Here is a 115,343-nt window from a genome sequence, read left to right as displayed (position 1 = left end):
AATGCTTGCTGCAACAGCAAGTTTAGGAACAACTGCAGCGAATGCAGATTTTATTGACGATAGTAATGTCCAGCTTAAATTTAAAAACTTTTATCTAGATCGTCAGTATCAAGATGATTTTTCTTCACGTAATTGGGGTTCTTGGTCTCAAGGCGTGACTTTGGATGCCAAATCAGGCTATCACGATATCGGTGGTGGGATGCAGGTTGGTGCAGATGTTCTGGTTCAACATGCAGTTAAACTTAAAGGCCGTGATCAAAATCCGGATTGGGTGTTACCTCACGATGGCAAAGAATCTAAAGATCATTTTGGTAAAGTTGGCGCAACCTTAAAAGCTAAAGTGTCTGAGACTGAGCTGAAAGTGGGTGAGTTATTGCCTGTATCTCCAGTACTGGTATTTGATCCATCCCGTCAGCTCATCACTACTTATAGCGGTGCATGGTTAGAATCTAAAGAGATTAAAGATACCACACTGACTATGGCGTATGTCGACAAGATTAACAACCGTTATGACAATCAATTTCGTGACTTAACATTGTTTGCGCCTGCGAAAGGTAAAAATTATTACGATAATGGTGAAGCATCTGGTGGTATGTGGATTGCCGGTGTAGATCATCAGTTCACGCCTCAAATTGGTGGTAGCTACTGGTATGCAGATGTTCAGGATATCTACCAACAGCATTACTTGGGTGTGAATTACAAAACTGCGCTAGGCGAAAAAACCAAATTAGATAGCCATGTGCATTATTTTGATAACTCGGAGTCAGGTGACAAACTGTATGGTGAGATTGATAATCAGGCACTGTCAGTAGGGGCAAAAGTTAATCATGGTGCGCATACTGTAGGTCTGGGTTATCAACAAATGTTTGGTGATACTGCATTTCCAACACTTGGCGGCTGGGTGCCACAGCCTTATCTGGTGAACTGGGGCGTTGCAACCTTTACTGCACCAGAAGAAAAGTCATGGAATGTTTCTTATGGCTATGACTTCTCTGAAATGGGTGCCAAAGGCTTAAACGCAACTGCAGTTTATTTCAAAGGTTATGATGCTAAATCAGGTGATCAAAACTTTAATACTGATGAGCTAAATCTGATTGCGAATTACACTGTTCCAGAGGGTAAGTTAAAAGGTTTAGGCATCCAAGCGATGTATATTGATGTAAATTTTGCAAATCCTACTAAACCAGATCTTCAGGAATACCGCGTAGCGACAACTTATACTCATAAATTCTAATTTAAGCGCATTTTAAGAGCAGTCAGTATTCTGGCTGCTTTTTTTGAGTTGAGAATCTAGTCAAAACCTTAAATTAAACAGTGTTTTAAATTTAAAATAATTAGTTAAAACAAATACTTAAATAATATATTTTTTGTAGTATGCAAGCGTAATTTTATATCAGTTGAAGACAGTAGAGCGGTTAATATAAGACTGTAAAAAGATCATTTTTAATGAGTCAACTTGACGTCGAGTTCTCGTCATCGAGGAACACGCAAGCAAGAAACTGTAAGAGGAATCATGATGAGCACTGTTCAAATCCCTGATTATAAAACAGATCCTTTCTTCGGCTTAGAAGACAAATGGATTGAAACTGCAGAAGGTGAGTTGACTCACTACCATGAAATTGGTGAGGGTACGCCTATTCTGTTCCTGCACGGTTCAGGTACGGGTGTGTCTGCTGCTGCAAACTGGTGGTTAAACCTGCCTTCAATTGGTGAACAAGCACGTTGTATCGCAATCGATACCATTGGTTATGGTCAAACTGTGGTTGCACCAGGTACTGCTTATGGTATTCGTGCATGGGTGGATCATGCCGTACGTACTCTAGATGCTTTAGGTATCGAAAAAACCTGGTTAGTGGGTAACTCTCTGGGTGGCTGGTTGGCATTCCAGATGGCACTTGATTATTCTGAACGTGTTCTAGGTATCGTATCTATGGGTACTGGCGGTGCAAAACAGACTGCTGCGCTGAAAGCACACGCAAACCCTGTTCTGACTGAAGAGGGTATCAAGAAAACCCTGTCTATGTTCGTGGTGAACAAAGACCTGATCACTGACGAACTGGTTAAAGTACGTTTTGCTTCTGCTGCAAATGACTATGCATCAAACCGTTTGATGGATGTAGTGGGCGCACGTGACCGTGACCGTTTCGAATTCCCGTTAGACTTCGAAAAAATGAAAGACATCACTGTACCTGTATTATTGATTCATGGTACTCAAGACGTGGTGATTCCGGTTTCTCGTACTTGGGATATCCTGAACATCGTGCCAAATGCTGATGCACACATCTTCAGTCAATGTGGTCATTGGTCTCAAGTTGAAAAATCAGATGAGTTCAACACTGTGATCAAAAACTACCTGGCTGTACACGGCGTAAAATAAGTCGTACTCAGTTTAAAAAAGGATGGCTTCGTTCATCCTTTTTTCTTTCTAAAATATTAGATTTACAGCTGCCAAATGAACACCATTTCATTCAGTGAATTTTTTAAACATTTTTAATGCTTTTTAGCTATTAATCAGAATTTCAAAAATTAAAATGGGCCTTAGACTTCTTATTAGACTTAAGTTGTAAAAGAAGCCTAATTTGAGCAAAAATTAAACCTAATAAGCCATGGTCGGAGATGTTGGAAGCCAAGCTAGATGTGGTCTGTTATAGGAAAAATGAATATAAAATGAAATTTTGATTAGAAAAAATAAAAACAAAAAAGCACACGTATTCTCAGAGGAAATTACGTGTGCTGCTATAAGAATAGAAAATTAATGTGGTTCGTCGCGGTTAATGTCTAGGTAGAATACGCGAGTCAGAAGTTCCAGGAACTTCTTCACTGCGACTGAATTAGTATCCTTGCGATAGCTAACATACAGATTTAAAAAGGGAAGTTCTACATCCAGCGGGCGGATCACGGTATTGTTCATGGTCAATGGTGCGATATAGCCTGGCAGGATGGTACAGCCCAAGCCCATACCAATCGAGTTGATATTGAACAGAATATTATCCGCCTTTTGGACAACATTAAATTCAATTCCGTTGGCTTTGGCAAAATCCAGAATAGTATGATGCAGGGTCTGTGACTGTTCTGCAGATGGAATAATAAAATCTATACCATTCAGTAATTTAACTGGAATTCGATCGTATTTTGCTAAAGGATGATCTTTTGGCAAAATGAAGATCAATGGCTCATGAATCACAAACTGGCTTTCGATTTCATCGCTATGGAAATTGTGACGGGTAAAGGTCAGATCCAGTTCGCCTTTCTTCAATAATCGCATTTGCTCATTATTATTCAGACTAAGCAATTCAATTTTTAAATCAGGGTTTTGCACGCGCAGATTTGGCAGGATATACGGGAAGATTTTCATCTCTGCGACAGGGACGAAACCGATGCGCAGCATTTGCTGCTTGGCTTGTGAGACCTGACGCGCCATGGCAATCGCCTTGTCGGCTTGTGCCAGCGTTAGGCGGGCCTGTTCAAGGAATACAGCACCTTCTTCGGTCAGTTCGACTTTACGCTTGGTACGGTGTAGCAGTTTGACACCGACATCCTCTTCCAAATCTTTGATTTGCTGACTAAGTGATGGCTGAGCCGTGTAAAGTTTGAGTGCTGCCTTACTGAAGTTGAGTTCTTCAGCCACAGTAATGAAGTAGCGGAGGTGTCGTAATTCCATATCATCAGTCCGTCGAGTAATCCAAAAAATGTCTTACTATAATTTCAGAAGAGTATAATCTATAAGCAACTATGTCGTGAAGATTATTTTGTCATTTAGAAAGTAAATGCCTTGGAGGGATTGATTAGTGTTTTAATATAAAAATACACGCCTAGAATAATTGCTTAAAACTATTAATCAAAACAAAAAAAATATTTCCGCAAATTCACTCAAAAATCCATCATCGTTGAAAAGTTGAGTCTATTACTTTGTGCCATATCTGGTCACAGGAGAGCTTTTCATGAGTGGAAAAATTGATGTGCGCGAAATCGACGCTTTAGTCGATGCACAAAATGGACGTATCACGCCATCTATCTATACAGATCCTGACATTTACGAATTAGAACTTGAACGTGTCTTCGGTCGTACCTGGTTATTCCTTTGCCATGAAAGTCAAATTCCTAAGGCTGGCGATTTCTTCAATACCTACATGGGTGAAGATCCAATCATCGTGGCACGCCAAAAAGACGGCTCAATCAAAGCATTCTTAAACCAATGCCGTCACCGTTCTATGCGCGTAAGCTTCGCAGACTGTGGTAACACACGTGCGTTCACTTGCCCATACCACGGCTGGTCATACGGTATTGACGGTTCTCTAAAAGACATCCCGCTTGAAGAGCGTGCTTACCCACATGGTGCATGTAAAGAGCAATGGGGTCTGGTTGAAGTTAATCGTGTGAAGTCTTACAAAGGCTTGGTATTCGCTTGTTGGGATGAAACCACACCTGACCTAGAAGAATACATGGGCGATATCGCTTGGTACCTGGACGGTGTTGTAGATCGTCGTGAAGGCGGTACTGTGATCGTGGGTGGTGTACACAAATGGGAAATCGACTGTAACTGGAAATTTGCAGCCGAACAGTTCGCATCTGACCAATACCACGCGTTGTTCTCTCACGCATCTGCAATTCAGGTGCTGGGTGCAAAACCAGACGATGAATCTTCTAAGAAATTAGGTGCTGCACAAACTGCTCGTCCAGTTTGGGAAACTGCGAAAGACGCGATCCAATACGGTTCACGCGGTCACGGTTCAGGCTTCTTCTTCACAGAGAAACCAGATGCAAACGTATGGGTGGACGGTGAAGTAGCGAACTACTTCCGTGAAACTTACGAAGAAGTGAAAGAACGCCTAGGTGAAACTCGTGCGCTTCGTTTAGCGGGTCACAACACCATGTTCCCTACATTGTCTTGGTTGAACGGTACTGCAACGCTTCGTGTATGGCACCCACGTGGTCCAAACAAAACTGAAGTTTGGGCATTCTGTATCTGTGATGCGGACGCACCAGAAGATGTACAAGCAGCATTTGAACGTTCTGCAACGCGTGCCTTTGGTCCAGCCGGTTTCCTGGAGCAAGATGACTCTGAAAACTGGATTGAGATCCAAAAAGTTTTACGTGGTTATAAAGCGCGTCAAAACAAACTCATTATGGAAATGGGTAAAGGCAACGAGAAAGTACGTGAAGATGGTATCCCGGGTATCACGAACTATATTTTCTCTGAAACTGCAGCACGTGGTATGTACCGCCGCTGGGCAGATTTATTGATTCATGAAAAATGGGAAGACGTTGAAGCTGCGGCTGACGAATATGAGAAGGAGCTTATGAAATGAGTCAAATCAGTTTAGAACTTCATCACCAAATTAGTCAGTTCCTATATCAAGAAGCCAAGCTTCTTGATGACTGGAAATTCCGCGAATGGTTAGACACGCTAGCTGAAGATATCTCTTACACGCTACGTACTACACCAAACGCTCAAACGCGTGACCGTCGTCGTTCAGTTGAACCACCTACTACCTGGGTATTCAACGATACGAAAGATCTTCTGGAACGTCGTGTTGCACGTCTGGAAACTGGTATGGCTTGGGCTGAAGAGCCTCCATCACGTACCACTCACATGGTGAGCAACGTGATTGTTGAGTCGACTGAGGTTGAAGGCGAATACGACGTGTACGTGACATATTTATTGTACCGTACGCAAAAAGAGAAAGACGTGGTTATCTACTGTGGTAAACGTCATGACAAGATCCGTAAAGTTGAAGGTGGCCTAGGCTTCCAGATTTTCAACCGTAAGATCATGCTTGACCAAGTTACCTATAACTCACATAACCTGAGTGTGTTCTTCTAATGAATAAGATTTTTGTTTGCCAAGTTGACGAATTAGACGAAGGCGAAGCATTAAAAGTGGATTGTGGCGTAAACGGTATCGATGCGCTGGCTGTATTTAACAATGGCGGTGAATTCTTCGCTATGAACGATAAATGCAGTCATGGTAATGCTTCTATGTCTGAAGGTTACCTTGAAGATGACGGTACTGTGGAATGTCCATTACATTCAGCTCGTTTCTGTTTGAAAACCGGTCAGGCACTTTGCTTACCAGCAACTGACCCAATTCAAACATTCCCAGTTGTACTTGAAGATGGTGCGTTATACGTAGAGATGGCAGGAGAGTAATCATGGGTTGGCTACAAGGCGAAGTTGCACTGATCACTGGTGGTGGTTCAGGTCTCGGTTGGGCACTCGTAGAACGTTTCCTGGAAGAGGGCGCACAAGTGGCCGTTCTTCAGCGTTCAAAAGCTAAAGTAGATGCATTAAATGAACACTTCGGTGGAAAAGTTCTTGCGATCGAAGGTGATGTAGCCAGCTATGCAGATAACGTTCGTGCTGTTCAAGCAACTGTAGAACGTTTCGGTAAACTCGATTGTTTCGTGGGTAATGCTGGTATCTGGGATCACTATGCCGATATCGTCAATACTTCAGGTGAGCAGCTGGAAAAAGCCTTTGATGAGATTATGGGGATTAACACCAAATCTCTGATTTTAGGTGCGAAAGCTGCACTGGATGAGCTCGTTAAATCTGAAGGTTCGATCATTTTCACACTGTCAAATTCTGCATTGTATTCTGCAGGTGGCGGTCCGGTTTACACTGCATCAAAACATGCGGGTGTAGGCATTATGAAAGAACTGGCTTACGAACTTGCACCTAAAGTACGAGTCAATGCCGTTGCGCCATCAGGTATGAATGTGAACATCAAAGGTGCTGCATCTTTGGGTCAGGAAAATCTTGGTCTGCTCGATGCACGTGATCCTGAGAAAATCGCCCGTGGTATGCCACTGAACTTCTTACCTGAACCTGAAGACATGACTGGTTCCTACGTGCTCTTAGCATCTCGTCAAAATAACCGCCCGCTGACTGGTGTTCTGATTAACGCAGAATGCGGCCTGGGCATCCGTGGTTTACGTCAACCACGTGCAGGTTTCTTTGATGAATAAAAATCTAGTCTGAAATGGACTTTTCGGCAGCCTGTTCTTGGCTGCCTTCCTTTTAAGGAGTCTCTCATGGCCGTTAAACTTATTTGTGCTTCGCACAGTCCTTTAATGGAATTTGCTTCACCCCAAGAAAAACGCAAAGAACAGGCTGTTCGTGAAGCGTTTGAAAAACTGGCGGCTGAAGTAAAAGCTTACGACCCAACCCTGATCATTACCTTTGGCCCTGACCATTTTAATGGTTTCTTCTATGACCTGATGCCAAGTTTCTGCGTGGGGATCCGCGCGAGGGCTGCAGGGGACTGGGACTATGGTAAAGACAATGACCACATTGATGTGCCAGAAGACAAAGCACTGGCTTTGATTCGCCGTGTACTCGATGAGGGTGTGGACGTTGCATATTCTTATCGCATGCAAGCCGACCATGGTGTGACTCAGCCCTTACATTTCCTGTGTGAAGGCAAACTTGACCGTTATCCAACGATTACAATTTTTATTAATGGCGCTGCAGCACCGATGCCAACTACCAAGCGTACCATCGCTTTAGGCCGTGCTGTGGGTCAATACATCAAGTCTTTAAACCTTGAAAACGAGCGTGTGCTTGTTTTAGGTACCGGTGGTCTGTCACATGATCCACCTACACCGCAAATGGGTGCTGTACCACCAGAAGTGGAAGAGTTCCTGATTGCAGGCCGTTATCCAACGCCTGAAGCACGTTATGCACGTCAATCCAAAATTATTGCAGTGGGTCAAAAGCTGGCAGCAGGGGATACGTCAGTTGCCGTGCCTTTGAATGCTGAATGGGATATTGCCCTGCTGGAAACCTTCAAGAATGCTGATTTTGCAACATTAGAAGCGATGACTGAAGCTGAAATCCGCCGTGATGGTGGTCGTGGTGGTCAGGAAGTCCGTTCTTGGATGGCTGCCTTCGCTGCCTTAAGCGAAATGGGTGAGTACGAAATGACAACGCACTGTTATGAAGAAATCAGTGAATGGATTGCGGGCTTCGGCATCGTATCTGCAGAGTTAAAAGGTTAAAGACATGAGCAACATCGAAACCATCGTAATTGTAGGTGCTGGCCAGGCAGGTGCAAGCGCGATTTTAGAACTTCGTGGCAACAAATACGAAGGTAAAATCATTCTGATCGGTGATGAAACGCATCTTCCTTATGAGCGTCCACCACTGTCTAAAGACGTGATTCTAAAACCTGAAGAGACCAAGATTGAAATTCTGTCAGAAGAAAAACTGGCGGAACTTGGTGTAGAAACCATTCGTGGCAATGGCGTGAAAAAAATCAACGCTGAAGTGAGAACGGTTGAACTTCAAAATGGGGACGTTGTTGCTTATGACAAACTGTTGCTTGCCACTGGCGGCGCAGCACGTCGTCTGCCAAACTTCGATGCGCTGGGTAAACACGTTTATACCTTGCGTAACCTTGAAGATTCACAAGCTTTAGTACCTGTGTTGCAATCAGGCCGTCGTATTGTCTTGATTGGGGGTGGCGTGATCGGTCTGGAACTGGCTTCTTCTGCACGTTTCAAAGAATGCCAAGTAACTGTGATCGAAATGGGGCCTATGGTCATGGGCCGTTGTTCGCCACGTATTCTGAGCGAGTTCCTGTTAGAACAACAACGTTTGGAAGGTATCGATGTTCGTCTGGAAACCAAGATTGCAGACTGCCGACTTGAACAAAATCAAGACGGTGAAGAAGTTGTGATTACCCTTGAGGGTGGTGAAGAGCTTCGTGCTGATGCTGTAGTTTATGGTATCGGTATCGTGCCAAATGCACAATTGGCTGTAGAAGCTGGCCTGGATGTTGATTTCGCGATTAAAGTGAATGAAAACTGCCAGACTTCAAATGCAGACATTTATGCGGCAGGTGATGTGGCAACTCAATTACGTGACTGTGGTAACCACCGTCGTGTCGAAACTTGGGAAAATGCCAACCTGCAAGCAGGGATCTTTGCGCGCCATGTGATGGGCATTGAGCATCCGACGCCTAATCCAGCTTGGTTCTGGACAGATCAGTTGGACATCAACTACCAGTTCGTGGGTGACATGGCGGCTGCTGAATGGCAAGTTCGTGGTGAAATCAATCCAGAGCTTCGCGCTGAATCATCATTCGTGATGTTTGGTGTGACTGATGGCGTTATTGTTGGCGGTATCACTGTAAATGCGGCAAAAGAAATGCGTCACCTGAAAAAACTGATCAGCAAGAATGCAGCGTTTGAAGCAGATAAATATTTAGATCTCAGCCAGGATCTTCGTAAACTTGTGAAGTAATCTGAGTTTACAAAAGGGCAGACCTCGGGCAACCTGGGTCTGCTTTTTTATGTCTGTCAGATTGTGCTGTCATGACCTTACATTCCATTGTGATTTGAAATGGCTTTGTGTAGGTTTGGCTTACTTTTCAAAGATGAAAAGTAACAAAAATCTTTTGCTAAACTGAGGATATATCCCTATATCCTAGTTTAGCGGCGGCGTCCCTGCCTCCATCAGTATTGTTGATTGTGAATTTGGGCGAGAAGTTAGTTCAATTCTTTCTGATTAAAATTTAATTGAGTCCTTTATGAATTCAAATTCATCTCCCATGCTGGTGACGGCAAGTATTTATGCCTTGCTGGTGCTGATCTGGGCAGCGACGCCATTGGCGATCGTCTGGAGCGTTGCAGAAGTTCATCCGATGTGGGTGCTGATCATTCGTTATTTCGGTGCTTCTGTGCTGGCTTTGGTGATCTTGGCTGCCATGCGTAATCCATTGCCATTCGATCGAACCTCAATGATGAGTTATGTAGCAGGCAGTCTAAACCTGATCGGTGCACAGTTATTTATCTATCTGGCGGCGAATTATTTGACCTCTGGATTAATGGCTTTAATTTTCGGTTTCTCACCACTGGTTGCTGGCCTGATTGGGCATGTCATCCTGAAAACTAACCACCTAATCTGGTTGCAATGGCTCGGTATGGCTGTTGCCGTCGGTGGTTTAAGTTTTGTCTTTGCGGAGTCAGCAGATAGTAAAGTGAATCCGTGGGGCGTGGTCCTGATGCTGATTAGTATGGTGTCTTATATCAGCTCGATTTTCTGGGTAAAACAGATCAATGCGCCATTAAAACCGATGTCCCAAGCCACCGGTTCTTTGATTGTCTCTTCATTGGGATCATTACTAATCATTCCTTTTATCTGGCAATCTTTCCCAACACAAATGCCAAGTATGCAGGCGCTATTCGGCTTTAGTTTTACCATGATCCTGTCTTCGATTGTGGCGATGCTGTGTTACTTCTGGCTGATTCGTCGTTTGGCAGCCTCGACAGTGTCACTCAGCAACGTGATGACACCTGTGATTGCCCTGGTGCTAGGGGCAACCTTGAACAACGAACATATTAGTTCAAATGCGTTTGTCGGAATCGTGATTGTGATGTTTGGGATCGTGATGTATTTTTGGAAAGAGTGGCGAGAGCAGTATTTTTCTAAATCCTAAGCCGTATTACTCAAATTAAAAAATATTTAGAAAGGAAGCTAGGGCTTCCTTTCTGGTTTTTGATGCAGAACCGGGTAGGGATGTCTTTTCTATCCCTTTGAGAACGGCAGATAAGCTCAAATCCAGGCTTTAAGTCAAGGATAGTCGCATCAGACACAATAAACAGTATTGCTAGCTTTGTTCAGTATACCCATCAAACCCAGAATCTGCTGCTGATGTTCCACATGGAACAGTTGCACCTGATCAAAATAACCATGCTGGATAATCTGCTGGCGAATCTTCATGATTTGCTCGTCATTCAGAAAATGATGCGAAGCCCGGACAGATTGCTCCCACAGTTCTAGGAGCTGAGGATGCCGATCGGCAGAAGTAAGGACAATCACAGCCATGAAGTTTCCGATTAAAAATGAGAACAACAAAACAATAAACAATTTATGTCAGCAGTTTATTAAGATGCAAAGAGATAAAATGAAAAATCAAATAGATCCATCTGTTTGAGGAAAAACTAGGACAACTTTGAATGTCATCTGAATCTAATAAAATTGTGGTCTATGCAGCGTTATTTGGCAACCTCGCTATTGCACTGGTCAAATTCGTCGCAGCCTATATTACCAATAGTTCTGCGATGCTCAGTGAAGCGATTCACTCGGTGGTCGATACTCTAAATGAAATTCTGCTTCTTTACGGCATGAAAAAGGCAGAGCAGCGCCCAGATGCCCAACATCCTTTTGGCTATGGCCGTGAACTGTATTTCTGGGCCTTTATTGTGGCCTTGATGGTCTTTGCACTGGGTGCGATTGTATCCATCTATCAAGGCATCCTGCACATCATTCATCCTGAAGAAATGCAGGATCTGATGATCAACTATATTGTCCTGGGTATTGCGATTCTGTGTGAAGGATTCTCCTGGACAGTGGCTTTAAGAACCTTCCGTAAAATGAAAGGCAAGATGGGCTATTTCGAAGCCTTTAGACGTAGTAAAGATCCGACCACCTTTACCGTATTATTTGAAGATACTGCTGCGCTAGTAGGTCTTTTTATTGCCCTGATCGGGATTTTCTTGGCTCATCAACTGAATATTCCTGAACTGGATGGTGCTGCCTCTATTCTGATTGGTGTCGTGTTGGCGGTATCAGCCTGGTTACTGGCACGTGAAACCAAAGGCTTATTGCTGGGTGAAACAGCAGATCCTAGACTGCGTGAAAATGTACTTAACATTGCCCAGCAGGATGCTGCGGTCTATAGCGCCAATGGTGTATTAACCGAGCAAATGGGTGCACATCAGGTAATTGCCTCCTTAAGTCTGGAATTCAAAGACGATCTGACTTCTGATGAAATTGAAGCTTGCGTTAACCGGATTGAAGCGCAAATCAAACAGCTACACCCAGAAATTATTACTCTATTTGTGAAACCTCAAACCAAAGCGGTATGGCTGGAACGGACTCAAGGTCGTATTTAAGGAAATGAAGTTTTCAGCAGTTAACTTTCGTCGGATAGTCAGAAGGGCATCAAGCGTGATTACGTGAATACGGGATAAAAATTTAGGTCATGAAATCATGTACAGTCAGGTATGGAGTGAGAATTATCGGATGAATATCGATCATTCTCCTGTCTTTTTAGAAAGCAGAATGGGCACAAACTTGATCACCAGTATTTATTTTTTTAGAAGATTTTCATCGGTTTTGGTCTTTCCATTGGCTCGATGTTTTGCTAAAAATAACAAAAACATAAATGAATCTTAGGCACGTATTTCATACTATGCTGGAATACCGAAGTATATAAGTTTGTATGCGATTTAAAGAGATGCTCCGTTTGAAAATTCCAGGTGGATGCTGTCTTGCATATAACAAATAATAAATAGTGGATATTTATGCAAGATCTTTTCAAGACTAAAAAATTTCAGCTTGAGACTGAGTCCAGTTGGAAACATCTCTGGTCCAAGCCGGTATTTGATTATCTACATTCCGATCATTTTGATGGTGAGCGGTTTAAGAACCTGGAGCATCATTCGCTCGAGCAGAGTCGCTTTGACTTGTATAAATGGTTATTCACCAGAAAATCCAGCACCTGGGAAGTGAATCTGGAACAGGAACGTGCCGATTTTTTTTCACGTCCGCGTGCCTTGCCACAAAACCGGCCGGAAGCCACTTTAGATGACTGGCAAATCTGGTTTATTGGGCATGCCACCGCTCTGATCCAGATCGGGCCGTATAATTTTCTGACTGATCCGGTCTGGTGTGAATATGCCAGTCCTTTTGCATCCCGAGGGCCACAGCGCGTTATTCCTGCTGGCATTGCCCTGGATGAGCTGCCGCATATTGATGCCGTATTGCTCAGCCATAACCATTATGATCATATGGATCTGGCGACCTTGGCCTGGCTGCATCAAACCTATCAAATGCCGATCTATACTGGTCTTGGCAATGGCTGGTACCTGCCTAAAGACTATAATGTCATTGAAATGGACTGGTGGGAAAATGCATTTTTTGAAGATATCCAGATTGTCTATTCGCCAGCACAGCACGCTTCAGGACGTGGAATGCGCGATCAGAACTGTGCATTATGGGGCGGTTTTTCCTTATTGAATGGCAAGGATCATTGCTATTTTGCTGGGGATAGCGGTTATGCGCTGCATTTCAAGGAAATTCGAAAACGCCTTGGGCCACCACGAATTGCGCTGTTGCCGATCGGTGCCTATGAACCACGTGAATTGATGCGCAATATTCACATGAATCCGGAAGATGCTTTTCATGCCCATCAGGACTTAATGGCACGTTGTTCAATGGCGATCCATTATCGAACCTTCCAGCTCACCGATGAAGCACGTGACCAGCCTGAAAATGAACTGCAGCATATTATCCAGCATTCATCCAAGCTGATTAACCCGTTTTACTGTATTCGTGAAGGCAAACGGATTATTGTCTAAGGGCTTCTCTTTGTTCTTGTTGAATTATTTGAATGGCGATAACAAAAAGCATCAGCATCGCGATATTCATTACTACAGGATTAAAGGCGGCTATAAGCTGTAAAGGGTCGGTGAGTACGATCAGCAGTAATAATCCGCCCAGTCCAGCAATATTCAAACCATGTAATAGAAGGGATCTGTTCCATTTTAAAAAGCACAAACCAAACAGTATCTCACACAACCCAGATAAGCCTACCAAGCTTTTAGCGAGCAGTAGGCTAACCCCCATATTTTGCCAGATTTACAGTTCAGCAGTAGATTGGAACAGAATTTTTGGAACTAAGCCCTGATACAGCCAGAGTGCAGCTAAGGCAAACTGGGTTGTACGCAGCGGTTGCATCAATACAGAATCAGAATTCACGGACAGCCTCTTCCAGAAAATGGCATTTATTTTCGTGAGAAGGAATCAGACAAGAATCGGTTTTGCCAAATAGCTTATAGCGGTTTAAAGCCACCAGACGATATAGAAAATCGCGAATAAAACGTGGAATGAAATAGCCAGCATTCATCAAAGAAAATGGAAAACCGAGATGCTGCATCACCTTCGGTAAAGCAGTAGATTCGGTATAAAGTTTGCCATCCTTAATGACTACCATGGTGGTGTAATGCTCTGTCGACATCTGGTAGTGTTTAAGCAGGGCAGTGCCCAGTTCCGATTGTGCAGAGACCAGTTTAAACTGGATTTTTTTATCGTATTTAATCAGAAATTTTGCCCAGCCATTACAAATCACACAAACCGTATCAAATAAAATGATGTCATGGCTTTGAATGATATCTTCAATATTTTTGCTCATCGTTATACTTCTTTTTTGTGATATAGCTTTGATAGTGTAGTGCTACAAGCATCAATATAAAACTTCTTAACAAGGATGTTCGTCACTTTAAATTCTTTGGCTCATTTGAAAATAAAAATGGGAGTGATCAACTTTTCTTAATTGGATGGCTACTACAATATTATGGCTTGGCATCAGGATTGTAGTGTTTGGTGAGTCTATCTTTAAGCTCTGTAAAAAAGCCAGTAAGGTGAAATAGCTCATAATGGAGATAGCTTGGAAAAACAAGCAGGTTAACTATAAAGCTGGAGAAGCCTTCATGAATAAGCCTACACAACCTGGCACAAGTAAATGTCCCTTCTATCAAGGTGCGCATACTGTCGCTGGTGGCTCGAATATAGACTGGTGGCCCAATGCACTGAATCTGGATATTTTGCATCAGCATGACCGCAAAACGAACCCCATGGACCCTGATTTTGACTACGCTAAAGCCTTTAGCGAACTAGATCTGGAAGCAATTAAACAGGATCTAAAAGAACTGATAACCTCCAGCCGGGACTGGTGGCCCGCGGACTGGGGCAGCTATATTGGCATGATGGTGCGTACCGCCTGGTATCGGGCCGGAACCTACCGTAAACAGGATGGACGTGGGGGCAAATACCGGCAATCAGCGTTTTGCGCCTTTGAATAGCTGGCCAGATAACGTCAATACCGACAAAGGCCGCCGTCTGTTATGGCCAGTGAAAAAGAAATATGGCAATAAAATTTCCTGGGGGATTTGATTATTCTGGCTGGTACGGTCACATATGAAGTTGCCGGGTTAAAAACCTTTGGTTATGCCGGTGGGCGTGAAGATATCTGGCATCCAGAAAAAGATATTTACTGGGGTGCAGAGCATAAATGGCTGGATGCGACCCGCGAACGTTATAACAATGAAGAAGACCGGAATACGCTGGAAAATCCTCTTGCTGCAGTACAAATGGGACTGGTTTATGTCAATCCGGAAGGGGTGGACGGCAAACCGGATCCGTTAAAAACCGCACAGGATATGCGTACCACCTTCGACCGTATGGCCATGAATGATGAAGAAACCGTCGCTCTGACGGCAGGTGGACATACCGTCGGGCAAGCACATGGAAATGATAAGGCAGATGTACTTGGACCGGAGCCAGAAGCTGCACCACTCGAATTACAGGGTTTGGGCTGGAATAACCCGGAAGAAACCGGTAATGCCGCCTATGCCATGGTAAGTGGTCTGGAAGATGCTTGGACGACTAACCCGAACCGCTGGGACAATGAATTCTTTTATCTGCTACTGACCTATGACTGGGAGCTAAAAAAGAGCCCGGCCAGCGTATGGCAATGGGAGCCGATCAATATTAAAGAAGAAGATCGCCCATTGGATGCGCATACCACCAATGTGTGCCGTAATCCGATCATGACCGATGCTGATACAGCGCTGAAAATCGATCCGGGATATCGGGAAATTTCCGAAAAATTCTATCGTGATCCGGAGTATTTTTCCGAAACTTTTGCCCGTGCCTAGTACAAATTGACCCATCGTGATTTAGGGCCGAAATCTCGTTATCTGGGGCCGGATGTACCGGAAGAAGACCTGATCTGGCAAGATCCAATTCCATCAGTAGATTACACCTTAAATGAGAGCGAAATTGCGGACCTGAAAGAAAAACTGCTGGATAGCGGCTTGAGTCGCTTTGAGCTGATCAATACCGCTTGGGACAGTGCACGGACTTATCGTGGTGGGGCCAATGGTGCCCGTATTCGTTTACAGCCACAACGTGAATGGGCTGGTAATGAACCGGAACGCTTGAATAAAGTTCTGAACAAACTTGAAGAAATTCAGGCAGGTCTAGAGAAAAAAGTCAGTATCGCTGACCTGATTGTACTGGGCGGATCGGCCGCAGTAGAAAAAGCAGCACAGGAAGCTGGGGTAGATATTCAGGTGCCATTTATTCCAAGCCGAGGAAATGCGACTCAAGAACAAACCGATGTCTATTCATTTAAAGATCTGGAACCGTTGCATGATGGCTACCGTAACTGGTTAAAACAGAACTACTCCGCTCAGCCAGAAGAAATGCTGGTCGATCGTACTCAATTGATGGGACTTACAGCACCAGAAATGACAGTATTAATTGGTGGAATGCGGGTCCTAGGTGCTAATCATGGTGGAAGCAAGCATGGCGTACTGACTGATCGGGTCGGTGTATTGAGCAATGATTTCTTTGTGAACCTGATGGATATGAATAATGTCTGGGTGCCGGTAGAAGAAAATCTTTACGAAACCCGTGACCGTCAAACGCATGACCTGAAATGGACTGCAACCCGTGTCGATCTGGTCTTCGGTTCTAACTCAATTTTACCTGCCTATTCTGAAGTCTATGCTCAGGCTGACAATAAGGAAAAATTTGTAAGTGACTTTGTCAAAGCCTGGACCAAAGTCATGAACGCTGACCGTTATGATGTTAAACATCAACGTGAAGCCGCTTAAATTGAACTACAATTCATATTCCTGATGCTTTAATTTAACACCAATAAAAAACCACCCTCGGGTGGTTTTTTTATTCACTCAGTTCAAGCTGAAAAACTTAGAGAAAGCTTGGTAGGCCTTTGGCTGGATCAGTTGCTCGAGCCATCTGGGCATCAGCTACGCTCATCCCAAGAGCTTGGGCAACACCTTCACCATAGGCTGGATCACAAGCATAACAGTTACGGATATGACGGTACTTGATGAAATCAAGCGCATCACCCATTGCGGCTGCGGTATTATTAAATAGAGCCTGTTTCTGCTCATCATTCATCAGGTTGAACAAGGCACGTGGCTGGCTGAAGTAGTCATTATCATCTTTGCGATAATCCCAGAAATCTGCATCACCCGTGATTTTGAGTGGTGGCTCTCTGAATTCTGGCTGTTCCTGCCACTGGCTGAAACTGTTCGGCTCATAATGCGGCAATGAACCATAGTTGCCGTCCATACGGCCCAAACCATCACGATGATTTGAATGTACCGGACAACGTGCAGCATTGACCGGAATCTGGGCATGATTCACGCCCACGCGGTAACGTGCAGCATCAGCATAGTTGACTAAGCGTGCCTGTAGCATACGATCCGGTGAGTAACTAATGCCTGGTACCAGATTGCTTGGCGCAAAAGCTGCTTGTTCTACGTCCTGGAAATAGTTTTCCGGATTACGGTTGAGTTCGAATTCACCTACTTCAATCAGCGGATAATCACCTTTCGGCCAGACTTTGGTCAGGTCAAACGGATGATAAGGCACTTTCTCGGCATCGGTTTCAGGCATGATCTGAACGTACATTTTCCATTTCGGATAATCACCACGTTCAATCGCATCAAACAGGTCAGTCTGGCTGCTTTCACGGTCTTTAGCAATTAGCTCTGCTGCCTCAGCATCAGTCAGATTTTTGATGCCTTGCTGGGTACGCATATGGAATTTTACCCAGAAGCGTTCATTTTGGGCATTGATAAAACTGTAGGTATGACTGCCGAAACCGTGCATATGACGATAGCCGGCTGGAATCCCACGATCCGACATTACAATGGTGACCTGATGTAGAGCTTCCGGCAATAAAGTCCAGAAATCCCAGTTATTGGTGGCGCTACGCTTATTGGTTTTCGGATCGCGTTTTACTGCTTTGTTTAAGTCAGGGAATTTGCGTGGATCACGCAGGAAGAATACCGGCGTATTGTTACCGACTAGGTCCCAGTTACCTTCTTGAGTATAGAACTTCAGGGCAAAACCACGAATGTCACGTTCTGCATCAGCTGCACCGCGTTCACCAGCGACGGTCGAAAAACGGGCAAATATTTCGGTTTTTTTGCCAACTTCCGAGAAAATTTTTGCACGGGTGTACTCAGTAATGTCACTGGTCACAGTAAAAGTACCAAATGCACCTGAACCTTTTGCGTGCATACGGCGCTCAGGAATCACTTCACGAACAAAGTTAGCCAGTTTTTCATTCAGCCATAAATCCTGAGCAAGTAAAGGTCCACGCGCACCTGCCGTCATACTGTTCTGGTTGTCGACCACAGGCGCACCAGCTTCAGTGGTCAGGTGGGTGACAGGGCATTTTTTAAAATCTTGGCTCATCTTTCCTCTCCAAGTTTTGAATATCTTGTGTCGTTTATCTAGTATTCATAAAATATTGAAATATATGCTAATCAGATCAGGTTTCACTATATTTACAATATCTTTAAATAAAGGGTGTGACAGCACAAAATAGAATTCAGGATATAATTGAGTGAGCTCACTCAAAAAATATTTTTAAAGTTAATAAAGTTTAAAATATTGAAAATTAAATGGTTACTCTTAAAAAGTAATGGGTTTTCCACTCTCTGACAATATCAAATTCTATATATTTTGAAGGCTTTGTTGCACAAAGATTTGAAATGCAAAGCGCCCCTAATTGAGCCAAATTTAAGGCGTAACTTGGGTAAGTGGTCGACCTAATTCCGTAAATCGGTTGAGGACTGCTACACGTGCATGAATTTCATTCACCTGACTAGGAAAGCTTCTTGCCATTAATTTATCGCCTAATAATTTGATGCAATGCATCTTGGTTTCCACCAAACTGCGGCGATGATAGCCTGACCATTTTTTCCATAATGTCCTGCCTAAACGTGTAACTGTTCGAAGTAATTCATTTCGCTCTAGCGAGCTACTCTTTGTATCTTTCCATGGTTTCGCATTTTTTCTAGGTGGAATCACCGCATGTGCTTGCCGATCTGCAATGACCTGACGGCATTGCTTGGTGTCATAAGCTCCATCGGTATAAACAGAGTCAATCTGCTCATCTTGTGGAATCTGATTAAGTAAATCACCAAGCACCTGTGAATCACTGACATTATTGGTTGTGAGCTGAATAGCGCGTATTTGTAGGGTTTTGGCATCTATACCAATATGTAGTTTACGCCATTGGCGACGATATTCAGCTCCATGTTTCTTGCGTTTCCATTCGCCCTCACCTAGAAACTTCATGCCTGTAGAGTCTACGAGTAGATGCAGCCCATCGCTACTTTTTTGGTAGCTGATTGCAATATCAATATGCTTTTGTCTTCTACAAAGCGTACTGTAATCTGGTGCTGTCCAATTTAATCCGCAAAGTTTAATCAGACTTTGCACAAAGCCAGTGACCATACGTAAAGACAAACGGAATAAGGATTTAATCATTAAGCAGCATTGGATAGCTGCGTCGGAGTAGGTTTGATTTCGCCCTTGTTTGCCTTTTGATAGAGCATACCATTGCGTAGCAGGATCAAACCAAATGGCAATATTTCCGCGACTCATGAGTGCTCGGTTATATGCGGGCCAATTGGTTGTGCGGTAGATTTTGTGTGTAGGCTTCTTCATTTGAAAATTATATCGCTGAAAAAGCCTTTACAGATAGGTTTGTGCAACAAAGCCTATTTTGAATAACTCGAATAATGAATGGGATTAAACGAAAATAACAATATCTAAGTCCATAATATGTTTTTATCAAAGGATAAAAATAATAAGTGAAAAGTGGTATTTAAAATGAATTTTATAACTGGTTTATTTTAAATGGTTTTTTAATTGAGTTTTGTTTGGCTGAAGAAACCCATAACAATAATGAATGGAATAAGGGTATTTTCTGGTTATAGCTCGCATTGTTGCATACAGAAAATCCTAGCTAAATGGGCTTTATTTTTAAAAAAGCATTGGCAAATATGCTTGAAAATTAGTCAGTCAGCCCTATAATTATCTCACTCCTTCCTCCAAGTCACATAGAGAGCAAAATGGCCAAGAAAAAAACAGCCAAGCAGGTGGTGATCCACAATTTTGTGGCAAAACACATGCATGAAGTCAACAAAAGCCAGGTTTTTGTAGACCGGAAGAAAAATGCAAAACGTGGTTATACCAAGCACAAACAAGGGCGATATCAACAAGATGATCGCCCTTTTTTATGGGCGGCTTAGGGCGGCCAGGAAGACGTAGATCTGTTTTGGGCAGAAGCTGATTTTAAGGGATTCTGTCAGGTATAGTTAAAAGATGAATTTCTTTTCGAAGAATGCGGTGAAGTCCTCCGGGTGGTTGAAGAAGCTTCTTCGGGAAACATATTTTGAAAAAAACGAGGCAGGGTCGCAGAACTCGAAGATCTATTTCGATCAGCATCAGCCATAGGCCGAGTCTGCTGAAAACTGGCAAATTTTCCTAGCTGTTGCCGATACAGTTTTGCCGCAATGACCGATGGATCATTCTTGCCTAAACGCCGTTGCTGGCTACGAGAAATTTCAATTCCCCATAAGGGACAGGCTTTAGGACGTTCAGTTTCACGGATATACTGGTGACTGGTACTTGTATTATTACGACCACCAGAAGATGTATATCTGGATTTTTGCGAACGTAAGGCCGGTGCAATAATAAAATAAAATGCTGCAGCCAGCATAAGCAGGATAAGTACAAATTCCATAAGTACCTCGACTGATGCAGAGGAACCTGGAAAAGTTCCTCCTTAAGCGCTGACCATACGGGTGGTGGATTTCACCATATCTCCTAAACCATGTGTTCTAAAATAATGCTCCATCCAGCTTTTTACCATGAGTGGATTGTCCAGTTTTAGTACATGTTTGAGTAATTCCTGTGCATCCGGCATCGGTACATGACAGATCGTTTTTCGGACTCTCAAAATATTGCTAGAACTCATGGACAAGGTATTAAATCCCATGGCCATTAATAGTACGGCCGATAGAGGATCACCAGCCATTTCACCACAGATACTGATCGGTTTGTTATTACGGTGACAATCCTCTACCAGACGGGTCAGAGCACGCAGAATCGCTGGATGCAAATGTGAATAGACATTGGCCACACGTGGGTTATTACGGTCGACAGCAAGTAAATATTGGGTCAAATCGTTAGAACCGACCGAGAAGAAATCAACCAGTTCAGAAAACTCATCAATCTGATGCAGTACGCTCGGCACTTCCACCATAATCCCGATTTGCGGCTTGGTAATTTTGACCTGTTCTTCTTCCTGAACGGCATGATGATCACGTTCTAACAGATACAGTGCTTCTTCAACTTCACTGACACTGGTCACCATCGGCAACAGGATATGCAGATTGTTCAGACCGATACTGGCTTTCAGCATGGCGCGAATTTGTGAAGAGAAGATTTCAGGATGATCCAGCGTAAAACGAATTCCGCGCCAGCCCAATGCTGAATTTTCTTCCTTAATCGAGAAATATGGCAGGTCTTTATCTGCACCAATATCCAGCGTTCGCATGACTACCGGTTTATTGGCAAAGTGACTCAGTTGCTGCCGGTAAATGGCACGTTGTTCCTCTTCTCCCGGGAAGCGGTCACGTAGCATGAACGGGATTTCCGAACGGTATAGGCCAACACCTTTGGCACCACGCTGTACACCACGAACCACATCAATCATCAGGCCGGTATTTACAAACAGACGTACAGCGGTACCATCTGGCGTAATTGCATCTTTGGTCTCGTATTGACGTAGATCTTTGGCAATCTGTTCTTCTTCTTTCTGAATTTCTTTATAGCGGGTACGCAGACGACGTGGTGGATTGATAAAGATACGGCCCTGATGCGCATCGACAATCATCTCGACGTCATCCAGAGTATTGATGGGCAGTTCAGTCACACCCACGACAGTCGGAATACCGAGTGCGCGTGCCACAATCACCATGTGCGAATTCATGGCACCTTCAGTGGTGACAATCGCGGCAATCTTATCAACAGGCAGTTCCACCAGTGCAGCCGTTGAAATTTCTTCACCAATCAGGATGCTTTCATCGGTCAGTTCGCGATGGCTTTCATCGGCTTCCTGCAACTTGGCCAGAATACGACGTCCCAGATCTTTTAGATCAGCGACACGTTCACGCAGGTAATCATCCTCCATCTGGACAAACTGCGCCACATGGTTATCAATCACGATGCGAACCGCACCTTGTGCCCAGTGACCATCACGAATCAGTGCTTTAATTTCTGATGGCAGGGCATTTTCATCCAGCATACGCAGGAATACACTGAACAAAGCACGTTCTTCGGCCATCAGCGCATCCTGCATTTTGTCATCCAGGAACTGAATTTCTTCACGCACCGAATTTAAAGCATTATCTAGCAAAGCCAGTTCTTCGCTAATATTATCTGCTTCACGATCCGGAACAGCGCCTAGATCTGCAGGGGGATAAAGCACAATGGCGCGACCAAGTGCGATCCCGCCAGAACCGGATACGCCCTGGAAGGTTTTATATGCCGGTAAATTATTTGGTTTTCGGAATACATCAATATTGCCGACTGCATGTGCATGAGCGATTACGCCCGAAAGCTGAGCACATAGCGTAACCAGGAAAGATTCGGCTGCTTCACTAAAATCCTGGGATTCTTGATTTTGGACAACCAGTACGCCCATGACTTTACGGCGGTACATGACCGGAACGCCCAGAAAGGAATTATAAATTTCTTCGCCCGTTTCCGGTAAATACAGAAAACGATCATGCTTAGGGGCATTGTCGAGGTTAACGATTTCCTCACGCTGACCGACCAGACCAACCAGGCCTTCACCGGTATGTAGAGAAACATGACCGACAGCTTCGGGCTTCAGGCCTTTAGATGCCATTAATAGATAACGCTGGTTGCGTTCATCGAGCAGATAAATGGAGCAAACATCCACATGCATGGCCTCAGCGACCTGATTGACCATAATATCGAGTGATTCATGCAAACTGGTAGACGCATTAATCTCTTGGACAATGCGTCTCAGGGTATCCAGTTGCATATTCGACATGGGTGCTGCTCCGTATTTTTTTAGAAGTCCGGTAATTTAGTTTATTTATAACAATAGCCGAGCAAAAAATCTGCACATGCACGCGATTTTTTTAAGGTTTTTGTTGTGGTAATTGCTGACAGAGTTCAATCATGGCCTTGCGATAAACATCGCGTTTAAAATTCACCACTTGGCCTAATGGATACCAGTAACTGACCCATTGCCATTGATCAAATTCGGGCGGATCGGACAGATCAAGCTGAATGTTCTGTACGGGTGCCGTCAGTTTGAGTAAAAACCACTTCTGTTTTTGACCGATACATACCGGATCTGAATCCGTGCGAATGTATCGATACGGCAAACGATAACGCAACCATCCTTTGGTCTGCGCGATAATCTGGACGTGTTCAGGCAGTAAGCCAACTTCTTCTCTCAGCTCACGATAAAGTGCCTGCTCAGGGGTTTCTCCATATTGGATACCTCCTTGTGGAAATTGCCATGCATTATGACCAATGCGTTTTGCCCATAAAACCTGTCCAGCATCGTTTGCCAAAATGATCCCGACATTCGGTCGGAAACCTTCTGAGTCGATCATTTGGCTACCTAAAATTGTTTAATTTATGCCTTTGCTTTCGGGGAATATTATTTCTTTATCCAACTCGAAAAAAAGCAAAGTTTAAAAATGTTAAAATTGCTATGATCTTAACGAATTTCTATCGACTAGCGGAGATAGATTTACAATTTTTTTCTTAAATTTCAGTTTTTACGAGTATTTTCATGAAATTGGCGCTATTTGATCTCGATCACACCCTGTTAAACACCGATTCGGATCATTCCTGGGGGGAATTCCTGGTCAATGAAGGCCTGGTGGATCCCGTTCATCACCGCGCCATGAATGACAAGTTCTATGAGGACTATAAAAAGGGTCAACTGGATCCTTATGCCTATAATGAATTTGTATTCCAGTTTTTGACTCAACATGACCATGATTATCTGACCGAATTACATCAACTGTTCATGCAAAAAGTCATTCGCCCACAGATGCGTCCGGAAGGTTTTAAAGCGATTCAGCGCCATAAAGATGCAGGGCATGAAATTGTCGGCATTACTGCAACTTCGGACTTTATTACTGCACCGATTTTCCGTGAGTTTGGGATTACTGAAATTATTGCCACCAATGCTGAAGTCATTGACGGTAAATATACCGGTAAGGTGACCAATATCGCCTGCTATCAGCAAGGTAAACTGACCCGTCTGGAACAATGGCTGGCTGGTCGTGAGGTGACCGAGTCTTGGGCCTATTCAGATTCAATCAATGACCGTTTTCTGCTGGAACATGCAGATCATGCCATTGCTGTGAATCCGGATGATCGTCTGGAAGCACTGGCTAAAGAACAGGGCTGGGAAATTCAGAACTGGTCGATTTAAGTAATTCTTTCGATTTAATCAGGCACAACTTTGGTTGTGCTTTTTTATAAGCAGAAGAGGCTACTTTTTGACATGCCTGTTGCTGCATAAACATGCTATGCTCAGAGCAAATAAAGCAAGTCGACAATAACGATAGCAAGCGCCGAGGTAATGAAAATGACCCAAGTTAGACCGCGTATGACTCATCTATTTGCACAGTTAGGTCTGGATTCAAGTGCAGAAGGGATTGCCCAATTTATTCATGAGCATCAATTACCCAAAGATGTAAACCTGATGGAGGCGCCGTACTGGTCAGATGCGCAGCGCCAGTTCCTGGCTGAAAAAATTGCTTCAGATGGAGAATGGGCCATTGTGGTAGATCAGCTCAATGAATCTCTGCACGAGGATGCCACTAGCGGAATTGAGTAGTGAACAAAAAGCCAATCAGTTGATTGGCTTTTTCATTTGGGTATTACTGTGTTCGTTTCCATAAAGTTACTTGGGACAGGGTATGTTGATATTTACGCGCTGTTTCCCGAATCACAAAAGGCACATCCACAGGTTCGTCTAGCATTTCAAAATGTGAACTAAGTAAAGCCTTGATGCCCTCTAAGGTACTCAGGTTTTCTCCTGCCTGCTTAAATCCGCCGATCCATTCACTGCGTGCTGTATGTTCTTCCAGCCAGGTATAAGGCGAGGCCAGCATCAAAATGCCGCCCATATTCAGGCGCTTATGAATCTCACTCAGAAAAGCTTTAGGATGATGCAGACGATCAATCAGGTTAGCTGCCAGAATAAAATCATAATCTGTAAACTGAGGTTTCAGGTTGCAGGCATCGGCCTGATAAAACTCGACCTTATTGGCAGCCTGCTCAAGTCCAAGTTCTGCCAGTGAGCAGGATTTATATTCCACCAGTTCGCCCTCAACAGGAATGCTATAGCGCAGGGTCTCTCCTTGGGCCAGTACTACGCCTTGCTGAATAAAACGGGCAGAAAAATCTAGACCGGTGACCTGATCAAAATCTTGAGCCAGTTCAAAGCTGGCACGTCCAGTCGCACACCCGATATCCAGTGCTTTATGGCATGGAATGTTCTGAAAATAAGGACGGGCTAGTTTGATGAGGCTTTGTGCAAAGTTTGGAACACCGAAATATTCCGCCCCATACTGGAATTCCAGATATTGGGAAATCAGCTGATCGCTTTCATATTGCGAGTGAAACTGCAGTGATGTCTCTTCCGCGGCAACATAGCGAAAACCGGCATGCTGGAAAAAATGTCGCCGGAATGCATAGCGTGAACTGTGCAGGGCTTCATTACCGGCCGAAATCCAGGAACCGCCTTTAATCAGATGATGTTGGCCATCGAAGGTAGGGGTACTAAAATCATCATAGAAGGGATGGACTTGAAAGCCTTCGAAAGGATAAATCGGGGTCTCGGTCCATTGCCAGACATTGCCCTGAACATCATAAAAATCGCCATGCTGAAAATGATCCACCGGACAAGAGCTAGGGCCATATTTTAATTCAATATTGGCTTGCTCAGGACTTGGTAATTTGGGATCCAGTCCTGAAACTGCATACAGTCGATACCATTCATCTTCAGTTGGCAGGCGAATGGACTCTCCGGTCTGTACTGATTTCCAGTTACAGAAAGCCTTGGCTTCATGATAATTCACTTCGACTGGCCAGTCCCAAGGCATCGGAACTTCTTCCAGCATCAGTCTTAAGGACCAACCCAGTTCAGTTTTGATCCAGAAGGTAGGATGTGTGGCTTGAGAAAATGCCAACCATTGCTGGCCTTCTTCAGTCCAGTAGTTAGCTGTCTGATAACCCTCTGCTTCCACAAAGGCTAAAAACTCCTGATTGGATACCAGATATTTAGAGGCTTCGAATTCTTCAATTTCGGCATGATGGTGGCCGTATTCATTGTCCCAGCCATAAAAAGCATGTTCGAAATTTTTATGTAAATTGACCTGACCTGCCGGTACCTTTACCAGACTATTTTCAGGTGCAATACCGGTAATGACATTGGCACGCCACTGCGGATGATTTTGTACATAACGTAACTGATGCTGGCGGATTAAAACCGAAGACGTTTCCAGATGAATCCGTTCATGCTCAATGCCCATGATGATGGTCCACCAAGGATTGTGCCAGTTTAGTGGAAGTTGTAGCGGCGCATGTTCTATCACTTTCAAGACCAGGGCACGTACCTGATGCCGGTAATCACGTACCGCTTGAATGCTAGGCCAGTGATAGTTCTGTTCATCCAGATCATCCCAGCTCATTTCATCTACACCAATCGCAAATATGCTTTCCATATGCGGATTTAAACGTTCCGGAATCAGTTGAGCCAGCAACAGCTTATTGATAAAAAAAGTGGCAGTATGACCAAAATAAAAGATCAGTGGATGACGTAAGGCAATCGGTTTGACATAAAAGGCTTCTTCATTCTTCAGACAGTCAAACAGTTGCTCATAGGTGTCAAAGGTATTTAGAAAATAATTACGTAATACGGCACGCGTCGTCGGTTCATCTTCAAAATCAAGGTTGGGAGTAGGCTGTAGCGTTGGTTTAAGCGGTTTCCATAAACCCATTTCTTCGAGCAGGTCATGAGAAGAAGATAATAAAGTTTTGGAATCAGAAGATTTGATCTGCATTCTGTGCTTCCTTGAGTACGTTTTAATTTTTCATCTTCAGGAAAATGAATTTGATGCTTTTAAAAGTACTTGAAAGGAAGTGACAGATGCGATGTATTTAGGTAACAAAATGCTGCACCGATATTGATGAAGCAGAGAAATGTGAAAATTAGTTTTAAATTGACGGGCCTTGCATCAGTTGAACCAATGCTTCAGCTGCCTTGGATTGAGTACGACCCGGATGCCAGACCATACCGAGCTGACGGTTCATTTCCAGATTCAGATCCAGTTCTTGCAGGTCATGATTGACCAGGGTTTTGGGTAAGACTGACCAGCCTAAACCAATCGAAACCAGCATCCGGATGGATTCAAGCGGGTTATTGCTCATGGTCGTTTTCGGCTTGATACCCTGTTTTTCAAACTCGGCCATAGTAATCTGCGTGGTATAGGTCTGCGCAGAAGGTAGAAGGCTCGGGTAATTCACAAGATCTTCAAGAGACAGGTTTTTTTGCTGAGCCAGCGGATGGAACGGCGCTACCACAAAAACCAGAGGATCATTCCAGATGGTGACATATTTCAGACGTTCATCACCATGCGGTGGCAAGGTCAGGAAAGCCAGTTCCAGATCACCCGCCATCACCTGTTCATGTGCCTGTTCTGAATCTACAAAATGTACATCTAGCGTCACATTTGGATATTGCTGTACATATTCACGCAGATGGCTCGGTAAGTGATGCAGGCCAATATGATGACTGGTGCCAATTTTCAGTTTACCTTGTACCTGACCCTGTTCATGACTCAGGGTATAGTGAATATCACCCAGCTCGTTCAGCCAGTTTTTTACCTTAGGCAGCAGGGAATGTGCCGCATGAGTAGCCTGTACACCACGGCCCGCAGATTCAAATAATTTCACCCCGAAATATTCTTCCAGACTGTGAATACGTTTGGTCACAGCCGGTTGGGTAATAAAAAGCTGATCTGCAGCCAGAGAAATCGAACCTGTTTCCATGACTTTTACAAAGGCTTCAAAAGCTGCGAGATTCATCTTGATCACCTATAAAGTTTTTTTATGCTTAAGTTTATTATTGTAATAATTTAAGAATAAATCAAAGTAAAAATATAGAACTCTTGGTTTAATGTTGAATTAATACACATTTTTAAATGTTTTATTTTATGTCATAAAAAAAGCCACCGAGGGTAGGTGGCTAAAAGAGGAAGATCGACAAAAAATTATGCGGTGATTTCCTCATCCTGTTGCTGGCGTTTTGCTTCCCAGATTTTCTCGTGGAAGAAGAAAGCAACCGCCTGTACAGTCGGTTCTAATAAACTCAAGGCAATCGCCATGGTTAAACTGCCTGTGACAAAATAGCCCACTAACATCGCAACGGTGATGTGCATGATGTAATAGCTAAATGTCTTTTTGAACATGCGCTGATTGTTTTCTACGAAACGTTGAATATGTGCCATGTGGATCTTCCTCAAAACAGATAATTTGTGCCGATGAGGAAATAATAATAATTCTCATTTAATTTGTAAAAACGAATATTTTTAATAAAACGATCGGAAAATTAGATTTATAAAAAGAGAGCTAAACTATGATTTAATTTAAATTTTAAAAGATTCCAAAAAGTTTTTTAACTAATAAAAATGATAAATTAGATTTATGTGAATGCAGCGATATAATCAAAATTAGCGAAAGAATTTACCCAGTCCAGTGGAGCACATCGACATGGCAGGCGAGACCCAAACAGCAAAAACATTATACGATAAGTTATGGGATGATCATTTAGTAAAACAACGAGATGATGGTTCAGCTCTACTTTATATCGACCGTCATTTATTGCATGAAGTGACTTCACCACAAGCCTTTGAAGGCTTGCAACTTGCTGGCCGTAAGCCATGGCGTTTAAGTGCCAACATCGCAACACCTGACCATAACGTACCGACCTCTAAAAAAGAGCGTGAGCAGGGCGTGGCTGGGATTGAAGATGATACTTCACGTATCCAGGTACAAACCTTGGATGACAACTGTAAGACGTTCGATATTGTTGAATTTGATATTAACGATATTCGTCAAGGGATCGCGCACGTTGTTGGTCCTGAGCAGGGCTTAACCTTGCCAGGTATGACGGTTGTATGTGGTGACTCACATACCGCGACACATGGTGCATTCGGCTGCTTGGCACACGGGATCGGGACTTCAGAAGTTGAACATGTATTGGCAACCCAATGCCTGGTTCAAAAGAAAATGAAAAACATGTTGGTACGCGTTGACGGTAAATTAGGTCAGGGCGTAACACCGAAAGATGTGGTTTTAGCCATTATCGGTAAAATCGGAACTGCTGGCGGTACAGGTCACGCAATTGAATTTGGTGGCCAGGTATTCCGTGACATGTCGATCGAAGGCCGTATGACCGTATGTAACATGGCAATTGAAGCGGGTGCACGTGTCGGTATGGTCGCAGTCGATGAAAAAACCATTGAGTATGTCAAAGACCGTCCATATGCACCGAAAGGCGAGCAATGGGATCAGGCGGTTGCGTACTGGAATACCTTGCATTCTGATGAAGGCGCGCACTTCGATACAGTTGTGGTGTTGCAAGGTGAAGAGATTGAACCACAAGTCTCTTGGGGGACTTCTCCTGAGATGGTGATTCCGGTGTCTCAAGCGGTCCCAACTTTAGAACAGGCCAAAGATGATGTACAGCGCAATGACTGGAACCGTGCTTATCAATATATGGGCTTAACTGCAGGTCAGGCTTTAGCAGATATTCAGTTAGACCGTGTATTCATCGGTTCCTGCACCAATTCACGTATCGAAGATATTCGTGCTGCGGCTGAAGTGATCAAAGGTCGTAAAGTGGCTTCTAGCATTAAACAGGCCATGATCGTTCCGGGTTCGGGTTTGGTGAAACAGCAGGCAGAATCTGAAGGTTTGGACAAAGTCTTTATCGAAGCTGGTTTTGAATGGCGTGAACCAGGTTGTTCTATGTGCTTGGCAATGAATGCTGACAAATTGCAGCCAGGCGAGCATTGTGCCTCAACTTCAAACCGTAACTTTGAAGGTCGTCAGGGTAATGGCGGTCGTACCCATTTGGTGAGCCCAGCCATGGCTGCTGCTGCAGCGATTGCCGGTCACTTTGTTGATGTCCGTTCATTTTAATTGGTACGCAGGAGCAGAAATATGAAAGCTTATACCGTTGAACAAGGTATTGTTGCACCCTTAGACCGTGCCAATGTCGATACAGATTTAATTATTCCAAAACAGTTTTTGAAATCGATCAAACGTACCGGTTTCGGTGAAAACCTGTTTGATGAATTGCGTTATTTGGATGAAGGTTATCCAGGTCAGGACAACTCGGTTCGTCCGATTAACCCGGACTTCGTATTAAACCAGCCACGTTATCAAGGTGCATCGATCTTAATTTCACGTGCTAACTTCGGTTGCGGTTCAAGCCGTGAGCATGCGCCCTGGGCCTTGAATGAATACGGTTTCCGTACTGTGATTGCGCCAAGCTTTGCTGATATTTTCTTTAATAACTGTTTTAAAAATGGCATGTTGCCGGTGATCTTGCCGGAAGAAACGGTTGATCAGTTATTCAAGGAATGTGCAGCAGCTGAAGGTTATCAGTTAACGATTGATCTGGAAGCGCAGGAAGTTCGTACACCAAATGGCGAAAGCTTCAAGTTTGAAGTGGACCCATTCCGTAAGCATTGTTTGTTAAATGGTTTGGATGATATTGGCTTAACTTTGCAGGCGGCAGATGATATTCGTGCCTACGAAGAAAAAACCAAACAATCACGCCCATGGGTATTTGCTGAAATTCATTCATAAAACAGCAAAAATTGTCATGGCATGACTGCGAAGGCCTTGCTAATATCAGAAGATTATTAATTTTTTTGATAGGTTAATACAGACATCATGGCAACGTATTGGAAACAGTGGCTTGCTCTAAGTGCAGTATCAGTGCTGATGACCGCGTGTCAGAGCATTGATACCTTCAAACTTAAACATGCCAAAGAAGATGCAGAAAGCAAATCCAATGCTTTGATTTATTGTGCAGGCACACCGGATTGTCAGTTTGAACGTTTAGATCGGACCATGATTGTGGATGAGTCCACCAAGCGAATCAGCCCAGAAGCGCTAGATCAGCGTCTGGTTCGTTTGCAGGCCAAAAACCTGAAACAGGATAATCCGATTTATTTATCTGTGCCGGAAGGGCAGCATGAACTGGTGGTGCGTTTCTATCCGATTAGCAAGGATAAGGCTGAGACCTTGCATCTGTTCCAGCAGTTTAAGGCGAATAAACGCTATACCTTGAAAATGTTCCGTGACCGAAATGCACGTAGCACCAGTTTATTAAATGCCTCTGCACCTGATCCATTGTGTGTGGACCTGTTGCAAGAGCAGAAAGTGATTCGTCGTTTTTGCAAACCCTATAATGTCATCAATGGCATTGCAGAGTTTGTAGAAAAAAAAATTTAACCTAGTCAGGTGGATGCCTGACCTTATAAATGGAAAAGCTCATGTCTAAACAAATTTTGATTTTAGCTGGTGACGGTATTGGCCCTGAGATTGTAAAAGCCGCAGAACAGGTGCTTACACGAGTTAATGAAAAATTCAATCTGGGTTTAACATGGGAACAAGGTCTTTTAGGTGGTGCTGCGATTGATGCACACGGTTCACCTTATCCAGAGGTAACCTCTGAACAGGCGAAAAAAGCAGATGCAATTCTGCTCGGCGCTGTAGGCGGTCCAAAATGGGATACGATTGAGCGTTCAATCCGTCCAGAACGTGGCCTGTTAAAACTACGTAGTGAGTTGAATCTGTTTGCGAACTTACGTCCAGCGATTCTTTATCCACAATTGGCTGATGCCTCTAGCTTGAAACCGGAAATTGTCTCTGGTCTGGATATCTTGATCGTACGTGAATTGACCGGCGGTATTTACTTCGGTCAGCCACGCGGGATCCGTGAACTGGAAAATGGCGAAAAACAAGGTTTTAACACTGACGTTTATGCAGAATCTGAAATCAAGCGTATTGCCAAAGTTGCGTTCGAACTTGCTGGCCTGCGTGACGGTAAAGTATGTTCAGTCGATAAAGCCAACGTGCTTGAAGTGACTGAGCTTTGGAAACAAACCGTGACTGCACTGAAAGAAGAGCAATATCCAGACATTAACTTGTCTCATATGTATGTAGACAATGCTGCGATGCAATTAGTACGTGCGCCTAAGCAGTTTGATGTGATTGTGACTTCAAACCTGTTCGGTGACATCCTGTCTGATGAAGCTGCAATGCTGACTGGTTCAATCGGTATGTTGCCATCAGCTTCATTGGATGAAAATGGTAAAGGGATGTACGAACCTTGCCATGGTTCTGCACCAGATATCGCAGGTCAAAACCTGGCAAACCCATTGGCAACCATTCTGTCTGTAGCCATGATGCTGCGTTATACCTTCCGTGAAGAAGCGGCTGCAAAAGCTATTGAAGATGCGGTAGGTAATGTTTTAGACCAAGGTCTGCGTACGGCTGACATCATGTCTGAAGGCATGACTAAAGTGGGTACGGTGGAAATGGGTCAGGCAGTTGTGACTGCATTGAATTAAGTTACTCAGTATTTCTACGTAAAAAACGCAGCCTTGAGCTGCGTTTTTTTATGACTGATTTTGATTAACAGGTTCGACCCGTAAGGCTGACAGAAGTTGCAATATTGTCTTTAAGCAAAAAGGTAATCTTGCATTGCAAATTCACATCATACCCTGATGCAGGACTCACAGTGACTGGAACCGGAACTGTGCCTGTACCTGCTGCCGGAAATTGGGCAATCGGTAAGGGCACGGTCACAGGACGTTCTACGACATAGCTGAGCTGTTGGGAGCTGAGCTCAGGTTCACTGATTTGCTGATAACCCAAACGTTTCAAATCTAAATTGCGATCAATATACTGGCTGCTCTGGCCAATAAATTGCTGTAAATAAGCTTCACGGTCGGCCTGGCTGATCGTGGGTGTCTGTGCACACCCTGACAGACCGAGCAACAGGATGCTCAAGCCCAATACCAGAGGAGTCCCTTTGCTTAACAACATCACATCACTCCTACTCAAGGAACGCTTAAAAACAGTGTAGTAGCAAAGTGTGAGAGGAACTGTTGTAATTTATTATTAGGTAAGACAACAATAATCAGGCAGTTAGATGTTAGCTGTAGCCATCAAATCCAAGACAACTTAGAATGTTCTTATATTCACTTCAAAATGAATAAAAAGCAAAAATGAGTATTAACAGGCACGTCCGCTATATTGCACGGATTGGGCAGTCCCTTGTTCTAGCTGTAAATGAATCTGACAAGGCATTTCAACCTGATAACCCGGGCCGGGTGCAGTTGCGAGTCGTACAGGGGCACCTATACTGACACTTTGCTGAATGGCGGGTGTTCCCAACGGAAGTTAAATGGTGCGAAGTACGGTATAACTCAGACGTTTTCCGTTTGTACAGGTGCTTTTGAGGTCTTAAAACCGAGTGCAGTTAAATCCAGATCCTTGCGAATTGACTCTGCAGATTGGCCGATATATTGCTGTAGTTGCTGATCTAGTTGTCGTGATTTTGTCGAATTGGTAGTGGCGCAGGCACTCAGGCTGATTCCTAGGATCAGAGAAAACAAGATTTTTTGCATGAATGATTCACTGTTTTTATTAGAGGAAAAATAGAAATGATTATCTTCGAATGCAGTATAGGGAATGTGCAGGGGAATTGATATAAAAGAAAAGGCAATAAAAAAGCCACTGGATGAGTGGCTTTTGCTTCCGCTAAAACTTAGCGCGCACGGTATGTGATACGACCCTTAGTCAAATCATAAGGAGTCATTTCGACCTTCACGCTATCGCCAGTCAAAATACGAATATAGTGTTTACGCATTTTACCAGAAATATGGGCAATTACTTCGTGACCGTTTTCTAAACGTACACGGAACATAGTATTAGGAAGCGTCTCGGTGACAACGCCTTCGAACTCGATGAGTTCCTCTTTATTGGCCATAGCCTACCTGAATGAATAAATTGGAAAGGCGCAAATTATAGTCAATTTTTTCGCAAAACACAAGGTGTAATGGGCGTTAGACTGATCATCTGTCAGTAAAATAAGCGAAGTATGAGTTTAAACTTTTTTAACTAAAAAGCGTATGGTATCTGTTGTCAGTTTGGTCAATCACAGTTAATCTAATTTCAATCTTTTTAAGTATAAATGAAGTACATACAAGGAAGGTTTTTGAGTGAGTCAGCTAACGGATGCATCAGTCGTATTGCGTTTAGGCTATCAGGCGATTCGTCGTGCAGGTTTGCCAACAGAAGAACTTCTGACGAAAGCAGGAGTCGCTTTAAATCAGGTGGAGACCAATGACCGTACTCCGCTTAGTGCTCAGTATGCCTTCTGGGTTGCCGCAGAAGAGGTCAGTAAGGACCCGGATATCGGATTGCATCTGGGTGAACATTTGCCACTCTATCGCGGACAGGTGATTGAGCATCTGTTTATTTCATCAGAGAATTTTGGTGAAGGCTTGAAACGTGCACTGGCTTATCAGCGTCTGATCAGTGATGCCTTTCATGCCAAGCTGGTGGTCGAAGATGATCGCTGCTATCTGACCAATGGTGAACAGCCTTTTGCTGAAAGTCTGGTCAATCGTCACTTTACCGAATGTGCGATGTCAGGTGTGTTGCGTTTCTTTAAATTTATTACTGAAGGCCGTTTTGAACCGATCTATATCGATTTTAATTTTTCCAAAGGCGCGGCAGATGAAGAATATTTCCGGGTTTATGAATGTCCGGTAAGTTTGGGGCAGAAAGAAACCCGTTTGTATTTTGATCCAAGTATTCTGGATTTTCCACTTTGGCAGGCAGAACCGGAACTGTTGCAGCTACATGAACAGCTGGCGATTGAAAAATTACAGGAACTGGCTCGTTACGATTTAGTCGGGGAAGTGCGTCGTGCAATCGGTTCTACTTTAGAAAGCGGTGAAACGACTTTGGAAACTGTAGCCGCTCAACTGAATATTACTCCACGTCGTTTACGTACCCAGCTCAGTGAGGCTAATACTAGTTTCCAGCAGATTCTGTCCGATTATCGCTGTCGTCTGGCTAAACGTTTATTAGCGAGTACCAATGAAAGTGTGGAGCGTATTGTTTATCTGACTGGATTCTCGGAACCGAGTACCTTCTACCGTGCCTTTAAACGCTGGACCAATGAAACACCAGTGGAATATCGGAAGCGGAAGCAGCGTTAATTACCATCCTAAGTCCCTCCTTTCTTGCGCTTCAGCTTAAAGCAGTGCTTAAGCTTTGCTCAGGAGGAGAGTTCCTCCCTTTTTAAAGGGAGGTTAGGAGGGATTTAAAAATTAAAAATAATTAGCTTATTCCGGCATATTCAACCAATATGGACCCAAAGGTATTTTGGGTAAGTCAAAATGCTCTGGATATTCAGCCTGAATAAAATACAGACCGTCCGGTGGTGCGGTAACTCCGGCTGCTTTACGATCTTCTGCTGCAAAAATATGGTCAATATGGTCAACCTCATACATGCCTTGACCGATTTCCAGTAAACAGCCCATGATATTGCGTACCATATGATGCAGGAAGCCATCCGCCTGAATATCTAGAATCAGATAAGGCCCATGCTGGATCAGGCGGCAATGACGTACATGACGTACCGGCTGATTGGACTGGCAGGCTGCTGCACGGAAACTTTCAAAGTTATGCGTGCCTTCAAACTTTGCAGCTGCCTCAATCATCTTTTTGACATCAAGTGGATAGTAAATATGCGTGACCTGTTTATGCAGCAAGGCAGGGCGTACCGGATGGTTATAGACAATATAGCGATAACGGCGTGCCTGTGCTTTAAAGCGTGCATGGAAGCCATTATCCATCTCCTTGATCCATTGGATCGAGATATCCTTAGGTAACTGGCTATTTGAGCCCATTAACCAGCCTCGTTCAGAACGCAAGGCATGGGTATCAAAATGTGCAACCATATTCGTCGCATGCACGCCGGCATCGGTTCGGCCTGCACCATGCAGAATAATCGGTTTATCGGCAATTTTGCTGAGTACCTTCTCGATGGTTTCCTGAACACTGATTACGCCCGGCTGTTGAGTCTGCCAACCTCGATAATTCGTTCCACAAAACTCAATTCCCACTGCAAAACGCTGCATAATGACCTCAAAACCTGACTAATCGTACCAATGGGCATGCCATTGCTCTACCGTGTCATATTGTAAATACATTTTTAGGGCTTTTGCATAAAGATCAGCATGGCCATAACTTTCATTGAGCAGAATTTTGCAATCATGCACCCATTCAGCAATGGCATAACGCTGATCGGTGGCACCAAAAGGCACTTGAGTAGTTAAGACCGAGATACAGCCTTTGGCATAGAGCTGATTGATGAAATCTACGATCTCTGGATTGACGGCCAGATTGCCGGTTCCAAAACCTTGCAGGAATAGGAAGTGTGGCGGATGGGCTAAAATATTTTTCAGGTTATTGAACTGTTGGACTAAATCAATCGGCTGCATCATCAAGCTCATGCAGTTAAAATCTGGAGCTTTGGTAATATCGTCTGCCGTAACCTGACAACTTTGCTGGTTGGCCCGAATAGCGATATGAGCGTCCAGACCAGTAAAGGCATTCAGCTCAGTGGTATGCTGCTTTAAGGTAGTTTGAGCATGAATCAGTTGCTGATGAAAAGCTAGATAAACATTTGCATTACACTGAGTTACTGAAGCGAGCGCAAAGCTCAGATTGTCCATGGCATCGCTAAATTCGCGTTGCGCATCGCCTTCAGCATTCAGGAGGGGATACTGGCTGCCAGTCAGCACAATATGAGCTGAATTCCCCATAAAATGTGCCAATACTGCACTGGCATAGCTCAGGGTATCTGTCCCGTGAATAATCACAAAATGTTGTATCTGCTGTTCAGATTGCAGATTTTGGATAAATTGCACCAGTTCTAACCAGTCTGTAGCAGTACAGGCACTACTGTCCTTAATCACAGGAGCGCAGTAATACTGAATCAACGGTTGATCCGTAGCAAGCAGCTGTTCCAGTTTTGGAATAAATAAATCGGCAGACATAGGGGAGAGCGGGTCACCGACACAGCCAAAGGTGCCGCCCATATAAATCAGTGCAATATCTTTCATCATAAAAAAAGCAGCCAAATGTGACTGCTTTAGTGTAAAGGGAAATTGATTAAGATGCGATTTGATTCAGCAACTGATCGGCTTGCTGACGTTGTGCTGCTGTATATTCAGCTTCACGTTCAGCAATGACTTCACGGGCAGCTGCATAAGCGCCTAACTGGATATATTGCTGTGCCAGCTCCAGGTTAAGGTTCGCTTCATTAACTTCCATCAGCTCCGGGAAAGACTGCACCAATGGATCATGTTGATCGGTTGCTGTATTTACTGGCGCTGTCGGAATCTCAAAATTCACCCCTGTAGAAACAGGAGCTTCTTTTACAGCTTCGATATTATCAAGTTTGAAATCTAGTCCAGATGTTTCAGTCGTAGCAGGCGTTTCAGTTGCAGGCGTTGCAATATCAAGGCCAGAAAGATCAAACTCAGTCGCAGGTTCGGCTGTTTTTTCCGCAGCAGGTGCTGGAGTGTCTAGAGAGAAAGAAAAATCTAAAGGCTGGATTTCTTCTGTTGTTGCAGGCACTGATTCTGTTTCTAAAGATACAGATGGTTCAAGCTCAAGCTTAAAATTCAGAACCGGTGCTGACTCAGTTGCTGCTGTTGGAGCAGTCTGGGTTTCAGCAGTACTCATCTGAAGATCAAATTCAACTGAATTATCTGATACAGGCGAAGCTTCTTCCGTTTTTACTGGCTCAGCCGCTGGAATCTTCGGTTCAAAGTTGAACTCTAAGGGTTGGATATCAGGTACTGGTTCCGCTACAGCAGCTGGTTTGCTTGGTTGCAGTTCCTGTTGTAATGCATCAAATGCCTGTTCGTTTGAAGCAGGAGTGGCAACCAGGTCTGCAAAGGCATCTGTAGAAGGTTTGCTTTCCTGTACAGGAGGGGTTTGTGGCTGAGCACTTGGGAAATCAATAGTATCCTGAACAGCGACCGAAGAGTTTTCAAACTCACGCTTTTTGACCTCAGCCTGAGCCAGAATATCTTCCAGTTCCAGAGAGCGAACATGGTTAATCAGCTGTGAAATCGCAAATTCATCTTTTTGCAGGATATGAATGTCGAGTAGCAGTAAATATAACTCATGTTGAGAATTATCGCGATTCAGTGCCTGATTGATTTGAGCTTCAGCTGCAAAGAAATTACGTTCCTGAATCAGACCTTCAATTTTCTTGCGTGTTTCTGCTGATAGAGGCGTTGCTGATTTTTTAACGACTCCGGCTGGCTCGACCACTTTGGTTCTTTGTGAAGTGGATTTTGACGCAGCGCCAGGTTTTTTCGCTTTTACAGTTTTAGTTTTTGCTTTATCTGATTCTTGAGCATCTTGTCGTTTTTTTACGACAATTAATACGATGATCAATATCACTAATGGAATCACATAAATCAGCATGTTTTACCCCTTGGGGATAGAGTCCTTAAGTTCGCCTATCCCAATAAATCGTCATGTGTAACTTTTTAATTAATTGGCTTTTTATCTGCCTGTTGTGCTTTAAGCTGCTTCTGCAGCTGGGCAAGACGAGCATTTAATAATTGAATTCTGTGATCCTTCTGATTGAGTGCCAATTCTAGTTCAGTTACGTTTCTCTTTAATTTAACGGTTTTTTCACGGGCTGTCATAACTTTTAATGACAACTCTTTCGAAGTTCGATTTTCTTTTGTGTTTGAGTTGGCAGAAACCTGGCCGGAATCACGCTGATTCTCGGCAACCAGGCTCATTTCTGCCTCATTCAGACGATATTTGGTTTTTGCAGCAGGTTTGGAGGGTACTTGAACAGACTTAGTCGCTGCGGCCTGTATCGGAGTTTTCGCAGTATGAATGGTCGCTAAATTAAGCGCTACACCTTTACGCAAGCGGTTGGCATCACCCCCAATAAAAGCATGTTCATTTTCACGCTTGATCTGCTGCATGACCTCACTCACTGGACGCTGCTGTTCATTGGCAATCCTGGAGGCAATGCCCCAAAGCGACTCATTTGACTGTACCACATAGGTCGGTTTGACCTGGGTTGAGGTGCTTTGCTTGATGGCTGCCAGCTGTGCCTGAGTTTTAGCCGCTAAATTTGGTTTGTCCTGTGCAGTGGTAGATGCCGCCTGCTTGCGTGCCTGCTGTTCTGCATATTTTTTGACAAGTGGATCACTGGACACCATCTGGTTTTCAGTGTTTGTCGGTGCAGAAGCTTGCGCTGAGGCTGTATTTTTATTTGTTGGGACTACTGCAACTTCAGCTGGTTTTGTTTCAGCCTGAACTTTTGTCGCTGCAGCCTGTAAGTTTGGCGTTACATCTACTTGAGTTACAGCCGTGTTGATTGCTTTGGATGGAGTATTCACTGGCGCAGTGTTTACAGTACCAGCTTGCTGTGAACTATGACTTGTCGCTGCTACCGCAGTTTCAGTATTAAGTTTTGTTGGGCTTGTGACTTGAGCTGCAATACTCGATGTCGGCTCATGGGTCACAGCAGCTATCGCGGTTTTAGAGATAGAGCTGGCTGATAATGCAGGAGGTGCTGTGTTTTGCAAGGCTAACGGTTTTTCTGCCCCAAACGAGGTGGCTGGCTTGGATTGAGCATTGGTATAGCGCGTACTCACCGGTAAGTTTAGGGCAATATCTTTTTCACTCACGACTACGACAGGCGCGAGTGGCTGTTCATTCTGTTTCAGGCTGGCCTGTAACAAATCAGTTTTAGGTCTTAATGCAGTACGGATATGCTGTAGGCGTGCTGCATTGCCTTCCTTGATTTTTACAATGATATTTAATTCACGATCAGTGACCGGGCGCGAGGAGGTAATGGTAATAACCCCAGTACCATTACTGTTGCGACGGGTGAAAAAATTCAAATGACCCGGTGGCTGATGCGATGCACCCAGAGAAATCAGGTCTTCTGGCGAGGCTAAACTTACCTCAATGGGCAAGTTAATATCTGATTGACGGAAATTCATTTCCGCATAAAGCAATTCCCCAGGTGCAGACTGGATTTGTACCGGATCTACATTAATCGCATAAATATTTTGTGAAGCAACAATGGCTAAAATGGCAAGCTTTAATTTGTTATATACAGTCATCTGTGAGCTCAGTCATTATCGCATAGCGAAAATTATAGATTAACGGGATGTTTGTTTTTTGTAAAATACTTACGCAATAGTTACACAAAAAAGCCGATCAATAAAGATCGGCTTTGTGCTGTATTTCCTGACGGAAACTTAAGAATTTTTATAATCAATCAAGATACGCAGCATACGGCGTAAAGGTTCTGCAGCACCCCAAAGTAACTGGTCACCCACTGTGAATGCACCTAGGTATTCTTTACCCATGTTCAGTTTACGCAGACGACCAACAGGTACAGTTAATGTACCAGTGACTGCGACAGGAGTCAGATCAGTCATTGATGCTTCACGAGTGTTTGGCACAACTTTAGACCAGTCATTTGCATTTGCAATGATATCTTCGATCTCATCCAGTGAAACGTCTTTGCGAAGTTTCAGCGTTAATGCCTGAGAGTGACAACGCATTGCGCCGATACGTACACAGTGGCCATCAATCGGTACGATCTGCTGGTTACCCAGGATCTTGTTGGTTTCAGCCTGACCTTTCCATTCTTCTTTAGACTGGCCGCTTTCCAGCTGCTTGTCGATGTATGGAATCAGAGAACCCGCTAAAGGTACACCGAAGTTTGCAGACGGGAAGCCTTCACCACGTTGCAATTCAGCAATTTTAGAATCAATGTCCAGAATTGGAGAACGTGGATCATCTAGCAAGTCTTTGGTATTATTATATAAATAACCCATACCAGTAATCAGCTCACGCATGTTTTGCGCGCCCGCACCCGAAGCTGCCTGATAAGTCATTGAAGTTGCCCATTCCACCAGATTGTTCTGGAACAGACCGCCTAAGCCCATCAACATCAGAGAAACGGTACAGTTACCGCCCACGAAAGTTTTGGTGCCTTTGACCAGACCGTCTTTGATCACATGCATGTTCACCGGATCAAGTACGATGATTGCTTCATCATCCATACGCAGGGTAGATGCTGCATCAATCCAGTAGCCATCCCAGCCTTCAGCTTTCATTTTCGGGAAAACTTCAGTGGTATAATCGCCACCTTGACAGGTAATAATGACATCCATTTGCTTCAGACTGTTAATGTCTGTTGCATCCATAAGTGCTGGGGCAGTCTTACCACCAAATGCCGGAGCTTCACCACCCGCATTACTGGTAGAAAAATAGAATGGCTCAAAATGAGCAAAATCATTCTCTTCAACCATACGTTGCATAAGGACGGAACCCACCATCCCGCGCCAACCGACCAGACCTACTTTCATGTCACTTTGCCTCGGTGCGTTAAAAAATCAAAAGGGATTCGAGTGTATCAAAAAGGGACGTGACTGCAAGAGCTACACAATCAAAACATCAATATTCTTGAGCGAAATATCTGCTTTATGATACATACAAAATTGATAAAGCAATTTTTCTTTTAGAAAAAATAATAACTTAGTGAAGAGTGTATCTTATGGTAGGGTTTATCCAGATCATGGCAATCGTGGTCATCTGGTTAAGTTTCTGGTCGCTGATTCCCCGAGATGAATGGTGGATTCGTGGTGCAGATTTTCCACGTTTACAGATTCTGGTTTTGGGCTTCATTGCCTTTGTACTTTTTCTCCTCGTCGATCACCCATGGACGGCCTTCAATCAGCTGCTTTTTGTCGGCCTGATCGCTGCTTTGGCGTATCAGCTGAAAATGGTCTTGCCTTATACCTTTGTTTGGAAAAAACAGGTCAAGCAGGTCAAGCAGGATCAGCTGGATCCGGATCGTCAGATTTCCCTGATTGTCTCAAATGTCCTCACCACCAATACCAAATATCATTTACTGATTGAACAGATCCAGACCCATCAGCCAGACTTGGTCTTAACGCTGGAAACCGATAAGGCATGGCAGGATGCACTGGCCGTCATTGAGCCAGATTATCCCTATCGGGTGCCCGTACCTCTGGATAATCTGTATGGCATGCATCTGTACAGCAAACTTGAGCTGAGTGAAACCGAGGTTAAATTTATTCTGAGTGATGAAATTCCCTCGATTCATACCAAAGTCATGTTACGTTCCGGACAGCCGGTACAGCTTTATTGTCTGCATCCGAAACCGCCAAGCCCAACTGAAGCTAAAGATTCAACCTTACGTGATGCGGAACTACTGATTGTAGGGGATCAGATTAAGGATCTGGATGAAAGCTGCATTGTGATGGGAGATCTGAATGATGTGGCCTGGTCACGCACGACACGTTTATTCCAGCGTATCAGCGGTTTGCTGGATCCACGTGTCGGTCGACGCTATGTAAATACCTTCCATGCCGATTATCCTTTATTACGCTGGTCGCTTGACCATGTGTTTCACAGCACCGATTTCGCTCTGGTGCATATGGAGCGTTTAAAACACGTCGGGTCAGATCATTTTCCGGTTTATCTGGTTTTACAAACTGGGCGGGTATTTGAGCATCATCAGGAAGCGCTGGAAGAAACGGATCAGGATGATCAGGAAGCCAAAGAAGCGATTCAGGAAGGAATTGAAAAGGCAGAGAAAGAAGAGAAAAAAGTCACTGATAAGATTGCGATGGCTTATAAGAATGAGGGGAAATTCTTATAGTTTTAGCTGAAAAGTGTACGATATTGCTTACAGCAGTTTCCGCTTCTTGCGAATGGGCAGTACAGAGGAATCCACGTATTCTAAGCTCATCAGCACAGGGAGTCGAGAAAGGATATTCTCATAAGGAAGACGAAGCTGAATGAAAACATCATGGAAATGATGCTGAAAGGGAAATCACAACAACGAAGAAGCAATTATAATATATGAAAGCACAACCTCATTAACCCGGGTTTTACAGGATGTAGAACTCGGGTTAAATTATTTTTGGTTCATTTTTTTATTATAATTATTTGATTATTAAAATAAAATTTAAATTAAAAAATGGATATTACCTGAATGGAAGTTATGATTCCCGATCATGATTCAGTTAATGAATCCGAAGTGCTACAGCTCTATCTAGTCAATCAATGGTCAGCTGCAGAAAAACCTCAATTACTTTTACAGGCTTTGCAGCATTCTCATAGTCTGGTGACGGCACGTATCAACGGTCGGCTGTTCGGCTTGGGAAATGCGATTTCAGACGGTTATCTGGTGGTGTATTTCCCGCATTTATTGGTTCACCCAGAGGTGCAGCGACAGGGCATTGGTCGTCTGATCATGCAAGAAATGCTGCAACGTTATTCAGGATTTCATCAGAAAATTCTGGTAGCTGATCAGCATGCCACTGAATTTTATAAAACTCTAGGTTTTGAGCGTGCAGGGCATACACAAGCAATGTGGATTTATCAGGGAACAGATCATTGATTTTTCTTGCCAATAATACCGTTCATATTAATTCTAGTTCTTAATAGATTTTATCGTAGCCTTCAGGACGGGTCTTAAAGCGACGATGGAACCACATATATTGCGTCGGTGCAATGCGCAACTGGCGTTCAATAATCAGATTTACCCGGGTTGCATCATTGACTTCATCCGCACTTGGCAAATTCTCTACCGCAGGTTCGATCAATACACAGTAGCGTGGATTTTTAATATCCCCAGTCCGGTAAAAATAGAGTGGAATGGCAGCAGCTTTGGTTATTTTGAGTAAGCGACGATGTGCAGTTACTGTGGCTGCAGGTACCCCAAAAAAGGGCGCCATTACGCCTTGTTTTAAACCAAAATCCTGATCCGGACTGTACCAGATAGCATGGCCATTTTTCAGGTTACGCACCAGACCGCGCATATCATCATGGTCAATCTGGTTGACATAAATGGTGGCACGGCAGCGGTAAATCAGCATATCGAGCAAGGGATTATTTTGTGGTCGATACACCACATCCGGCTCAAAATACTGTGCACATAAATAACCGCCGGCATCCAGTAAAGTCGAGTGGGTGCCAAGCAATAAAGCCCCTTTACCTTCTGCCTGAGCCTGCTGGATATGTTCCAGCCCTTCAATCTGTACCCGGCCTTTAAACCATTCTGGGCAATACCAGGCATTCAAGGTCTCAAATACACCGAGCATCTGGTCAATAAAGACCATACGGGCATTGTCCTGAACTTCTTGAGCTGACCATTCCGGGAAACAGACTTCCAGATTGCGAAGCGTGGTTTCACGGCGAGATTTCAAATATTTAAATGCCATCTGGCCGAGTAGATCTGCCAGACGATGCTGAATCGCCCAAGGTAAGATGGCCAGAATCATCAGAAATACAATACCCACCCAGATACCCCAGTATTGCGGTAACAGGAATGACCATTGAAATTCACCGGGTTGGTATTCTGGCGTTCGACTCATAAATTCAATATTTAAAATCAAAGATGTCAGCAGTGTAGCAGAAGAGCTTTTTGAAATAAAAAACTGCAAAATAAAAAAGCACCTGTATGAATACAGATGCTTAGTGACTAGGCGATTTAAAGATTAACCTTTGGTCATATTTTCCAGTTCGTCCCAACGTTCCATTTTTTCCAGCAAAATCTCATCAATTTCGCCTAAACGTTCAGAGGCTTTGGTCGCTGCTGCGGCATCTGTGACAAACCACGAGCCATCCGCCAGTTTGTCGGAAAGTTCAGCTTGTTCTTTTTCCAGTGCTTCAATTTCAGCCGGTAACAGTTCCAGTTCACGCTGATCTTTGTAGCTAAGTTTTTTCTTTGGCGCAGGTGCTACAGGTGCAACCGCTGCTTCAGCCTTGGCTTGAGCTTTTTTGACTGCCATTTTCTGGTCAACCACAGTCTGATCTGGACGTTGTTCCAGATAATCCTGATAGCCACCGACATATTCATCAATATTACCTTTGCCATCAAAGACCCAAGTCGATGTGACGACATTGTCCATGAAGGCACGGTCATGCGAGATCAGTAGCAGGGTGCCTTTGTATTCCGCTAGCATTTCTTCCAGCAGTTCCAGCGTTACCATATCCAGATCGTTGGTCGGTTCATCCATCACGATCAGATTTGATGGTTTCAGTAACAGTTTGGCGAGCAGAATACGGTTACGTTCACCGCCAGATAGAGCTTTAACTGGCGTACGGGCACGTTCTGGCGAGAACAGGAAGTCTTGCAGATAGCTGTAGATATGACGACGTTGGCCATTCACATCGACATGATCTGAACCTTCCGAAACGTTATCTTTAACTGATTTTTCCAGATCCAGCACATTACGTAGCTGGTCAAAATAAGCAATTTCCAGCTGGGTTCCGGTTTTGACTGTACCGCCATGCTCGATTTCTCCCAGAATGGCTTTGATTAGTGTGGTTTTACCGACACCATTATCACCTACCAGACCAATACGATCACCACGCATTACAAGCGCCGAGAAATCATTAATAATCGGTGCATTGTCACCAAACTTCACGCTCAGATGTTCAATCTCGAACACCACTTTACCTGAACGCTGTGCTTCCTGAGTTGACATGTTGACTTTGCCTTGCTGGAAACGGCGTGCTTTAGACTCTTCACGTAATTCTTTCAGAGCACGAACACGACCTTCGTTACGGGTACGGCGCGCTTTAATACCTTGACGAATCCAGGCTTCTTCTTCAGCCAGTTTTTTCTCGAACAGGGCATTTTGTTTTTCTTCTGCTTCCAACTGCTGAGCTTTTAGGTCGAGGTAACGTGAATAATTGCCTTCATAGCTACGCAAAATGCCACGATCCAGCTCGACAATACGGGTCGCAATACTGTCCACAAAGGCACGGTCATGCGAAATAAACAGTAAGGTCAGGTTATTCTGTTCTAGCAGGAATTTTTCCAGCCATTCAATACTTTCGACATCCAGATGGTTCGTTGGTTCGTCGAGTAACAGCACATCAGGTTGAGTGAGCAGGGCACGTGCCAACAGAACACGGCGTTTACGGCCACCGGATAAATCAGCAAGATCCGCTTCCGGATCCAATCCCATTTTACTCAGGATTGAATTAACCTTAGTTTCCAAAGCCCAGCCATCCAGCTGATCCATCTGATGCTGCAAATGTCCCATGCGGTCACAGGCTTCCATATCACCGAGCACGCAAGCTTCACTGGCTTCATGATAGGCACGCAACACTTCTGAAGCTTCACCGGCGCCATCAGCAACAATATCTGCAACCTTGCCAGAATCCATTGGCACGTCTTGGGCCAGCATGGAAATGGTGATGCCATTTTGTAACGAAACTTCACCACTATCCGGGAGTAAACTTCCTTCAATCAGTTTAAGTAAGGTAGACTTACCCTCACCATTACGGCCAATCAAACATACTCGTTCACCGCGTTCCAAATTAAAGTTGGCGCCGTCGAGCAAGGCAGGTCCGCCAAATGCCAGTTGGACATCCCTTAAAGTAATATAGGCCATAATGTTAATGTTTCCTGAAATCCCAAATGAGGACTTAAAATGACTAAACAACAAAATCTAAATGATCAGGCGTCATTTTCCGCACCCATTGAAGATTTGCAAGTGCGAATTGCATTTTTAGATGATTTAGTTGAAGAGCTGAATCAGCAGGTCACTCGCCAGAATCTGGAAATTGCCGATTTAAAAAAACAAATGCAGTTGTTATATCAACGTGTTGAGTCTGCAGATTTGTCCGAAGGGATTGATGCTTTTGATCCGGTCACCAACCGTCCACCGCATTATTAATTTACAAATAATTTTTAAAAAGAAAGCAAAAAGAAAGCCCTCCAGTCGTGAGGGCTTTCTTTTAAGCAGGTGAAGCTCGATAAACCTAAACCAAGTCACCACTTTTACTTCGTCCAAGATGATCTTTAAAATCTAAATATCGTCATGGAAGGTGGAAACTATTTGACCTTTCACACACTTCCTACTCTAATAGTATTTTTCTAGCTCAGTTTTTAATCTTGCCTTATGCACCAAAAAGTTGTCCTTCTTGATCTCGAAAATAACTTTCCTACAGCCAAACTGTTACGTGACATCGTTGAACATTATCCGACCTTGTATCTGTTTAACTGTGCCGGAAAATTCGAGTTTGCTCTAGAAGAACTGACTGAGTTGGCCAGCTGGATCAGCAGCGGACAAATTATTATTCTGAATGTCCTGGAAGCAGAGCATAAAGAATATGAATATGCCCTGATTGTGGGTCAGCTGATGGCTTTGCTAGAAGCAGATACTCATGTCGAGCTGATTTCAGCCATGGATAGCAGTGAAATGCTGATGAAAATGCTTCAGGCTTCGGATATTGATTGCAGCCTGATTCAGGTGCTGCCAGAGGATGCATCCACAGGGGCTCAAGATAAACCTAAAATCCAGTTGCCAAGTATTGAAGCCATTAAAGCAAAACCGGCTTTGCAGCTGGTGAAAAAGTACTGTGATGCGCTCGGCAAGATGAGTGGTAAACCGACCACGCTCGAAACCTTAAAAAATTCAGTCACCAATATTCTGCAAGTTTTACCAGGCAAAGCGCAGCATGTAGTTGGCATGCTGATTAATCTGAAAATAGTCAAACGTTATGACGAGCAGATCAGTTTCCGTAAAAAAGTTTTGAAACAGTGGGTGCAACTAGATCTCAATGACAACCAACCTGCTGAAAAACGAGCTTTGGATCAGGCAGTCTCGAAGCTCAATACTGAAGAGCCTGTGGTTGAACCTGCTCAATCTCCAATCCAGTCTGCCCAGCAAGGTCTGTTCAAAAACTTTAATAAAATTGATCCGGTACAGCTCGAAGTCGCACGCAAGCTGTGCGAATTACAGGGAAATAAGCCTAAAGATATTTAGGACTTACGCATTGACGGATTCAAAAAAGTATTAAAATACTTTATAAAGTATCTGTGATTAGACGAATTAAACATGCTTCTACAGCAACTTGTACATTACCCATTTATATGGGCTTTCTCATGACAGAACCGAACTCTATTAGCTGCACACAACTTGCCGAGACTTATAATATCTCGCATGATAGTGTAAATCGCTTTCTAGAGCGTGAAGACTACACACCTCACGACCTATATCAAGAATCAATTCAACATATTGATAATAATAAACTTATAGTCAGTATTGATGATACTGTTTTAGATAAACCATATAGTCAACATATGGACTTGGTTAGCTATTTTTGGTCAGGCAAACACCACCGATCCGTCAAGGGTATTAATCTCATTACCTTGTATGCGACAGATCAAAATGGTCAAAATATTCCAATTAATTTCCGAATTTATGACAAATCTGAAAGTAAAACCAAGAATGATTACTTTATGGATATGTTAAGTGAAGTACTCAGTTGGGGTGCAAAGATTCAATTTATTACAGGTGATAGTTGGTATTCATCGACTGGAAATCTAAAAACCATAAGAAAATATGGTATTCGATTTATGTTTGGTATCGACTGTAACCGTAAGGTTTCCCCAGAAAAAGGACAATGGTTTCAACTGCGTTTATTGCCAGATTTCCATCAGGGTCAAGTGGTCTGGCTCAAAGATTTTGGCTTTGTACAATTATTTAAGACTCAGTTAAAAGAACAGCAGAGGTTTTATATTGTGCATCAAGATGAAGATGATTTATTGTCCTTTGAGGGTTTTCATGAATTACATTCAAGTCATTGGAAAATAGAGCAATATCACCGGGTGATTAAACAGGTTTGTCATATTGAAAAGTTTCAAGTAAGACGATCTAAACTGATTTTGAATCATATTTTCTCAGCCTTGATGGCCTATGTTGAGATACAAAAGAACCAGTTTGAGCGGATCTTTGAAAATATATATCGTTGGCAGAAGAAATTATTTAGACCAGTTATCAAAAACTTCATTGATGACTTTATTCTCGATAAAAATCATCTGCTACCACAGAGAATCTATAAATAATAGTGCGTAAGTCCTAATATTTATGAATTACGTGATTTACTCGAGCAGTTATTTCCACAATCAGATGTCCGTCTTTTACTTAAAGAGTTGATTGAAAAAGGATATATTTATTGGAATGGTCACGAAGTGTTATATAGTCATGAGATGTTTCTAAATTAGAATAATCTCATGAGGGCATATGAAAAAAATACTGTTATTGGATATTGAAAACTTACACAAAACTGAAACAGAGCTCCTTCAATATCTTGCCCAATATCAATATGTTTATCTGGTCTATGCCAAAACGCCCATGGGGTTTAGTCTAGACGGTGTCGTCAGGCTTGCAGCTGCAATCAGTGCAGGAAAACTAAAAGTCCTGAAGATGCCTAAAATAGGTAAAGACGCTGCTGATTTTGGCCTATGTTTTATTGCTGGACAGCTTTCTACCCAATATAAAAGCTCTGAAGTTTGCTTCGAGATTATGTCGAATGACTTTTCTATGGAATATGTGGCGGACTTACTTAAAATTGCCAAATTTCAGGCTAAAGTTATTTCAGCTAAACCATTAGTCAATCCAAATATTGCTCAGCAAATAAAAGCAGAAATAGACATTCAAAAACTGATTTTTCAATACTGCTCCAATTTAGTAAGAAGTAACTTTTCTAAGCCTGCAAAAGTAGAAAGTTTAATCAACTCGCTTAAAGCCAATTTAAAAGTGGAAGAAAAATGTGCTCAGCTTTTAGTGGATGAGTTAATCAGAATAAAAATTATTAAAAATCAGTCTAGTAAGCTTCAATATCAGACTGCAGCAATTGAAAAATTTTATAAACAGCATTTAGCTACCGTCGAAACCGTCGAAACCGTCGAAACCGTCGAAACCGTCGAAACCGTCGAAACCGTCGAAACCGTCGAAACCGTCGAAACTCAAGATGAAGTGACTGAAAGAAAATTAAGTCATTTACGTCTGCGCCTGATGCCTTATCTCAATGTTGTTGCAGAACGTCGGCCTAAATTTATTGCCAGTTTCGAGGTGTTACTAGAGCGATGCGTGCCTAAGGAAGAGGTCCGAGAATCATTCAATTTACTCATCAAACATCAGCTAATACAGTTAAATAAACGGGAAATTATTTATAGTCCGCAGCTGCTGGGAAATTAAATTTATCCAGCGGTGCTTGCCTTTTATAGCGGGCTTATGCAAATCTAATATAAGAACATAAAGGTTGAACTATGGAAAATACCGGAATCTGGGTGGCAGTTGTCATCATCGTTTTCGTACTGGGGTCTATTTTTGGTCTGCGTGTGAGTCCTAGAGAAAAGGCATTAGGACTCATGCGTGATAAAGCCCGCAAGATGGGCTTACATCCACGTCTGGTGGTTGCACCTGACTGGACTAATATTCCCAAGGTGACTGAAAGTCGTGCCAGTATGGTGGCCTATTATAGTGTGCTGCTTCCAGATGCCCGTTTACCGCTGATGCGTGCCCGCGTGGTTGATAACAAACTTGAACTGGTGCATGGGGATGACAAATTTAAAGATTTTCCCATTGCATTAAAGGGCATTTATGCTATTGATATGCAGGCAAACTGTGTAGGACTCTATTGGGATGAAGAATCTGATCTTAGAGCCACACAACTTGATGACATCAAGGCACTATTACATTCTTTGGCTGAACTTTAATTTTAGAAATAAACAGGATTAAACGGTTAATATGGCGAACGCTCCTCGGTCCACATCAAAAAGCAGCACGGCGAAGTCTTCCGACGCTGGAAGTAAACGTGCCTTGGTGATTGTGGAGTCGCCTGCAAAAGCGAAAACAATCAACAAGTATCTCGGTTCAAACTACATCGTAAAATCTTCGGTGGGTCATGTGCGTGACTTACCGACGGGCGGCTCTGCGAAAACTGCAGAGAAAAAACCGGTGACCCGAACCAAGCTGACTGAAGCAGAAAAAGCAGAAAAATCACAGCAGGCGTTGATTAACCGGATGGGTGTCGATCCAGAACATGACTGGAAAGCCAAATATGAAGTCCTTCCGGGCAAGGAAGGCGTAGTCGCTGAACTAAAAAAACTGGCATCGCAAGTCGATGAAGTGTATCTCGCAACGGATTTGGACCGTGAAGGGGAAGCGATTGCCTGGCACTTAAAAGAAGTGATCGGCGGCGATGATTCACGCTACCAGCGTGTAGTCTTTAACGAAATTACCAAAAATGCCATTCAGGAAGCGTTTAAGCAACCATCTCGTCTAGATACCAATAAGGTCAATGCCCAGCAGGCGCGCCGTTTCTTAGACCGTGTCGTCGGCTTCATGATTTCACCACTGCTCTGGGAAAAAATTGCCCGTGGTCTGTCTGCGGGACGTGTACAGTCTGTCGCTGTAAAGCTGGTCGTGGAACGCGAACGTGAAATTCGTAAGTTCATTCCGGAAGAATACTGGCAAGTATTTGCTGATACCAAAGCGAAAAAAGATGACATTCGCCTGGAAGCAGTGAAGCAAAATGGCAAGACCTTAAAGCTACACAATAAAGCTGAAACTGATGCTTTGTTGAACCTGATCAAAGATGCCGAATACAAGGTGATGAGCCGTGAGGATAAACCAACCAAGGTCAATCCAAGCGCGCCGTATATCACTTCAACGCTACAGCAGGCAGCCAGCACACGTTTAGGCTTCTCGGTGAAGAAAACCATGATGCTGGCGCAGCGCCTGTATGAAGCTGGTTTCATTACCTATATGCGTACTGACTCCACCTTCCTGAGTGATGATGCAGTCAATATGGTGCGCGGTCATATCGAGTCTGAATACGGCGAGAAATATCTGCCAGCCAAGCCGAACCGTTATGGTAATAAAGCCGGTGCGCAGGAAGCTCACGAAGCCATTCGTCCATCTAATGTCGCGCTGAAAGGCGATAGTCTTGCTGGAGTGGAACGTGATGCACAGCGTCTGTATGACCTGATCTGGCGTCAGTTTGTGGCCTGTCAGATGACACCTGCTGAATATTTATCTTCTACGATTTTAGTCGATGCCAATGGTGTCGAGCTGAAAGCCAAAGGTCGTACCTTAGTATTTGATGGTTTCACCAAAGTTCGTGGTCAGAACAAATCTGATGATGATGTATTGTTACCGGCAGTGAAAGTCGGTGAAGTGCTGAAGCTGGAAAAACTAGATCCATCTCAACATTTTACCAAGCCACCGGCACGTTTTACTGAAGCATCTTTAGTCAAAGAGCTTGAGAAAAAAGGTATTGGTCGCCCTTCGACTTATGCTGCCATTATCTCGACCATTCAGGATCGTGGTTACGTAAAACTGGAGAACCGTCGTCTCTTTGCCGAGAAGATGGGTGAGATCGTTACTGACCGTCTAGATGAAAGTTTCAATAATCTGATGAACTACGACTTTACTGCAGACCTTGAAGGTCAGCTGGATAAAGTGGCAGATGGTGAGCGCAACTGGAAAGATCTGTTAGACAGCTTCTATGGTGATTTCAAGAAACGTCTAACCAATGCTCAGGGTGAAAACGGCATGCGCCGCAATCAGCCTGTAGAAGTTGAAGCAGTCCATTGTAAAGAATGTGACCGTCCGATGCAGATCCGTACCGGCACAACAGGTGTCTTCCTGGGCTGTTCAGGTTATAACCTGCCACCGAAAGAACGTTGTAAAGGTACATTGAACCTGACTCCGGTTGAATCTCTGGCAGCACTGTCTGATGATGATGCCGCTGAAACCGCTGATCTGATGTCGAAGAAACGTTGTCCAGTCTGTGGCACTGCAATGGACAGCTATGTGATTGATGGCGGCCGTAAACTGCATATTTGTGGTAATAACCCGGACTGTACAGGTTATGAGCTGGAAGAAGGCGAATTCAAGATTAAGGGTTATGATGGCCCAACCATTCCATGTGACAAATGTGATGGTGAAATGCAGCTGAAAACTGGCCGTTTTGGTCCATATTTTGCCTGCACCAGCTGTGAAAATACCCGTAAAGTCTTAAAGAATGGTCAGCCTGCACCTCCGCGCGTTGATCCGATCAAGATGGAACACCTGCGTTCAACCAAGCATGACGATTTCTTTGTTCTGCGGGATGGTGCCGCAGGTCTGTTCCTGGCTGCGAGCAAGTTTCCGAAAGTCCGTGAAACTCGCGCACCGAAAGTGGCAGAACTGCGTACTGTGGCGGATCAGCTGGATCCAAAATATCAGTTTATTCTGCAGGCGCCAGATGTGGATCCTGAAGGGAATCCAACTCTAGTGAAATTTAGCCGTAAGAACCAGTCTCAATATATTGGATCAGAAACCCCGGAAGGCAAGCAAACCAAATGGTCGCTGGTTTATCAGGATGGCAAATGGGTTGAAGCCTAAGCTATAAGACATCAAGAAAATGCTGACGAAAGTCGGCATTTTTTTATGACTAAGTATTTTTGATCAACACAGTTCTAGGATATTCTAGGCGTTAAATAATAAAAGATTAAAATAGGAATCATCCATGATTTGGCTAGATAAATTCCTGTTCTTAAGTATCGGATTAGGATCTATCCTGTATTTCATGCTTGGAAAGATTAATGAAATGGGTATTCCTATGGATCGGGGAATGATGATTATTCTGGTGATTATTATGTCGCTGGTTACTTTGAGCTGTGTTTTATATCTGCGCTCTGAAGATCAAAAAACGAAACAAAAATAACTTTTAAATAAACTATATAGGACTTACGCATTGAGGGATTTAAAAAAGTCTCAAACTACTTTATAACGTATCTGTGATCAGACGAACTAAACATGCTTCTACAGCAACTTGTACATTACCCATTTATATGGGCTTTCTCATGACAGAACCAAACTCTATTAGCTGCACACAACTTGCCGAGACTTATAATATCTCGCATGACAGTGTAAATCGCTTTTTGGAGCGTGAAGACTACACAGCTCGCGATCTATATCAAGAAGCAATTCAACACATTGATAATAATAAACTTATAGTCAGTATTGATGATACTGTTTTAGATAAGCCATATAGTCAACATATGGACTTAGTTAGCTATTTTTGGTCAGGTAAACACCACCGATCCGTCAAGGGTATTAATCTCATTACCTTGTATGCGACAGATCAACATGGCAAAAATATTCCAATTAATTTTCGAATTTATGATAAGTCAGAAAGTAAAACCAAGAATGATTACTTTATGGAGATGTTAAGTGAAGTACTCGATTGGGGTGCAAAGATTCAATTCATTACAGGTGATAGTTGGTATTCATCGACTGAAAATCTAAAAACCATAAGAAAACATGGTATTCGATTTATGTTTGGTGTCGACAGTAACCGTAAGGTTTCCCCTGAAAAAGGACAATGGTTTCAACTCCGTTTATTGCCGAATTTTCATCAGGGTCAAGTGGTCTGGCTCAAAGATGTTGGCTTTGTACAATTATTTAAGACTCAGTTAAAAGAACAGCAGAGATTTTATATTGTGCATCAAGATGAAGATGATTTATTGTCCTTTGATGGTTTTTATGAATTACATTCAAGTCATTGGAAAATAGAACAATATCATCGAGTAATTAAACAGGTTTGTCATATTGAAAAGTTTCAAGTAAGACGATCCAAGCTGATTTTGAATCATATTTTCTCAGCCTTGATGGCCTATGTTGAGATACAAAAGAACCAGTTTGAGCGGATCTTTGAAAATGTATATCGTTGGCAGAAGAAATTATTTAGACCAATTATCAAGAACTTTATTGATGAATTTATTCTCGATAAGAATCATCTGCTGCCACAGAAAATCTATAAATAATAGTGCGTAAGTCCTAACTATATATTGGCATGTTCATATGTGGAAAAAAATCCGAATCCTGATTTTATTGATGATTTTATTTGTGGTGGCAGTAAATGCTTATCGAGATCAGAATCAGGACTGGAACAAACCAATCTTTGTTCTGTTGCATCCGATCAATGCAGATGGATTGGCGACTACACAGCAATATATCCAGCAATTGTCTGCTCAGGATCTAAAAGGGACACAAGAATATCTGGAAAAAGCGGCCCAGCAGTACCGTGGACAGCCCACTTATTTTTATTTTAATCTGGGACATGAACTCAAAGAATTGCCACCTAAAGTGCCGGAGCAGGCCTCCTTACTTGGCACCATTTTATGGAGTCTGAAATTCCGTTTCTATGCCTGGCAACAGCAGCAAGGTTCAGATCCTTCCTCGAACGTTACTCTCTTTTTAAATTATTATGATCCTGCACACACCCAGCAATTAAAACATTCAACGGCTCTGCAAAAAGGCCGGATTGGTTCAGTCAATCTATTTGCTTCAAGCAGACAGTCTGACCAGAATAAGATTGTGCTGGTGCATGAATTACTGCATACCTTTGGCGCTTCAGATAAATATGATCTCACTACAGGCCAGCCGATATACCCCGTCGGTTATGCTAATCCCAATCAGCAGCCTTTATTTCCCCAAACCAAAGCTGAGCTAATGGCAGGGCACATTCCAGTATCGCAAAGCACCAGTAAAATGCCAGAATCTTTAAATCAGACTCTGATTAATGAAATCACGGCGATTGAACTTGGCTGGAAAAAATAATTAACGAAGTGCTGAATAAACCGGCATAAGTTACCATTTTTATAGATAAACTCAGTCAATTTCTAACAAATTTCTCCATGATTTAAGAGCATAATCAAAGTCATAGCCAATTACTTGAGAAGAATATGAAGACTGTTGGAAATGATCTGGTTCGGCATCAATTGCATGAAAACCGTAAATGGTATTTAGGCCTGGGTGCCTTATTAGTGTTATTTGGAATTGTACTGTTAGCGTCGCTGCCTTTTGCCACCTTATCTGTAGTATTCCTGTTTGGGGTCCTGATGATGATAGGTGGGGTAGTTCATCTGATTGCCGGGATTAAAATCTTCGATGGGACATTTCGCTGGCTCTGGCTGCTATTCGGTATCATCTATTTTATTGCGGGATATTATGCTTTTAGCACGCCAGCGAAAACTGCGATTGTACTGACCAATCTGCTTGCGATTGCTTTGATTGTGGCGGGAATAATTCGCGTCTTGAATGCTTTTATCTTTAAAGCATTTCGCGGCTGGGGCTGGACTTTATTTTCCGGGATTTTAACTTTAGCTACAGGTATCCTGATTCTATTGTCACCGAATGCACCGTTCTGGGTTCTAGGTGCTTTTCTGGCAATCGATATTTTGTTCCAAGGGATTAACTATCTGACTTTAGCTTCCTATATCAAGCATCGTGTTCCAAAAAGCTCCGCAGATATTTAAGTAAGACCAGTATAAAAAAGAGTGCAATGAGCGCTCTTTTTTTATTGGCATGTTCAGCTTTGCCTGTAAGATGGGTATGCATTTCAAATTAGTATAAAACCTATAACGCGGCCGATCATATTCATGAAAATCTTTGTTCTAGCTCCCGATTCATTTAAGGAAAGTATGACTGCCGAACAGGCCTGTCAGGCGATGCAGCGTGGTATTTTGCAGGTCTTTCCTGATGCAAATTGTATTACTTTACCAATGGCAGATGGTGGTGAAGGAACTGTAGATGCATTAATTTTAAGCCTAAAAGGTGAACGAGTAACGTGCCAAGTCACTGGACCATTAGCCAGTCAGTCGATCGAAACTTACTTTGGCTTGGTTGATGCTGGTCAGACCGCAGTGATTGAAATGGCGAAAGCCAATGGCATTCATCTGCTCGAAGCTGCTCGACGTAATCCCATGTTGACCTCGACTTATGGCACAGGGGAAATGATCAAACAGGCGCTGGAGCTTGGCGTAAAGAAAATCATTATCGGGCTCGGTGGTAGTGTGACCAATGACGGTGGTGCTGGAATGGCTCAGGCTTTAGGAGCCCGATTCTTAAATACTGCGGGAGAATCAATTCAGGTCTGTGGTGGTAATCTGGATCAGATTGATCAAATTGATTTTTCCCAACTCGATACTCGTTTAAACAATACAGAAATCCTGATTGCTTCAGATGTGAATAATCCATTGTGTGGACCGAATGGTGCTTCAGTGATCTTTGGGCCGCAGAAAGGTGCAACATCGGAAATGGTACAGCAGCTGGATCGAAATCTAAGACATTTTGCTGATCTGGTTGAAACAAGCTTAGATATTTCTTTTAAAAACTTTCCCGGCGCAGGGGCAGCCGGTGGGTTAGGTTTTGGGTTGATGGCGTTTGCAGGAGCAAAGCTGCAATCCGGCGTAACGTTAATTACGGAACAAAATAGACTAGCGGAAAAAATTGCAGATGCAGATTATGTTCTTACTGGCGAGGGCAAGATCGATCATCAGACCGCTTTAGGAAAAACCCCATTTGGTGTGGCTCAGGTCGCCCAGCAATTGAATAAACCGGTAATTGCGTTTGCAGGTTTGGTCGGTGAAGGGATTGAGTCACTGTATCAGACTGGATTTAGCCAGATTATCGGAATTAATCCACCAGATTGTTTATTGGAAGAAGCCTTAAAGAATGCAGAAATTAATCTGGAAAAAGCAGTTGTTCAAACTGTTCAAAATATTCAGGAACAGGGTGTTTGAGTAAGATGGTCATTGCCGCAAAAGCTTGATAAAAAGACAAATATAAATGCCTAAGCAGATTTTACTTTTCAAGGATGAGAATCCTCAAAATATATTTTGAGTTCGCAAGGTGACAAAAATCCTTTGCTAGGTTGAGGGTATATCCCTATACCCCAATCCAGAAGACGGCATTCATGCCGTCAACCCTATAGCGAATTAAGAATAAAAGTTCGGTCTGTTTCAGAGCAGCTCAAAGCTATAATAAGAGTGATCTGTTAAACTACACCTATCCACAGAATGATGAGTGAAAATGAGTTTAGCCACCCTGATTGATGAATTAAATCCCCAACAAAAACAAGCTGCGACGACTGATGCCAAGCACAGTCTGGTTTTGGCTGGGGCGGGCTGTGGCAAGACCAAAACTATCGTGGCGCGTGCAACTTATCTGATTGATCAGGGTGTACCAGCGAATCAGATTCAGATTCTGACCTTTACTCGTCGTGCGGCGAGTGAAATCGTGGCACGGGTGGAACTGGCACTCGATGAACAGGCCAAAGGCTTACGTGCATCGACGTTTCATACCTTCTGTATGTATCTGCTGCGCCGAATTCCAAAGGCTTTTGGTCTGGAACAGTTTTCAATTATTGACCGTGATGATCAGCTGATGATGTTCCGCCTGATCCGTGGTCGGGATGACAAGAAAAATCCGGATTACCTGCCAAAGCCACAGGAACTCTGTAATTTATATTCCTTTGCGCGAAATACCCGGCAAAAACTGAGTCTGTCTTTGGAAAAGCAGATGCCGGAATATCTGGCACTCAAAGACCAGATTGCCGACATTATGAAGGAATATGAAGCGCGTAAGCGTGCGCGTAGCTTTCTGGATTATGACGATATCCTCGCTGTGGTGGCGACTGCTTTGGCACAGTCTGAAGGTCTGGTGGACTATGTGGCTTCGATCTGTCGACATATGCTGGTGGATGAAATGCAAGATACCAATCCACTGCAATGGGCATTGCTGGAACCTCTCAAAGAACATATTAGCCTATTCTGTGTTGGGGATGATGCGCAGTCGATTTATGGTTTCCGCGGTGCCGATTTTGAAAATATTCACCATTTCAAAGAGCGTGTGCCGGATGCAAAAATTTTTAAACTAGAAAAGAATTACCGATCAACCCAGGAAATTCTGGACCTGTCTAATTGGTTACTGGATCAGTCCGAAATCAAATATGACAAACGTCTGGATGCGCATCGTGGTGAAGGCATTAAGCCGAAGATGCACATTTTCCCGAATGAATTTGATGAAGCCAAATGGATCGCGATTGATATAAAAGAGCGCCATTATCTGCAAGGCAGCAAATGGTCCGATCATATGGTGCTGGTACGTTCCAGTTATGCAGCGCGACATATTGAAGCAGCTTGTATCGCGGCCAATGTTCCGTATCGATTCATTGGCGGGATGAAACTGTTAGAAACTGCACATGTAAAAGATCTGCTCAGCCTGTTGCGTGTGGTGGCGAACCCGCTGGACGATATTGCCTGGATGCGCTTTTTGACATTATGGAATGGTATCGGTGATGTCGGTGCAAGCAAACTGTCACAGCAGCTTTTAGCTGAGCCAGAGATGGAAAAGATTGCCGACAAGCTGGAAAAATTTGGCAAGATCCCGCTAGAAACCATTCTGATCATGAAGCAAATGGCGGTACTCAAAACCGAAGTACAGGCCTGTGTTGGTCTGGCAGTACAGGCGATTGAAGCACAACTGGCCGAGAACTATAAAAAGGACTGGAATCGCCGTCAGGGTGATTTTGAATTGGTTAAACAGCTAGCTTCTAAACATGCTCAAGTGAGTGAATTTCTGGAAGAATATGTGCTCGATCCGGTCTCTATTTCTGAAATTGAACGCCAGTCGGATACGGATGTAGTGACCCTCATTACCATTCACTCGGCCAAGGGTACGGAACAGAAAGTTTGTTATGTGGCCAATGTCACGCCGGGACAATATCCGCATGCACGTGCGCAAGGAGATTTCGATGATGTCGAGGAAGAGCGTCGTGTGCTGTATGTAGCGTTGACTCGTGCACAGAATGAGCTAATTCTGACCAAGCAAAACCTCAATCACTGGGCGCGTGAAACGGTAGATGAGCAGGGACGTAAAATTGAAAGCTATTTTCTTAATAATCTGAACCGTAATTTATGTGTTACAGAAACTCATTACAAAACCCGTCAACAGACTGTGAAAAGTGCTTTAATGGAGCGCCAGTCGATTAATTTAGATTTTGGGATTGATCTCGATTAAACTATCCTTTCTGGGTTTGACGCAAAAAGTAGAGTAGGCACGTGCTTTTTGATTATTTTTGCCTATCTTCCTAAGGTTATCCGATGAAAATTTTAGTTCGTAACTTGGCACGCACTGTAACAGAAGCTGAATTGCTGACCCTGTTTCAGCAATACGGTACTGTTGAATCTTGTGCGCTAGTCATGGATGCAGAAACAGGCAAGTCTAAAGGTTTTGCTTTCGTAGAAATGCCGCATGGCCGTGAAGCTGTTAAAGCAATTAAAGGTTTAAATACACTGCGCTTGCATGGTCAGGGGATTCGTGTGAAGCAAGCTGAAGAAAAGCCACAGGCTTAATAATACCTTATAAAAAAGAGCATGTGTGATGCTCTTTTTTTTGCCCTTAAAAAGGTTTGGATTTTTACTGAAGAGTCAATATCAGCAGTCTGAAGTATCAAGATCATGCAGAATAGATCGACAGCGTAGACAATCTTGCATTGCGTAATGCGAGCGTACGTTTTACTTTATAAGAGCCAAAATTTGTTTTAATGCTTAGGAAATCTCGATGACACGAGTTGCTCGCTATCATGCGGACCGTACCAATCAAAAACTTTATTTCACCCGTCTGGCCTGTCAGCAGGCTGAACAGACTGATCATGTGCAGCAGGCACAAGCTCATCGTGAAGCTGCCGTATTTCATCTGCATGGGGCACTGTTGGCCTTTTTACAGGAACTGGTACGCTATTACCGTCTGAATGACCTGAGCCCGACGCTGAAATCAATTGAAGAGCTCATGGCGACTAAGGGTCAGGTATCACCTGAAGTGACCGTATTACAGCATTTATCCAAAGATGGTTTTCTGGCTGAGCTGAAACGTGCTTACCGTCTCTGCCAATATGCGCCCGAGCCAAGTTCGCCACAACCTGAAGACGAAACTTCTTCAAATCTCATCATTAAAGTCACACAGACACCACAAGCCTGGTTACCTGATACTGCTATATTACGAGAATGGCATCGTGACCTGACGCAGCTTATTGATGGTTTTCGTAATGAGATGGTTGAATTTTAATCTGATCAGCTGTACTTGAAATTGCGATTATTAACCCTATATCAATTACTCTAATGATGCAAAGTGCAATCGCTCTTTGCCACCATGTTGAACATGGAGGATATATGTCTATAGAACAGTTGAAAGATTTATTTGGTAATCAAGACGCGATTTTGGAACTCGTTCAACTTGAAGGTGGCGCGTTGGCATTACGAAATGCGGGCTCAAAAAAACAGCCATTAGTCATGATTCAGTTTAATGACGAGGTGAAAGCCCTGTTGGGTGATCAAACGCCTGTGATTGCACAACACATGATTCAAGCCGCTTTATATGGTTTGCTGGAACAGCAGGTCAATGAATGGCAAGCTGAAGTTGTGGATGAAGAGCCAAAATATATGAGCTAAATTGCCTACCCTGGCGAGCAGGAAAGCACACTTGAAGTGTGCTTTTTCTGTTTTTATGAAATAAAAAAATAGAGAATAAGAGAAAAATTAAGTCGGTTAAATTAGAGAAGCAATTTAAAATTTTATAGTTTAGCGATCTGATAAATTTCAGTCCAATCAATAAAAAAAGAAGTTGCCAATTTTGACAACTTCTTTAAAAAATCAGCCTGAATAATGCGTAGGTGGATGGTTATGCGCAATCTCGATCTGGTTCAAAATATGATTGCTCATATTTCTCGCCATCTCCTCTTTGGCATAGTACACCTCGCCAATATTGTCACGGCGAATCACTTCAGCTTCTTCCTTGCTTTCCGCACATAGCAGAATCTGAATAGCAGGATTTAGGGTATTGGCAATATCCACGATTTTGTGGATATCAATAATATCCATTGGTGAGATCACCAGTAGACGTGCATGCTGAATATGAGCTTGAATCAGCACACCAGGTTCAGTTGCGACACCAGAAACTGCTGCAATGCCTTTTTTACGCAAGTTCTCTACGATCTCACGATTTTCTTCGGCAATAACTACCTTAATATTTTGTTCCATTAAGGATAGGGTAATCCGACGACCGACTTCACCATGCCCGACAATCACCACCTGATCGCGCAGATAGTCCTGCGAGACTTCATCCGGTAGCATGGCAAGCGGATCACCACTACGCTCCAATAAACGCGCGAGAGACGAACGTTCGCGAATCCATTTTTGTACTGGTTCTACTGCTGAGAAAATAAACGAGTTCAGGGTAATCGAAATCAGGGCACCCGCCAGAATCAGGTTTTGTCCATCGAGTGATAATAGATTTAGCGATACACCAAGTGCGGCCAGAATAAAAGAGAATTCACCAATTTGTGCCAGAGATGCACCGACGGTGAGTGCCGTATTGATTGGGTAGCGGAAGAACAGCACCAGTGCCATCGCTGCGATGGTTTTACCGATCATAATAATACCGAGCACCGCCAATACATGAAGCGGCTGATCCATCAGAATACGCGGATCAAACAGCATACCAACCGAAACAAAGAACAGAATCGAGAAGATTTCACGCAACGGTAAGGTTTCTTCCTCAGCACGGTGGCTGAAGTCAGACTCTTTGACCACCATCCCGGCAAAGAACGCACCGAGTGCCATGGATACGCCAAAGACCTTATAAGCCCCAAAGGCAATCGATACGGCTGCAGCTACGACGGTTAAGGTAAACAGCTCACGTGAGCCTAAACGTGCGACTACTTGCATGATCATTGGTACCAGACGCTTACCAATAATGAGCATGAAGGCAATGAAACCGGCTACTTTGAGTAGGGTAATGCCTAAGGTGATCCAGACATTCTGATCGCTACTACTGCCTTCCAGGGCCTGACCACCGAGCAGTACTGCAGTTGCAGGTAATAATACCAGTGCCAGCACCATGACCAGATCTTCAACCAGCAACCAGCCCACCGCAATTTTTCCGTTAATGGATTCGAGCAGGCCACGATCCCCTAGGGCTTTGAGAAGCACGACGGTACTGGCACAGGACAGGCTTAAGCCAAAGATCAGGGCAGAGCCAAAATTCCAGCCCCAGAGCATGGAGACCCCGACTCCGAGCAGTGTTGCGACTGCAATCTGTAAGACCGCACCTGGCAAAGCAATACGCCTGACCTGCATTAGGTCATTGAGAGAAAAGTGCATCCCGACACCAAACATCAGGAACATGACGCCAAGTTCGGCTAGCTGGTTCGCCAGATGTACATCACCGACGACGCCTGGGGTGTTCGGGCTAATCAGAATCCCGGCAACCAGATAACCAATCAGGGGGGGAAGGCGTAGACGTGCAGCGATATAGCCAAAAACCAGGGCCAAGCCAAAACCGACAGCTAACAGGATAATGAGCTCTACGTCATGTGGCACTAAACACTCCTTTAAAATAAATTTTATGAAATTTCAGTTTTTTATGGGAAATAAGCACAGAAAATGCCAGAAGGAACAGAAAGTTTATCAAGCCGCATAAAAAAAATGCAAAAAAAAACGACCGGGAAGGTCGCTTTTTTCAAAAAACTAAAATTATTTGATTTTAGCTTCTTTGAAGATTACGTGTTGACGGATTTTTGGATCAAATTTTTTGATTTCCATTTTTTCCGGCATAGTACGTTTGTTCTTAGTAGTGGTATAGAAATAACCTGTACCAGCTGAAGAAACTAAGCGAATCTTATCACGCATTGTCCTGACTCCTTACTTAGATCTTTTGACCTTGAGCACGAAGGTCAGCAACAACCTTTTCAATGCCCAATTTGTCGATAATACGCATACCTTTAGTGGTTAAACGAAGACGTACAAAACGTTTTTCGCTTTCTAACCAGAAACGGTGGTGGTGCAGGTTCGGCTCGAACCGGCGCTTAGTTTTGTTGTTGGCGTGTGAGACGTTGTTACCAACGACTGGACGCTTGCCGGTAACTTGGCAAACCTTAGACATGGTGTAACTCCATTGATTTAGCCAACAGCAAATCTGTATGGCCAGTCAAAAATAAACGGATTGAATTCATTCAAGGGGCGTTTTATATCAAAAATGCGCTTAAAAGACAAGCGATTTTATCTAAAACGAAGCATGAGCCCGTGTGATAGCTCATGCCTTGATCATTTATCGAAGAAGTGTCTTCGAAATCAGCTTATGGATCGGCTTATTAAACGGAGGCAGAATGTATTTCAAGCTATACAGCTTAGGATTCGACATTACTGACCGTTCATGCGACAAACTGAAGAAGCCTTCTGGCCCATGATATTTACCCATACCGGAAGCACCGACACCACCAAATGGCAGATCGTCCTGTGCGACATGGGTTAATACAGTATTTTGCCCGAAATGCCCTGAATGGGTACGCTGTGCGACATAATCAGCACGCGCCTGATCAAAGTCGAAATAGTATAATGCAAGTGGACGCGGACGGCTATTAATAAAGTCGATGACGTCGTCAATTTGATCATATTCCATGATCGGCAGGAGCGGCCCAAAGATTTCATGCTGCATGATCTGCATGCTTGGCATGACATTGGTTACAAGAGTCGGTGCAATTTTACGCAGGTCTGCTGGCGATTCATTACGCGGATTGATTTCAATAATCTGCGCACCTTGCTCACGGGCATCATCCAGATAACCTTGCAAGCGGTTGTACTGTTTGTCATTGATAATCGAGGTGTAATCCTGATTATGGCTGATGTCCGGATACATGCTTTCGACACAGGCTTTAAAATGATCGATAAACTCGGCAGTTTTGCCACGTGGCAGGAACATATAATCCGGCGCTACACAGGTCTGTCCGGCATTCCAGAGCTTGCCCACGGCAATACGCTGAGCCACATCACGCAGGTCAATCGATGGATGCACCAGTACAGGGGACTTGCCACCCAGTTCCAAAATTACTGGTACCAGATTTTCAGCAGCCGCTGCCATCACGGTTTTACCGACAGCTGTTGAACCGGTAAAGATCATCTTGTCAAAAACCAGTCGGCAGAAGGCATCAGATACCGTACCGCCACCATTCACCACGGCAACCAGTTCTTTAGGAAAAGCTTCAGCTAAGGCTTTTTCCAATACCTTGCCAAAAGCAGCCGATGAACTAGAAATTTTGATCATGGCATGGTTACCCGCAGCCAACGCACAGATCAGAGGGCCGATGGATAATAATAAAGGGTAGTTCCACGGCGCGATGATGCCGATCACGCCTAGAGGCTGATACTGTACCCAGGCTTTTGCCGGCTGGTGAATAATACCGACATGACGCTTGGACGGTTTCATCCAGCCGGTCAGGTTTTTGCTGTAATATTTAATATGTTCAAGACAAGTCAGTAACTCACCAATTTTGGTTTCCCCGACAGAGCGGTTACCATAGTCCTGATTAATTGCATCGGCAAATTGATCTTGATACTTAACTAAGATACGCTTAAGCCGAGCTAAACGATCGATACGTTCCTTTGCAGTCGGCAGTGGGTAGCGTAAGTAGGCGTGTTTTTGTTGAGCCAGAATTTCATTGAGGTGCTGGCTATCAAGAAAATGTGGTGTCATTGAAGTTGTTTTTGTGTGACTGTTCATGCCGCACTACCATTATTCAAAATCGATTAATTAATTTTTAGAGCAAATACTCTAATTAGTCAAGTTACTTTGTGTGTTAGCCTTGCTAATGCATGAACTGAATGGTTATTTTAGGATGTCCCAAACCAAAACGTTAAAAACCAAAGAGCGTATCTTACAGCTCAGCTTGCAGTTGTTTAATGAACGTGGCGAACGATCTGTAACCACCAATCATATTGCTGCTGAACTCGGCATGAGTCCAGGTAATCTGTATTACTATTTCCGTAATAAAAATGAAATTATCAAGGAACTGATGGAGCAGTATCAGCATCAGACGCTGGAAATGCTAGCACTTCCGGAAGATCGTGCTCTGGATGCCAATGATAAGATTCATTATTTTCAGGTACTGAGCAGTCAGCTTTGGGCTTATCGTTTTCTGCACCGTGATGTATACCATCTGGTCGAAAATAACGAAGATTTCCGCAAGCTTTATCCGCGTTTTGCTGGACAGGTCATGCAGCAGGGACAAAAAATTTATAAAGCCTTCGTAAATGCCGGCTTGATGGAAATGACCGATTCAGAAATTGAAGCGCTGATCATTAACCTATGGATTGTACTGACCAACTGGACCAACTTCCTGTATATGTCGGGGCATATTACCGATTCCAACACTCTGGAAGAAAAATGGGTCTGGCAAGCACTGCGTCAGATGGTGTTTCTGGAAGGTGCTTACCTGCGTGGTGAAAGCCGTCAAACGTATGAGAGCCTGCTCAATTCGTTTGGTTCTTCAGAGCTATTTGCCAGTCTATCGTCGCCTAAACCGCCTGAATCTGAACAAACTATTCAGAATATCTAAGAAACGCGTTAGAATACTCGGCTTATTTTTTTAATTTAACTAATTAGTGACCTTAACCAACATGAATATGACGACTGCTAATACCGCACGTTTATTGATTACTTGTGAAGACAAGCCGGGCATCGTGCAGGCTGTTTCAAGCTTCTTGTATCATCAGGGTGCCAACATTACGGCGCTTGATCAATACGCGACAGCAGCGCAGGGCGGACGTTACTTCATGCGTGTTGAGTTTGAACTGGACAATCTGCAAAGCCGTAAAGAAAGCCTGTTGCAGACTTTTGCTGCCAATGTTGCAGAGCGTTATGGCATGCACTGGCGTCTGGCACTGGTTAGTGATGTGAAAAAGGTCGGTATTCTGGTCTCTAAAGTCGACCATGCGTTGCTTGAACTGCTATGGCGTCATGCACGCGGCGGTCTGCCATGTGAAATCACTAAAGTAGTATCTAACCACGAGACTCTACGTGAATCAGTCGAAAACTTCGGTATTCCGTTTGAAGTGGTTCCGGTGACCAAAGAGAACAAACGTGAAGCTTATGCACAGATCGATGAACTGATGCAGGGCAACGATCTGCTGGTATTAGCCCGTTATATGCAGATTCTTGATGAAGAGTTCGTAAGTAAATGGGAAATGAAAGTGATCAATATTCACCATTCATTCCTGCCAGCGTTCGTGGGTGCCAATCCTTACAAACAAGCGTATGACAAAGGTGTAAAACTGATCGGTGCAACTGCACACTATGTGACAGCTGATCTGGATCAGGGTCCAATCATCGAGCAGGATGTAGAGCGTGTGAACCATGACTTTACTGTGGAACAGCTGCGTGAACTGGGTCAGGACGTTGAACGTAATGTACTGGCACGTGCAGTGAGATGGCATCTGGAAGACCGTGTCATTGTCGACGGCAATAAAACTGTCGTGTTCCAATAAGCACTTGCATCTCTGTTTAAAAAAGGCATACTTTAAGTATGTCTTTTTTGTTTGAAACAAAAATAATGGAGAAAAGTGGGATTAGTAGTTGCAAATGAAAACACTTCTCATTTATTATTGGCGTACTTTAATTGTGCTAACCGATGAGCTTGATAGTTTGTTTCGTATCATCTCTTCGAGGTAAATAGATTTAATGAGTCAAGTTGCTGCTCCCATGACACCACCACCGTCAAATCAGATGAAAAAGAAAGTCGTTTCTATTCTGGCGGCGGTTCTGGTTGGACACGTGGGTCTTTTATGGGCAGTCAGCCAGATGAAAGCACCTGAACTGAAACCAGTCGATAAAGAGCCTCTAAAAGTCCGTTTCGTCAAACTTCAGGAAGCACCAAAACCTTTACTACCGAAGCCAAAGCCGCCAGAGCCTAAACAAGAGCCAACAAAGCCGAAAGAAGTTAAAATTGTAGAAAAACCGCTGCCACCGCCACCCAAAAAAGTAGAAAAAATTGAGCAGGTGAAGAAAGCAGAAACGCCTAAACCTGTTACTGCACCGCCAGTTGAAGCCAAACCGGCACCAAGCCCAGTGGTTCCTGCGGTCGTGACTGAAACTAAAAAAGTAGCACCTGCACCTGTGCCGGTTGCGCCACCAGCACCTGTCGCACCGCCGGCTCCACCTGCTCCGCCAGCACCAAAAAGTGTTGCAATTGGCGGCGGCGTATCGTGGCAGCGTGCACCAAAAGTGTCGCTCTCGGCAGGAGAGTTAAAATCAGCCTGTTCATTGATGGTGGATGTATCTGCAAATGAGCAGGGGAAAGTGGTCTCTGCGACCGCACGAAATTCGAGTTGTAGTCCGGCCGTTACGCGCAAAGTTGAATCAGCGGTACGTCGTGCACAACTGACCAAATATATTGAAAATGGTGTGGCTTATCCAACCCGAGTGGAACAGCCTTTCGATTTTCAGATTACCAAATAACGGCTAACCCATTAGGAGTTCGAATATGAACTTTTCAGTTTATTGGCAACATGCTGATGCAGTCAGTAAGACACTGTATTTCGTGTTATTGGCAATGTCGATTGCGACATGGACCATTTTTGTGCTGCGTTTAATGGGCACTCGCCAACTTAAACAGATTGCCTATGCTCAATTATCTAAAGCATTAGGACAATTGAAAAATAAAATGACTCCTTTGGCATTTGAACAACGTAAAGCTGTAGCTGAGCAGGCTTTATTGCGTCAGATCGCATTAGAAAAAGGCAATGCAGAAAAAGGTGTATCCGTCCTAGGTACCATCGCTTCAATTTCACCCTTTGTCGGTCTATTCGGTACAGTATGGGGGATCTTTCACGCACTGGTTGCCGTGGGTAAGAGTGGTCAGGCAGGTCTGGCACAAGTAGCGACTCCAGTGGGTGAAGCGCTAATCATGACCGGTCTGGGTCTGGCTGTGGCAATTCCTGCAGTACTTGCATATAACATCTGTGTACGTGTTAACCGTACTTTAAGCAATGAATTGCAAGACCATGCGCATAGCTTATTGATTGATACCATGTTGCAACAGGATTCTTCTGCAAAGAAGGCTGATGCAAAAGTAGCACAAGACAGTTTAGTTGGAGGTCAAGCTTAATGGCTTTTCAATTGGGTGAAGACAACGATACAGGCATGAATGAGATGAACCTCATTCCTTTGATCGACATCATGTTGGTATTGATGATCATCTTTCTGGTGACAGCGACCGTTGCGAACCCATCAATTCCATTAACTTTGCCGCAAACCACTGCAGAAATTATTGACCTACCACCTGAAAATGTCACCATTAGCATCAATGCCAAAGGTGATGTAGCGTGGAATGGCGATGTACTGACCCTGGATCAACTTGAAACCCGTTTCAATGAGGCGAGCCAGGCACAGCGTCAACCGACCATCGTATTGAAAGCAGATAAAGAATCACGTTATGACACTGTTGCTCAAGTGATGTCACGCGCGAGTGGAGCCGGACTCAGCGATATTGCCTTTGCAACCGATAATTAATTTTTTGCTCTCAAATAAAAAAGCGACTGATCTCAGTCGCTTTTTTATTGCCTTAATTTAATAGGGCATATGATCAAGCAGAATCCAGTCTAATGAGTTTTAAGCAGCGTCATAAACTTGTGTTGTAATTTATTCAGCTTGGGCGGAATCGCAAAATTACAGTAACCCTGATTCGGATTCTTGGCAAAGAAATTCTGATGATATTCTTCGGCAGGATAGAAAGTCGGTGCAGGGCTAAGTTCAGTCACAATATTCAGCCCTTCAGCTTTTAATGAATCTATTGTGAGCTGTGCAGTTTCTTTTTGCTCATCATTAAAATAATAAATCACAGAACGATATTGCGTGCCGACATCATTGCCCTGACGGTTTAATGTCGTTGGATCATGGGTTGCGAAAAAAACTTCGAGCAACTGACTATACGTAATCTGATTTTCATCAAAATCGATCAGGATCACTTCGGCATGATTGGTATCACCGCCACAGACTTGCTCATAGGTCGGATTAGGATTTTGTCCGCCCGCATAGCCACTGACGACCTTCTGTACGCCCTGAAGCTGTAAAAATACTGCTTCGGTACACCAAAAACATCCACCACCAAATAGTGCTTGTTGCATGGTTAAGTCCTCATCATTGTAGAGTGCTGATTATTGAATGTTCATATGAGTATGAAAGATATAAAGCCTGCACGACACAGGCTTTTTGTAGTCAAAACTTAGCGAGGCTGTACTGCACTTTCTAACTGAATGAGTAAATTGCCATGACGGTCCATTAATTTCAGGGTTTTACCGTAGACCTGATAATGGGTCACTTTGCTCAGTGCCTCCTTAAATTTTTGATCCAGACCGTCATTATCCAGACAAGCCATTTCGGTACTCGCCATCTGGCTTAAGTTGAGAGTATCTTTACCGGCAGTGTAGCTGCCCATGATACGGTTACAGCCATCTGCGCCAGACACGCGTTGAGTCACTGCATCGAATTGCAGACTTGGAATATTGCGTGCTGTCGGTGCTGTAGTAATTTCGGTATTACCAATCTGGTTCACAATCCAGGTACGATTTTGCAGGAGCTGTAAATTATTTTCAGTTTTGACTGATGAGGTACTAGGTACAGTTTCACAACCCGACATTGCAAAGACTGAACCTAAAATCATGATTGCTGTTAATTTTTTTAGCATGAGAGAGACTCTAATTCTGAGTTAGCTATTTGTATATAAACAAAAAAATTAAATATATGCCAGTTGATTTTGTATCTTTCTTTAAGTTAGATAACTTGGAAAATTATCTGGAATTCGACTCAGGTAGGCCTTGACGCAGGCGTTGTGAATACTCCTGACTGGAGATCTGACCGGTATCTCTAACTCGTGGATTAACATGTGCACGCTGATACCAGGTTTGTATATCCCAGCGTTGATCTAGCGCTTTTAAATCATATAAATAATCAGGTAAATACCCAGAAGCCAGCAAGCGGTAATCTGAAGGAAGCTGTTGTTGAGATACTGCCTGAGCCATATCAAAGACCAGAGTCGTGCAGTTACTGCTCAGGGTGTTATACCATTTAGGCTCTTTGGCCAGTTCATCAGCTTTACGCAGATATTCTTTAAATAGGGCTTGAGCTTCTGCTTGTGGCATTTTTAACGGAAAAAAATAGACCTGCTCGCCACGAATATTGCTACGCGTATATACAATGTCTTTTTCATCTGAGGCGACCAGACTTAGTTCATATTTTCGGAAGAAGCCGCCAATGGCAGAAAATTTCTCATTCTTTTCTTTGCGAATTTCGATCGAGAAGGCGAGTGGTTTCTGATTGGCAAAATCAAAACTGACCAGCGTATGGGCAATTTTAGGCCCCATCCAGTAAGAGGTAATGATGTTTACTCCGGTAATGTCGTTCAGGTCAAAACTCCGGCTTTCCCAGCGTTCGGTATATTGCCCCTCTGCTTGCCAGTCAAAATTACGGATATTGTGCAAGGTGACTTGATTGCCTTGCTGCTCATAGGAGAGCAGTCGGGAAACTTCAGGATTCCAGTCACGATCCTGACGAGGCTCCATGCTTAAATAAGCCAGTAAGCTGAACAGAAAGGCCAGCAAATAAAGCACTGTATCCACCTGTCGGGAAATCAGATGCTTGGTGAAATAAATGCCCAAGACCACACAGGCAAACACAAGCCAGAGACCAACCAGAATGATGCTGCCAATTTTGCCCAAGGGTTGTTGTACCCAGAGCATCAGGCTCAGCCAAAGGCTTGAACACAGGACAAATACACTAAACAGACTCCCTAATAACCACAGGCTCCAATGCTTTTCTGAATTGTCTTGTCCTTGCATGTTCGATCTTTTATAGAAAATAGGCTTTATTTTCTGTATGTTGCGAACTCAAATGCAATACCGGTTTTGTCATCGATATGTTGTTCTGACGCAACTTTTTTGAACTCGGCCGGAATTTCCGGATAGTAGGCATGACCCTGTACATCCAGTTCAACATGGGTCAGTTCCAGACGATCAGCGATCTCCAGAGTCTGTTTAAAGATTTCACCGCCGCCAATGATAAAAATAGCATTCGGTTTTTCTGAAGCCTGCACATCGGCCACGGCTTGAGTCAAGGCATCTTCAATCGTATGCGCGACTTTGACGCCTTCAAAGGACCAGTCAGGATCGCGGGTAATCACCCAGTTCACACGTTTAGGCAGCGCACGGCCCATCGACTCAAGCGTTTTACGGCCCATGACAATTACGCCGCCTTGAGTGATTTCCTTAAAGTGCTTGAGATCTGTTGAGATATGCCAAGGCAGGTCATTGTCCTTACCAATACAGCGCTGCTGATCCATTGCCACGACATGAACGACTTCTAAATCCTGAAATGCCATACCCATACTCAAAAACAGATAAAAATTATTGCTATTAAAATGCAAAATCCCACTTTAAGCAAAGTGGGATTTGAATATTTTCCGGGGTTTAACAGGAATTAAACTGCAACTGGCGCTTTAATTCCTGGATGTGATTCATAACCCACAATTTCAATATCTTCAAATTTGAAATCAAACAGGTCTTTAACTTCAGGATTCAGTTTTAACTGGCATAGGCCTAAAGGCTCACGACTCAATTGAAGTTTGGCCTGTTCAAAATGATTGGCATATAGATGCGTATCACCACCCGTCCAGACAAAATCGCCTACATCCAGATCACACACCTGCGCAATCATATGAGTCAGCAGGGCATAGCTGGCAATATTAAACGGAACGCCAAGGAAAACGTCAGCACTACGTTGATAAAGCTGGCAAGACAATTTGCCATTATGTACAAAGAACTGGAACAGGGTATGGCAAGGCGGTAAAGCCACCTGACTCGCTTCATTCGGATTCCAGCCAGACACAATCAGACGGCGTGAATTTGGATTGGTCTTGATCTCATTGATCAGCCATTTGATCTGGTCAAAACCATCCTGATTGTAGCTGCCATCTGAATTTTGAGTGGCACCAAAATTACGCCATTGATGGCCATAGACTGGACCAAGTTCACCTTCTGGACGACCAAAGCGTGAGGTCTGTTCCGCAGTGGCCCATTCATCCCAGATGGTCACTTTATTATCCTGAAGATACTTTACATGGGTATCGCCTTTCAGGAACCACAGCAGTTCAATCACGATCGAACGGAAATGAACTTTTTTAGTGGTAAGTAAAGGGAAGCCCTTGGAAAGATCAAAGCGCATCTGATGACCAAATACCGAGCGTGTACCTGTGCCGGTACGGTCGCCTTTATCGCCGCCGTTGTCGAGGATATGTTGTAAAAGGTCAAGATATTGGCGCATAGGTCTCTCTTAAAATCTGTTGCAAATTGCTTTTCTTTGAATTGGGCAATTTAAAATTGCGCTCATCATAACATTTTTTTGAGCACTTCCGCATAGCAGTGAAAATGATTAAACATGAGAGAAAAGGGTATAAAAAAGCACCCATGATGGATGCTTTTTTATCATCTTTTTTTAAGCTGTTGGCTTACCGGTGTGTACCGTATGGATCAGATCGGACAGGTCATAACCCAGAGATTCAGCATAGGCCAGATAATCCTGTTTGGTTGCTTCATCTAGTGTCGGCTTACGATGCAGGAGCCATAGATATTTCATGTTTGGCTCACCAACCAAGGCGGTCTCATAGTTGTCATCCAGTTTGAGAATCCAGTAATCCCCTTTGGTAAAAGGTACCCAGCGCAAACCTTCAGGCAAGAAACTGACTTCCAGTTTGCCATGTTCCGCATCAACAATAGTGGCTTCCCCAATAGATTCATCCAGTTTGCCCGCACCATCTAGACAACGGTTCTGGACGCGGACTGTGCCATTTTCATTCAGGCTGTAGGCTGCGGAAATATCAGTACTGTCTTCAGGTTGGTGTTTCATAGGCAGACGGGCAATTTCGTACCAGATCCCTAAATATTGTTCTAAATTGAAATTTGAAATAGTCTTTACATCATGACTCATATTTTTCTTCCTCATCATCTCAATTTAAATTTACTAAATCAGCCTAATACGAGAGTTGTTAGCCGGAATGATGTAATCCTGTAGTGAAATGTTGACTTTATTATCGTGAGTAAAATTACAGATTTAGTCAGAAAGGCGCTCAAATATTGATTTAGAAATAGTCTGAGCAGAACTGCTAATTAGGGCGTGTCCTCATTTGGCTTTACACCAAATAAACATGCAAGCAATGTAAATCATAGACTGGTAATTTCGTGCAAGCTTATCAAATCGGGTTGCAATCGCTCGGAAATGCTTCAATCTCGCAAACACATTTTCAACTAAATGTCTTAATTTATATAGATATTTATCAAACTCCTTATTCGATCTTTTACTATTTGATCTCATTGGAATGATGGGAATCATATCCTTGTTCTGGGCATATATTCTAATGTGCTCAGCATCATACCCCTTATCAGCAATGAGATAAGTTGCCTCGCCTACAGTATCAATCAGTTGTTTTGCAACTTGACTGTCGTGGACGCCACCCCCAGTGATTTTAAAATCAATCGGTAATCCATTCGCGTCGGTTGCAAGATGTATTTTTGTTGTTCGTCCACCGCGTGATTGTCCAATTGCTCTTTCGAAACCATTCCGAGTTCCACTTGCATGTTGATGCACGCGTATGTAGCTTCCGTCAATGAATACCCATTCTTGATCCAAGACGCCTCGTAATCTAAAAAAAATTTATTCCACAATCCCTTGCTTGCCCAACGATTAAAACGATTATAAGCAGTTTGCCAAGGACAAAATTCTTGAGGAATATCACGCCATGTGGCGCCTGTACGCAGTTTCCATAAGATCGCTTCCATGATATTTCTACTATTCTTTGAACGGTAGCAACCATGTAATCGCATAGTATCTTGAATTTGCTGCCAGATATCATCGGTAAGAAGAGTACGTGCCATTGAAAATATAGAAATAAAAATAACTCAAAGGAGGATTTTAAGTATTTAAAACCAATTCTTCAAATGAGGACACGCCCTAATTTGAAAAGTAGTGAATTTATAACTTTTTTGTGAAAATTGTAAATTTTTTAAATCTAAAAGAAATAACAAGTTAAGTAAAATTAAATAAATGCGGAAAAATATATTTACATTTTTAACGTGAAAAGTAACATTTAACCGTCTAGTATTCACCGCGTGTTGAAGATTTGAAAGCCAAACTTACAGGCGAGGAGTACTTGGTCCAATATGATTTATGATCATCAAGTGAATATGAGCGAAGTGCATGCTCCTGTTCAAGCGAACGTCATAATTCGTTCCCAATCGGGACAAAATTCCAAACGTCAGCCTCAGCGCTATACCTCTGCGTCAGCTCGTAACAAAAACTCTGAATCTCGCAAGACTTTCGGTGCAATGAACGGCCAGCGTTTCGATATTGAAAAATTCACCAGCTACCTGCAAGGCATTACCCGCAGTACCAGTACACAGAAATGTGCACGCAGTATTCGCGTCGGATTGCAGTCTTCAGGTGCAAAAATTGTGAATCATCCTGTTGCCGCAGCTGACTGGGGTAACACCCTGCAGCAATTGGGCTATCGAAAAATCAACCTGTCTTTTGACCGTCCGAAAAAAGGTGATATCTATATTATCGACCGGACTTCACAGCATCAGTATGGTCATATTGCAGCGTATTCTGGTTCAGCCTGGGTTTCTGATTTTAAACAGAATGGCTATGCGGTCTATCGTAATTCCAATGTGAAATATACGTATTACCGTCTGGATTCCTATCTTTAAATCCGACGCTGAAAATTTCAGAACTTAAAAATGAAAGTCGCGAAATGGTTCAATCTTCGAAGCGTTTCGCACGTTGATTATAAATCGACACGATAAACAGTCCAATCGCCACAAAGCCTAAGCATTGTAGACCTAGCGCTACAGTTTCTCCGATCTCACCTGTTTTGGGTAAATAACCGATCAGGCTAATTACTGCCACAATCGGAATCGCCATCGTTAAAGCACGAAAACCTTCAGCATAAGGATTTTCAGGAGAAAGCTTTAATCTGAATTCACGCAAGACGTGCATCAGCATTCCAATCGCCAGACTGATTCCAACAAATATCGAACCCAGTTTCGTTACAGTCGATGCTATGTAAATTACGATACATACCGCAATAATAATGATGAGCTTGAGCTGACGATTGCAGTGTTCGGAATACCAGAATTCAAGCATGTGGTGAACCTGAATCCGGCTTGTTCTGATTAAGCAAAGACAGAGGCGAAAACAGGCAGATTGCCAAAGCCATAAAGGCAATTCCCTGAGCGCCTGGCAGCAAGATTTCACCCTGTTTCATGTTCATAAAAATCAGGCTGATTAATAAGGCAATCGGAATCCAGGTCAGGACACGATAGAACGGGCCAGTCGGATTTTTTGCTGCGAAATGAATTTTACAGTAACGACAAATCAGGAAAATAATTCCGGTACCGGCAAACATCAGGATGGCATCTAAAGGCAAAGGTTCCATCCAGTACAGACCTACGGCAATTGCAGCAATCACAACAAAGAACAGCAGTTTTTTTAGGATTGACACCTGCGGATTGAACCAGAACTCAAGCATGATGATGTATGAACAGAAAAGATAAAAAGCACTTTAGCATATTTTAAATATAAAAAAGCGAGGCAGAGGCCTCGCAATATTTATAAAAATTATACGTTATTTTTCTGTGGACCCCAGTCATAAACTTTCTTCTGATAGGCGTACCATAGCATCCACAGACCAATCAGGATCATTGGCAGGCTCAGGAATTGTCCTTTACTCATCCAGCCAATAAAGAGCTGACCATTATCCGGTTCACGGAAGAACTCGACGATAAAACGGGCCAGACCATAGCCGGTCAGGAATACCGCAGAAACCGCCATACGTGGACGTGGATTGCTACTGAACCACCACAGTACAATAAACAGAATCAGGCCTTCACAGAGCGCCTGATACAGTTGTGAGGGATGACGTACCAGTTGTAATGGATCAGTTGGGAAAATCATGCCCAAGGCAAAGTTTGGATCAGTCACTTGACGGCCATAGAGTTCACCACCAATAAAGTTACCGATCCGGCCAAACATCAGACCTGTCGGAACGCAGGGTGCAATAAAGTCTAGCGTCTGGAACCAGGCCATTTTGTATTTCTTGCACCACCATAACATTGCCAGGATTACGCCGAGGAAACCGCCGTGGAAACTCATGCCACCGGTCCAGATCTGGAACAGCCAGAGTGGGTTTTCCAAAAACTGAGAAAAACCGTAGAATAAAACATAACCAACCCGGCCGCCGATGATCACACCTAGCGCCCCAAAGAAAATCAGATCCGAGACCATATCTGGTGTCCAGCCGCGTTGTTTAGAGCGATAAGTCGCCAGTCCCCAGGCAAATAAAAAAGCCAAGAGATACATCAGTCCATACCAGTGGACTTGCAAAGGTCCGAGCGAAATTGCAACGGGATCTATGTTTGGATAGGTGAGCATTCCTGTTCCTTGTGATTCTGTTTTGCACAGATTTTAGCTGAAAGCGAAGAAAAATGTTGTACATTCAATGTGTAAAGATCGAGAGCATCAATTATGTGTATTGTGGCACTGGCTTGGCGGGTTCTGGATGAAACGCCATTATGTCTGATTTCAAATCGTGATGAGTTCTATCAACGTCCAACCCAGGCATTACATGAATGGGAGAACAGTCCGATTATTGCCGGGCAGGATCTTCAGTCTGGTGGTACCTGGATGGGTATAACGGTTTCAGGACGATGGGCAGTGATTACCAATTTCAGAGATGGTAATGACAAGAATAACTACCCAACTTCACGTGGACATATCATTCAGCATTTTCTGGAATCCGAATTGACACCTATCCGGTTTGCTCAAGAACTGGAAAAATGTCAATGTGATTATGCGGGCTTTAACCTGTTTGTCGGCGATCGAGAGCAGGCAGTCTATATGAGTAACCGTGGTGAGGCACCACAAGTACTAGCACATGGCGTGTATGTAGTGTCCAATGGCTTGCTCACGGAACATTGGGAAAAGACTCGACACCTGCGCAAGCGTTTTACCCAGGAATTTCTGCCCATGCTGCAGTATCCAAATATGCCTGAATCTGATCTTTATTATGCCGTTTGGGATATTCTGGAAGATGAACGCAAGATCATTCCGGAGTTGTTGCCGAAGACCGGGATTTCACATGAACTGGAACAGTTGTTGTCTTCAACCTTTATTCAAAGTCCGGCTTATGGCACGCGCTGTTCCAATTTCCTGAGAATGAAAACCGATGAGTGGCAGTGGCTGGAAAAATCCCAGCAGGGTGAAACAGCAGGACAGATCGTTGAACAAGTTATTCCGATTATTAGCTAAATAACAGTATTGGTGATGATATTTATAAAAAGATCAGTTTAAACAGTGAACTCTGAAAACAGATAGGTATGCTAGGATAAAGCCCATCTATCTACGCATTTTCAGCTTTCCTATGGCATTGCTCCTTCCGCTTATTTCATTTCTGATTGGATTCTGGGGCGTTCATTATTTAAAGTCGATCCGTCCATTCATGGCGGCCTTGCTGGCACGTCTTTTGATTCCCTTGATTGTCATTTACAACATGGTGTTTTATAAGCCGGGCAGTTTGTGGCTGATCGGTTTTAGTATCTTTAGCTCACTGTTTCTATTTGGCCTGTTCTTTCTTTTCTCCAAAGATAAATTGCGGGCATTATGTTTTAGTTATTTAAATGGGGTCTGGCTTGGCTTTCCTTTTGCCTTAGCTGTATTTGGTCCGGATGCCTTAAATACTATTGTTGCTCTTTATATTGGTGGTTCCTTATTTGGCAATGTCAGTGCAGTAGTGGCAGTCAGTGCTGAAAAACAGGCTCCCCAATTCATTATTAAAAATATGCTGAAATCCCCGCCAGTGATTGCGCTTTCTATTGCAGCGATTCTGTCCTTCTGGGATTTTAGTGCCTATGAAGCGCATCCGCTGATTCAATGGGGCTATGCAGCCAACAAGCTTCTAGTGACTTTTGCCGGTATGTGTATTCTGGGAATGTGGCTGAGTAAAGTCAGGATTCAACTGAGTGATTTAAAACGTAGTTTGATCTTGATCAGCGGTCGTTTTGTGCTGGCTCTAGGTCTGGCGGCAGGGGCTTATTTCTTGTTACCGATTCCACATCAAGCCCTGATTTATGCTGTGATGATGATGTATTTCCTGCTTCCACCCGCCGCGAATATTGTGGCACTGGAGACCCATTATCAGGGCACAGGTTATTCAGCCAAATATATCGCTTCAGGAACGATTGCGAGTTCAATTTTGATTGGAGTATATGGGGTGGTGGTGCATATGTTGGTACCGGGTTTATAAATTTAAAAGTTCTCTCTCCCTCTGGGAGAGAGTTAGAGAGAGGGTATAAAGTTTTTGGGTGGTGTTTCAAAAAGTATGCTGAAACAAAGCAGGTTGAATTTTGATAAAATAGAGAAATGCGAATAACTCTAGAAATCAAATGTCCAACCTGCCTCAGTGACAGTATAAAGAAAAATGGCATCAAAGTAGATGGGAAACAAAACTATCAGTGCAAAGACTGTAAACGTCAGTTTATTGGTGACCATGCTCTGAGCTATCTAGGATGTAATTCAGGCATTACTCGAAAAATATTACAGTTGATGGTCAGAGGTAGTGGTATACGAGATATCGCTGAAGTTGAGCGAATCAGTATCGGTAAAGTTTTACGTACTTTAACCGAATCGACCTACCAAATTCAGCCTAAACAAAGTCATTATGAGTCTCTTGAAGTTGATGAGTTTTGGACTTTCGTGGGAAATAAAAATAATAAACAATGGCTTATTTACGCCTACCATCGAGAAACAGGTGAGATTGTTGCTTATGTTTGGGGTAAAAGAGACTTAGCTACAGTTCAACGATTGAAGACAAAGCTTAAACAATTAGGTATTCACTACACCCGAATTGCAAGTGATCATTGGGACAGTTTCATCACTGCTTTTAAAAACTGCAAGCAAAGTATTGGTAAATTTTTTACTGTAGGTATTGAAGGTAATAATTGCAAAATAAGGCATCGAATTAGGCGCGGTTTTAGAAGGAGTTGTAATTTTTCAAAAAAGATTGAAAACCATTTTAAAGCTTTCGACTTAACCTTTTTTTACATCAATAATGGCTTCATTTAATGTCAGCATACTTTTTGAAACACCACCAGTTTTTGAAAGTCCTTCCTTTATTAGGGAAGGGATTGAGGAGGATTAAGTTCTTTGTAGAAATGAATGAGAATAAAAAGTAAGGGGTGAGATGGAAGAATCCCTCCCAACCTCCCTTTGAAAAAGGGAGGGCTCCTTCTCCCCAAGGGTGAGGGAATGACCTCTAACTCCCTCCTAAAAGGAGGGAGGACTCCTTTTAGGAATTAGATTTATTTTTCCAAACTCGCCTTAAACAGTTTCATCGCCTGACCACGATGGCTAATTTTATTTTTTTCTTCTTTGCTCAGTTCCGCACTAGAAGTTCCTAGTTCTGGTAACCAGAATAATGGATCATAACCAAAACCATTTTCACCGCGTGGTGCTTCCAGAATTTCACCTTTCCAGATGCCCTGGAAAATTTGTGGCAGTGGATCTTCAGCATGCTGGACTAAGGCCAGTACACACACAAACATACCTTCAATCGCTTCACCATCTTTGCGTAACGGTTTTAGTCTGTTTAAAAGCTTTTCATTATTGGCTGCATCATTGCCATGTTCACCGGCAAAACGGGCTGAATAAATTCCTGGCATACCACCGAGTACGGGCACACAAATTCCTGAGTCATCGGCAATGGCTGGTTTACCCGAAATTTTGGACGCATGACGCGCCTTGATAATGGCATTTTCTACGAAGCTTAAACCGTCTTCAATCGCATCTCCGATATTTAGCTTGCCTTGAGGAATCACTTCAACCGGTAGTTTAAGCTCGGCAAACATCTTTTCGAATTCTGCAATTTTGCCTTTGTTATTACTTGCTAATACCAGTGTGCCTTGGGATAACCAGTCAGTTGAAGTCATGTTGAATCTCGTTGTTGAACTTTAAGGGAGGGACTATTTTAACCTTGCTTGCCAATTTACGTGAAATAAACCGGTAATAAAAAAGCACCCGAAGGTGCTTTTAATTTTATCTATTTCTAAAACCTTGAGCCTTCATACAGTTATTAACCATATCTTCTCTATCCATTGCATCAATTTTGGCTAAGCCTAAATCATATTTACATTTTGCGAGAGCATTATCTGCTTCATATCTAGTTATGCCAGGCTTATTCCAAGTGTTGTAAGAAGTTGTTGAGACTGTACATGCGACTAATGGAAAAAATAACAGCAATGATGCATATCCCTTAAATTTTTTCATGTAAATTCCCTTTATAGGCTTTAGAAATAGTTTATTATTTTTAATATGTTACAGTTTTTTTAAAGTATAAAAAAAGCACCCGAAGGTGCTCTTTAAAAATTTTAGCTTATTGTGCCTGAATCCATTTGTCTGCACGGTCACGTGCCTGACGGATCTGTTCTTGGGTTAAGTTAGCTGCCAATGCAGTTTTCTTACCTTCAGATAAAGTAATCACTTTATTGTCCAGCATGCCATCGCGGGTAGAGAGTTCATACCACTGGTAAGCACCCATGTAGTTTTTCTTCTTTTCTTCCATCATGGCCAGATTGAAGCTGGCACGGTTATCACCACGGCTAGCTGCTTTTTCGAAGTACTGGCGAGCCAGTGTTTCATCTTTTTTGGTACCAATACCATCTGCCAGCATACGGCCAACATTCAGTTGAGCCACTGCCAGACCTTGGTCGGCAGCAGCTTTGTACCATGCAAAGGCCTGACGTTCATCTTTCTGGACGTCTTTGCCATATTGATATTTGGTTGCTAAATAAAATTGTGCACCAGGCTGACCCGCTTTAGCTGCTTTAGTCAGACTATGAATGTCCATTACTGAATATTGCGCTGCTTGGCTGGCCACAGAAGGCGTTGGTGCAACGTAATCGGCATGGGCCTGCATGCCAAAAAGTCCAGCCAGTAGCGTCGTACTTAATAATAATTTTTTCATAGAGCGCTCACTCGATAAATTGCGACTTCACCAAACAGATTTGGGAGATGTTTGCTAAGCAAACTATCTTCTTGATTCCCATTCACAGCGAGTCGATTAATAATTTTTATGTTGTTTTCCGCGCATAATGCTTCAAAGTCACGGAAAGTACATAGGTGAATGTTCGGGGTGTTATACCACATATAGGGTAAGGCTTCCGAAACCGGCATTTTCCCTTTTAATGCCAAGAAAGAACGAGTCTTCCAGTGCGCAAAGTTTGGAAAGGTAATAATGGCCTGTTTCCCTACACGCACCATGTCACGCAATAATACGTCTGGTGCATCTACAGCTTGCAAAGCCTGTGCCATCACCACATAGTCAAAAGACTGGTCAGCAAAACGGCTTAAACCGAGGTTTAAGTCCTGCTGGATGATATTTAACCCGCGACTGATCGCAATTGCAATCTTTTCTTGATCAATTTCTAATCCATATGCACGAATATTGTGCTTTTTGCTCATATGGGCCAGCAGTTCGCCATCACCACAACCGAGGTCGAGGATACGTGAACCGGGCTTGATCCATTTTTCAGCAAGTTGTTGGTCAATACGCATTACACAGCCTCCTTCGGTGTTGATCGCAGATGTTCTTCACCGCCCAGGAAGGCGCGCAAGGATTTTACATACAGAGGAATCGGGAACAGGAAGGAGTCATGGCCTTGCTCAGCATCAATATCCAGATAGCTGACAGGCTTATTATTGGTAATTAAGGCGTCTACGATTTCAACAGAACGTGAAGGTGAGAACCGCCAGTCTGTGGTAAATGAAACCACCAGGAACTTACATTTGGTTTGCGCCATCGCTTTGACCAGTGACTGCTGATATTCACGTGAAGGATCAAAGTAGTCTAGTGCTTTGGTCATGATCAGATAAGTATTGGCATCAAAGTTACGGCTAAACTGTTCACCCTGATAACGCAGGTAGCTTTCGACCTGGAATTCCACATCGAAGCCATACATGAATTTGCCAGATTTTAAATCACGGCCAAATTTCTGCTTCATGGCTTCCTCAGACAGATAGGTAATATGACCGACCATCCGTGCCAGAATCAGGCCTCGTTTTGGATAGCTGTCATTTTCTAGATAACGGCCATGATGGAAGTCCGGATCAGACAGAATCGACTGACGCGCGACTTCGTTAAAGGCAATATTTTGTGCAGACAGTTTCGGTGCACTGGCAATAATCACGCATTTTTGCAGACGGTCCGGATAATCTACCGACCATTGCAAGGCCTGCATGCCCCCGAGTGAGCCGCCAATGATGGAATACCACACATCAATCCCCAGACGGTCAGACAGCATCGCCTGAGTTTTCACCCAGTCACGCACAGTGACTAGCGGAAAGTCTGGACCATATGGGCGGTTATCATTTTCGGGATTAGGAGAGGTAGGACCAGTAGAACCATTACAACCGCCGATATTATTTAGCGCCACCACAAAGAATTTATTGGTATCGATTGCCTTACCCGGGCCAATACAGGCATCCCACCAGCCTGGTTTTTTATCATCTTCATGATGATAACCTGCAGCATGATGATGGCCAGACAGGGCATGGCAGATCAAAATGGCATTGGACTTATCGGCATTCAGTTCGCCATAAGTTTCTACCATCAGTTCAAAACGTGGGAGGATGCGACCGCATTCAAGCTCTAACGGCTGTTCGAATTGGAACTTTTGTGGGACAACAAGGCCCACTGAGTCAGCTGGAAAAGACACGGGAATGATTCGCCTTAAATCTTTAGTATGAATAAATAAAAGGATACCATTTGCAGGTATCCTTCTAAAGTCTTTTTACTGCTATGAATTATCGCTAATTCAAATACCGGGTTTAGACGGCAGCAGCAATCACCTGTTCAGTGCTTAACACATCCTGGTCGATCAGGCGGTTGGTACATGCAATAATCGCTTCAATTGAAGAGGTCACAATGTTATCGTGGACACCAGCACCAAAGGCGGATTTACCGGTACCTTTCACTTGAAGTTCAACCAATGCCAATGCTTTGGCATGTGCACCTGAGCTGATGCTACGTTCTTCATAGTTCAAGACGTCAATTGGCAATTGTAATGCATCCAAAATCGCAGAGATTGGACCGTTACCTTCACCACGTAAGCGCTGAGTTTCACCATTGACTTCAACATCTAGCTCAATCACCTGGTTGCCATTTTCATCTGACAATTTATAGTTCTTGGCAGCGTAATGTGCATCTTTAGCATCAACATACGTGTCTTTAAACAATGTCCAGATCGCTTGTGCTGAAATCTCAGTACCATCTTCATCGGTTTTTTGCTGTACGATTTGCGAGAATTCGATCTGTAAACGACGTGGTAAAGTCACGTTATAGTTCGATTCTAACAAGTAAGCGATACCACCTTTACCTGACTGTGAGTTCACGCGAATCACGGCGTCATAGTCACGGCCCAGGTCTTTCGGATCGATTGGCAAGTACGGCATATCCCAGATTTCTTCGTTTTTCTGGAATTCAAAACCTTTTTTGATTGCATCCTGGTGTGAACCAGAGAATGCAGTGAAGACCAAGTCACCCGCATATGGATGACGTGGGTGGACTGGCAAGCCAGTACATTCTTCAACAGTCGCAATGATTTCGTTGATGTTTGAGAAATCCAAGTTTGGTGCAACACCCTGGGTGTACATGTTTAAGGCAATTGCTGCCACGTCCACGTTACCGGTACGCTCACCATTACCGAATACACAACCTTCGACACGGTCAGCACCGGCCATGATCGCCAATTCAGACGCTGCGATCCCACAGCCACGGTCATTGTGACAGTGAACTGAAATGATCACGCCGTCACGACGCTCGATGTTACGGTGCATCCATTCCACTTGGTCGGCATACACGTTTGGTGTAGAGACTTCGACAGTGGCTGGCAAGTTCAAGATCACTTTGTTTTCTGGAGATGCTTCCCAGATTTCAGTCACAGCGTCGCAAACGTCTTTCGCCACTTCCAATTCAGTTGCAGAGAAACATTCAGGGCTGTACTGGAAAACAAATTCAGTTTCAGGCTGTTTTGCTGCGTATTCTTTCACTTTTTGCGCTGCATTAATCGCTAACTGTTTTGCACCTTCAACATCTACGTTCAACACTTTTTGACGGAAGGTTGGAGAGTTAGAGTTGTAGATATGCACGATTGCGCGTTTCGCACCTTGTAAAGATTCAAAAGTACGTGCGATCAAATGGTCACGTGCCTGAACCAGTACTTCAATGTAAACATCAGCCGGAATATGACCTTCTTCAATCAATTTACGGGTGAAGTCGAAATCAATTTGAGATGCAGAAGGGAAGCCGATTTCAATATGTTTGAAACCGATTTTTACCAACATCTGGAACATTTTGAACTTCTGCTCGATGTTCATTGGCTCGAAGATCGCCTGGTTACCATCACGCAGGTCAGTACTCATCCAGATTGGCGCTTTAGTGATTTCATTGTTCGGCCATTGACGGTCTGGTAAGTCCACACGTTGATACATGCGACGGTATTTTTTACTTGGATCAGCCAACATCATGAGAGAGCTCCTTAGGTAGCCTGGCAAATTCGCTTGGTGCAGCAGTTGCTCGGTCTACAGTATAGATTTTGTCTATATATTCGTTTACAGGCAGGTGTGGGTAAATAAGATCAATCCTGTATTTTTTAAAGTCTTGATCATCAGGATCGACCAGACACCTGCATGGTGAACCTATAAGATTAATTTTAGTCCAGAAAACGTGAAAAGTTTTTGCTTTTTCTATGGATTTTAGTCGTATGTTAATAAAGATTTTCTTATAAACTTTAAGAATTGAAAAATATTTTCACTTATTCTAAATATTGTATTTTATATTTTCTTAATTTGGACATAAAGCGTTATTTATTACGTTCAATTGTGCCACAACTCAGTATATTTTAATAAACAATAGATCCAGTTGTTTTTAAAGATCATTGAAGACAGAGCCTCTTTTAAAGTTCAGCCCATTTACGCATTAAATTATGATACAGGTTGGTCAGTTTCATAACTTCTGCATGCTGATCACCCAGCTGCATTCTCAAGTTTTGAATACTCTGATCCAGATTAAACAACATATGCCGCTCTGCATCATCCCTGATCATGCTTTGTACCCAAAAAAATGAAGCAATTCGACAACCGGAACTGATTGGCGTAACTTCATGCAGGCTGGTGGATGGATAAAGAATCATATCGCCGGCAGGCAATTTTACTTCGTGATAACCGTAAGTGTCTTCGACTACCAGTTCACCACCGACATATTCGTCCGGCTCGCTTAAAAAAACCGTACAGGATAAATCCGTTCTGAGGCGTTCACTGCTGCCGCGAATACGACGAATTGAATTGTCGACATGAAAGCCGAAAGATTCATTATTTTCATAGCGGTTAAAAAGCGGGGGAATAATATCCAGTGGAATCGCCGCCGATAAAAACAGAGCATGCTGTCCCAGCGATTCCAGAATAATATTGCTGAGATGATGAGTGAGTGAATGATCTTCAGGTAATTGCTGATTCTGTTTCACGGTGGCAGAGAGCGTACCCGCGGTAACCTTGCCATTGACCCACTCAATCTTATTCATCTCCTCACGGAAATATTGCACCTGTTCTTTGCTCAGTACATTTGGAATATGATGCAGCACGAGAAACCCCTGAATAATCGTCTTTTAAAAATAACATAGCCCCCATCAGGAGGCTATGCGGTTGCATTGAATTAATATTTAAAGTTGACTGCTAACACTGCACTACGTCCTTCTGCTTCAGTAGCATAGTGAGAAGCATAGGCTTTAGTGAAGTAACGTTTGTCAGAAAGGTTATTTACATTCAACTGTAAATCCACATTTTTGTTAACGTTATAACGCGCCATAGCATCGTAGCGTACATAAGATGGAGCCCATTTGATGTTTGCAACATCACCATAAACTTTGTCTGAATATACTGCACCACCACCCAAAGTTAATTGCGGCAATATCTTATAGGTAGTCCATAATGTTGCTGCTTGTTTAGGTACATTAGGCATTTGGTTGCCATTATAAATGGCATTATCTGTACAAGTTGCTGTTGAACCTGAACCACGGCATGATTTACCATTTTTTGTTAATTCACTATTAAGATAAGTATAACCTGCCGAAATATCCCATTTATCGGTAATTTGACCATTTAATCCTAATTCAACACCATCAACTTTACTTTCACCTACATTCGCATAAGTTGTTGGGTCAAGTTGTACACGAGTATTTTGTTTTTCAGTACGGAAGATCGCTGCTGTTAAATTCAAACGATCATTTAACAAGTCCCACTTAGTACCTAACTCGTAAGTTTGTGCTTCTTCTGGATCGATCATTTGGTTATTAGCATTTATGGTTTCGCTGTTATCTCCCCAACCAGCATTTAAGCCAACAGGACTGGCAGAGGTAGCATAACTTGCATAAATTGAACCATTTTCAACAGGTTTAAAGGTTATACCTGATTGATATGTAAAAAAGTCTGAATCATTGTTAGCTGTATATGCAGCAGCTGAAGATGTAGCACGAAAGTTTTGTGCAGCTTCAAACTTGTCCCAGCGCACACCAAGATCAAGTAACCATTGTGGTGTGATTTCAATACTATCTAATAAATATACAGAAGTGCTTTCAACCGTGGCATCAAAGTCTTGGCGGGCTTCTAGACGATCTAAAAATGGTTTTTGAGTTGGATTGTTTAGAGAAGTACACCAATTGCTTGAAAGGTCTTTACAGTCGCTGTAAAACCCAGTTGAGGAAACTTTGCCATCTTTACTGTTAATGATGTTATAACCACCTTTGTCAGTTTCTTGCTTGCTGTATTCAGCACCAACATTAAAGCTATGATTAATGGCACCTGTAGCAAATTTACCTATCAATGCTAATTGATTTGTAAAGGTATCGCTATCTGTGATGGCAGAGTTTTGACGATGCCATACTTGGCCATTAGCTACATTGCCTTTAGAATCATCAGGGTTTGTCCAGACATAATCATTTTTAGATTTGCTGTACATTGCAGTGTTTGTAACGGTTAGATTGTCAGTTAAATCATGTTCTAACTTGATTGTCCCTGCTTGGTTCTCTTGTTTTTGGAAGTCACGATCTTTCCAACCATAATAAACGCCTTGTTTTACTTCCGCAGGTTTACCTTGTGGTTTACCTAAACCAGCATCCCAATATGGTATACCTGAATCGGGAGTATCATCCGATTTTAAATAGTAATAACTTAAAGTTGCACGAGTAGGGGTGTCTAAGCCGAAAGTAATACTAGGGGCAATACCAGCACGTTTATATTCAGCACCATCAGATTGACCTGCTTTCTCATTCATGTGGCCCATAACGGCAACACGTGTAGCAATCCCATTGCCAAAATCTTTGTTGCCATCAAGCGTCACACGTGCGTAAGCATCTGTACCGCCAGCAATAGTACCTTCTAAAAAGTCACCTTTTTTGGCCACTTTAGAAATCATGTTGATGCTACCGCCAACAGTACCTGCACCACCCATAGCAGAAGCAGAACCTTTGGTGACTTCAACTTGTTCTATGGCAAACATTTCACGGTTTTGTGAGGTTGAATTACGAATACCATCTAAATACATTGAGCTTTCAGAGCTATAGCCACGGATAAATGGACGGTCGCCATTCGGGTTGCCGCCTTCACCCGCACCCAAGGTAATACCCGGTACAGTACGTAAAGCATCAGAAAGTGTAGTGACTTGAGTGTCTTCAATCAGTTGTTTAGAAATGACTGATACAGATTTAGGTGTATTCAGTAAGGGTGCAACAAATTTCTTATTTGCGGAATTATCTACTTTTAAACTTGGTGTCTGTTCAGCTTTAACTTCTTGATGAATAGTTTCGAGCTTGACCACATTTTCATCAGCCACAGCATTTACAGTTACGATCGAGAGGGAAGAGGCAATCGCCGATGAAACGAGTTTTTTACGTGATTTGATAAACGACATGTGGGAACCCGAAAAAAGCATAAAATTTATGTATGCGAATAATAATAATTCTTATTTAAATTAAGAATTACTTTTAGATAGGAAATGACGATTTTAAAAATTATATTAATTGCCTTTAGCGATGTTATAGTGTATCAAAATGTTTCTAAGTTAATGTATTTAAACTAAATCTGATTAATAGATTATTATCTTTACTTTTATTGAGATTATTAGAGTTTAAAAAAATTGAAGAAAAGATAAAGAAAAGTTTACTAAAAGCACTATAAAAATCCATAAATGCAGATTAAAGAGATGATCTGTCCAGTTTCAGTAATCAATATATCTATTCTTATTTGAGGAAAGGGATATTTAATCAAAGAAAAATGAATTTGACTGAATAAATTTGATTATTACAGCATTAATAAAGACGATTCAAGTATTGTGTTTTGTATATCTGCAAATGTTGTCATATAATGTGGCACATTTTTATAAACCTGTTATTACCAAATATATAGAGGAAGCCATGCAAGTAACTTCTGAAGCGGTTTCGGGCGTTGCCCGTCGTTTAAATGTTTCTGTACCGACGAGCCGTATTAATGAGCAATTTGAAGCTCGTTTAAAACGCACTGCTAAAACTGCGAAGATCAACGGCTTCCGTCCAGGTAAAGTACCTGTAAACGTAGTTCGTCGTGAATACGGCGCTGGTATCTACCAAGAAGTTGTCAACGACATCATTCGTGATACTGTTTTCGAAGCAATCCAACAAGAAAAAATTAACGCTGTTGGTATGCCAAATATCGAAAAAACTGAAATGAAAGACGACGCTTTAGTTTATGAAGCGACTGTTGAAGTTTATCCAGAAGTTGAAGTGAAATTCGAAGGTCTGGAAGTTGAACGTAAAGCGTCTGAAGTAAATGACAAAGACGTTGAGAAGATGATTGAAAATCTTCAAAAACAACGCGCGTCTTGGGCTGAAACTAAAGGCATGGCGAAAAAAGACATGCAAGTGACTTTCGACTTCGAAGGTACTGTTGATGGCGAAAAATTTGAAGGCGGCGCTGCGCAAGACTTTAAACTTGTTTTAGGTTCTGGCCGTATGATCCCTGGCTTCGAAGATGGTATCATCGGTATGAAGAAAGGCGAAGAGAAAGTGATCGATGTTACTTTCCCTGAAGATTACCAAGCTGAAAACCTTGCTGGTAAACAAGCTCAATTCAAAATCAATGTAAAACTTGTTGAAAAACAAAAACTTCCAGAAATTGATGCTGAATTCCTGAAAATCTTCGGTATTTCTGAAGAAGATGGCGTTGAAAAACTGAAAGCTGACGTTCGTAAAAACATGGAACGTGAAGTGAAAAACGGCCTGCGTAACCAGGTTAAAGGCGCAACTTTCGATGCACTTGTAGCTGCAAACGAAGTTGAACTTCCATCTGCAATGGTTGCTCAAGAAATTGACCGTCAACGTCAACAAATGATCCAGCAGTTCACTCAACAGTTCGGTGCTCAAGGCGCGAAAGCATTTGATTCAAGCATGCTTCCAGATGACCTGTTCAAAGAACAAGCTGAGAAATCAGTTAAACTTGGCGTATTGGTAAGCCGCATTCTTGCTGATGCGAAAATCGAAGTAGATCAAGCGCGCGTTGAAGCTTATATCGAAGATATGGCTTCTTCTTACGAAGATCCAAATGAAGTGATCGAATACTTCAAAAATGACAAGCAACAACGTGCTCAAATCGAAGCAGTTGTACTTGAAGACCAAGTTGTTGATCACATCCTAGCATCTGCTAAAGTGACTGATGCGACTGTAAGCTATGAAGACTTATTGAAAGAGCAACAAGCTCGTCAACAAGGCTAATTCAAGCTTTCCCTAAAAAGGCGCTTCGTGCGCCTTTTTTCATATTAGTAATTTCTTGACATATCTGATTTTCACAAAACTAATGCAAAAAATATGATGGAATTATTCGCGATTATTTTGCAATTTCATTGATTATCCCTCATATTGTGATTATGGATTAAGTCACAAAAATTTAGGAATAAATAAACCTATGTATGTTCCAACGATTGAAAACGCTTTAGTGCCAATGGTGGTAGAACAATCCTCTCGTGGTGAGCGTTCTTTTGATATTTATTCACGCCTTTTACGTGAGCGGGTAATTTTTCTGACAGGTGAAGTTGAAGACAATATGGCCAACCTGATCGTTGCGCAAATGTTGTTTTTAGAAGCTGAGAACCCAGATAAAGATATTCATTTATATATCAACTCACCGGGTGGTTCGGTGACTGCTGGCATGGCGATCTACGATACCATGCAGTTTATTAAACCGGATGTTGTGACTTACTGTATGGGTCAGGCAGCATCAATGGGCGCATTCCTGCTTAATGCAGGAACTAAAGGCAAACGTTATTGCCTTGAAAATGCACGTGTCATGATTCACCAGCCTTTGGGTGGTTTCAAAGGTCAGGCATCAGATATTGAAATTCACGCACGTGAAATTCTGTTCATTAAAGAACGTTTAAACCGTTTAATGGCTGAACATAGCGGTCAGGACTATGAAAAAGTGGCACGCGATACAGACCGTGACAACTTCATGACTGCTCAGCAAGCGAAAGAATACGGTCTTGTGGATGAAGTTCTAACGAAACGTCCATAAGTTTTAGAGATTGAGATATTGGAGTAAATATGTCCGAACATCCTCAAGGACAAAAGCATTGTTCATTTTGCGGTAAAACGCAGTCTGAAGTCGGAAAGCTGATTGCAGGCGAGGACGCATACATTTGTAATGAATGTGTGGACGTATGCTTAGATTTGGTTCAAACCAGTCAACAGGTCGAAACCAATGACTGGGCGAACCGTCCTTTGCCGAAACCGCATGAAATCCGTGCGGCGCTCGATCAATATGTGATTGGTCAGGACGTAGCGAAAAAGACATTATCTGTGGCCGTATACAACCATTACAAACGTCTGAAAGTACAGACCAATGGTAAGAAAGCAGATGATTCCGTTGAAATTGCCAAAAGTAATATCCTGCTGGTGGGTCCGACCGGTTCAGGTAAAACCTTGCTGGCACAAACCCTTGCCCGTCTTCTGGACGTTCCATTTGCCATGGCAGATGCAACAACCCTAACTGAAGCGGGTTATGTGGGTGAAGATGTTGAAAACATTGTACAAAAGCTTTTGCAAAAAGCTGATTACGATGTCGAAAAAGCGCAAAAGGGCATTATCTATATCGATGAAATCGATAAGATTACCCGTAAATCTGAAAACCCATCCATCACACGTGATGTATCAGGTGAAGGCGTACAGCAAGCCTTGCTGAAAATGATCGAAGGTACGGTTGCTTCAATTCCACCACAAGGTGGTCGTAAGCATCCGCAGCAGGAATTCATTCAGATTGATACCTCGAATATCCTGTTCATCTGTGGCGGTGCATTCTCAGGTCTTGAGAAAATCGTACAGCAGCGTCAGGAGAAAGGTGGTATTGGCTTTACTGCAGAAGTCCGTAATAAAGACGAAAGCAAAAAGCTGTCTGAATTGTTCCGTCAGGTCGAAGCGACTGACTTAGTGAAATTTGGTCTGATTCCAGAATTCATTGGTCGTTTACCAGTGATTGCGACTTTAGATGAGCTGGATGAAGAAGCTTTAATGCAGATTCTGACTGAGCCGAAGAATGCATTAACCCGTCAATATAAACATCTGTTTGAGATGGAAAATGTGGACTTAATCTTTGAAGATTCAGCACTACGTGCGGTTGCGAAAAAAGCATTGGAACATAATACAGGTGCGCGTGGCCTGCGCTCGATTCTGGAAAATTCATTGTTAGAAACCATGTATGACTTGCCGAGTCGTAGCGATGTAGGCACTGTGGTAGTCAATGAAGCAGTCATTAATGGTGAAGCTGCACCAGAATTTCTTGCTGAACGTCAACCACATGATGAACCAGAAACAGCGGTAAAAGTTGATTTAAAGGTGGTGAATAGCAAATCTGCTTGATTGCTATTCGTCAGAAACGTGTGAAAACCCCGTGTTTTCGCACGTTTTTTATTTCCAAAAGATAAAAGCAGATGCTAATCTCAACATCTAGGCGTGGACGCCGAAAGCTATAAAAATATATCGCAAAGTACTTACATACAAGAATAAAGACGCAGTGAGGGATAAGCATGCGTGGAGTCGCAATGGTGCTCATCGGCAGTTTGGCGCTGATGGGTTGTCACGGTAAAAAAGCCGTAGTTGAGCCTACACAGCCACTCAGCACTTTAAAAAATATTGATCTTGAAAAAAAACCGGGCTTCGTCGAACAGCATCGGGTGGGGATGTTTACGATTGGTGGCTGGGTCAACCAGAAACAGGGTAATCATTTTCAGGCAGTTAAACCTCAGCATGAGGATGCTGCAATCGTTTATTTATACCGCCCGGATTCCAAATGGAACCGTCAGGAAATTGTCGCTGCCAGCCTATTTATCAATCAGCATCGTATTCCGAGTTTATTGCATAATCATCATTACTGGATTGAGTTGCCTGCAGGTACTTATCGCTTGAGTACCAGTCGCCCTTTAGGTGCGTTGCACTTCCAAAAACCTAAGTATTTGGACTTTACAGTAGAAGCGGGTCAATCCTATTTTATTAAGTATGATGAAGAAAATTTAAGCACCCGTCGTAGTGTTCCGGGACCTCTGATGCTAATGCCAAGCAGTATGGGACTCAATGAAATTGCTTTTACCCAGTTAAAATCGGACAGTTTTAACTTTTTTGCACAGGATCAGGAAACTGGGAAAATCCGCAAGAAAGCCCAGAAAATTAAGGCGACTGAATATGATCCATCTACAGATGTACAGTTAACCACACCGTTTAAACTCTGGGATCCAAGAACCTGGTAATTAATTTTAAAATTCCAATAAAAAAGCACCCATTAAGGGTGCTTTTTTCATGCAGCTTAAATTAGCCTGCAGCAGCGTCAACTACTGGAATCTTGCCAATTTTCGCTTGCCAGATTTTTGGAGCAGTCGCGTGTACAGATGTACCATTTACGTCAACTGCAACAGAAACAGGCATATCTTTCACTACGAACTTGTAGATCGCTTCCATACCCAGATCAGCAAATGCAACCACTTCAGCTTCACGGATTGCTTTAGATACGAGGTATGCAGCACCACCAACCGCCATGAGGTAAGTTGCTTTGTTGTCTTTAATTGCTTCAACAGCAGCAGGACCACGGTCCGCTTTACCGATCATGCCGTAAAGACCAGTTGCTTCTAATACCTGACGAGTGAATTTATCCATACGAGTCGCAGTTGTTGGACCTGCAGGGCCTACAACTTCGTCACCTACTGGATCAACAGGGCCTACGTAGTAGATAAATTTGCCTTTCAGATCAACAGGAAGTTCTTCACCGTTGTTCAGCATGTCTACCATACGTTTGTGTGCAGCATCACGGCCAGTATAGATCGTACCGTTAAGAAGTAATGTATCACCTGGTTTCCAAGAGTTCATTTCTTCTTGGGTAATGTTGTCTAGGTCAACACGTTTAGAAGATGAGGAATCCCAAGTGACTGATGGGTAGTCTTCAAGGCTTGGTGCTTGAATATGCGCAACACCTGAACCATCAAGCGTGAAATGTGCGTGACGGGTTGCAGCACAGTTCGGGATCATGCCGACTGGTTTGCCCGCAGCGTGACAAGGATAATCTTTGATCTTGATGTCTAGAACAGTGGTTAAACCGCCAAGACCTTGAGCACCAATGCCCAATGCGTTTACTTTCTCGAAGATTTCGATACGAAGTTCTTCAAGTTTGTTTTGTGGACCACGACGCAGCAATTCGTCCATGTTGATCTCTTCCATCAATGCTTCTTTTGCAAGCATCATGGCTTTTTCAGCAGTACCACCAATACCGATACCCAGCATACCAGGAGGACACCAGCCTGCACCCATAGTTGGAACAGTTTTCAGTACCCAATCTACGATTGAGTCAGACGGGTTCAACATTGCCAGTTTAGATTTATTTTCTGAACCGCCACCCTTAGCAGCAACAGTGATGTCTACTTTGTTACCTGGAACAAGTTTGTGATAGATCACAGCAGGCGTGTTGTCTTTGGTGTTCTTACGGCCAAAAGCAGGGTCAGCCAGTACAGATGCACGAAGCACGTTAGAGTTTTCAAGATAACCTTGACGTACACCTTCGTTGATCGCATCGTCCAGGCTCATGGTTAAATCAAATTTAACATCCATGCCCACTTCAACAAATACGTTGACGATACCAGTATCCTGGCAGATAGGGCGGTGGCCTTCTGCACACATGCGTGAGTTAATTAAGATTTGCGCGATCGCATCTTTCGCAGCTTTGTTCTCTTCACGGTCGTACGCACGGCTCATCGCTTGGATGAAGTCTTGTGGATGATAGTAAGAAATGAACTGAAGCGCATCTTTAACCGATGTGATCAAGTCATCTTGCTTGATAATAGTTGTCATACAAATATCTCTTGAGCGGGCTGTTAGCTAGCGGGCTAAATTATAAGACAAATGAATCTGGTTGTGGGCGTTTTGCAGGGACATTGGCCAAAAGTTTATAGTTTAAGCAATAAGGCATATTACTTTGGCTGAAAGATTGGTTAAAAATGACCGGTTTTTGTCATATTTACTGTCATATTTCAGCTTAAAGTTTATTTGAATATAATTAAATTTATTATAAATATATGATTTTTATTAATTAATTAAAATTATGGAAATTTCATCATTGTCATATAACTGTCATAAAACTTTTACATAATGCGCTTATCAAATGAATGATGAGTTTTCTTTATGACCCTGACTAGTGTATTGATGGTAATTGCTTTTAGTCTTTATATCGCTGCTACTTGGTTCTACGGCCAGAAAGAAGATCAAGCTTAAGCTTTATCTTCTTTTTTACATTTTAAGAGCTAAAAAATTAGCCTATCTTCAAATCTTCAAATCTTCAAATCTTCAAATCTTCAAATCTTCAAATCTTCAAATCTTCAAATCTTCAAATCTTCAAATCTTCAAATCTTCAAATCTTCAAATCTTCAAATTACCTTAATAAAAAAAACAATATTTCAATCATCTTGGTCTTGCCACAACATGCCTGTGACACAGTTATTTTTCTTCATTACATTATTAACCTAGAAAAACCCAAAGCCTGAAAACCCTTACACACAGCCAATTTTTTAGGGCTTAAACTGAGGTCTCTCAACTTCTATAAATAGGGCAATTGGAATGAGTAACTTTAATACAAATGACATCAAAGAACATGCTTCAGTAATTGCTTCAGATGGTACTCAAGTTGGTAAAGTGGATCATTTAGAAGGTCAGGACAAGATTAAATTGACAAGAAGTGATGACGAGAATAATGAGCATCATTTGATTCCGATTAGCTGGGTAAGCGAAGTGAAAGATGACAGCGTGATCTTGAATAAAACAGCAGAAGATGTGCACAAAGAATGGACCACGGTATAAGTATGATCGTTGCCTGACTTATTCTGGTTTGGCTTAAATACTCAAACTGGATGTAAGTTTAAAATAGGCAAATCTGATCTGTTAAAGTGGTAAATGCCAGCCCGATCGGCTGGCATTTCTTTTGTGTCATCAATATTTTTATTTTAATTTTATTTACTCATAGAGCAGATTACGAACTTGCATAATTTTTTGAGCTAGACAATCTGTAGATTATAGCTCCTTCAATGATTATTGAGAAAGTTTGTTAAATAGATCACTAAAAAACCACCCGATCTTTTGACCGGATGGTTGTGAGTGTTAAAGAAAATTAATTAGCTTGCTGATCTGCCTGAATCGCAGTTAAAGCAATGGTAAACACAATGTCATCGACCAGCGCACCACGTGACAGGTCATTCACCGGCTTGTTCAAACCCTGTAGCATCGGACCGACACTTACGACATTTGCCGCACGTTGTACTGCTTTATAAGTGGTGTTACCGGTATTTAGGTCAGGGAAGATAAACACATTGGCACGACCAGCCACTTGTGAGTCAGGTGCTTTCTGACGGCCCACACTTTCAACTGAAGCGGCATCGTATTGCAGTGGACCATCAATCAACAGATCAGGACGACGCTGTTTAGCAATCTCAGTCGCTTTCGCGACTTTTTCTACGTCTGCACCTGTGCCTGAAGTCCCGGTAGAGTAAGAAATCATAGCAATACGTGGATCAATGCCAAAGGCTTTTGCAGAGTCAGCAGACTGAATTGCAATTTCAGCCAGTTGTTCGGCATCCGGATCTGGATTAATCGCACAGTCACCATAGACATAGACTTCATCTGGCAGCAGCATAAAGAATACAGAAGAGACTAATGAATATTCAGGTGCTGTCTTGATCAACTGGAAAGCAGGACGAACGGTATTTGCTGTGGTATGTACTGCACCAGAAACCAGACCATCCACCTGATCAAGTGCCAGCATCATAGTACCGAGTACGACAGTATCCTGTAGCTGTTCACGTGCCTGCAATTCGTTGATTTTGCCTTTACGCAGTTCAACCATTTTTTCGACATAATTCTCGCGAATCAGGTCGGGATCAATAATTTCAAGATCGTGCGGTAAGTCAATATTACGTGCTTTGGCAACTTCAACCACTTCTTCCGGTTTTGCCAGCAAGATACAGTGCGCAATCCCGCGAGATTGACAGATCGCAGCCGCCTGAATAGTACGTGGCTCATCACCTTCCGGAAGCACAATACGTTTTTTCGCAGTAATCGACTTTTGTACTAGCTCATGACGGAATGCAGAAGGAGACAGACGTGGCTTGTAAGAACCATTAATTAGCTGTGCAATCCATTCTTCATTTAAATGACTGGACACAAAACGAGTGACCTGTTCAGCACGTTCAGTATCATCACATGGAATTTCATTGCTTAAATTGGCTAGACTTTGGGCAGTTTCAAAAGTGCTGAGTGGCGTATGCAGAATAGGCAGACCATGTTTAATCCCTGTCTGGCAGAACTCCAATACAGTCGAATTTGGCTCATAATGTTCAGTCAGCACCAAACCTGCCAATGGAATGCCATTGCTGCTCGCCAGGCTACTTGCCAGCAAGACATCAATCCGGTCTGATGCACTGATAATCAGTTCGCCAGCCACGAATTTATGTAATTCATGTTCAATATTGGACGCAATTAAACTGCTGTGTAAAACACGGCGCTGCTTTGCTTCACCCAGATTGACCCAGTCTGCTGAAATATGTGCTGCTAGGTCAGAAATACGTGGCACACTTAAAGTATTGCTGAATGGAACCAGACCAATGACTGGAAGCTTTTCAGAACCAATATGGGCATGGGTTTTCTGAATAGCTGCTATAAATTTGTTGGTATCACTGATCAGGCGTAAACCGGGATCAATAGTCACCGGGATCTGTGCAGAATCTTCTGGTAAGCCTTTGGTGCGCATAAATAATACGCCAGCCATACGGGTAGAAGAGGACCCACCTAAATAACGTAATTGGCTTTCAACTTTTTCAGCTGCCACTTCAGGCTGGTTGATATCAGCATTGCTGACAATGATGACTTTGGCATCTAGTGCCTGCGCCAAGGCTGCATTAAAGCTTGGCGCAAAGGTATCGCGGCTATTTGGTACCAAACCTTCAACAATAATCAGGTCGTGATTTTTGGCAATCTCACGATGCAGGCGTACTGCATCTTCAAGCAATTCATCTGTTTCACCCAGATTAAAGCGCTGAATCAGACTTTCATAAGTAATCGGTTCAACGGTTTCACTTTGGGATAAATGACGATAGAGTGCTGTAGTGCGATCTGTTTCCTGACTTTTTTCCTGTGAAAAAGGTTTCACAAAACCTGCTTTTACCCCTTGGCATTCTAAAGCATATACCAAACCTAAACAGGCTGAAGTTAAGCCGACGCCTTCTCCGGTCGGCACCAATAAAATCGTTTTCATAAGTAATATCAGTCGCGCAATAATAGAAATTAGGTAAAAGGGAACCGGGCTTGCTTATGCAAGCGCAGCTTCAGGTTCAGACTTTTTTGCAGTAGCTTGCTCCACTTCATGCTCTACCACATAATGAGTTTCTTTCGCGATTCGGCCTTCTTCATCAGTCGGAACTACCCAGATTTGTGGGCCTGTACCGTTATCGATCCGGCCTTCAGTGCCGCGCTTCAAACTGCTATTAGCGTCTTTATCCAGGTTGAAACCGAAATGTGGTAAATAAGCCATGGTTTTTTCACGAATATACGCCGAGTTTTCACCAATACCACCGGTAAAGAACAGACCATCAATACGTGGCAGACCACAGCTTAAAGCAGCTAAAGATTTCGCCAGACGGTAGCAGAATACTTCAATCGCAAGAGTCGCATCTTCATTGCCTTGTTCTGAGGCTTCAATCAGAGTACGCATGTCATTAGACAGATTGTCAGATAAACCAAGCAAGCCACTTTCTTTATTGAGCATCTTGTCAATTTTATATACATCCCAGCCTAAGTTTGCAGCCAGGAAGCTATGCAAACTTGGATCGACATCACCACTACGGGTCCCCATCACCACACCTTCAAGTGGCGTCAGACCCATTGAGGTATCTACACTTTGGCCATTCCATACGGCACAGGTCGAACTACCATTACCGAGATGCGCTGTTAACCAGCCACCTTGTTTGAAGCTGCCCGCAAGTTCAGAACCGCGATCTGATACATAAGCATGGCTGGTACCATGGAAACCATAACGACGTACGCCATATTCGGTATAAAGGAATTTAGGCAGGGCATAACGGTAAGCATGTGCCGGCATGGTTTGATGGAAAGCTGTGTCGAATACTGCGACTTGTGGCAAATCTGGGAATAAACGTTTAGTCGCTTCGATTCCGATCAGGTGAGCCGGATTGTGTAAAGGCGCAAGTGGAGTTGCTTCGCGAATTTTTTCAATAATTTCGTCAGTAATCAGTTCTGCCTTGATCAGGCTGCCGCCATGTACCACACGGTGACCAATGGCATCCGGCTTGTAATTCGCCAGACGCTCTAAACCTACTTCTAGCGCTTTCTTATGATCTGCAAAAGGAATATGAATATCGACGGGTTCATTACCGACAGTCACACCTTTAATACGGGCATTTTCTGTGCCTAAGTTCTCAGCTAAGCCGTGAATACGGAAATTCTGTTCTTCAAGCAATAGGGCAAACTTGATTGAAGAAGAGCCACAATTAATAACTAATACTGATTTAGACACGATTGTTTACCCGATTCTAATTAAAATTCTCATCCATTTCGTTGACCTGTCTGCTGGCAAAAGCGACACAAGATAGGTCTGTGATCATGTTTTAACATGGGTTTTTTTACTGTCCTAGATAGACTTTAGCCGATTAGACTTAAGCATTATCGACCATAGCGACAATAATAATTAAAATTTATCAGTTCATAGTTTTCATTTATAAATAAAATACTGTTAAAAAATGATCTATCAAACTGTAGCTTATATTTCTTAAAAATAATGTTTATTTATTCTATCTTTTAGGTATGGATATGAAGAAATTATATGCAATTTTATAAAGGTTGCATATTTACTTGAACATGTCTTTTATCAACTCAATGCATAAAAATCAGCCTTGCGAACAAGGCCGATTTTATTATCTATTTACTGACGAATCTGACCATCACCGAAGACTACCCATTTCTGGGAAGTCAGGCCTTCTAAGCCAACCGGGCCACGGGCATGAATTTTATCTGTCGAAATGCCGATTTCCGCACCCAAACCATATTCAAAACCATCAGCAAAACGGGTAGAAGCATTGATCATGACTGAACTCGAATCTACACCAGCTAAAAATTCGCGAGCGATGCTGTAATTTTCCGTAATAATTGAATCGGTATGATGCGAGCCATATTTATTGATATGTTCAATAGCTTCCTCAACACCTGATACGATTTTAACTGCCAGAATCGGACCTAGATATTCGGTGTACCAGTCTTCCTCTGTTGCTGCGACTACCTGATTGCCCAAGATACGCTGGGTTTCACGACAACCACGAAGCTCTACCTGTTTTTCCTGATACAGCTCAGCAATTCGAGGCAAGAAGTCTTCTGCAACTTTCTCATCAACCAGCAAAGTTTCCATGGCATTACATACGCCATAACGATGGGTTTTGGCATTTAAAGCAATGGGCAGTGCTTTGAGCAGATCAGCCTGTGCTTCAACATAAACATGACAATTCCCGTCCAGATGTTTAATCACAGGCACACGTGCCTCTTCAGTAATGCGCTCAATTAAGCCTTTGCCACCACGCGGTACAATCACATCGACAAATTCAGTCAGGGTAATCAGCTGGCCAACCGCAGCACGGTCAGTTGTGTTAATCACCTGAACTGACGCTTCAGGCAAACCTGCTACTTTCAAGCCATGCTGGATGGCAGTTGCAATGGCCTGGTTAGATTCCAAAGCTTCTGAACCGCCACGCAGAATAATCGCATTTCCGGATTTCAATGCCAGTGAAGCAGCTTCCAGAGTTACATTGGGACGTGATTCATAAATCATGCCCACTACGCCTAAAGGCACACGCATCTTGCCAAGCTGAATGCCTGTAGGACGGTAAGCCATATCGGTAATTTCACCAATTGGATCTTTCAGGCTGATCACATCTTTCAGGCCCTGTAACATACCTTTAAAGCGTGCGGGGTTGAGTTCTAAGCGATCAAGCAGGGCACTGTCCAGATTGTTCTGGTGAGCTTTATTCATATCAATCTGGTTGGCAGCCAGAATAGCGGCCTGACTGTTTTCTAAAGCGGTATAAATTGCTGACAATGCGCTGTTTTTAGTTTGGGTAGACGCACGAGCCAAAATGCGAGAAGCCTGGCGTGCCTGCTGTCCTACCGTTTGCATGTATTGTTCAATAGACTCTTGCATAGCGGTTCAATCACTTAGAAATTTCACTTTGATATTAACAGTCTGATGCCGGACAATGAAGCCCATCACTTAAAAATCATAAGCTTTTCACTGTTTCTAAACATTTTGAAATTGTTTTATCTTTAAAAGCAGATAAGTGGTTGTCGAATCAGTTGCTTGTGAAAAGCCGCTCTGTATAGAATGAAATGTAGCGACATAGATGTCATTGATATAATTACTACAGCGCAGGATGCGTGTTCAGGATAATCGGAATAATCCTGAAGCATAAGATCTGTAAATAATGACTTGCACAATAAAAATAAGGCAAGGACGGAGGAAAGGAATATGAATTCCATTATCCAGATGGATGCCCAGGCATTGGACCAACATAGCCATTATGGTTTTTTTGATCTTTATGATAAGCACAGTTTCAAGCAACCAGCACGTACGACATGGATCGATGGCTGGAAAATCGAGTATATGGCCATTGCGCGTCCTGATACTTTGCATATGCGCCCAATGGTGATTATTGGGGGAGCTTTTCAGAACTTTAATTCTTACAAATATTGTGTAGAACAGTTATTTGATGCGGGACCTATTATTTTAATTGATTTACCTTCCATGGGGGCCAACCAGCAAATTACTAACGTTGATACCGGCTTATCTGCAGGAACACTTGAACTCGAAGATCTGGCCGCGATGCTAGGCCAATGGCTGGATCAGATGCAATTGCCTAAGGTGGCTATTCTGGGAATGTCTCTGGGTTCAGTGGTGGCTTCCTGTCTGGCGGATCAGCGCCCTGAACTGGTAGACCGTATGATTTTAATGGGTGTGATGCAAAAGACCCGTAAAAGCTGGCGCATGCTGCTGGAAGAATCTCTGCATTTAATGAAAGAACAGCGCATGGATGAATTCGGCCAAGCGGTGATTCTGTATCTGGTCAATCATGCACGTTTAAAAGAAACCCGTATGTCGCCAACAGCAAAACGGTTGTTCTTTAAGCAGATGTCCGAGTTTACTGCCACTGAGCAGGACCGCTATGATATCAACTGTAACCGTCTTTTAAGACTGACCAATGTACCGATTCCTCAATGCAAAGTTTTGGTGGCTTGTGGGCAATATGACAGCTTTACCTTGCCACATGAGAATGCCAATTTTGCCCTGCAATGTCCAAACATGCAGTATGTGCAGATTGCTTCTGCAGATCATGTGCCTCAGTTACAGCGCCGTAAAGAAACCATGCATTTGTTTGCAACTTTCTTGCGTGATGAACCGGTTGATCAGCTCGAAGGTATTATCCCGTTCACCCGTGAACAGATGCAGCAGATCGAACGGCGCGGTGAAGAGCGGATTACGGTTCAGGATCCACAGCGTTATTTAAGTCATCGTCATTCTGATCTGGTACTCAAGGCAGAAATTATTGATATGAATTTCTTTGGGGTATTGCTGGAATTGGAACCTGGATTAACCGATCTGGCAGCCGCATATCCACGTGATCTGGCTTTGTATCTGGAAGATGAAGAAGGCGAATTCAAGATCGAATGTTTGATCTTCGAACATGATGATACTCAGTTACGTGCTTTGTTCAAGCATGGCAGTTTTGATGTGGCAGAGCGTTTACTACGCTTTGTCCAGAAAGAGAAAGCCCTTCAACAGGCTGAAGTATTCGATGCAGTCATCTAAACAATAGAATTCATAAAAAAACAGCGTAATTAAACGCTGTTTTTTTTCACTGCATGAATCATCCAGACCAAATCGCCTAGATGTTCATCCTGTTCATAATGAGGATTCTGCTGTCGAGGCTCTGCAAAATAACGTTTTGGTTGTTCGACCTCCACCTGCATAAACCCAGCTTGCTGAAAAAACTGCTGTAGTTCTTGAGGTGATTTAAAATGAAAGGTAAACGCACTGCGTGACATGAATTTCAGCAGACGGCTGCAGGCCCAGATAAAGCTCGCCAGTTTATTTTTGACCGGTTCAGGATAAATATCACTGAGATAATGCACTTCACTAAAGTCTTGACCATATTCGGTAATGCCTTTGAGTAAAGTAAACAGCATTTTTTGATCAAAGTAATTGATCAGGCCTTCACTAATAATAACGAGAGGTTGCTGCGGGTCAAAGACTTTAAAAATATTCGCCAGTTCTGCACTAAAAATATCGGCACTCAATACTTCCGGGGCATCCTGATCAATCTGCTGCAAAGCATTGGTTTTGATCCTAGCCATATCGGGCAGATCCAGCTCCCGATAATTAATCCCGGGAAATTTCTGTCTAAAATTCCAGCTGCGTGGGGATAAGCCACTGGCAATTTCCAGTACCTGTAATTGAGGATATTCACTAATTAACTGACCTAGGTGTTCGTCAATCATTTGATGACGCTGTTTCAGGGTGGTGCGCATACTGCCGCCTACATGACGTTCAGCCCATGACTCCAGTGGATGAACCAGTTTGGCAAGGAATTTACCTTTAGAGGTAGCAAATACCGGATGTGAAATCCCCATTTTGTACCAGATATAGCCAGTATAGTGTGCAGTAAAAGAAATATGGCGATGTTGTGAAAGAGATTCTGTCATGTCGTCCTGACCTTATTGTTGTTTTAATTCAATGCTGCTCATTAATATAGCAGTCTTTTCAACATGATAATAAAAAAGGAACACCTTGTCGTGTTCCTTTGTCGTATTCAGATCATTAAAAAATTACAGAACCTGATCTTTAAACTGGCTGATTTCATCACGGATCTGGCGCCATTCATCTCCAAGATCCAGTTCAGTGCCGATCCGAATCTCTGGAATTTTTCCGCGCATGCGTTCCAGGCGGTGCTGATTGGGCAATAGCAGATCCTGAATGCCCTCAAGTGCAATACACTGTGCTGCGCGATCATTACAGACCAATCCCATATCACAACCTGCTTTTAATGCCGCCTGAATCCGGGCATCAGCACCGCCAGCCACACAGGCAGCCTGCATGCTTAAATCATCCGAGAACAGTACGCCGTCGAAGCCAAGTTCTTGACGTAACACTTTCTGAATCCAGAATTCTGAGAAACCGGCTGGATTTGGATCAACCTGACTATAGATAACATGGGCAGGCATAAGCGCATCGAGTTGTGATTGTAACTGGATAAAAGTCTGCATATCCTTTTGCTGGATTTCTTCATAGCTGCGCATATCAATGGCAGCGGCCACATGCGAATCGGCCTTAACCGAACCATGTCCCGGGAAATGTTTGCCAGTCGAAGCCATACCAGCACGTTTCATACCTTTCAGGAAAGCACCAGCCAGTGGAATAATATCCTGAATATTTTTAGCAAAGCTACGGTCGCCAATCACATCACTAATATAATTCAGATCCAGCACAGGCGCAAAACTAAAGTCAATTCCGACAGCCAGTACTTCGGTGGCCATTAACCAGCCACATTTCTCGGCCAGTTCCAGTGCTTTTTCACGATCAGTCTGGTAAAGCTCACCAAATTTACCCGTAGCAGGCAGCAGGGTAAAGCCCTGTTTCAGGCGCTGTACACGGCCACCTTCCTGATCCACTGCAATCAGAATATCTGGACGAACCTGGCGCATATGATCAGTCAAGGCACGGACTTGGGCAGGAGATTCAATATTGCGACCGAATAAAATCACACCACCGACTTGTGGTGCACCCAAGAGTTCAATATCTTCTTGAGTAAGGGTAGTGCCTGCGATGTCGAGCATCAATGCGCCAATCATATGCGGAATCCATTTTAGAATTTTCGGGGAAAACAATACCTGAATTCTGCAATGATTTGCTACACTTTGTCAGCACAGAATATGATAAAACTACACGACATAAACATATTAAGTTGTTTAAGATGCTGAATACTTTAAGTTCTGCTCGAAAAGCAACACGGTCAAATTGGTCTTGAGGCCAAGGAAGTACGAATTATTTATGAAATTTCAAACAATAGCTTGTGCAGTTGCGATTGCGACAGGCGGATTATTTTTTACCCATGTGGTGAATGATGCAATTGCAGCTGATGGTAAAGAAGTAGTCAGCAAAGCAGTGCTTCAACCTTCTCAAGAACAGGCATTGGTATCCCGACAACTGGCAACTCTCGTTGATCGCCAACATTATTTGAATATGCGTCTGGATGCTCAGACTTCACAGCGTATCTTTGATTTTTATATTGACAGTCTGGATGCAGATCACAGTCTTTTTCTGGCATCTGAAATAGAAGATTATAAAAAACGCTATGGCGCTACTTTCGGTGCCAATCTGAAAGCTGGTAATTTGTCTGGCCCTTATGAAATTCATGCACAGTATCGTGAGCGTTTAGCCCAGTTCTATACCTTTATGCTGGAAGAACTGAAAAAACCGCAAAACCTGAATCAGAAGAATGTATATATCGAAACGGATCGCGAAAAAGCGCCATTCTTTAAAACTCAGGCTGAACAACGTGCTCACTGGTCAAAAATGCTGCTTTCTCAGCTGATTAACCTGACGATCAGTAAGGAAGAAGAGCAAGCTAAGCAGAATGCACTCAAAGCCAATCCAGAACTGGCAAATGGCCAGGATCTGACTGGGCCGGAAGATTTAACACCTGCTCAAACTCTGACTAAGCGTTATACCCGTCAGTTAGAACGTCTTAGCCGGATCAAGAGCGATGATGTACTGGACAAAACCCTCAACGCGATGATGCTGACTTATGATCCGCACAGTAATTATTTCCCGCCTGTAGATGCGATGGAGCTGAACCGTCAGACTACATTGCAGCTGGAAGGGATTGGGGTGTCGATTCGTCCGGAACGTGGTAATGAAGATTACACCAAGATTGAAACCATTGTAGAAGGTGGGCCTGCCAGCAAATCAGGACAGGTAAAATCAGGTGACCGTATTGTTGGCGTTGCTCAAGACGGCGAACAGATGGTCGATGTAATCGGCTGGCCGAGCAATGAAATTGTTGGCCTGATTCGTGGTAAGCGCGGCACCAAAGTAACGCTGAAGTTATTAGGCCCGGGTGCGACCATGGGACAGGCGCGTAATGTCAGTCTTGTACGTGATGTGATTCAGGAAGAAGATGCCGGGGTTAGAACCCGTACCGTTGAAATCCAGCGTGATGGTAAAAAATATCAGTACGGTGTGATTGAAATTCCATCTTTCTATCTGAACTATCGTGCCCGTCGTGCGGGTACCGACTATCGTTCAGTATCAGAAGATACCAATAAAGCTTTGAAAGAACTGGCTGCGAAGAATGTTGCCGGTATTATTGTGGACTTACGCAATAACCCGGGTGGTTCACTTGAAGAAGTGGCACGCATGCTGGGACAGGTCATCAAATCGGGTCCTGTAGTTCAGATTCGTGATGGTAACGGTAATGTCAGCGTCTTTGAAGATGATGATGGCGGCGCACAAACCTATGCTGGCCCATTGGCAGTAATGGTGAACCTGGCTTCTGCATCTGCAAGTGAAATTTATTCAGCAGCAATTCAGGATTATGAACGCGGCATCGTGATTGGTAGTACCACAACAGGTAAAGGAACTGCACAGGTTCAGCTGGATAGCTTGGCGCATGGTCAAGCAACGCTGACTCAGCGTAAATTCTACCGTGTGACCGGTGGTAGTACCCAAAATAAGGGCGTGATTCCGGATATCAAACTGGTCGATATCTATAACGAAGAATTTGGTGAACGTAAGGCTAAAAATGCCCTAGAGTGGGATACGATTCCAACTGCACCATTTAAACGTGAAGGTGTGGTACAGAAATATGTACCGGAACTGGCCAAGTTATCTCAACAGCGTGTCGCTCAGAACCCTCAATTCAAGTATCTGGAACAGCGTACAGCGGCCATGAAAAAAGTCGAAGACCAAAAACGTGTAGTTCTGGATCTGGAACAGCGTAAAGCTGAGTTGCTGGATATCGAGCGTAAAGCTTTAGAAGCTGAAAATGCCCGCCGTGCTGCAACCGGCCTGAAACCTTATCCGAACTGGGAAAGTTATCAGGCTTCTCTGGATGCCATGGTTGAAGCTCGAGCAAAAATGAAAGCCAAAGAGCGTCCAGCATTACCGGAAGAAGAAGCTTTTGTACTGGAAGCCGCGCATGTCTTGGCTGACTATGCTCAAGCACAGTCTAAACAGTAACTTTCACATAAAATAATATGATTTCTAAAAACAGCCTATCTCGATAGGCTGTTTTTTTGTGCAAATAAAATGCAATATCAATTAAATATAAAGTGCTATGTAACTAAATAAAAAAGAAAAATTTGTGATTTATGTCGAATAAAAAAGCTGGAATATTAAAGTTAATCAATTGATAAAATCTCAAAGACTTCTAATATATAAGCTGAATTTTTTATTTTATCGATTCAGGGCAATTTTAAACTCCACTCCAGCTACTGAAGAGATAAAAATATTGCAATAAATTTTGTATATAGCTTCAAGTTTGAAGCAGCCGGGATGAACTCTGAAAAGAGTATTTTATTTTTTATAGGGCGTAAATTTAGCGGGGAATCGTGCGAATACAGCTGCGCAATAAAATAAAAATGATCGCCCAGATGGAACATTTTATATGATTCATGCTCATCATGATGTCAGTCTGCTTATTGGATCGATGGCTGTGGCATTTATTGCCTGCTATTTGACGCTTACGCTTGAGCAGATTCTATTTCGTAATGTGTCGCTAAGGTTGAAAACCCTTATTTTACTGTTTAGCGGTGGCTTGCTGGGACTGGCGATCTGGGGAATGCATTATGTCGGCATGACGGCAGCTCATTTTCCTGATGCTTATGATATCGATACTGCACTCACCTTAAGTTCTTATATGATTGGGTTTGTAGGAGCAACCTTTGCCATCTGGCTCACCACCCGTAAAACCTTGCCTTGTGCCCGTCTGATTCTAGGTGCTGTTCTGATGGGGCTAGGCATGTCAGGAATGTACTATGTGGGGATGCTGGGCCTGAATGTTAAAAATCATGTGACTACCTATCACCCTTTATTAATGATCTGTTCGATCCTGATTGCAACGAGTGGAGCGGGACTCAGCTTCTGGGTGGCATTCAAATATCGACAGGCAGTACAAAGTACGATCCGGATGAAGCTCGTGGTCGCGAGTATGCTTACGTTGACCATTGTCGGGATGCATTATACGGGTATGGCGGCACTCAGTTTTTATGAAGATGCCCATCCATTGAGCCAGATCAGTCATTCCCATTATGACTTGTTATTTTCAGTCATCCTGATTAGTTGTCTGGTACTGGTGACTGCATTTGGTGTAGCCATGCTGGAGTTACGCTTTGAATCACGTAACCGTCAGCTGATGCTGGCCAATAAAGAGCTGGCGAATCAGGCGATTCAGGATAATCTCACCAAACTGCCAAACCGATTATATCTGGTCAAATATGCACAATTGCTATTTTCTGACCGGCAGCAAGATGCCCAGCATGAAATCGCTTTTCTATACATTGACCTAGATCGCTTTAAAGCCGTGAATGATGTATTTGGCCATCACGTTGGAGACCAGCTACTGATTCAGCTGGCTTATCGTATTCATCAAATTCTGGGAGATGATTCCAAACTGCTGTGCATCGGTGGTGATGAATTTCTGCTGGTGCTAGAAAATACTTCAGTAGAACAGGCCTCGAAAATATCAGAAAAGATTCTGGAACTGATTCAGGAAAGTTTCCAGATCAGTGGCAAGACCATTAATATCTCGGGCAGTATCGGGATCACCATGTATCCGAAGCATGGTCAGAATCTGCAGGATCTGCTGATCAATGCAGATGCTGCCATGTTGACTTCCAAGTATCAGGGACGGAATACCTATTCTGTTTTTAATTTCTCGACCGATCAGCATGAAAGCAAAAGCCAGAGCAAACTGATCAATGATCTGTATAAAGCAGTAGAAGAGCAGCAATTTATCTTGGTTTATCAGCCAAAATTTACCCATGATGAGCAGATCTGTGGTGTAGAAGCGCTAATCCGCTGGAAGCACCCATTGCATGGTTTGTTGGGTCCGAACATGTTTATTCCCGGAGCAGAAAAAACCGGTCTGATTATTCCGATGGGCTACTGGGCTTTGGAGCAGGCCTGTAAACAGATTCAGCTTTGGGAAGCTGATCATGCTGATTTTTTCCCGATCGGAGTCAATTTATCTGCAATTCAGTTTGAGCATAAGCATCTGATCAGTACGCTGGAGCAACTTCTGAATCAATATAAAATTGATCCTCAACATTTGATGATTGAGATTACTGAATCGACTGCCATGCATCATATTGATTCGAGTATCCGGGCTTTGCAGCAGTTGCGTCAAATGGGCATCCAGCTAGCGATTGATGATTTTGGTACTGGGCATTCCAGCTTTCTGTATTTAAAAAACCTGCCTGTCGATGAGTTAAAAATTGACAAGGAATTTATTCAGGGTCTGAGTGCAGGTTCCAAGGAAGAAATGATTCTGGAAAGTATTATTCAGCTGGCCATTAAACTCGGCCTGAAAGTAACGGCTGAAGGAATTGAAACTGTGCAGCAAGCGGAAATTTTGACCCGTTTGGGCTGTCAGCAGATGCAGGGCTATCTGCTGGGTAAACCGATGGATGTTGAGCAACTTGAAGCTAGGACCTTTGTTTCTTAAATTCATTAAATCACTATTTAGAATTTTTTTTTATTAAACTAATCAATTGTAAATTATAAAATTTATGTGGTTATCGATTTATAATTTTTAGATTGAGTAGTGAATTCAATCTGCTAAATAAACGAGTCAAAAAAATATCAGTTCAACCGGAAAAGAGAATGGGAAACTACGATTTCTCCAGTTTATAGGGCTGCTTATTGGCTCTAGAAATCTGCTACAATATCGTCAATTTTTTCATATTGATCGTATTTGATCTTGAGCACTGCGGTTCTGCAGTAGGTATTTTCCATGAGTTTTAAAGATGAGTTAGCGGCGCAGGTCGCTCAGCGACGTACATTCGCCATTATTTCCCACCCAAATATTTGACACCATTTCAAGCCCATTTAACCTATTTCAAATATAATAATAAAACCATTGTAAGTACTGTAAAAATATAAAAATATTGTTATTCTTTGTCTGATATGTCTTTCAACCCCGTTCAATAGATTTCAAGTCTAGTCAGTATGTTTGTGTACATATGTGTGTACATATTTTCTAGAATTTTCTATTTGAAAAAAATATGTACACAGGTGGAGTAAAATGCCTTTAACAGATACGTGGCTTAAGAAGAATCTAGATCGTGAACGTTCAGCAATACATACGGAGCCTGATCAAGATGGATTGAGCGTTCGTGTTTCTCAAAAAGGAAAGCTCACTTTCCAGATGCGTTTTCGATATAACGATAAGCAAGCTCGTTTAGACTTGGGAACCTATCCAAATATGAGCCTTAAAGAAGCTCGTATTGAATTGCAGAAAATGAAAGCAATTTTAGAAAAGGGACATGACCCACGTATTCATAAAAAAGTAGAACTTCACAAGATCACAGAGGCTGTAACTTTTGAAGCGTTATTTCGTGAGTGGCATACGAAATATAGTATTCCAAACAAAAAAAATGCAGATCAATATTTGAGATCATTTGAACTTTATGTTTTCCCAAAGTTAGGTAGCATACCTGCTGAGCAAATTACATTACATATGTGGTTAGATTTACTAGAAGAGCAATTTAAACAGTCGCCATCGATAACTGATCGCATTCTTACGAATACAAAGCAGTGTTTGGATTGGGGGATTAATCGAAAATTAATTGAGCGAAATCCCATAAGACATATCACTGGAAAGCGTGACTTAAATATTAAGAAAAATAAAACTGTTCGAGTATTACAAGATGATGAGTTGTCTTTAATTTTTAAAATTTGTGATGAGTCTAGAACATCATTAAGGAATGTTTTATTTCTCAAGTTATGTTTGTTTTATGGTAATCGATATAGTGAGTTGAGGCTTGCACGGAAATCAGATTTTGATTTTAGTAAAAATACATGGACAGTACCGTATGAAAATCATAAGACAGGAGAAAGTAAAGGTGACATTGTTCGACCTATTATTGATGAGATCAAACCGTGGCTTCAGTCTGCAATGGATTTGAGTAATTCTGAATACATTTTCCCACATGAAAATGGCAAAGAGCCAATGGGGCGTAGTGGGCCAACAGATACCCCTTATAACTTCATGCAATTTGCAAGGAAGAATTATAAAATTGAAATGGATCATTGGTCTATGCATGATTTGCGGCGTACAGCAAGGACAAATTTCAGTGCGTTTACAAGTAGGGATGTTGCGGAACTGATGGTTGGTCATGTGATGCCTGGGGAACAGGGGACATATGACTATTATGATTATCAAAAAGAGATGTCGAAGGCTTATAAAAAATGGTGGAAAAAATTAAGTAATCTGTCTAGATAGACAGATTACTCATTTGGTTGTTATTGAAATATTTGATTAGCCATTCGTTAAACGTTTCTTCATCCCAAAGGCTAGTAGAGCCAGCGCATTTCTTAATAGGTTGAGGCATTGGTTGCTCGAACATTTTTTGATTAGGTTGTTGGTAACGCCATAAAGTCGATGCAGAGCAATTTTTGAGTTTGTGGCGAATTTCTTTAGATGTTAAGTAGCCCATATCTTTGATCCTTTTGTGATTATCGCAATTAGAAAAAAGAACTAATTTTTTAACCTTAAATATTGGCTGGAAATCAACCTATAATGTTAAAACTATTAGATCAGTTCATTGATGGGGTAACTATAAAATTTAGAAAATGTTTAAAATAGAGCAGTACGCATATCTGGAAATATAGTAGTATTATGCTATGCAATTATCTGTATTTTAATAAATTATGATTGATAAAAAATTATCAAGGTTAGAGCAGTTTGAGCAGGATATATGGTTAAACTTTTGTTACTACTATCAGTGTGAATTGGATAATGAATTAATAGAAACGGAGAATCAATCATATATTGATCAAAAAGAAAAAATCATAAAAAGAATGCAGCAGAATGATTTTCCATTGAGTGAGCAGTCAGCTTTTCATTTAGAAATGATGGGGGATGTGGTTTCAATCCCTTTCAAGCCATTCCAGATTGCACAGCTTTTAATGCAGATAAATACATTAAGACCTGAGGTGAATAACTTGCCTGCCAAAATTTTCCAAAGGCATTATTCAGATATTTTAATTGCTTATGTGCAAATGCTTGGTGGGGTGGAGTTTATTCAGAACAGTACACTTGCCAAAAGTGCAAAGGCAATCATTGCAGTCAAAGCTCGTTACGACAAGCAGTTATACCCAAGACGTGAAATTATATATCGTATTTTAAGGGAACAAGTGGCACGTCATGGTAAATGGAAGAATCTAAATCAAGCTGTTCATTTTGTGCTTGATGATCTGGTCAAAGCTTTTGAGGTTTACGATATTGAGTGGCTTCAGTCTGAACTTGTGCTTAAGCAAAAAATGCTCAGTGAATTAGAACAGGAGAGTAAGCAGTTGTACGCTAAAGCTCAGTCTGATGGCGTGCGAAGAAAGCCAGCATCAATTGCGAAAAAAATAGAAAAATTACAGCTCGAACTTAATAATCTTAATCAGATACTGAAAGCAAAATATCCTTCTAAAGAGATGGAAAAGTTTGGGTATAAGATGCCTTACAGTGGTGGATACATTGCTGAAACCATCATTCATGAGCTCCAAACTCAGCCCGATATATTGAAAGAAATCTTGTTCTAAAAGTTGGTTTTAATGTGGTTCTGTTAATTAGACCACTTAAGAGGGTGTAAATAATTCTGTGTAAATACAGTTTTAAAAATACTTGGTTACACGCTCTTCAAACATGATACTAAAGCGATTCATGGCAGCTTTCCAATTCTGAATAGGCATCGTCCATTTTTTGCTTGCTGCCATAATTGCTAAATATACCACCTTTTTCACGGAATCATCGTAAGCGTCCGCTGAACACACCTTCTGAATTCATCCTGTAAGCCTTAATTTAACCTGAGTTCGACTAACTCAGGTGGCGTACTAATGGAGTGGAAGGGGTGCTTTTTTTGGGGACGAATGTTAGAGGTGGATCAGGAAATTTGAACAACACTTATAAGTGATATTTTGCTCCCCAAATGATGTTATAAACATCAATATATGGAGTATTTTATGACACGTAGACCAAGAAGAAATCATTCAAATGACTTTAAAGCTAAGGTAGCACTTGCTGCGATTAAAGCAGAAAAAACACTTGCTGAATTGAGTGCTGAATTTGATGTTCATCAAAACCAAATTATTGACTGGAAAAATCAACTGATTTCAGCTTCCTCGCAAGCTTTCGATCAATCAAAAGCTCCAACAGAACCACCCATCGATCTAAAAAAACTACATGCAAAAATCGGTGAGCAGGCATTAGAAATTGATTTTTTAGAAGGTGTGTTGAAGAAACTGGGCCGCTTCAACCACAAAAGTTAATCGATGACTCACTTCAGATTTCAGTATCTAAGCAAGCTAAGCTGCTGAAAGTCTCCCGTGGTTGTTATTACTATCGCCCAAAACCTGTGAGTGAATCAGATCTGAAGCTGATGCGCTGTATGGATGAGTTACATATGCAATACCCTTTTGCAGGTAGCCGTATGATGCGTGATTTATTGAATCGTCAAGGACATCATATAGGACGACGTCATACACGTACTTTAATGAAGAAAATGGGCATTAATGCGTTATATCGTAAACCAAATCTAAGTCAGGCCAATCAAGCTCACCGTAAATATCCATATCTGCTCAAAGGATTGGCTATTCAGCGCAGTAATCAAGTGTGGTGTACGGATATAACGTATATCCCTATGGCAAAAGGCTTTGTTTATTTATGTGCTGTGATTGATTGGCATAGCCGCAAGGTACTTGCGCATAGGGTATCGATTAGTATGGAGGTGGATTTTTGTATTTCGGCTTTAAATGAAGCGATTGAAAAATATGGATCACCTGAAATATTTAATACAGACCAGGGCAGTCAGTTCACCAGTGATGCATTTATTGATGTATTGAAATCAAATGGCATTCAAATCAGTATGGATGGTAAAGGTCGATGGATTGATAATGTGATGGTTGAACGGTTATGGAGAAGCGTTAAATATGAAGAGGTGTATCTCAAAGCTTATAGCAGTGTCACCGATGCGAAAAAGCAATTGAGTGCATATTTTGAATTTTATAATTTGAAACGACCTCATTCGAGTCTGGACAAAATGACTCCAGATGAGTTTTACTATGACCAGCTACCACAACAAAATAAGGTAGCTTAACTAGAGCAGAATATCACTTATAAATAAGCTTTTAGTTGTTCAAACAAGTGGGACCACCTCTTGTTAGGTACTGATGGCATTCGTGAAAGTAATATTGTTACCGAATGGATCGGCGATGGACATATTCTTGCTGCCCCAAGGCATATCTTGGATGCCTGGCTTGGCAAACTTATAATTCTTTTGATTTAGTTCCTTGCAGTAAGATTCTAGCTCATCTGTTTCAATGTTGATGGCACAGCCCGGACTACATTCCCCATGGTGTTCTGTTAGCAGCAAAATACATTGTCCTTTTGATACCTGCATGTAAAGAGGCGCGTCATCGGAGTCCCGATGTTCAAAGTCGATATTGAACCCCAAAAATTCAACATAAAATTCTTTGGCTTTGTTTTCATCAAATATTCTTATAAGAGGGGCTATTCTGGTAAATGCCATTTTTTGTTTCCTTTGGTTGCATAACACCTGAGTTAGGCAGCAGGCCCTAGCGCATGGCGGAGATTGGAAGGTAAGCGCTGTTGACCGTCTGATCGAAGTTCAGCATCATCAAACGCCATGTACACCCCCAACATAAACTCGGGGATTCGGTTGTTGCAGATTGCATAGC

108 protein-coding genes and 5 pseudogenes (2 of these 113 running past the window's edge) are annotated in these 115,343 nt (G+C 42.9%); 58 read left to right on the top strand and 55 right to left on the bottom strand.

Annotated elements, in window-relative coordinates; translation table 11 throughout:
• Window positions 1-1,234, top strand: partial view of an OprD family outer membrane porin gene (locus C3F22_RS12675; protein WP_104426643.1) — the 3' portion only. The gene continues 26 nt to the left of window position 1, outside the view; only the last 1,234 of its 1,260 coding nucleotides appear in the window; the start codon falls outside the window, past its left edge; the stop codon is at window positions 1,232-1,234.
• A gap of 282 nt (window positions 1,235-1,516) precedes the next feature.
• Window positions 1,517-2,377, top strand: a complete 861-nt coding sequence (locus tag C3F22_RS12670; RefSeq protein ID WP_005232398.1) for an alpha/beta fold hydrolase — start codon at window positions 1,517-1,519, stop codon at window positions 2,375-2,377.
• Between the two features lie 375 nt (window positions 2,378-2,752).
• On the opposite strand, the gene hcaR is transcribed toward C3F22_RS12670, so the two are convergent.
• Window positions 2,753-3,661, bottom strand: a complete 909-nt coding sequence (hcaR, locus tag C3F22_RS12665) for a DNA-binding transcriptional regulator HcaR (protein ID WP_005232397.1) — start codon at window positions 3,659-3,661, stop codon at window positions 2,753-2,755.
• Between the two features lie 280 nt (window positions 3,662-3,941).
• Here hcaR and hcaE point away from each other — a divergent pair, with 280 nt between their 5' ends.
• The 7 genes from hcaE (at window position 3,942) to C3F22_RS12630 (ending at window position 10,441) form a co-directional block, all read left to right on the top strand.
• On the top strand, window positions 3,942-5,309 hold the full coding sequence (hcaE, locus tag C3F22_RS12660; protein WP_005232396.1) for a 3-phenylpropionate/cinnamic acid dioxygenase subunit alpha: 1,368 nt from the start codon (window positions 3,942-3,944) through the stop codon (window positions 5,307-5,309).
• Window positions 5,306-5,824 carry a 3-phenylpropionate/cinnamic acid dioxygenase subunit beta gene (hcaF, locus tag C3F22_RS12655; protein WP_005232395.1) on the top strand — a complete coding sequence of 173 codons (519 nt, stop codon included), beginning with the start codon at window positions 5,306-5,308 and terminating at the stop codon, window positions 5,822-5,824. The genes hcaE and hcaF overlap by 4 nt, the downstream gene beginning before the upstream one ends.
• On the top strand, window positions 5,824-6,150 hold the full coding sequence (gene hcaC / locus C3F22_RS12650) for a 3-phenylpropionate/cinnamic acid dioxygenase ferredoxin subunit (protein WP_005232394.1): 327 nt from the start codon (window positions 5,824-5,826) through the stop codon (window positions 6,148-6,150). The genes hcaF and hcaC overlap by 1 nt, the downstream gene beginning before the upstream one ends.
• 2 nt (window positions 6,151-6,152) lie before the next feature.
• Entirely contained in the window at window positions 6,153-6,968 is an 816-nt protein-coding gene (gene hcaB, locus C3F22_RS12645; RefSeq protein ID WP_005232393.1) for a 3-phenylpropionate-dihydrodiol/cinnamic acid-dihydrodiol dehydrogenase, read from the top strand.
• Window positions 6,969-7,034: 66 nt separating this feature from the next.
• Window positions 7,035-8,000, top strand: a complete 966-nt coding sequence (locus C3F22_RS12640; RefSeq protein WP_005232390.1) for a 3-carboxyethylcatechol 2,3-dioxygenase — start codon at window positions 7,035-7,037, stop codon at window positions 7,998-8,000.
• Window positions 8,001-8,004: 4 nt separating this feature from the next.
• Window positions 8,005-9,246, top strand: a complete 1,242-nt coding sequence (hcaD, locus tag C3F22_RS12635) for a 3-phenylpropionate/cinnamic acid dioxygenase ferredoxin--NAD(+) reductase subunit (protein WP_005232389.1) — start codon at window positions 8,005-8,007, stop codon at window positions 9,244-9,246.
• Window positions 9,247-9,532: 286 nt separating this feature from the next.
• Window positions 9,533-10,441: a DMT family transporter gene (locus C3F22_RS12630; protein ID WP_005232387.1), complete on the top strand. Its 909-nt coding sequence runs from the start codon at window positions 9,533-9,535 to the stop codon at window positions 10,439-10,441.
• A 149-nt stretch (window positions 10,442-10,590) separates the two neighbouring features.
• On the opposite strand, the gene C3F22_RS12625 is transcribed toward C3F22_RS12630, so the two are convergent.
• Complete coding sequence (locus C3F22_RS12625; RefSeq protein WP_104426642.1) at window positions 10,591-10,830, bottom strand: hypothetical protein; 240 nt, start codon at window positions 10,828-10,830, stop codon at window positions 10,591-10,593.
• Between the two features lie 131 nt (window positions 10,831-10,961).
• Here C3F22_RS12625 and C3F22_RS12620 point away from each other — a divergent pair, with 131 nt between their 5' ends.
• Both C3F22_RS12620 and C3F22_RS12615 read left to right on the top strand, forming a co-directional pair.
• A complete protein-coding gene (locus C3F22_RS12620; RefSeq protein ID WP_104426641.1) occupies window positions 10,962-11,900 on the top strand; it encodes a cation diffusion facilitator family transporter in 939 nt (312 codons plus the stop codon).
• A 411-nt stretch (window positions 11,901-12,311) separates the two neighbouring features.
• Window positions 12,312-13,367: an MBL fold metallo-hydrolase gene (locus tag C3F22_RS12615; protein ID WP_104426640.1), complete on the top strand. Its 1,056-nt coding sequence runs from the start codon at window positions 12,312-12,314 to the stop codon at window positions 13,365-13,367.
• Here C3F22_RS12615 and C3F22_RS12610 read toward each other — a convergent pair.
• Window positions 13,357-13,746 (bottom strand): annotated as a pseudogene (locus tag C3F22_RS12610) (DoxX-like family protein). The gene C3F22_RS12615 and the pseudogene C3F22_RS12610 overlap by 11 nt on opposite strands.
• A 10-nt stretch (window positions 13,747-13,756) precedes the next feature.
• The gene (locus tag C3F22_RS12605) at window positions 13,757-14,200 is read right to left on the bottom strand and encodes a thiol-disulfide oxidoreductase DCC family protein (RefSeq protein ID WP_034169855.1); all 444 of its coding nucleotides are present in this window, start codon (window positions 14,198-14,200) and stop codon (window positions 13,757-13,759) included.
• Between the two features lie 298 nt (window positions 14,201-14,498).
• Between C3F22_RS12605 and katG the strand changes: the two are divergent.
• Window positions 14,499-16,688 (top strand): annotated as a pseudogene (gene katG, locus C3F22_RS12600) (catalase/peroxidase HPI).
• Between the two features lie 97 nt (window positions 16,689-16,785).
• On the opposite strand, the gene C3F22_RS12595 reads toward katG, so the two are convergent.
• Window positions 16,786-18,306: a catalase gene (locus C3F22_RS12595; protein WP_104426639.1), complete on the bottom strand. Its 1,521-nt coding sequence runs from the start codon at window positions 18,304-18,306 to the stop codon at window positions 16,786-16,788.
• Window positions 18,307-18,633: 327 nt separating this feature from the next.
• Window positions 18,634-19,566 carry an IS5-like element IS17 family transposase gene (locus C3F22_RS12590; protein WP_104426403.1) on the bottom strand — a complete coding sequence of 311 codons (933 nt, stop codon included), beginning with the start codon at window positions 19,564-19,566 and terminating at the stop codon, window positions 18,634-18,636.
• Between the two features lie 407 nt (window positions 19,567-19,973).
• Between C3F22_RS12590 and C3F22_RS12585 the strand changes: the two genes are divergently transcribed.
• Window positions 19,974-20,153 (top strand): hypothetical protein, encoded by a 180-nt coding sequence (locus C3F22_RS12585; protein WP_005232372.1) that lies wholly within the window; start codon window positions 19,974-19,976, stop codon window positions 20,151-20,153.
• Between the two features lie 56 nt (window positions 20,154-20,209).
• Here C3F22_RS12585 and C3F22_RS12580 read toward each other — a convergent pair whose 3' ends face one another.
• The 3 genes from C3F22_RS12580 to C3F22_RS12570 form a co-directional block, all read right to left on the bottom strand.
• Window positions 20,210-20,647 carry a hypothetical protein gene (locus C3F22_RS12580; protein ID WP_005232370.1) on the bottom strand — a complete coding sequence of 146 codons (438 nt, stop codon included), beginning with the start codon at window positions 20,645-20,647 and terminating at the stop codon, window positions 20,210-20,212.
• A 42-nt stretch (window positions 20,648-20,689) separates the two neighbouring features.
• Complete coding sequence (gene ptsP / locus C3F22_RS12575) at window positions 20,690-22,987, bottom strand: phosphoenolpyruvate--protein phosphotransferase (RefSeq protein WP_005232368.1); 2,298 nt, start codon at window positions 22,985-22,987, stop codon at window positions 20,690-20,692.
• Between the two features lie 91 nt (window positions 22,988-23,078).
• Window positions 23,079-23,561 carry an RNA pyrophosphohydrolase gene (locus C3F22_RS12570; RefSeq protein WP_004781838.1) on the bottom strand — a complete coding sequence of 161 codons (483 nt, stop codon included), beginning with the start codon at window positions 23,559-23,561 and terminating at the stop codon, window positions 23,079-23,081.
• A 182-nt stretch (window positions 23,562-23,743) separates the two neighbouring features.
• Here C3F22_RS12570 and C3F22_RS12565 point away from each other — a divergent pair, with 182 nt between their 5' ends.
• Together C3F22_RS12565 and C3F22_RS12560 are read left to right on the top strand one after the other, a co-directional pair.
• Window positions 23,744-24,394: an HAD family hydrolase gene (locus tag C3F22_RS12565; protein WP_005232364.1), complete on the top strand. Its 651-nt coding sequence runs from the start codon at window positions 23,744-23,746 to the stop codon at window positions 24,392-24,394.
• 156 nt (window positions 24,395-24,550) lie between these two features.
• Window positions 24,551-24,802 carry a DUF2789 domain-containing protein gene (locus C3F22_RS12560; protein WP_005232362.1) on the top strand — a complete coding sequence of 84 codons (252 nt, stop codon included), beginning with the start codon at window positions 24,551-24,553 and terminating at the stop codon, window positions 24,800-24,802.
• A 43-nt stretch (window positions 24,803-24,845) separates the two neighbouring features.
• Here the strand turns inward: C3F22_RS12560 and ovoA are convergent, their stop codons facing one another.
• The 3 genes from ovoA to C3F22_RS12545 form a co-directional block, all read right to left on the bottom strand.
• Window positions 24,846-26,969 carry a 5-histidylcysteine sulfoxide synthase gene (gene ovoA / locus C3F22_RS12555; protein ID WP_104427024.1) on the bottom strand — a complete coding sequence of 708 codons (2,124 nt, stop codon included), beginning with the start codon at window positions 26,967-26,969 and terminating at the stop codon, window positions 24,846-24,848.
• 217 nt (window positions 26,970-27,186) lie between these two features.
• A complete protein-coding gene (locus tag C3F22_RS12550) occupies window positions 27,187-28,056 on the bottom strand; it encodes a LysR family transcriptional regulator (RefSeq protein ID WP_005232358.1) in 870 nt (289 codons plus the stop codon).
• A 185-nt stretch (window positions 28,057-28,241) separates the two neighbouring features.
• Entirely contained in the window at window positions 28,242-28,478 is a 237-nt protein-coding gene (locus C3F22_RS12545; RefSeq protein WP_005232356.1) for a DUF2061 domain-containing protein, read from the bottom strand.
• Window positions 28,479-28,740: 262 nt separating this feature from the next.
• Here C3F22_RS12545 and leuC point away from each other — a divergent pair, with 262 nt between their 5' ends.
• From leuC to leuB, 4 genes are all read left to right on the top strand, one after another.
• Window positions 28,741-30,174 carry a 3-isopropylmalate dehydratase large subunit gene (leuC, locus tag C3F22_RS12540; protein ID WP_005232354.1) on the top strand — a complete coding sequence of 478 codons (1,434 nt, stop codon included), beginning with the start codon at window positions 28,741-28,743 and terminating at the stop codon, window positions 30,172-30,174.
• Between the two features lie 21 nt (window positions 30,175-30,195).
• Window positions 30,196-30,846, top strand: a complete 651-nt coding sequence (leuD, locus tag C3F22_RS12535) for a 3-isopropylmalate dehydratase small subunit (RefSeq protein WP_005232352.1) — start codon at window positions 30,196-30,198, stop codon at window positions 30,844-30,846.
• 87 nt (window positions 30,847-30,933) lie between these two features.
• Window positions 30,934-31,497 carry a hypothetical protein gene (locus C3F22_RS12530; RefSeq protein ID WP_005232350.1) on the top strand — a complete coding sequence of 188 codons (564 nt, stop codon included), beginning with the start codon at window positions 30,934-30,936 and terminating at the stop codon, window positions 31,495-31,497.
• Between the two features lie 41 nt (window positions 31,498-31,538).
• The gene (gene leuB, locus C3F22_RS12525) at window positions 31,539-32,618 is read left to right on the top strand and encodes a 3-isopropylmalate dehydrogenase (RefSeq protein ID WP_005232348.1); all 1,080 of its coding nucleotides are present in this window, start codon (window positions 31,539-31,541) and stop codon (window positions 32,616-32,618) included.
• Window positions 32,619-32,682: 64 nt separating this feature from the next.
• Here the strand turns inward: leuB and C3F22_RS12520 are convergent, their stop codons facing one another.
• From C3F22_RS12520 to infA, 4 genes are all read right to left on the bottom strand, one after another.
• The gene (locus tag C3F22_RS12520; protein ID WP_005232345.1) at window positions 32,683-33,096 is read right to left on the bottom strand and encodes a hypothetical protein; all 414 of its coding nucleotides are present in this window, start codon (window positions 33,094-33,096) and stop codon (window positions 32,683-32,685) included.
• 189 nt (window positions 33,097-33,285) lie between these two features.
• Entirely contained in the window at window positions 33,286-33,447 is a 162-nt protein-coding gene (locus tag C3F22_RS18285) for a hypothetical protein (protein WP_158651681.1), read from the bottom strand.
• Between the two features lie 32 nt (window positions 33,448-33,479).
• Entirely contained in the window at window positions 33,480-33,680 is a 201-nt protein-coding gene (locus tag C3F22_RS12515; RefSeq protein ID WP_005232343.1) for a hypothetical protein, read from the bottom strand.
• Window positions 33,681-33,820: 140 nt separating this feature from the next.
• The gene (gene infA / locus C3F22_RS12510) at window positions 33,821-34,042 is read right to left on the bottom strand and encodes a translation initiation factor IF-1 (RefSeq protein WP_001284370.1); all 222 of its coding nucleotides are present in this window, start codon (window positions 34,040-34,042) and stop codon (window positions 33,821-33,823) included.
• Window positions 34,043-34,274: 232 nt separating this feature from the next.
• Between infA and C3F22_RS12505 the strand changes: the two genes are divergently transcribed.
• The gene (locus tag C3F22_RS12505; protein ID WP_004781856.1) at window positions 34,275-35,282 is read left to right on the top strand and encodes an AraC family transcriptional regulator; all 1,008 of its coding nucleotides are present in this window, start codon (window positions 34,275-34,277) and stop codon (window positions 35,280-35,282) included.
• Between the two features lie 126 nt (window positions 35,283-35,408).
• On the opposite strand, the gene truA is transcribed toward C3F22_RS12505, so the two are convergent.
• The 5 genes from truA to asd form a co-directional block, all read right to left on the bottom strand.
• On the bottom strand, window positions 35,409-36,206 hold the full coding sequence (gene truA / locus C3F22_RS12500; protein WP_005232340.1) for a tRNA pseudouridine(38-40) synthase TruA: 798 nt from the start codon (window positions 36,204-36,206) through the stop codon (window positions 35,409-35,411).
• 18 nt (window positions 36,207-36,224) lie between these two features.
• Window positions 36,225-37,196, bottom strand: a complete 972-nt coding sequence (locus tag C3F22_RS12495; protein ID WP_104427023.1) for an asparaginase domain-containing protein — start codon at window positions 37,194-37,196, stop codon at window positions 36,225-36,227.
• Between the two features lie 46 nt (window positions 37,197-37,242).
• Complete coding sequence (locus tag C3F22_RS12490) at window positions 37,243-38,571, bottom strand: fimbrial protein FimV (RefSeq protein WP_104426638.1); 1,329 nt, start codon at window positions 38,569-38,571, stop codon at window positions 37,243-37,245.
• Between the two features lie 65 nt (window positions 38,572-38,636).
• The gene (locus tag C3F22_RS12485) at window positions 38,637-40,241 is read right to left on the bottom strand and encodes a hypothetical protein (protein ID WP_104426637.1); all 1,605 of its coding nucleotides are present in this window, start codon (window positions 40,239-40,241) and stop codon (window positions 38,637-38,639) included.
• 138 nt (window positions 40,242-40,379) lie between these two features.
• Window positions 40,380-41,498, bottom strand: coding sequence for an aspartate-semialdehyde dehydrogenase (gene asd / locus C3F22_RS12480; protein ID WP_034169859.1), 1,119 nt, complete (start codon window positions 41,496-41,498; stop codon window positions 40,380-40,382).
• 188 nt (window positions 41,499-41,686) lie between these two features.
• Here asd and C3F22_RS12475 point away from each other — a divergent pair, with 188 nt between their 5' ends.
• Both C3F22_RS12475 and C3F22_RS12470 read left to right on the top strand, forming a co-directional pair.
• Window positions 41,687-42,817: an endonuclease/exonuclease/phosphatase family protein gene (locus tag C3F22_RS12475; protein WP_034169860.1), complete on the top strand. Its 1,131-nt coding sequence runs from the start codon at window positions 41,687-41,689 to the stop codon at window positions 42,815-42,817.
• Between the two features lie 336 nt (window positions 42,818-43,153).
• Window positions 43,154-43,561: a GNAT family N-acetyltransferase gene (locus tag C3F22_RS12470; protein WP_034169861.1), complete on the top strand. Its 408-nt coding sequence runs from the start codon at window positions 43,154-43,156 to the stop codon at window positions 43,559-43,561.
• Between the two features lie 40 nt (window positions 43,562-43,601).
• Here the strand turns inward: C3F22_RS12470 and C3F22_RS12465 are convergent, their stop codons facing one another.
• Entirely contained in the window at window positions 43,602-44,537 is a 936-nt protein-coding gene (locus C3F22_RS12465; RefSeq protein WP_104427022.1) for a lauroyl acyltransferase, read from the bottom strand.
• Window positions 44,538-44,660: 123 nt separating this feature from the next.
• Complete coding sequence (locus C3F22_RS12460) at window positions 44,661-46,568, bottom strand: ATP-binding cassette domain-containing protein (protein ID WP_034169862.1); 1,908 nt, start codon at window positions 46,566-46,568, stop codon at window positions 44,661-44,663.
• 39 nt (window positions 46,569-46,607) lie between these two features.
• On the opposite strand from C3F22_RS12460, the gene C3F22_RS12455 reads away from it, so the two are divergent.
• The 15 genes and pseudogenes from C3F22_RS12455 to C3F22_RS12385 all read left to right on the top strand — a co-directional run bounded on the left by C3F22_RS12455 (window position 46,608) and on the right by C3F22_RS12385 (window position 61,249).
• Window positions 46,608-46,853 carry a SlyX family protein gene (locus tag C3F22_RS12455; RefSeq protein ID WP_005232320.1) on the top strand — a complete coding sequence of 82 codons (246 nt, stop codon included), beginning with the start codon at window positions 46,608-46,610 and terminating at the stop codon, window positions 46,851-46,853.
• A 225-nt stretch (window positions 46,854-47,078) separates the two neighbouring features.
• Window positions 47,079-47,942: pseudogene (locus C3F22_RS12450) on the top strand (hypothetical protein); the annotation flags it as partial.
• A 56-nt stretch (window positions 47,943-47,998) separates the two neighbouring features.
• The gene (locus tag C3F22_RS12445) at window positions 47,999-49,027 is read left to right on the top strand and encodes a transposase (RefSeq protein WP_104425909.1); all 1,029 of its coding nucleotides are present in this window, start codon (window positions 47,999-48,001) and stop codon (window positions 49,025-49,027) included.
• A 196-nt stretch (window positions 49,028-49,223) separates the two neighbouring features.
• Window positions 49,224-50,162: a PIN domain-containing protein gene (locus tag C3F22_RS18420; protein WP_262477306.1), complete on the top strand. Its 939-nt coding sequence runs from the start codon at window positions 49,224-49,226 to the stop codon at window positions 50,160-50,162.
• A 71-nt stretch (window positions 50,163-50,233) separates the two neighbouring features.
• Window positions 50,234-50,683, top strand: coding sequence for an ammonium transporter (locus C3F22_RS12435; RefSeq protein WP_005232313.1), 450 nt, complete (start codon window positions 50,234-50,236; stop codon window positions 50,681-50,683).
• 31 nt (window positions 50,684-50,714) lie between these two features.
• A complete protein-coding gene (gene topA / locus C3F22_RS12430) occupies window positions 50,715-53,357 on the top strand; it encodes a type I DNA topoisomerase (RefSeq protein ID WP_104426635.1) in 2,643 nt (880 codons plus the stop codon).
• 124 nt (window positions 53,358-53,481) lie between these two features.
• A complete protein-coding gene (locus C3F22_RS12425) occupies window positions 53,482-53,679 on the top strand; it encodes a hypothetical protein (protein WP_005232309.1) in 198 nt (65 codons plus the stop codon).
• Between the two features lie 73 nt (window positions 53,680-53,752).
• Window positions 53,753-54,781, top strand: coding sequence for a transposase (locus C3F22_RS12420; protein WP_077067961.1), 1,029 nt, complete (start codon window positions 53,753-53,755; stop codon window positions 54,779-54,781).
• 37 nt (window positions 54,782-54,818) lie between these two features.
• Complete coding sequence (locus tag C3F22_RS12415) at window positions 54,819-55,577, top strand: hypothetical protein (protein ID WP_005232308.1); 759 nt, start codon at window positions 54,819-54,821, stop codon at window positions 55,575-55,577.
• A 125-nt stretch (window positions 55,578-55,702) separates the two neighbouring features.
• Window positions 55,703-56,275 (top strand): HdeD family acid-resistance protein, encoded by a 573-nt coding sequence (locus tag C3F22_RS12410; RefSeq protein ID WP_005232306.1) that lies wholly within the window; start codon window positions 55,703-55,705, stop codon window positions 56,273-56,275.
• Window positions 56,276-56,398: 123 nt separating this feature from the next.
• The gene (locus C3F22_RS12405) at window positions 56,399-57,541 is read left to right on the top strand and encodes a glycerate kinase (RefSeq protein ID WP_005232304.1); all 1,143 of its coding nucleotides are present in this window, start codon (window positions 56,399-56,401) and stop codon (window positions 57,539-57,541) included.
• A gap of 289 nt (window positions 57,542-57,830) precedes the next feature.
• Window positions 57,831-59,819 carry an ATP-dependent helicase gene (locus tag C3F22_RS12400; RefSeq protein ID WP_104426634.1) on the top strand — a complete coding sequence of 663 codons (1,989 nt, stop codon included), beginning with the start codon at window positions 57,831-57,833 and terminating at the stop codon, window positions 59,817-59,819.
• An 83-nt stretch (window positions 59,820-59,902) separates the two neighbouring features.
• A complete protein-coding gene (locus C3F22_RS12395) occupies window positions 59,903-60,154 on the top strand; it encodes an RNA recognition motif domain-containing protein (RefSeq protein ID WP_005232301.1) in 252 nt (83 codons plus the stop codon).
• 208 nt (window positions 60,155-60,362) lie between these two features.
• Window positions 60,363-60,866, top strand: a complete 504-nt coding sequence (locus tag C3F22_RS12390; protein WP_005232300.1) for a DUF6586 family protein — start codon at window positions 60,363-60,365, stop codon at window positions 60,864-60,866.
• A 104-nt stretch (window positions 60,867-60,970) separates the two neighbouring features.
• Entirely contained in the window at window positions 60,971-61,249 is a 279-nt protein-coding gene (locus C3F22_RS12385) for a hypothetical protein (RefSeq protein WP_004781893.1), read from the top strand.
• A gap of 201 nt (window positions 61,250-61,450) precedes the next feature.
• Here the strand turns inward: C3F22_RS12385 and C3F22_RS12380 are convergent, their stop codons facing one another.
• The 4 genes from C3F22_RS12380 to C3F22_RS12365 all read right to left on the bottom strand — a co-directional run bounded on the left by C3F22_RS12380 (window position 61,451) and on the right by C3F22_RS12365 (window position 65,354).
• Window positions 61,451-63,178, bottom strand: coding sequence for a cation:proton antiporter (locus C3F22_RS12380; protein ID WP_104426633.1), 1,728 nt, complete (start codon window positions 63,176-63,178; stop codon window positions 61,451-61,453).
• 153 nt (window positions 63,179-63,331) lie between these two features.
• A complete protein-coding gene (gene rpmG, locus C3F22_RS12375) occupies window positions 63,332-63,487 on the bottom strand; it encodes a 50S ribosomal protein L33 (RefSeq protein ID WP_001205031.1) in 156 nt (51 codons plus the stop codon).
• A gap of 16 nt (window positions 63,488-63,503) precedes the next feature.
• Window positions 63,504-63,740: a 50S ribosomal protein L28 gene (gene rpmB / locus C3F22_RS12370; RefSeq protein ID WP_000048256.1), complete on the bottom strand. Its 237-nt coding sequence runs from the start codon at window positions 63,738-63,740 to the stop codon at window positions 63,504-63,506.
• A gap of 165 nt (window positions 63,741-63,905) precedes the next feature.
• Window positions 63,906-65,354: a coniferyl aldehyde dehydrogenase gene (locus C3F22_RS12365; RefSeq protein WP_005232298.1), complete on the bottom strand. Its 1,449-nt coding sequence runs from the start codon at window positions 65,352-65,354 to the stop codon at window positions 63,906-63,908.
• 115 nt (window positions 65,355-65,469) lie between these two features.
• Between C3F22_RS12365 and C3F22_RS12360 the strand changes: the two genes are divergently transcribed.
• The 5 genes from C3F22_RS12360 to C3F22_RS12340 all read left to right on the top strand — a co-directional run bounded on the left by C3F22_RS12360 (window position 65,470) and on the right by C3F22_RS12340 (window position 69,140).
• On the top strand, window positions 65,470-66,189 hold the full coding sequence (locus tag C3F22_RS12360; RefSeq protein WP_213064457.1) for a TetR/AcrR family transcriptional regulator: 720 nt from the start codon (window positions 65,470-65,472) through the stop codon (window positions 66,187-66,189).
• 61 nt (window positions 66,190-66,250) lie between these two features.
• The gene (gene purU / locus C3F22_RS12355; RefSeq protein ID WP_005232297.1) at window positions 66,251-67,117 is read left to right on the top strand and encodes a formyltetrahydrofolate deformylase; all 867 of its coding nucleotides are present in this window, start codon (window positions 66,251-66,253) and stop codon (window positions 67,115-67,117) included.
• Between the two features lie 193 nt (window positions 67,118-67,310).
• Entirely contained in the window at window positions 67,311-68,087 is a 777-nt protein-coding gene (locus C3F22_RS12350) for a hypothetical protein (protein WP_005232296.1), read from the top strand.
• Window positions 68,088-68,112: 25 nt separating this feature from the next.
• Complete coding sequence (locus C3F22_RS12345; RefSeq protein WP_004781903.1) at window positions 68,113-68,736, top strand: MotA/TolQ/ExbB proton channel family protein; 624 nt, start codon at window positions 68,113-68,115, stop codon at window positions 68,734-68,736.
• Window positions 68,736-69,140 (top strand): ExbD/TolR family protein, encoded by a 405-nt coding sequence (locus C3F22_RS12340; RefSeq protein ID WP_004781905.1) that lies wholly within the window; start codon window positions 68,736-68,738, stop codon window positions 69,138-69,140. The genes C3F22_RS12345 and C3F22_RS12340 overlap by 1 nt, the downstream gene beginning before the upstream one ends.
• An 89-nt stretch (window positions 69,141-69,229) precedes the next feature.
• Here the strand turns inward: C3F22_RS12340 and msrA are convergent, their stop codons facing one another.
• From msrA to C3F22_RS12305, 7 genes are all read right to left on the bottom strand, one after another.
• Entirely contained in the window at window positions 69,230-69,754 is a 525-nt protein-coding gene (gene msrA, locus C3F22_RS12335; protein WP_004781907.1) for a peptide-methionine (S)-S-oxide reductase MsrA, read from the bottom strand.
• Window positions 69,755-69,852: 98 nt separating this feature from the next.
• Window positions 69,853-70,314 carry an META domain-containing protein gene (locus C3F22_RS12330; RefSeq protein ID WP_005232292.1) on the bottom strand — a complete coding sequence of 154 codons (462 nt, stop codon included), beginning with the start codon at window positions 70,312-70,314 and terminating at the stop codon, window positions 69,853-69,855.
• Between the two features lie 103 nt (window positions 70,315-70,417).
• On the bottom strand, window positions 70,418-71,464 hold the full coding sequence (locus tag C3F22_RS12325; RefSeq protein ID WP_104426631.1) for a DUF4105 domain-containing protein: 1,047 nt from the start codon (window positions 71,462-71,464) through the stop codon (window positions 70,418-70,420).
• A gap of 26 nt (window positions 71,465-71,490) precedes the next feature.
• Window positions 71,491-72,003: a trimethoprim-resistant dihydrofolate reductase DfrA40 gene (dfrA40, locus tag C3F22_RS12320; protein WP_004781911.1), complete on the bottom strand. Its 513-nt coding sequence runs from the start codon at window positions 72,001-72,003 to the stop codon at window positions 71,491-71,493.
• 98 nt (window positions 72,004-72,101) lie between these two features.
• Window positions 72,102-72,944, bottom strand: coding sequence for a thymidylate synthase (gene thyA, locus C3F22_RS12315; protein WP_104426630.1), 843 nt, complete (start codon window positions 72,942-72,944; stop codon window positions 72,102-72,104).
• A 171-nt stretch (window positions 72,945-73,115) separates the two neighbouring features.
• Entirely contained in the window at window positions 73,116-73,607 is a 492-nt protein-coding gene (locus tag C3F22_RS12310; protein ID WP_004781957.1) for a lipocalin family protein, read from the bottom strand.
• 192 nt (window positions 73,608-73,799) lie between these two features.
• A protein-coding gene (locus tag C3F22_RS12305) for an IS5 family transposase (RefSeq protein ID WP_228127233.1) occupies window positions 73,800-74,551 on the bottom strand; the annotation gives its coding sequence in 2 pieces (ribosomal slippage) (window positions 73,800-74,317 and window positions 74,317-74,551; 753 coding nt in all).
• 285 nt (window positions 74,552-74,836) lie between these two features.
• On the opposite strand from C3F22_RS12305, the gene C3F22_RS12300 reads away from it, so the two are divergent.
• Window positions 74,837-75,382 carry a CHAP domain-containing protein gene (locus tag C3F22_RS12300; protein WP_004781961.1) on the top strand — a complete coding sequence of 182 codons (546 nt, stop codon included), beginning with the start codon at window positions 74,837-74,839 and terminating at the stop codon, window positions 75,380-75,382.
• A gap of 49 nt (window positions 75,383-75,431) precedes the next feature.
• Here C3F22_RS12300 and C3F22_RS12295 read toward each other — a convergent pair whose 3' ends face one another.
• From C3F22_RS12295 to lgt, 3 genes are all read right to left on the bottom strand, one after another.
• On the bottom strand, window positions 75,432-75,818 hold the full coding sequence (locus C3F22_RS12295) for a hypothetical protein (protein ID WP_004781963.1): 387 nt from the start codon (window positions 75,816-75,818) through the stop codon (window positions 75,432-75,434).
• On the bottom strand, window positions 75,811-76,203 hold the full coding sequence (locus tag C3F22_RS12290; RefSeq protein ID WP_004781964.1) for a hypothetical protein: 393 nt from the start codon (window positions 76,201-76,203) through the stop codon (window positions 75,811-75,813). Before C3F22_RS12290 ends, C3F22_RS12295 begins: the two co-directional genes overlap by 8 nt.
• An 89-nt stretch (window positions 76,204-76,292) precedes the next feature.
• A complete protein-coding gene (gene lgt / locus C3F22_RS12285) occupies window positions 76,293-77,105 on the bottom strand; it encodes a prolipoprotein diacylglyceryl transferase (RefSeq protein WP_004781966.1) in 813 nt (270 codons plus the stop codon).
• Between the two features lie 93 nt (window positions 77,106-77,198).
• Between lgt and C3F22_RS12280 the strand changes: the two genes are divergently transcribed.
• The 3 genes from C3F22_RS12280 to C3F22_RS12270 all read left to right on the top strand — a co-directional run bounded on the left by C3F22_RS12280 (window position 77,199) and on the right by C3F22_RS12270 (window position 79,793).
• A complete protein-coding gene (locus C3F22_RS12280; RefSeq protein WP_004781968.1) occupies window positions 77,199-77,981 on the top strand; it encodes an NRDE family protein in 783 nt (260 codons plus the stop codon).
• 112 nt (window positions 77,982-78,093) lie between these two features.
• Window positions 78,094-78,975 (top strand): hypothetical protein, encoded by an 882-nt coding sequence (locus C3F22_RS12275; protein WP_004781969.1) that lies wholly within the window; start codon window positions 78,094-78,096, stop codon window positions 78,973-78,975.
• Window positions 78,976-79,091: 116 nt separating this feature from the next.
• Window positions 79,092-79,793, top strand: a complete 702-nt coding sequence (locus C3F22_RS12270) for an IS1-like element ISPa14 family transposase (RefSeq protein ID WP_001223318.1) — start codon at window positions 79,092-79,094, stop codon at window positions 79,791-79,793.
• A 236-nt stretch (window positions 79,794-80,029) separates the two neighbouring features.
• Here the strand turns inward: C3F22_RS12270 and rdgB are convergent, their stop codons facing one another.
• The 8 genes from rdgB to C3F22_RS12230 all read right to left on the bottom strand — a co-directional run bounded on the left by rdgB (window position 80,030) and on the right by C3F22_RS12230 (window position 88,686).
• Window positions 80,030-80,656, bottom strand: a complete 627-nt coding sequence (gene rdgB, locus C3F22_RS12265; RefSeq protein ID WP_004781971.1) for an RdgB/HAM1 family non-canonical purine NTP pyrophosphatase — start codon at window positions 80,654-80,656, stop codon at window positions 80,030-80,032.
• Window positions 80,657-80,762: 106 nt separating this feature from the next.
• Window positions 80,763-80,993, bottom strand: coding sequence for a hypothetical protein (locus C3F22_RS12260; protein ID WP_004781972.1), 231 nt, complete (start codon window positions 80,991-80,993; stop codon window positions 80,763-80,765).
• Window positions 80,994-81,099: 106 nt separating this feature from the next.
• Window positions 81,100-81,690, bottom strand: coding sequence for a tetratricopeptide repeat protein (locus C3F22_RS12255; protein WP_004781974.1), 591 nt, complete (start codon window positions 81,688-81,690; stop codon window positions 81,100-81,102).
• Window positions 81,687-82,280, bottom strand: coding sequence for a methionine biosynthesis protein MetW (gene metW, locus C3F22_RS12250; protein ID WP_004781976.1), 594 nt, complete (start codon window positions 82,278-82,280; stop codon window positions 81,687-81,689). Before metW ends, C3F22_RS12255 begins: the two co-directional genes overlap by 4 nt.
• Entirely contained in the window at window positions 82,280-83,440 is a 1,161-nt protein-coding gene (gene metX, locus C3F22_RS12245; protein WP_004781977.1) for a homoserine O-succinyltransferase MetX, read from the bottom strand. The genes metW and metX overlap by 1 nt, the downstream gene beginning before the upstream one ends.
• Before the next feature lie 112 nt (window positions 83,441-83,552).
• On the bottom strand, window positions 83,553-85,250 hold the full coding sequence (gene leuA / locus C3F22_RS12240; protein WP_034169885.1) for a 2-isopropylmalate synthase: 1,698 nt from the start codon (window positions 85,248-85,250) through the stop codon (window positions 83,553-83,555).
• 428 nt (window positions 85,251-85,678) lie between these two features.
• Window positions 85,679-86,362, bottom strand: a complete 684-nt coding sequence (locus C3F22_RS12235) for a Fe2+-dependent dioxygenase (RefSeq protein WP_004781981.1) — start codon at window positions 86,360-86,362, stop codon at window positions 85,679-85,681.
• Between the two features lie 71 nt (window positions 86,363-86,433).
• Window positions 86,434-88,686: a TonB-dependent receptor gene (locus C3F22_RS12230; protein ID WP_104426629.1), complete on the bottom strand. Its 2,253-nt coding sequence runs from the start codon at window positions 88,684-88,686 to the stop codon at window positions 86,434-86,436.
• Between the two features lie 502 nt (window positions 88,687-89,188).
• Here C3F22_RS12230 and tig point away from each other — a divergent pair.
• The 4 genes from tig (at window position 89,189) to C3F22_RS12210 (ending at window position 93,540) form a co-directional block, all read left to right on the top strand.
• Window positions 89,189-90,520 carry a trigger factor gene (gene tig, locus C3F22_RS12225; protein WP_005232218.1) on the top strand — a complete coding sequence of 444 codons (1,332 nt, stop codon included), beginning with the start codon at window positions 89,189-89,191 and terminating at the stop codon, window positions 90,518-90,520.
• A 190-nt stretch (window positions 90,521-90,710) separates the two neighbouring features.
• On the top strand, window positions 90,711-91,316 hold the full coding sequence (clpP, locus tag C3F22_RS12220) for an ATP-dependent Clp endopeptidase proteolytic subunit ClpP (RefSeq protein ID WP_004781985.1): 606 nt from the start codon (window positions 90,711-90,713) through the stop codon (window positions 91,314-91,316).
• A 29-nt stretch (window positions 91,317-91,345) separates the two neighbouring features.
• Window positions 91,346-92,656 carry an ATP-dependent protease ATP-binding subunit ClpX gene (gene clpX, locus C3F22_RS12215; RefSeq protein ID WP_005232215.1) on the top strand — a complete coding sequence of 437 codons (1,311 nt, stop codon included), beginning with the start codon at window positions 91,346-91,348 and terminating at the stop codon, window positions 92,654-92,656.
• A 167-nt stretch (window positions 92,657-92,823) separates the two neighbouring features.
• Entirely contained in the window at window positions 92,824-93,540 is a 717-nt protein-coding gene (locus C3F22_RS12210; protein ID WP_005232213.1) for a DUF2846 domain-containing protein, read from the top strand.
• 61 nt (window positions 93,541-93,601) lie between these two features.
• On the opposite strand, the gene C3F22_RS12205 is transcribed toward C3F22_RS12210, so the two are convergent.
• Window positions 93,602-95,128 carry a fumarate hydratase gene (locus C3F22_RS12205; RefSeq protein ID WP_005232211.1) on the bottom strand — a complete coding sequence of 509 codons (1,527 nt, stop codon included), beginning with the start codon at window positions 95,126-95,128 and terminating at the stop codon, window positions 93,602-93,604.
• Between the two features lie 762 nt (window positions 95,129-95,890).
• Between C3F22_RS12205 and C3F22_RS12200 the strand changes: the two genes are divergently transcribed.
• Entirely contained in the window at window positions 95,891-96,130 is a 240-nt protein-coding gene (locus tag C3F22_RS12200; protein ID WP_004781996.1) for a DUF2171 domain-containing protein, read from the top strand.
• Between the two features lie 307 nt (window positions 96,131-96,437).
• Here the strand turns inward: C3F22_RS12200 and pta are convergent, their stop codons facing one another.
• From pta to C3F22_RS12185, 3 genes are all read right to left on the bottom strand, one after another.
• Window positions 96,438-98,576, bottom strand: coding sequence for a phosphate acetyltransferase (pta, locus tag C3F22_RS12195; protein WP_104426628.1), 2,139 nt, complete (start codon window positions 98,574-98,576; stop codon window positions 96,438-96,440).
• 54 nt (window positions 98,577-98,630) lie between these two features.
• Window positions 98,631-99,854 (bottom strand): acetate/propionate family kinase, encoded by a 1,224-nt coding sequence (locus tag C3F22_RS12190; RefSeq protein WP_104426627.1) that lies wholly within the window; start codon window positions 99,852-99,854, stop codon window positions 98,631-98,633.
• 405 nt (window positions 99,855-100,259) lie between these two features.
• Window positions 100,260-101,525 (bottom strand): glutamate-5-semialdehyde dehydrogenase, encoded by a 1,266-nt coding sequence (locus C3F22_RS12185; RefSeq protein ID WP_005232205.1) that lies wholly within the window; start codon window positions 101,523-101,525, stop codon window positions 100,260-100,262.
• Window positions 101,526-101,849: 324 nt separating this feature from the next.
• Between C3F22_RS12185 and C3F22_RS12180 the strand changes: the two genes are divergently transcribed.
• Complete coding sequence (locus C3F22_RS12180; protein ID WP_034169889.1) at window positions 101,850-103,187, top strand: alpha/beta fold hydrolase; 1,338 nt, start codon at window positions 101,850-101,852, stop codon at window positions 103,185-103,187.
• 29 nt (window positions 103,188-103,216) lie between these two features.
• Here the strand turns inward: C3F22_RS12180 and C3F22_RS12175 are convergent, their stop codons facing one another.
• The gene (locus C3F22_RS12175) at window positions 103,217-104,080 is read right to left on the bottom strand and encodes a class I SAM-dependent methyltransferase (RefSeq protein WP_005232201.1); all 864 of its coding nucleotides are present in this window, start codon (window positions 104,078-104,080) and stop codon (window positions 103,217-103,219) included.
• 123 nt (window positions 104,081-104,203) lie between these two features.
• Entirely contained in the window at window positions 104,204-105,226 is a 1,023-nt protein-coding gene (gene nagZ, locus C3F22_RS12170; protein WP_005232199.1) for a beta-N-acetylhexosaminidase, read from the bottom strand.
• Window positions 105,227-105,425: 199 nt separating this feature from the next.
• Here nagZ and C3F22_RS12165 point away from each other — a divergent pair, with 199 nt between their 5' ends.
• From C3F22_RS12165 to C3F22_RS12155, 4 genes and pseudogenes are all read left to right on the top strand, one after another.
• Window positions 105,426-107,615, top strand: coding sequence for a carboxy terminal-processing peptidase (locus C3F22_RS12165; protein WP_005232197.1), 2,190 nt, complete (start codon window positions 105,426-105,428; stop codon window positions 107,613-107,615).
• 427 nt (window positions 107,616-108,042) lie between these two features.
• The gene (locus C3F22_RS12160; protein ID WP_104426626.1) at window positions 108,043-110,100 is read left to right on the top strand and encodes an EAL domain-containing protein; all 2,058 of its coding nucleotides are present in this window, start codon (window positions 108,043-108,045) and stop codon (window positions 110,098-110,100) included.
• Window positions 110,101-110,388: 288 nt separating this feature from the next.
• Window positions 110,389-110,460: pseudogene (locus tag C3F22_RS18840) on the top strand (hypothetical protein); the annotation flags it as partial.
• 219 nt (window positions 110,461-110,679) lie between these two features.
• On the top strand, window positions 110,680-111,879 hold the full coding sequence (locus tag C3F22_RS12155; protein ID WP_104426625.1) for a tyrosine-type recombinase/integrase: 1,200 nt from the start codon (window positions 110,680-110,682) through the stop codon (window positions 111,877-111,879).
• On the opposite strand, the gene C3F22_RS12150 is transcribed toward C3F22_RS12155, so the two are convergent.
• On the bottom strand, window positions 111,872-112,093 hold the full coding sequence (locus C3F22_RS12150; RefSeq protein WP_005232189.1) for a hypothetical protein: 222 nt from the start codon (window positions 112,091-112,093) through the stop codon (window positions 111,872-111,874). The two genes, C3F22_RS12155 and C3F22_RS12150, sit on opposite strands and share 8 nt — an antisense overlap.
• 214 nt (window positions 112,094-112,307) lie before the next feature.
• Between C3F22_RS12150 and C3F22_RS12145 the strand changes: the two genes are divergently transcribed.
• The gene (locus tag C3F22_RS12145) at window positions 112,308-113,189 is read left to right on the top strand and encodes a hypothetical protein (RefSeq protein WP_104426624.1); all 882 of its coding nucleotides are present in this window, start codon (window positions 112,308-112,310) and stop codon (window positions 113,187-113,189) included.
• Between the two features lie 72 nt (window positions 113,190-113,261).
• On the opposite strand, the pseudogene C3F22_RS12140 reads toward C3F22_RS12145, so the two are convergent.
• A pseudogene (locus C3F22_RS12140) lies at window positions 113,262-113,399 on the bottom strand (IS256 family transposase); the annotation flags it as partial.
• A 210-nt stretch (window positions 113,400-113,609) separates the two neighbouring features.
• On the opposite strand from C3F22_RS12140, the gene C3F22_RS12135 reads away from it, so the two are divergent.
• Window positions 113,610-114,742 (top strand): IS3 family transposase gene (locus C3F22_RS12135; protein ID WP_227554019.1). Its coding sequence is split into 2 segments (ribosomal slippage): window positions 113,610-113,862 and window positions 113,862-114,742, totalling 1,134 coding nucleotides; the frame shifts between segments, so codons are not numbered across the junction.
• A 63-nt stretch (window positions 114,743-114,805) separates the two neighbouring features.
• Here the strand turns inward: C3F22_RS12135 and C3F22_RS12130 are convergent.
• Together C3F22_RS12130 and C3F22_RS12125 are read right to left on the bottom strand one after the other, a co-directional pair.
• Complete coding sequence (locus C3F22_RS12130; protein WP_104426623.1) at window positions 114,806-115,174, bottom strand: glyoxalase superfamily protein; 369 nt, start codon at window positions 115,172-115,174, stop codon at window positions 114,806-114,808.
• A gap of 32 nt (window positions 115,175-115,206) precedes the next feature.
• Window positions 115,207-115,343, bottom strand: partial view of a hypothetical protein gene (locus tag C3F22_RS12125; RefSeq protein ID WP_104426622.1) — the 3' end only. It continues 244 nt past the right edge of the window; the window shows 137 of its 381 coding nt (coding positions 245-381); the start codon falls outside the window, past its right edge; it ends in the stop codon at window positions 115,207-115,209.

Origin of the sequence: Acinetobacter sp. ACNIH1 (assembly GCF_002934695.1) — a bacterium.
GTDB lineage: Bacteria > Pseudomonadota > Gammaproteobacteria > Pseudomonadales > Moraxellaceae > Acinetobacter > Acinetobacter variabilis.
This window is presented reverse-complemented; position numbering and strand designations above follow the sequence as displayed.

Coding starts and splice junctions, on each gene's coding strand:
- C3F22_RS12670 (WP_005232398.1), top strand. CDS start 1,517: ATGAGCACTGTTCAAATCCCTGATTATAAAACAGATCCTTTCTTCGGC.
- hcaR (WP_005232397.1), bottom strand. CDS start 3,661: ATGGAATTACGACACCTCCGCTACTTCATTACTGTGGCTGAAGAACTC.
- hcaE (WP_005232396.1), top strand. CDS start 3,942: ATGAGTGGAAAAATTGATGTGCGCGAAATCGACGCTTTAGTCGATGCA.
- hcaF (WP_005232395.1), top strand. CDS start 5,306: ATGAGTCAAATCAGTTTAGAACTTCATCACCAAATTAGTCAGTTCCTA.
- hcaC (WP_005232394.1), top strand. CDS start 5,824: ATGAATAAGATTTTTGTTTGCCAAGTTGACGAATTAGACGAAGGCGAA.
- hcaB (WP_005232393.1), top strand. CDS start 6,153: ATGGGTTGGCTACAAGGCGAAGTTGCACTGATCACTGGTGGTGGTTCA.
- C3F22_RS12640 (WP_005232390.1), top strand. CDS start 7,035: ATGGCCGTTAAACTTATTTGTGCTTCGCACAGTCCTTTAATGGAATTT.
- hcaD (WP_005232389.1), top strand. CDS start 8,005: ATGAGCAACATCGAAACCATCGTAATTGTAGGTGCTGGCCAGGCAGGT.
- C3F22_RS12630 (WP_005232387.1), top strand. CDS start 9,533: ATGAATTCAAATTCATCTCCCATGCTGGTGACGGCAAGTATTTATGCC.
- C3F22_RS12625 (WP_104426642.1), bottom strand. CDS start 10,830: ATGGCTGTGATTGTCCTTACTTCTGCCGATCGGCATCCTCAGCTCCTA.
- C3F22_RS12620 (WP_104426641.1), top strand. CDS start 10,962: ATGTCATCTGAATCTAATAAAATTGTGGTCTATGCAGCGTTATTTGGC.
- C3F22_RS12615 (WP_104426640.1), top strand. CDS start 12,312: ATGCAAGATCTTTTCAAGACTAAAAAATTTCAGCTTGAGACTGAGTCC.
- C3F22_RS12605 (WP_034169855.1), bottom strand. CDS start 14,200: ATGAGCAAAAATATTGAAGATATCATTCAAAGCCATGACATCATTTTA.
- C3F22_RS12595 (WP_104426639.1), bottom strand. CDS start 18,306: ATGAGCCAAGATTTTAAAAAATGCCCTGTCACCCACCTGACCACTGAA.
- C3F22_RS12590 (WP_104426403.1), bottom strand. CDS start 19,566: ATGAAGAAGCCTACACACAAAATCTACCGCACAACCAATTGGCCCGCA.
- C3F22_RS12585 (WP_005232372.1), top strand. CDS start 19,974: ATGGCCAAGAAAAAAACAGCCAAGCAGGTGGTGATCCACAATTTTGTG.
- C3F22_RS12580 (WP_005232370.1), bottom strand. CDS start 20,647: ATGGAATTTGTACTTATCCTGCTTATGCTGGCTGCAGCATTTTATTTT.
- ptsP (WP_005232368.1), bottom strand. CDS start 22,987: ATGTCGAATATGCAACTGGATACCCTGAGACGCATTGTCCAAGAGATT.
- C3F22_RS12570 (WP_004781838.1), bottom strand. CDS start 23,561: ATGATCGACTCAGAAGGTTTCCGACCGAATGTCGGGATCATTTTGGCA.
- C3F22_RS12565 (WP_005232364.1), top strand. CDS start 23,744: ATGAAATTGGCGCTATTTGATCTCGATCACACCCTGTTAAACACCGAT.
- C3F22_RS12560 (WP_005232362.1), top strand. CDS start 24,551: ATGACCCAAGTTAGACCGCGTATGACTCATCTATTTGCACAGTTAGGT.
- ovoA (WP_104427024.1), bottom strand. CDS start 26,969: ATGGGTTTATGGAAACCGCTTAAACCAACGCTACAGCCTACTCCCAAC.
- C3F22_RS12550 (WP_005232358.1), bottom strand. CDS start 28,056: ATGAATCTCGCAGCTTTTGAAGCCTTTGTAAAAGTCATGGAAACAGGT.
- C3F22_RS12545 (WP_005232356.1), bottom strand. CDS start 28,478: ATGGCACATATTCAACGTTTCGTAGAAAACAATCAGCGCATGTTCAAA.
- leuC (WP_005232354.1), top strand. CDS start 28,741: ATGGCAGGCGAGACCCAAACAGCAAAAACATTATACGATAAGTTATGG.
- leuD (WP_005232352.1), top strand. CDS start 30,196: ATGAAAGCTTATACCGTTGAACAAGGTATTGTTGCACCCTTAGACCGT.
- C3F22_RS12530 (WP_005232350.1), top strand. CDS start 30,934: ATGGCAACGTATTGGAAACAGTGGCTTGCTCTAAGTGCAGTATCAGTG.
- leuB (WP_005232348.1), top strand. CDS start 31,539: ATGTCTAAACAAATTTTGATTTTAGCTGGTGACGGTATTGGCCCTGAG.
- C3F22_RS12520 (WP_005232345.1), bottom strand. CDS start 33,096: ATGTTGTTAAGCAAAGGGACTCCTCTGGTATTGGGCTTGAGCATCCTG.
- C3F22_RS12515 (WP_005232343.1), bottom strand. CDS start 33,680: ATGCAAAAAATCTTGTTTTCTCTGATCCTAGGAATCAGCCTGAGTGCC.
- infA (WP_001284370.1), bottom strand. CDS start 34,042: ATGGCCAATAAAGAGGAACTCATCGAGTTCGAAGGCGTTGTCACCGAG.
- truA (WP_005232340.1), bottom strand. CDS start 36,206: ATGCAGCGTTTTGCAGTGGGAATTGAGTTTTGTGGAACGAATTATCGA.
- C3F22_RS12495 (WP_104427023.1), bottom strand. CDS start 37,196: ATGATGAAAGATATTGCACTGATTTATATGGGCGGCACCTTTGGCTGT.
- C3F22_RS12490 (WP_104426638.1), bottom strand. CDS start 38,571: ATGCTGATTTATGTGATTCCATTAGTGATATTGATCATCGTATTAATT.
- C3F22_RS12485 (WP_104426637.1), bottom strand. CDS start 40,241: ATGACTGTATATAACAAATTAAAGCTTGCCATTTTAGCCATTGTTGCT.
- asd (WP_034169859.1), bottom strand. CDS start 41,498: ATGAAAGTAGGTCTGGTCGGTTGGCGCGGGATGGTGGGTTCCGTCCTT.
- C3F22_RS12475 (WP_034169860.1), top strand. CDS start 41,687: ATGGTAGGGTTTATCCAGATCATGGCAATCGTGGTCATCTGGTTAAGT.
- C3F22_RS12470 (WP_034169861.1), top strand. CDS start 43,154: ATGGAAGTTATGATTCCCGATCATGATTCAGTTAATGAATCCGAAGTG.
- C3F22_RS12465 (WP_104427022.1), bottom strand. CDS start 44,537: ATGAGTCGAACGCCAGAATACCAACCCGGTGAATTTCAATGGTCATTC.
- C3F22_RS12460 (WP_034169862.1), bottom strand. CDS start 46,568: ATGGCCTATATTACTTTAAGGGATGTCCAACTGGCATTTGGCGGACCT.
- C3F22_RS12455 (WP_005232320.1), top strand. CDS start 46,608: ATGACTAAACAACAAAATCTAAATGATCAGGCGTCATTTTCCGCACCC.
- C3F22_RS12435 (WP_005232313.1), top strand. CDS start 50,234: ATGGAAAATACCGGAATCTGGGTGGCAGTTGTCATCATCGTTTTCGTA.
- topA (WP_104426635.1), top strand. CDS start 50,715: ATGGCGAACGCTCCTCGGTCCACATCAAAAAGCAGCACGGCGAAGTCT.
- C3F22_RS12425 (WP_005232309.1), top strand. CDS start 53,482: ATGATTTGGCTAGATAAATTCCTGTTCTTAAGTATCGGATTAGGATCT.
- C3F22_RS12415 (WP_005232308.1), top strand. CDS start 54,819: ATGTGGAAAAAAATCCGAATCCTGATTTTATTGATGATTTTATTTGTG.
- C3F22_RS12410 (WP_005232306.1), top strand. CDS start 55,703: ATGAAGACTGTTGGAAATGATCTGGTTCGGCATCAATTGCATGAAAAC.
- C3F22_RS12405 (WP_005232304.1), top strand. CDS start 56,399: ATGAAAATCTTTGTTCTAGCTCCCGATTCATTTAAGGAAAGTATGACT.
- C3F22_RS12400 (WP_104426634.1), top strand. CDS start 57,831: ATGAGTTTAGCCACCCTGATTGATGAATTAAATCCCCAACAAAAACAA.
- C3F22_RS12395 (WP_005232301.1), top strand. CDS start 59,903: ATGAAAATTTTAGTTCGTAACTTGGCACGCACTGTAACAGAAGCTGAA.
- C3F22_RS12390 (WP_005232300.1), top strand. CDS start 60,363: ATGACACGAGTTGCTCGCTATCATGCGGACCGTACCAATCAAAAACTT.
- C3F22_RS12385 (WP_004781893.1), top strand. CDS start 60,971: ATGTCTATAGAACAGTTGAAAGATTTATTTGGTAATCAAGACGCGATT.
- rpmG (WP_001205031.1), bottom strand. CDS start 63,487: ATGCGTGATAAGATTCGCTTAGTTTCTTCAGCTGGTACAGGTTATTTC.
- rpmB (WP_000048256.1), bottom strand. CDS start 63,740: ATGTCTAAGGTTTGCCAAGTTACCGGCAAGCGTCCAGTCGTTGGTAAC.
- C3F22_RS12365 (WP_005232298.1), bottom strand. CDS start 65,354: ATGAACAGTCACACAAAAACAACTTCAATGACACCACATTTTCTTGAT.
- C3F22_RS12360 (WP_213064457.1), top strand. CDS start 65,470: ATGTCCCAAACCAAAACGTTAAAAACCAAAGAGCGTATCTTACAGCTC.
- purU (WP_005232297.1), top strand. CDS start 66,251: ATGAATATGACGACTGCTAATACCGCACGTTTATTGATTACTTGTGAA.
- C3F22_RS12350 (WP_005232296.1), top strand. CDS start 67,311: ATGAGTCAAGTTGCTGCTCCCATGACACCACCACCGTCAAATCAGATG.
- C3F22_RS12345 (WP_004781903.1), top strand. CDS start 68,113: ATGAACTTTTCAGTTTATTGGCAACATGCTGATGCAGTCAGTAAGACA.
- C3F22_RS12340 (WP_004781905.1), top strand. CDS start 68,736: ATGGCTTTTCAATTGGGTGAAGACAACGATACAGGCATGAATGAGATG.
- msrA (WP_004781907.1), bottom strand. CDS start 69,754: ATGCAACAAGCACTATTTGGTGGTGGATGTTTTTGGTGTACCGAAGCA.
- C3F22_RS12330 (WP_005232292.1), bottom strand. CDS start 70,314: ATGCTAAAAAAATTAACAGCAATCATGATTTTAGGTTCAGTCTTTGCA.
- C3F22_RS12325 (WP_104426631.1), bottom strand. CDS start 71,464: ATGCAAGGACAAGACAATTCAGAAAAGCATTGGAGCCTGTGGTTATTA.
- dfrA40 (WP_004781911.1), bottom strand. CDS start 72,003: ATGGCATTTCAGGATTTAGAAGTCGTTCATGTCGTGGCAATGGATCAG.
- thyA (WP_104426630.1), bottom strand. CDS start 72,944: ATGCGCCAATATCTTGACCTTTTACAACATATCCTCGACAACGGCGGC.
- C3F22_RS12310 (WP_004781957.1), bottom strand. CDS start 73,607: ATGAGTCATGATGTAAAGACTATTTCAAATTTCAATTTAGAACAATAT.
- C3F22_RS12300 (WP_004781961.1), top strand. CDS start 74,837: ATGATTTATGATCATCAAGTGAATATGAGCGAAGTGCATGCTCCTGTT.
- C3F22_RS12295 (WP_004781963.1), bottom strand. CDS start 75,818: ATGCTTGAATTCTGGTATTCCGAACACTGCAATCGTCAGCTCAAGCTC.
- C3F22_RS12290 (WP_004781964.1), bottom strand. CDS start 76,203: ATGCTTGAGTTCTGGTTCAATCCGCAGGTGTCAATCCTAAAAAAACTG.
- lgt (WP_004781966.1), bottom strand. CDS start 77,105: ATGCTCACCTATCCAAACATAGATCCCGTTGCAATTTCGCTCGGACCT.
- C3F22_RS12280 (WP_004781968.1), top strand. CDS start 77,199: ATGTGTATTGTGGCACTGGCTTGGCGGGTTCTGGATGAAACGCCATTA.
- C3F22_RS12275 (WP_004781969.1), top strand. CDS start 78,094: ATGGCATTGCTCCTTCCGCTTATTTCATTTCTGATTGGATTCTGGGGC.
- C3F22_RS12270 (WP_001223318.1), top strand. CDS start 79,092: ATGCGAATAACTCTAGAAATCAAATGTCCAACCTGCCTCAGTGACAGT.
- rdgB (WP_004781971.1), bottom strand. CDS start 80,656: ATGACTTCAACTGACTGGTTATCCCAAGGCACACTGGTATTAGCAAGT.
- C3F22_RS12260 (WP_004781972.1), bottom strand. CDS start 80,993: ATGAAAAAATTTAAGGGATATGCATCATTGCTGTTATTTTTTCCATTA.
- C3F22_RS12255 (WP_004781974.1), bottom strand. CDS start 81,690: ATGAAAAAATTATTATTAAGTACGACGCTACTGGCTGGACTTTTTGGC.
- metW (WP_004781976.1), bottom strand. CDS start 82,280: ATGCGTATTGACCAACAACTTGCTGAAAAATGGATCAAGCCCGGTTCA.
- leuA (WP_034169885.1), bottom strand. CDS start 85,250: ATGATGTTGGCTGATCCAAGTAAAAAATACCGTCGCATGTATCAACGT.
- C3F22_RS12230 (WP_104426629.1), bottom strand. CDS start 88,686: ATGTCGTTTATCAAATCACGTAAAAAACTCGTTTCATCGGCGATTGCC.
- tig (WP_005232218.1), top strand. CDS start 89,189: ATGCAAGTAACTTCTGAAGCGGTTTCGGGCGTTGCCCGTCGTTTAAAT.
- clpP (WP_004781985.1), top strand. CDS start 90,711: ATGTATGTTCCAACGATTGAAAACGCTTTAGTGCCAATGGTGGTAGAA.
- clpX (WP_005232215.1), top strand. CDS start 91,346: ATGTCCGAACATCCTCAAGGACAAAAGCATTGTTCATTTTGCGGTAAA.
- C3F22_RS12210 (WP_005232213.1), top strand. CDS start 92,824: ATGCGTGGAGTCGCAATGGTGCTCATCGGCAGTTTGGCGCTGATGGGT.
- C3F22_RS12205 (WP_005232211.1), bottom strand. CDS start 95,128: ATGACAACTATTATCAAGCAAGATGACTTGATCACATCGGTTAAAGAT.
- C3F22_RS12200 (WP_004781996.1), top strand. CDS start 95,891: ATGAGTAACTTTAATACAAATGACATCAAAGAACATGCTTCAGTAATT.
- pta (WP_104426628.1), bottom strand. CDS start 98,576: ATGAAAACGATTTTATTGGTGCCGACCGGAGAAGGCGTCGGCTTAACT.
- C3F22_RS12185 (WP_005232205.1), bottom strand. CDS start 101,525: ATGCAAGAGTCTATTGAACAATACATGCAAACGGTAGGACAGCAGGCA.
- C3F22_RS12180 (WP_034169889.1), top strand. CDS start 101,850: ATGAATTCCATTATCCAGATGGATGCCCAGGCATTGGACCAACATAGC.
- C3F22_RS12175 (WP_005232201.1), bottom strand. CDS start 104,080: ATGACAGAATCTCTTTCACAACATCGCCATATTTCTTTTACTGCACAC.
- nagZ (WP_005232199.1), bottom strand. CDS start 105,226: ATGATTGGCGCATTGATGCTCGACATCGCAGGCACTACCCTTACTCAA.
- C3F22_RS12165 (WP_005232197.1), top strand. CDS start 105,426: ATGAAATTTCAAACAATAGCTTGTGCAGTTGCGATTGCGACAGGCGGA.
- C3F22_RS12160 (WP_104426626.1), top strand. CDS start 108,043: ATGATTCATGCTCATCATGATGTCAGTCTGCTTATTGGATCGATGGCT.
- C3F22_RS12155 (WP_104426625.1), top strand. CDS start 110,680: ATGCCTTTAACAGATACGTGGCTTAAGAAGAATCTAGATCGTGAACGT.
- C3F22_RS12150 (WP_005232189.1), bottom strand. CDS start 112,093: ATGGGCTACTTAACATCTAAAGAAATTCGCCACAAACTCAAAAATTGC.
- C3F22_RS12145 (WP_104426624.1), top strand. CDS start 112,308: ATGATTGATAAAAAATTATCAAGGTTAGAGCAGTTTGAGCAGGATATA.
- C3F22_RS12130 (WP_104426623.1), bottom strand. CDS start 115,174: ATGGCATTTACCAGAATAGCCCCTCTTATAAGAATATTTGATGAAAAC.